Genomic DNA, 115,343 nt, shown 5'->3' with positions numbered 1-115,343 from the left:
TCCAGTTGATGGTGTGGTCGGCTTCGGCGGCGAGCGGGTCGGGTTTGAGGGTGGCGATTGACAGGATCGCGTAGGCGGGTCCTGTCTTGAGGTTGAGGCTGTCGACGGCTGCTTTGACCATGTCGAGGGTCAGAGTGCGGTGGCCGTCGCGGACCTGCTGGGCGACCCAGTTGGCGCCTTCGTCGACTGCGTGGCTGTCGTTGCGTAGGCCGCAGACGGCCATCAGGAGCTGAAGCTGCTCGTATACGTGGGCCAGTTCTCGGGACAGGTCGAAGCGCAGACGGGAGAGGAGATCGTGGAGTTCGGTCTCGCTCAGGCCGGCGTTCTGAGCCCAGCGGGTTCGTGCCTGGCCGGTCTTCGAGCGTGCGGTGCCGTCGGCGGCCTTGGGCAGGAGCAACTGGGTGCGGGCGTCCCGTACCGCGATGAGGGGGTCGTGGGGATCCGGGGCTCGGTTGGTGACGATCGCGAGGTCGGCGTCGATGCCGTCGGCGGTGAAGGTGCGCCAGGTTTTGGCAATCTTCTTCAGGATCGACGGGCCGCCCGTGGGGCTGGGTTTGGTGAGGTACTCCTCGTTGACGGGTGTGGCGCTGCTGACGGTGTATTTGACCTGGGTGTAGGTGTGGGGCGGGTTGCGGCGCAGCAGGACGACGTCGTCGAGGTTGCCTGCGTCGTCGGCTTCGACGCCGACGGAGATGGCGGGGTTGGCGGTGTGGATGGCGTTCTCGCGTAGGAGGGTGAGGCAGCCGGTCCAGGCGATGAGCCACTGGTAGTGGTCGCCGGTGATCCTGACGCTGGTGGGGCTTGGTGCGGGCAGAGGTTCCATGGGCGCTCTCCGGGGTGAGGGGCGTGTGGCGCTGCTGTGTGTGAATCGCGCCGGCATCCGGTCGTTACCGGTGCTGCGGCGGGCCGTGTACGGCGACCTGGGCGATCGTGTTGTTGTGGCAGGTCCAGGCGGTCATGTCCCAGTGCGGTGCTCGCGGGCCGAGGATGACGGCGATGAAGCTGTGGAAGGCGAGTTCGGGGTCGTTGAGGAGTTGGCGGTAGGTGGTTGCGTCGCGTGTGCTGGGGATGGGTCGGCTGGTGGGGTGGGTGTGCCATTCGCCGATCCAGACGCTGTGGTCCTGGGCGTAGGCCTGGGCGGCCAGGGTCTGGGCGTGGGCCAGGTCGCGGAGAAAGTAGGTGGGGGTTTGAACCGCGTCGGGTCCGGGAGTTCCGGCGTGCCGGACGATCATCGCGTCGTGAACGTGGTGTCCCAGCAGGATGCCTCCGGTCTCTCTGCTGTTGTCGGCGGTCCGGAGCTCGTCGGTGATGACACGTGCGGCCTCTTCGGTGAGGTGTACAGCGGTGACGGGGCGCGGGGTCATGGGGGTTCGCAGGTGGGGCATCCGGGGCGCGGTGGTGTGGCGGGGAGCCATCGGGTCTCGCCGGTTCGGCTCAGGTCGAAGGGCGGTGCGCAGTCGGGCTGTCGGCGCAGGCTGATCAGGCCGTGTTCGCCGGGTAGGCGCTGGTCGGGGTGGCCGTGGCGCTCGAGGAGAGTGGCGACGGCGGTCTTGGCTGCGAGATGGGCGATGAGGTGGAGGTCGGGGCCGACCGCGGTCATCGGCCGGTGTCGGGTGCCGGTGCCGTATCCGGCATCGAGTGCGGGTTCGGGATCGATGCTGCCGCGCTCGGCGAGCGTTTGGCGCCGGCAGGTGAGGCATCCGTGCTGGGGCCAGGGCCTCAGCCGCAGGATCTCGCCCAGGGCGCCGTCCTGCAGGACGCAGGCCATGACGGTGGGGATGCTGGCACGGCGGGCGAGGTGCCCGGTGACACGGCGGGCGGCGACACCGTCGGCAGTGCAAACGACAAGGTTGCTTTCCTGGAGCAGCGGTCTGATCCGGTCGGCGTCGTCGATGACGTCGAGGACCAGAGGGACGACTGTGGTGTCGGGGCGCAGGAAGGTGAGTTCTTCGGCAAGGGCGGTGGCTTTGGGGCGGCCGACGTGACGGCGGCCGGTGGTGTGGCGTACGAGGTTGTGCCAGGAAAGCCGGTCAGGGTCGACCAGGGTGAGGTGTCCGATGCCGTAGCCGGCAAGAGCGTGCGCGGCGGCGGATCCGATGCTGCCGGTGCCGATGAGCATGACGCGTGCTGTTTGAAGGTCCCTGACGGGCCAGTGGTCCTGGATCTGGCCGATGCCGGTGGTCGACGGCTCGACGAGGGAGCCGAGGGGGTACGCGCCGTCGCGTCCGATGCGCCAGGCGACGATGTCGGACACGTCGTGCTCGGGAAAGGATTCCTTCGCATCCGGTGCGTAGGTCAGGGCGATGTACGGATTGAGGCCAGGGTTCTTGTATCCGCTGGTGAGGTGGTCTTGGAACACGGACAGGGGTATGCCTGTGCCGAGTCTGCCGCTCAGTTGGCGCCAGTAGAGATGGAGCATGGGGGCTGCGCGGTACCAGCAGCCGGACAGGCTGATGTCGCCGCTGGCCGCAAGCAGGTTCTGGCCCGGTGAGGCGTCGACGGGGAGGATCACGCCGTCGCGGGTGGAGATCCCTCGGATGACGGCCAAGTCCTCGTGGTTACCGCGCAGGGTCATCAGGCCCCAGGGGCCGGCTTGGCGGATGGTGGCTGCGGCGTGATGGGGAACGAGGATCAGCACGAACGTCCGCTCCCGGCGTCTTGCTGATCTCGTGCTGTGTCGGGCGGAGTCGTCAGACTGCTGCGGGTGGGCTCCTTGGCGGGCGGGCGGGCGGGTGAGGAAGTGGTCGAAACGGTCGTCCTCGACGATGCCGCGGTCGGACATCTGCGTGATGGCCTCGTGCTTCATCAGCGCGTACTCCACTTTCCATGCCGCGGCTTTCAGGAGCAGGTCGACCACGGACTCCCGGCCGGTCCACAGCGAGTCGGCACGCAGGAGACACAGGGTGCGGTCGCCGTTGACATGCCAGCGCGACTGCGTCCACGCGGCCGGCTCGGGAACCGGGTCGAGAGGGAAGATGTGGGGCGGCGCCATGGGATAGGCCTGCCGGTAGACCATGAGGACGTGGAGCCCCGTGGTTCCTGTCCAGTCAGTGAGATGTGCGGGTTGTGGCCGTTCGAATGGCCACAGCGGCAGGATGCCGTTCCAGCTCCCGGCGCCTTCGGCGTCGTAGACGAGGTCGGGGAAGGCGGCGGTGATCTCGCGCTGGTCCCGTTCGAAGCGGCGTGGCTCGGCGGCCGACCACGTGAGGGGGGCCGGCTGCGCGGGCTTGTGAGGACCGGTGGTGGCCGTCATCCCTGAGGCGCATCCTTGATCGGCCGAGGGGTGATGAGGGCGGGTGCACCGGTGATCAGGGTCGGGGCTCCGGTGACGGGGCTTGCGGGCTTGGGTGGGGCGGGGAAGGAGTCGCCCAGGATTTCCTGCCACAGTCGCAGGGCCTGGTCGGTGTGACCGGCCGCGGCCGCGGCGCAGGCCCGGTCGGCGAGCTCGGCGGCTTCGGCAAGCGCGGTCTGCAGACCATCGTAGTCAAGGTCAGGCTGGATCTCACCGCACAGGCCGGCCGGGTCCCTCACGCCCTCGTTGACTCGTGCTGCCGCGGCGGTGAAAAAGGTGCACAGTCCGCTGGGGCGGTTACCGGATGTGGGCATGCAGTCGAGAGCGAGGACCTCGATGACAAGTGACTTGATCCGTCCTGTTACCACAACGTCGTGACGCCACTGCTTCAGGACGCGGGCCAATGGGCGGAAGTGCTCCCAGTCTCGCTGGCGGTCGGCCACGAGGTTGATCAGGTGCTCGGGGTCGGCGGACACCCAGGTCTGGGCGAGCTTCTCCGGTATGAGGAGGGTGTCGTCGGCCTGCCGAAGGGCCGGCATCACGTCGACGGTGAACGCGTTCTCGTCGTCGGGGTCGTCGAGGAAGCACTTGACCGCGTGGTTCCTTGGCAGTGCCAGCCGGACTTCGTTGCCGTGGCTACCGTTGGTCTTGCCCAGCAGCCGGTTGACCTGGCTGCGGGTGTGGTCCAGAGCGTGTTCGGCGCTGAGGCCGGGACTGCCCCAGTCGGGGTGCTGGGAAGCGTCGTAGACGGCGATGATGTCGACGTCGTTGATGGGCTTGAGCTGGGTGCTGCGGCGGAGTGAGCCCGAGCCGAACGCCTCGGTGACATCGGGCTCGCTGATGAGCGCCCTTTTGAACAGATCACGCCGGTCCCGTGCGAGTCGGGTCTGGCCCACGTCCTCGTTGACGCTTCTCTGGAAGTCATCGAACGCCTCGTCGATCCGCATCGTGCCTCCTCGATCTTGCGTGTCCAACCCTGGTTCCACACCGAGTTCGGCCGCCTGGTGGGGCAGGCTTCGTCCGTGTTCGGGAGGCATCGGGCAACTGTCAGCCAGGGTAGACGTCGCCACTGACAACGCCGCCGAGAAGGGATAACCCGACCCCGCTTCAACAAGCAGCGAGGAACGGCAGGCGAGCAGGGGCGGCACCGAGCGCTACGACCGAGCATCCCCTGCGAAAGTGCCCGCCTGGAGCGGCAAACACGGCACTGTGGTGGAGTGCTCCCTCATCCCGGCTTCGTGCGTACCGCTCCCCTGCAGGGAGAAACGACCTCGTCACTGATCTGCCGCATCGCGAGCCGCTACGGGCTGGAAGCGAAGGCCCTGCGGTCGTACTGGCATTGGCGCAACCACCAGCCCAAACACGAAAGCGGCGCCACTCGGGCCGACGCCGAAGTGCTGCTGAACGCAGCCGGGCGGCAGATCCTGGCAGGCCTGTGCGGTATCGAGGAAGACGTGCTGGCCCGGGCGTTGCCGTCCTGGGCGCGGGAGGAGGCCACACTGCCGGCCGAGGGGGACGGAGTGCCGACGGCGGTGTGGCGGGTCGGCGGCGTGGTCGCCGGTCCGGTGGCATTCGGCTGCCGGCTGTGCGCGGCCCAGCGTACGGGAACCGCCGTGCAGGTCGTTCGGTATGCGCCGCGGTGGGGCCGGGTGTGTGCGCGGCACGGGCAGTGGCTGCTGGACGCGGACGCCGACCAGCCCCACGAACACCTGGACGTGCGGCACCTGCCAGAGGTGATCGCGGCACAGTGGCGGTGGACGGGGGTGGTGCGGCGGGCGGTGCGGGCCGGGGCTGAGCCGGAGCGTGTGTTCGCTCTGGCACATGCGATCGTGGCGCGGTGGTGGGATCAGGCCTTTGACTGGGAGCGGAGACGATCTGGCCGCGGCGCCTGCACCAGGTCGCGGGCGGTGACTCCGGCGGTGATCTGGAGGGGTGGCGGATCGTGGGGCGGGACGCGGTCATCTTCCCCGAGGTAGTAGCGGTCGCCGACGCGCTGCTGGACCCGGCCATGGCGGAGCTGGTGTGGGTGGACAGTGGTGCGGGGCGGCCGCGGGCACTGCCCGCCGACGGGATGTTCTGCCGTCGGCTCGGGGAGCGCGTCGGGCGCGCGTGGCTGGGGCCGCTGACGGCGGCGGATCACGGCGGTCCGCTGATCGCCTGGATGGGCGCCGTCATCCGCCAGCGCCGTGGAGCCGGGGGTCCGGCCGGTTGCGCGAACGATCCGTGGTGGGTGCGGCGGGAGCATCAGCCGGTGACGATGGCCGGACAGTTACGGGTGCTCGGCAAGGAGAAGCGGGCGCCGGGCTCGGGGACGATGTGGCGGGCCGTGGTACCGCCCGAGCAGCGCGCGCTGATCACCCGAACGATCAAGAGCGCCGAGGGACAGCTGCTCCAGCTGCGCGGGGTGCAGAGCGGGCCGACCGCCGACGTCGCCCGGCAGCTGCTGCGCAACCTCCGCCACAGCGCCGTTCTGATCGAAAATGCCTGGAAGCGGACCGCCCTGTCGGCCGCAAACGCCGGGGTGCCCCTGGAAGAGGTGGCCCAGTGGGCGGGGATGTCCGTCGACGTCTTGAGGAACGTTCTGACGGCCGAGGCAGACCCCGGCTGAAACCGCCGGGCGCCCCCGCCGGAAGGCGTCAAGCGTTAGCGCATGCCTTACCCCTTCGGGGTCCAAATCCCCAAAACCACTGTAGCTGCCAGCGGATACGGCTTGGCTGAAGCAGATGATCAACACGGGTGCAGCCGGGCCCGGGAGCCGGGCGAAGAAGGCGAAGGCCGATCACAGCGCACGGTTCGAGGCGGTCTTCCTCGATCCCGTCGGACAGACGGTGCAGCAGCGCTGGGAGGACGCGGCCCTGGCGGTGGCCTTCGAGGACCTGCCGCCCGTGTCCGCGTTCCCGGCGGTGCCGGGGCGGCGGTGGGGGCCGGGCCTGTGGTGGTCAGCTACAACCGGACGGCATGTGGCCGCCGGATCGAACGCGATGCGCATCCAGCTGATGATGCTGGACCGTGACCCGGCCGTGACCGCCCTGGCGGGACGGCCGGTGCGTCTGCTGTGGCGCAATCCCCGCGGGCAGGTGCGTTCCTGGGTACCGCAGCTCTTCGCCCGCCATGCCGACGGCACCGCCCTGCTCGCCGACTGCCCCAGCCACCCCGACGCCGGCGGCGAACGCTCGATGAAGGCCGCCGATGCGGTGGTGCAGGCATGCGCGGACATCGGCTGGACCTACCGCCGCCTCCCACCGCTCGACGACGTCCTGGCCGCCAACCTGAAATGGCTGGCCGGCTACCGCCACCCTCGCAACGCCGGCCGTTCCGGCCTGATGCCCGCAGTGCTCGAGGCGTTCGCGCGGCCGCGGCCTCTGCTGGAAGGCGCCCAAGCAACGGGCGACCCGATCGAGGTCCTCCCCGCCGTCTTCCACGCCCTGTGGCACGGACAGTTGACAGCCAACCTGGATACGCCTCTGCACGAACGCGCCATGGTCGGTCTCGGCTCCCTCCGCAATGCCGGTGCAGGCGTGCCGGCCAGCCGCCTTCAGGAGGACGTCGGCGAGGGTGAGGACGGCTATGACGAGGAGACCCGGGACATCAGCGAAACCGCGGAGGACGCGGAGACGGATGCAGGCGGCGATGAGGCTGGTGCCCGGCGTGGGGAGGCGGGGTGAGTAGCGGGCGGCCGGTGGTGGCGGTCGGGGCGCATGTCCGCTTCCGCGGATTGCGGTGGCAGGTCGTCGCCCTGGCCGGACAGCGTGTGCATCTGGTCGGCGAGGACGGCGGCGATGAGACGGTGTTGGCGGGGCATCTCTTCGCCGATAAGAGCTTCGCCGTGCTGGGAGCGCAGGCGGAAGTGGAGCAGCCTCAGGCAGTACCACGGTGGGGGCTGTTCGAGACTGCCCCGGCTGCGGCGCGGGAGAAGGCACTGGCCTGGCAGCGGCACGTATGGGAAGTCGAGTGCGGTCTGCCCGGCGGGCCGGGCAGCGGCGGGGCGGTACGGCCGCAGTACGACCCCGAACGGCACACGCTGGCCGAGCGGGAGCGGGCCAAGGCCGAGGAGCTGACCGCGCTCGGCTTCGCCCGGGTGTCGCGTACGACGGTGCAGCGCATGCGCCTGGCCTACCGCAAACAAGGGCTGTGGGGGCTCGTCGACCACCGCACCACCCGCGGCCCCAGCCCCACCGGACGAGCCGACGAGCGGGTCGTCGCCGCGGTCAAAGACGTGCTGCGCAAGCAGCGGGGTCGCTCCAAGGGCACCGTCAGTGCGCTGATGCCGAGGGTCGCGCAGGTCCTTCATGACCGGTCACGGTGGCAGCGTGCCCATGCCGGCGCAGGCCACCTTCTACCGGCTCGTCCGCCAGCTCGCCGGCCCCGCCGACCATCCCGCACGCCCCAGCCGTACCCCACCCATCACTGAGGACGGTCGCGGCCACACCCCCACCGTTGCTCTGCGCCCCGGGGAGCAGGTGCAGATCGACACCACCCGCCTGGACGTCCTGGCCCTGTTCGACGACGGGAGCCTGGGTCGGCCCGAGATGACTATCGCGGTAGATGTCGCGACGCGCGCGATCCTGGCCGCTGTGCTGTGTCCGGGCGGCACGCAGGCCGTGGACGCGGCCCTGCTCCTGGCCGAGATGGCCGTGCCTCACCCGGCCCGCCCCACCTGGCCCGGAGCCCTGCGCTTCACCCACACCCAACTGCTCGCCCACAAGCGGCTGCTGACCCTGGACGAACGTCTCGAGCAAGCGGCCGCCCGCCCCGTCGTGATCCCTGAGACGATCATCGTCGACCGGGGCAGAGTCTTCCTGTCCAGGACGTTCACCGCCGCCTGTGAGAGCCTCGGCATCAGCGTGCAGCCCGCCCCGCCCTACTCCCCCACCGCCAAAGGCATCATCGAGCGCACCTTCGGCTCGATCAATTCGCTGTTCTGCCAGCACCTGCCCGGCTACACCGGCTCCGACCTCACCCGCCGGGGCCGTGACGCCGAACGCGAAGCGTGCTTCACCGTCGCGCAACTGCAGGACCTGCTCGACGAATGGCTCGTCCACTGGCACCACCGCCCTCACGAAGGGCTGCGCCATCCCGTCCTGCCCAGGGCCGCGCTGACACCGAACCAGATGTGGGCCGCACTCATCTCGGTCGCCGGCTACGTACCCGTGCCTCTGACCAGGGACGACTACCTCGAATTGCTGCCGGTGCGCTGGCAGGCCATCACCGAACGCGGCATCCGTCTGAACCACCGCACCTACGACTGCGACCTCCTCGGCCCCTACCGGGGGCAACCGTCCCCCGTCACCGCGCGCGGCGGGAAGTGGGAGTCCACACCAACCCCCACGACGCCCGCCAGATCTGGCTGCGCCTGCCCGACGGACAACTGGCCGAGATCCCATGGATCCACCGCGCCCACGTGCACCGACCATTCAACGAACAGACCTGGCAGCACATCCGCACCACCATCACCGGCCACACCGACCCCGACAGCCTTGAGGCCGACGTCGCCGACGCCCTCGACCAGCTCATGCGCCGCGCCCGCACCGGCCATGCCACCAAGGCCGAACACCGCCTGATCACCCGCACCACACCTGCCCGAACACCCCTGCCGCCACCGCGCACAGAACACGACCCGCAAGAACAACCACCGCCAACTCCCACCGTGCCCGCAGCGGACACCGACAGCCTCGATCATCTCGACGACACGCCCGACAAGCCCCAAGATCCCGACCAAGACGCCGAGGAAACCGACGCCGGCATGCCGGTCGTCCCCTACACCGGACTCGGGCTCTACGACGCTCAGGCAGAGGCACTGAAGTGGTGAACATCCAAGGCGCCACCGGAGCGAGCAGCCATGACCGCTCACACACTGCCACCCTGGCAGACACGACGATGCCGTCCTGGCCGGTGACCACCTGGCAGGGCTGGCAGCACTTCGCCACCACCCCACCACCAGCCCCGCCCCAGCCCGGCCAAGCGCCCCGCAGCCGTGAGGAACGCCTCGCCTACCACTCCGCGTTCGTCACCGTCCGCACCCCCGCCATCGACGCCCTCGCCCGCCACGTGCGCACCCTGATGATCCTCGGCCGCCACCAGACCACCACCGCCAGACCCTCTCTGATCGTCACCGGCCCCGCGGCTGCGGGGAAAACGACCGCGCTCCTGCACGTCGGACGCACCTGCCACCTCGCCCACACCCACCGCAACCCCGCCCCGCCCGGCCGACGACAGGCGCAGGTCCCGGTCGCCTACGTCCTCGTCCCGCCCGGCGCCACCGCCAAGACCCTCACCACCGAGTTCGCCCGCTACCTCGGCATTCCCGTGACCACCCGCATGACCCAGGCCCAGATCACCGACGCCGTCTGCCACACCTACAACACCGCCGGCGTCCAACTCGTCCTCATCGACGAGATCCACCGCCTCAACCCCCGCACCACCACCGGCGCCGAAGCAGCCGACCTTTTGAAAGACCTCACCGAACGCATCAACGCCACCTTCGTCTACGCCGGCATCGACGTCACCACCACACCCCTGTTCAGCGGGGTGCGCGGCGCCCAGCTCGCCGGACGCGCCACCCTCATCACCTGCAGCCCCCTCCCCGCACGCCACGGCCAGACCCACCCCTTCACCGACGTCATCACCGACCTCGAAAACGCCCTCGACCTCCAGCACCACCGCCCCGGCACCCTCCCCCGCCACCACGCCTACCTCCACCAGCGCACCGCTGGCCGTATCGGGTCCCTCACCAGGCTCATGCGCCAAGCAGCCATCACCGCCATCACCGACGGCACCGAAAGAATCACCAAAACCGCCCTCGACGCGGTACAACTCGACCACCTCGCCGAACAACAAACCCGCCCCACACGAAGGCGCTGACAGGCCCGAGCACGAGATGCCCGGGCCGTGATGAGGCTTCGCGAAAATCCCCACAGCCGATCTTCGCCTCAGTTCGTCCGCTAGTAAATCGAGTGGGGAGGGTGGGGAGCGAAGAGCGCGTCCTGCCGGTGCTGGTGCGGAAAAGCGGTGCCCTGGGACCCGTTGGGGCTGATAGACAGGGGTATGGATGACAAGGTGATGCCCCCGGTCGAGCGGATGCTCGCGGAACGCGCCTGCGAGCGCGTCATTGTGGACTTCATCCACCGCCTTGACCTCGGCGAGCCAAGTTCGGTGGCCGAGCTGTTCACGCCCGATGGTGTCTGGGACTGGCCTTTCGGGGACCGGCGCATCGAGGGACGCGAGGCCCTGCGCGCCTACTTCGCCTCTCGCCCGGCGGACAGGCTGTCACGCCGTCTGATGACGAACATCCTGGTCACGGTGGAGTCCGAGGCGACAGCACGGGCGGTCTCGTATCTGACGACATACCGGGTCGATGGCTACTCAGGTGGAATGATCGAGCCCAGGCTCCCGGCGAACGTCGGCCACTACGAGGACATCTTCCGGAAGATTGACGGCGTCTGGCTGCTCGCCAGCCGCACGGTCTTCCTTCCCTTCGGCGGCGGAACGGAACGGCTCCCTGCCGCGGGTGCATCACCCGCCTGACGACACCGCTTTGCGGTCCGGCGACCGTCAGGTCGCCGGACCGCGGTGATGGGTGAGGGTCAGCCGAAGCAGGCGCGAAGGACGTGGTCGATCTCGGGGACCAGGTCGCTGATGGTGATGTTGTCGATCCAGCGATGCGGGATGTCGCTGGCTCAGCAGACGTTGTCGGGCTGGTCCACGATGGTTGAGAAGACGAAGGTGCGGGTGCCGTCGCTGTGGCTGGTGGTGACCAACTCGTCGGCGTGCGCGAGCGTGAAGGGGCCGGTCATGGGGTCCGCCGCAGCGGGACGATGTCGGTGCGGTGGTGCGGCATCGTCGGACGGGCTGCCTCGGGGGTGGCCAGCAGGGCGACGATGGTGACGGGCTGCTGGCAATGAGGGCAGTTCCGGGTCGCGGTCGGCTCCAGCGGGTCACGGACTGCCGCGGGCTGCCGGGAGGCGGTGCGAGCCGGTGGCGGCGGAGGGAGCTCGATCCGGGCCGGGAGCGCGGGTGGTGCCTGGCCGAGGCGGCGGGCCCGTTCCTCGTCCAGGGCCCGGTCGCGGCGGTGCTCGGCTTCGCGGCGGCAGACGGCCGAGCAGTAGCGGGTACGGACCGTCGTCCTGGCCTGGAAGGGGTTCTCGCAGACCGGGCAGGTTCGGGTCTCCGTCTGGGCCTCGCGGGCGGCAGTGCGGCATTCGGGCGAGCAGAACATGCGTTTCGGGCTGAGGGTGGTGGTGAACTCCCGCTCGCACTGGGGGCAGGTCCGCTGCGTGGGCAGGTGCGAGCGGGCCTTCTCCCGGCAGGTCGGCGAGCAGTACTTGCGCCGGCTGGTCACGGAATCGACCCTGAACCCGGTCTGGCACTCGGGGCAGCTGCGATCCAACTCGCCCCCAGCGGTGTCGAGTTCATGAGACACGGGCGTTCACTCCCTGGCGAAGGCTGTCGGCGTGGTTCTGGTGGTGGCGGAGCCGGTAGGAAGGGCCGTCGATGCCGACCACTGCGGCCCGGTGCAAGAGCCGGTCCAGCATCGCCGCGGCGACGGTGGCGTCCCCGAACGCCGAGGCCCAGTCCGCGATGCCGACGTTGGTGCTCAGGATCGTGCTCGACTTTAGATACCTCTGATTGATCACCTGGAACAGCGCCGACGCGCCATCCTCAGGCAGCGGGAGGTAGCCAAGTTCATCAATGATCAAAAGCCGGGGACCTGCGAAGAAGCGCATGCAGGTCTTCCAGCGGCCCTCGAGGGCGGCCTTGTGGCATTTGGCCGCCAGCTCGGCCGCGGTGGTGAAATAGACCCGGTGGCCGGCGTCGACCGCGGCCCGGCCGAGCGCGACGGACAGCATGGTCTTGCCCACCCCAGGCGGCCCGACGAACAACACGTTCGACGCGTCGTCCAGGAACCGCAAGGTGGCCAGGTCCCGGATCAGCTTCTCGTCGACCCCGGGCTGGGCCGAGAAGTCGAAGTCCGACAAGGTCCAGGGCTCGGGCAGGCAGGCGAACCGCTCCCGGGCCGCCAGGCGCCGGGACTCGGTGGCCTCGACCTCGATCTCCAGCAGCCGCTCCAGCGCGGCGGTCAGCGACAGGTTCTCGCCCCGGGCCTGGTCCAGCACCCGCGGAAGGGCCTCAAAGGCGTCGTTCAGCTTCAGGTAGGACAGGTGGGCCCGCAGCTGCGAATAGCGACGTGCCTCACTCATGTGGGCCGGTGATGTGCTCACTCGCCGGGTTCCTCCTTGGGTGTTGTCGGAGCGGTCCGCAGCCGGTCGGCCACGGCGGCATAGGTGTCGAGGTTGATCACGACCCGCTCGGCCGAGCCGGCTCTGGGGGCCTGTCCCCGCAGCCGCTCGGCCTCCGCGAGGGCCGCGGGCGAGAGCGGCCGGCGGGTCTTGGTCTTGCATGGGGCCCGGTCGCTGACCTGCGCGAGGACCGCCCGCTCCAGCGCGATCACATGCCCGCTGTCGCGGACCTTCCGCCCGGCCCCGCGCGGGGCGAGCTCGTGGCGGGCGACGACCGCCCGGCCTGCGGTGACGATGTGCAGGTAGTCCTCGCCGAGCCGGTGCCGGACGGTCACCTGGGCTCCCGGCATCCCGGGCGGGACCGAGTAGAGGTTGCCCTCGAAGGAGACCAGGGCCTGCGGACTGACCCTGCGGACGACCTCCAACTCGGCCGGGAACGGCAGCGCGGGCAGGACGAGCATCGGCTCGGCATCGGCGAGCTCGGCGACGGTCACCTTGACGCCGTCGACGCTGCGGCGGCGCTCATCCATCCGGACGGCGAGCTTGTCGACGCCGGACTGGGCCTGCTCGACCGTCAGCGCGTCTGGGACCGTGCGCCACCACCGCTGTGCCGCCGAGTGGTTGGCCTTCTCCACGACCCCCTTGCGGTTGCCCCGCCGCGGCGGGCAGATCGCCGCCTGGACGCCGTAGAACTTCGCGACCCCGGCGAACGCCGGGTGACCTGGCCGCTGGAGGGGTAGCAGACGGTCGCCATCCGGTCGAACCGCCACTTTCTCGCGGTACCGCCGAGCTTGCGCAGCACGGCGTCGAGGGCCTGCACCAGGTGCGGGAAGTCCTCCGACTCCGCCAGGACCGCCCGCCAGCGGCCCGAATGCGCGAGTGCCCCGACCAGCAGGTGCGCGTTCGCCCCGACGCCCCAGGCAGCGGGTGGGTCAGGAAGCTCGATCCAGTCGAACTGGATCTCCTCGCCCGGTGGGTGCTCGATCACCGCCCGGTCCCGGCCCTGCGAGGCGTGGCATGGCTCGCAGTGGGGCCGGACCTCGTAGCGGCGAAGCGCTCGGGTGAAGGTCGAGTAGGCGCCTGCGTAGCCGAGCTGGACGACCTCGTCGAACAGGGTCGAGGCCCACAAGTGCGGGTCGTCGGCGAGGCGTTGACGGCAGTAGTCCAGGAACGGCACGAACGCGTCCGGGGCCTGCCGCCGCTGCTGGGGGACGCGCTCGCCGTTCAGGTAGGCGCGGATCGTCTTGCGGTCACGGCCCAGATGCCGGGCGATCGCTGAGATTGTCCAACCCTGGCGACGCAGCGCGTGCGCATCCACGTCTTCCTCCCACGTGAGCACTCAGCCCTCCGAAGAGGCCGCTCGTTGCCCACGCAGGCTTGCCATCGCTCCACCCGGCCATCCCGACACGCCGACCAAGATCACACGAAGGGTGGGGAGATCAACCGAGCAGGTTTGCCCTACCGCTGAGCACGGTGTGGGGATTTTCAAATATCGCCATCAGCCCCCCCCGTTATGTTTTTGGCGGTCCTGCAACGGGGCCGCTGGCCTCCGGGTCCGGCATGACTGTTCCCCCCTGTCGAAGGGATGACCTGGGGGGTGGTGTCACCGGGCCTGGGAGGTGCCGTTGGAGACGCTGATGAGAGGTCCGACTACCGCCCGGCCTGGCGCAATGCCCGGCATCTTGCGGGCGGCAGGTCTGCATAACGTGGATGCGCGCGTACGGCACTACCGCCCTGGCCAGCACCGCACAAGCCCTGTTCTGGAGGACAGGTTGGACGACATCGACGATGTGGGCGTCTTCCTGGGCCTGGACGTCGGCAAGAGCGCCCATCACGGGCACGGGCTGACTCCGGCCGGCAAGAAGGTCTTCGACAAGCAGCTGCCCAACAGCGAACCGAGACTGCGGGCCGTGTTCAACAAGCTGGCTGCGAAGTTCGGCACTGTGCTGGTGATTGTGGACCAGCCCGCCTCGATCGGAGCCCTGCCCCTGACTGTCGCCCGGGACGTCGGCTGCAAGGTCGCCTACCTGCCGGGCCTTGCCATGCGCCGGATCGCCGACCTCTACCCGGGCGAGGCGAAGACCGACGCGAAGGACGCCGCGGTGATCGCGGACGCAGCCCGCACCATGCCCCACACCCTGCGCTCGCTGGAACTCACCGACGAGATCACCGCCGAGCTGACCGTGCTCGTCGGCTTCGACCAAGACCTGGCGGCCGAGGCCACCCGCACCTCCAACCGGATACGCGGCCTGCTCACCCAGTTCCACCCCAGCCTGGAACGCGTCCTCGGGCCCCGCCTGGACCACCAGGCCATCACCTGGCTGCTGGAACGCTACGGATCCCCGGCCGCCCTGCGAAAGACCGGCCGACGCAGACTGGTCGAGGCGATTCGACCCAAGGCCCCGCGCATGGCCGCCCGGCTGATCGACGAGGTCTTCGACGCACTCGACGAGCAGACCGTCGTCGTTCCCGGCACTGGCACCCTCGACGTCGTCATCCCCTCGCTGGCCCGCTCGCTCGCCGCTGTCCACGAACAGCGCCGATCCCTGGAAACACAGATTGCGGCCCTCCTGGAGGCACACCCTCTTTCCCCGGTCCTGACCTCGATGCCAGGGGTCGCGGTCAGGACCGCCGCAACCTTGCTGGTCACCGTTGGCGACGGCACCAGCTTCCCCACCGCCGCCCACCTGGCCTCCTACGCCGGCCTCGCCCCGACGACGAAGTCGTCGGGGACCTCGATCCACGGCGAACACGCGCCCAGAGGCGGCAACCGGCAACTGAAACGGGCGATGTTCCTGTCCGCGTTCGCAGCCCTGCACGATCCAGCCTCCCGCACCTACTACGACCGCTGCCGGGCCCGCGGAAAGACTCACACCCAGGCTCTTCTCCGCCTGGCCCGCCACCGCATCAGCGTGCTGTTCGCCATGCTCCGCGACGGCACCTTCTACGAACCCAGAACCCCCTGCCTCGCTTGACGAAACACATAGAGGCACCCCCCGCAGCGTGCGGAATCAGCCGTACTCAGCCGTTCAGGAACCGGCACGGACCGATCGCTGCGAGACTCTGCCCGACAAAGCAGTCGCACCGAACGGGGACGTGTAGCTGTGGCAAAGGCGAAAAACCGCAAAGGGCATTACCGGGCCGGCCACTACGTGAAGCCGTCCACGGCCTCGAGCCGATGGAAAAAGCCGTCCACGGGCCTTGTCCTGGCGGTCGCCGTTGTGGCCATCGCCGGGTGGAACACCCTGTTCGGCAACGAGTCCGACGACTCGGACACGACACCCCGCCAGCCGTCAACCTCCTCGGCCCCTGCCGTATCCGGTCAATAACCCCGCTCACGGCGGAACACCGAGAAACGGCCCGGCCATGCCCTCTTCTTCTCCGGCTCGCCACCCTCGGAAGCTGCCGGGCCCGACGCCTGGGCTGACGCGGCTCGCGCGCGCAGCTGCTGCCATACGGCCTGCCACTGCGTGATCTGATCGCGGGGAACGCCGCAGGCCAAGAGGTAGGCGGCCGTTGTACTCCAGGTGGCGGGAAGCGTGCTGCGGTTAAGCAGACGGCTGACGGCGCCGGCCGATATGCGTCCGGCCGAGCGCTCACTGACCGCCTGCTGAGTCAGACCGCTCACCACGCGTACATCCGCCAGAGCCGTGAAAAACCCCGTGACTGTACGGATCCCACGCGGATCCGGCCACGGCCGCCCACCAGCATCCACACCGGGCGCAGCAGGGGCCGGCACGGCGGGAAGATCCGCGTGATTACGCCCGAGCGCGACCTGGGCGCCACTGTTGCGGTCCCGGGCCTGCGGAACGGGATGCCCCCGGGCTTCCAACATCAGACGCACGTGCCGGTAGACAGCCGCGAGATCGAGCAGCGCGGGACCGCCGGGTATCCCACGGCGCAACGTCTCGAGCAGCGCTCCGGTGAAGGCCGTATACGTCTGCCCAACCGGCGCCAGGGCGGTGCGGGTCTCAGCCGCGGCCGCCAGCAGGAAGCTACCCTCCACCGCAGCCTGGTCGACAAGCGGCGACCCGGCGCCCATCCTCCCAAGCGCCAGGCCGCTGTAGCAGCAGTCCAGGATCACGACATGACGCTCCGCCTGGGAGTCCAGAAGGAGAACCTGACGCAGCCAGTCATACGGCAGACCGGTCTCCACACGGCCGAACTCGGTGTGCGGCAGGGCCAAACTGAGTTGATCCTGAGCATCCACCAGACCGTGCCCGGCGAAGTAGACCACCAGCGTATCGGTGGCCTCGGCCGCCGCCTGCCTCACCGCACCCACCACGGTGTGCGCGGCCACCGGATCCTCGACGACGGTCACATGCCGGGCGGGAAGCTGAAGGGACAGCGGACCGCACAGCAGGTCAGCGAAAGCTCGCAGATTGTTCGAGACGGCCGGCAACTGCTCGAGATGCTCATAGCGGCTCGTGCCCACCAGGACCGCCCGCGAGGCCCCCGGATCAGGCAGCACGCTCACCGACCGCCACCCTCATCAGGGTCGGCGGCGTCAAGCGCCCGGACCGCCCGCTCGATCTCCTCCTGCGAACAGTCCATGAGGACAACGACCGTGTCCCCGCGGCGGATCTCCACCCGCGGCCGCTGCGGCCGGGACTGCCGCCACGCCACCACCGCCAGCACGAACGACGCCGCACTCCACCCATTCCCCGTCACCAACTGCAGCACATCAAGCCCCGTGCCCATCTCCCCCGGCCCAGGCACACCCCCCTGAACCTCAACCGTGGCCGACCGGCGCACCTCAGGATCCGCACGCAACCAGCCCTGCAACGACCGCAGCTCCACCGCAGCCGACCCGACCCGTACCTCTAACCGCACCGTCGCCCTCCCCTGACCCCGTGCACCCAACCCCACGACAATGCACAACCGGTCAAGAAAACCGCTACAGGGCAACACCCCCACTGACCAGGCAAAACAACCCTGACCAGGCAAAACAACAACCGGGCTATTAGACGCAGAAGCCACCCACAACACCCCGGCCATTCCCACTGAAGCCCACACAGCCCCAGGCCACAGCAGCCACAGCCCACCAGCCCCAGTTATCAACCCATCACCAACACGCCAGCTCACACACCACCCCACACACCAACTACCCCCCACATCAGCGACACCGGCGACAGGACCCCAGGGCGCACGGGCGGTCCGGGGTCCTTCGCTGTCCGGGGCCAGAGGCACCGGACCCAGGCCGGGATCTTCAGGGTGCTCCCCCGGCGAACTACGTTGCAGCGGGGGCGGGATCGGTGAACGAAATCGGCTTGCCGATGGCGTGGGCATAGTCGATTTCCCTGCTCGTGGACTCGCCGATGTACCCGCCAGGGTTGACGACCAGAACCCGGTCTGCCAGGTCAATCTTGCGCAGGTGGAGGGCGTCCAGCGCCGCCTTCTGCTTGTCGGTAATCAACTCGTCTGCTTCGCCTGGCGCGACAACAATGACTCCGGCGAAGGTCAGATCACGATTCACCGCACGCATCTCGTCCACGAACCGGGTAGAGCCGCAGATGCAGACGATTTCAGGTCGGTCGGCCACAGCTCATCCCTTCGCTCGAACGGGACACCGCCAGCGTGCAGGTTGGTACTGCATCAGCAGGAGGTTAGTGGGTGGCACTACATCAGTGTTGACCGGCCGGTCAGCCGTCGGCTCGTTCCTTCTCGATCGCATTCATCCTGCGGACCATGTCGATCTGCGCGCGGATCATCGTGTCGAACAGGACCTCCGGATCGCCATCGGGGCCAGCGCTCGCAGCCAGCAGCGAGGCGACTTGGCTGGCGAGGACAGTGACCACGTCGGCCGTCCCCACCGGGCCGCGGACCTCGATCAGTTTGCGCACGGCGTCGTCGATGCGGTCCATGGCCTCCTCGCCCTGGAGGAACAACCCGAGCCGGTCGGCGAGGAACATGCGGACGATCGCCACACCGTCGGCCAGGGCGGTGTCCACGTTGAAGTCGGCGCGGGCCTTCTCCGTCTCCTTGAGCACGGCCGGAATCGTGTACGTCCGCTGCTCCGGGATGAGGCCCTCCTTTCGCCACTTCGCGTACGGGATGGGGCCGACGGCGTCACGGCGTGCACGGTGTTCGTTGGTCGGGCGGCCGCCCGCAGTGCGGCAGGCCCGCCCTGCGGCTGTCTTGCAGGTCGGGCATTCGACACGGCGCATCCACGAGCGCACGAGATCCATCTCGGCGTCGGAGCGGAGGTGGCGTCGCCACTCGCCGCCCCACGGGATGCTCTGCGATCCGTTCTCCACGCCCATTGGCCCCCTGGGTCCGGTGGTGTGTGCCTGCGTGCCGTGAAGCTAACCGTACCTGCGGTGGCGCGCCTTATGGGACGTCAGCGGTCGATCGGGAGAATGCCGTCCAGGCCGCTCTCGGAGAGGATCTGTTGGACCGTGTCGTCCAGGGTGCTGGCCGCGTTGATGACGGTCTCCAGGCCGTTGGGGAGCAGGTCCTTCTCTCGGTACCAGTCGCGTAGGTGGTCCTCGTTGACGTGCGCGAGGTATTCGGCGTCTGGTTTCGTCGCGTGCCGGAGCACCGTCTCCTCGAAGGGCACGTGGAGGTAGTAGCACCGTGTGACGCCCTGGTGGGCGCGTGCCAGGTCCTGGAGCATCGTGCCGTAGCGGTTGGCGTACAGGATGCCTTCGACGACGACGTGGAAGCCGTTGTCCAGTGCGTAGCGGGCGGTGAGGTCGATCAGGCCTATGTTGGCGCCGCCGGGCCGGTCGCGTTCGCGCAGCACGATCCGGCGCAGGTTGTCCTGGGCGACGATCGCGAGGTTGCGGCCGAACTTCTCGCGCAGGCCGGCCGCGATGGAGGACTTGCCCGAGGCGCTGTTGCCGCGGAGCACGATCAGGCGTGTGTCTGGCGTTCCCGCCGTGCCCGGCGCGCTGCAGGTCACGCGTCGTCGCCCTTGATGCTCAGCTGCATCCGGTTCTCGTGGAGGTGCTCCCAGTTCATGATCAGGCGGAAGCGCTGGTGTGCCTCCAGGCGTTCGGCGTCGGCCGGCTCCTGGCCGCGCTGCACCTGGGCGTCCTCGGCCTCTACGAGTTCTGCGAGGGCGAGGCGGACGTCGTCGGTGTCCTGGCTGGTGGCGGCTGCCAGCCGGTCCAGGGAGGTGAGGACCTCGTTCGGTTCGTCCAGATCGTCGACCAGGTGGTTGATGAGGGCGTTGACGAGCGGGCCGGTGCGCATGGTCCAGCGGATCCAGTCGAGCCGCTTGGTGAGGTCGGCGTCCAGGGGCAGCAGGTCGCCGGGCAGCGGCAGCGCGGCGGGCATCGACCACCGGGTGCCGTCCGGTGTCTCCTCGCGGCTGGCCAGGCCCCATGTCAGGTAGAGCTCGGACAGGTCCCGCACGGTCCGGGGCACCGGGTAGCCGGCGGTGATGAGGATCTCTGGATTCGGCCAGGGCTACTCGTCGCCCCACTTGCTCTGTTCCTCAACCGAGTGGGGAGTGAAAGCGAGCGCCTCGCAGGTGACGAGCCGGGGCCGCCCGCTCGTGGAGTGTGCGGGTCGCGCCGAGCCGTCAAGGACGCCCTTCGGCGGCGCTTCGCGCTGGGCTTCGCCCATCCTGGACTGCTCGTCACGACCCTGGACCTGGCTGGCTATCGGGCGGCCCCTCCCGTGTGGCGTCCGGCCGCAGGTCAGGCGGCCCGTGGGTGGGGAGATCCATCGAGCATGTGTGGGGTCACCCCCGAGCAGGGGGTGGTCGGTTTCAACGAGCGCCATCACCGTCACCTGACCCGGGCCGCGTCCAGGGGAAGAACATCTCGCCTGGTCCGCGCGCGAGCATGACGTGCGGACGAGGACGTGGCCCGGCCCTCCCCGCTCCGCCACGCGAACCTCAACTGCCTGGGCCGCACAGCTTTCGCTCCACCCCGGCAAGTCGATCCGACCGGACCAACCGAGGCCAGCGGAGTGCGCTTCCCCTCACTGGAGCGGATGCGCCAGGAAATCGAGCGGCTGCGCGAGGAACGGGCGAAGATGCGTGCTGAGCGCCGCAGGGAGCGGGCCCAGGAGAAGGGGACCACACAGTGAGCGGTCTGCATTTCGCCGCAGTGAACGCGGAAGGCGTCGTCGCCGACTTGGACCTGCTGCCCGCGGCCTACCGCGTGCTGCTGAAGCTGCGCGCCCACAGCGAGCCGGGTGGCCGGATCGAGATCGACCAGATCACCCTCGCGCAGATGCTCGGACTGAGCCGGGCCGCCGTGAACGCGGCCCTGCGCGACCTGGACCTGGCGCAGCTGGAGAGGAAGAAGCGCCCCGGCGTCTACCAGCTCAACGCCATGCTCGCCGCCTACCTCTCCCCCGAGGACGCCCCATCGTGGCCGTCAAGGCCATGACGAAGAGCGAGCGTCTGAACTCCCCCGGCTTCGTCGAGCACTACCGCAAGGCCGTCACGGCTTACCAGGATCAGCTCGCAGAGAAGCGTCGGCGCCGAGAGGACGCCAAACGCCGCCAGAACCTCAAAGCTGTGTCCTGACCGGCCGCTTCCGTGCAACGGCGCTGCCCTTCTGTGGTAGCGCCTTTCGCGTTCGGCCATCTCTCGTCCGGTGAGCAGCTCCAGCACGACTCACGGGATGTCGCACACCCGCAGCGGCCTACTGATCTTTTGCCACGGCCCAAGCTTCACGGACGGCTACATTGCGGCCGGTGCCCGAGATAGGACTACCGGGCCTCTTCCGGGCGAAGTGCTTTGTGTACGGCGAGGTGGAGCAGTCGTTGCAGCACGGCGGTGCCGTTGGAGGGGGCACCCGCTGAGGTGTCGGAGTGGTAGTCGGCCTGGAACACGACGTTTCGGCAGAGCAGAAAGACGTGTACGAAGACGTCGGGCTCTCCGGGGTCGCTCAACGAGGAGATGTACTCGTGGTCCCAGTCGCAGGGGGTTGCCGTGGGATCGGCCTGGACCGGGGCGTCCCGACTCTTCATTCCGACGAAAGTGCGCCGCGCGATCTCGGCGCCACTCTTGTCGGGTGTGCTTGTCTCGGTGGCCCATGACAGTTCGGAGCGGTTGGCCTCGGTATGCCAGCTGCACCACGCGTCAACATGCCTCGGCCAGGGGCCGTACAGCCCGCCCATCCATCGCGCCTCACGGTCGCGCACCGGATCCCCGTGAAGGGCCGAGGCGACCGTGTGTCTGTCGAGGAGGGAGCAGGCCGGCGAAGGATCGGCATAGGGACCGGCCGGTCGGCTGATCCGGCTGATGGACTGCGCGACGTAGGTGCTGCCGACGGACAGCACGATTCCCGTCAGGAGGAGGCCCGGCCAGCGACCCAGCAGCCAGGTGGCCCGTGGCCGCAGGCGGAGACGGACCCCGCCGTCCCGCACTGGCGGCGCTTCGCTGATCAAGTGCTCCTGCAACCGTGCGTGGCGGAACTGGAACACCCCGCCGGTCTGGCGCAGTACACCGCGCGCATGGGCGTCCTCAAGGAAGGCCATCGTTCGCCAGGGCAGCCGACCGGTGGCCGCCAGAACGACGCGCGCTGCGGCGTGGCGGCCCCATGCCGTGTTGGTGATTCCGTGCAGGGCGGTGATGACAAGTGCGCCCGACACCACGGTGGCCCACTCCGCCGGGCCCGTCACCTCCGCTCCCGCGTGGTCGCTCCAGGTGTTGAAGAACACGATGGGCAGCAGCACCACCGCTTCCAGGCACCAGCGGCGCGGCCCGGTGACGGAGTAGTTGACCGCGAAGGCCAGGGCGGACGCCCGGTCAGCTTTCAGCAGAGAGCGTGGAGTGGCCGAGGCCACGTCTGTTGTCATGCTCGGTGCGGCCCGAGCGACGAAGAGGACGCCCAACGCGATCGCCACGGGGACAGGGAAGCCGGCCGGGTAGGGATTCTTCGTGGTGGGCATGTTGCTCAGCCAGGCGAAGCAGACCCCGGCGGCGCTTCCGGCGGCGCGCCAGGCAATCGTGGGCATGCGGCGGCGCAGTTGCAGACGCGCGGGGACCGGCTCCGTGGCATAGACATCCACGAGGGCGACGAGCAGGGGAAGAACACCGAGCAGCGCCAGCGCGCCCCAGGGCGGAAGTGTCATGCCCCACCACTGGATCGTGCCGTGTGGCGGCAGGGCGGCGGTCAGGGTCACAGCGGCGCCGTAGACCAAGGTGATGGCCACCGCCGTCGCGGCCTTCGCCTCCTCGGGATACCAGCGCCACCAGGCGAGTTCGCCGCCGGGAGCGCGGTGCCGGGCCGCGTCCTGGGCCAGCCGACTCAAGTGACGTTTGGCGTCCTCTGCTCGCCAGCGGGGGGGTCTACCCACGTCAGGCGGGGCCGTGTAGACGGCGGGGACGAACTGCGCGATGAGGTGCTTCTCGATCTCGGCGCTGGTCGGGAACGCGGCCGTGTCCAGCAGTTCGACCGGGTCGGAGTCGGTCTCACCGTAGACGGCGAGAGCCAGCCCGAGCATGAGCGGCGAGGACAGTGCGACGCGCAGTCGCCGGGCGTGCGGATCGTCGCCGTCTCGGATGCGGCCCAGAACGGGCTCCCACTGCGCGGTGCCGTCCGCTCGTCTCCGCCGGGTGCTGGTCTTCAGGTACTCGCTCAGCTCCCGCGCGGTCAGCGGCTGGAGCGTCACGGCGGCCGCGGTGCTGAGTACGTCGGTCCGGCGTACCGCGTTCCGGTACTCCTCGGTACGGCTGGTGAGGATGAGATGAGTGTGCTCATCCAGGCTTTCGTTGAGCGTCCGCAGGGCCACGGCCCGTCGCTCGGCGGGCATTTCGTCGAGGCCTTCGAGGATCAGCAGGAGCCGCTCGGGGCTCGCCACCTCCTCGGCCAGTACGGTGCCGAAGCCGGTCGGTGCCGACAGTTCGGGGTGCTCGGTGGCGAGCCGCTGCGCGGCCCATCGCCAGAGGCCCGTCTCGCTCGGATTCCAGGAAGCGAGGGGGAGGATCACGGGGACCCGGTCGGTCGGCCCTCGTCGCTTCAGAAGCCGCAGTCCGAGCCGGAGCGCCGCGACGCTCTTACCCGCGCCCGGCTCGCCCAGGATCACCAGCCGTCCGGAGGGCACCAGGCCGTAGAGCCGGTCGATCTCGGCGACATCGCCGTCGAGGGGCAGGGGCAGGTCACTCCGTTCGCCGGTACGGATGTTAGACCAGTGGTCGAACAGGTCGCGCTCGGCGATCTGGCACAGCACGGGCACCAGGCGCGGCCCTTGTACGCGGCGCGCGATCGTCTCGTTCCGCCACTGCTTGGCCTGCTCCCGGGCGAGTCCGGCGAGTACGCCGTTCACCGTGGCGCGCAGGGTGTTCTCGTGGCGGCCGTGGGATAGCTGACGGCACTGCCAGGTCACCCATCCCACGGAGTGTGCCGTCATGAGCAGCACGAGCCCGGTGACGACCAGCCAGGGCGCCTTCCGTCCGGTCGTGGCGGTGAGCCCCGTACTCAGCAGGAAGCCGCCGAGGGCCACGAGGACTGCCATGACCGCACAGCGCCGGACGACCGACCAGCCGGACAAGGGTGTTAGCTGGAAGGGGATCCCGTAGAGGTGCACGCGGCCGATGGAACCGGCCTGAATGACCGTCTGGGCGTCACCATGGAAGGTGTTGTGTACGTCGTGGGACCTGCTCCCCTCGGCTCGCCCCACGTCTCGCGCACCTCCGCCGTCTCCTGGTCGAGCACGATAGTCCGCGTCCCCGAAGTGCGCCAAGTATGCTGGTAGCGCCAGAAGTTCGTGGCTGATCAGCAGGAAGCAGAGGTGGCGCGGTGGACGCCGAACTGACTGCGCTAGCCGTGTCCGGGGCGACGACCCTGGTGCAGCTGATGGCGGGCGACGCGTGGGCGATGGCCAGGGATCGGGTGCGGGCGCTGTTCGGGCGTGATCGGCCCGGTCAGACGCAGACGGCGGACGCAGAGCTGGAAGAGGCCCGCGCGGCGGTTGTCGTCGCCGCGAACAGCGATGACCGGGCGGCCCTCGCCGAGATCGAGTCCCGGTGGCGGGCGCGGCTGCTGCTTCTGCTTCGCGAGGACCCCGCAGCGGAGGCCGAACTGCGTGCCCTGCTGGCGACGGTAGGACACTCCTCGGAACAGGGCACCACCGTGCACAACACCGTCAGTGGAGGCGACATCCGCGGTCCCGTGATCCAGGCCGGCACCATCGAGGGCGACCTCCACTTCGGCTGACGCGCCCCGCCCTGTCTTCGCCGACGAAACGTCCGGCAGATTGCCGTGCAAATGCTGCGCTCGGCGTCGGGGCACCGTGACGGCGTACGGCCCGGAGTCAATTGGAGTGACTCCGGGCCGTACGTCTGTGGGTCAGGTCAGGCGGACCAGCCGATCGAGGAGACGTAGGTGTAGGCGTCCCAGTCGGTTCCCAGGGTGCTTTGGATGATGTCGTCCCAGTCGGCTTCGAGTTCTCCCATGTCTTCGGCGATCCAGGCGTCGACGGCGCGGTCCCACACGGCGCCGCGTCTCGGTCGCGGCCTGCCCGTCGCCGAACGCCTCCTCCGGTTCGCGCATCCCGCGGCTCGAGTTCTGCCGCTCGATGGGCGCTGCGATCCTCGGGTCCAGGACCCGTTCCGGCCGACTGGCCTGGTCCCGAGGCACCGGTCCGTACACGTGAAGCCGCTTCGCCGGGCTACCAGCGGGCGCTGCTGCCCCGAGTTTCGTAGAGGCCGCGGCCTCTACGAAACTCGGGGCAGCTCAGTCGACGGCTTAGACGTCATCTCATTTGGTAAGTCTGCGGTAGCAGATGAGAGTACAGGCGATGCTGGTGAAGGCCAGGAAGTGGGCAGCTTTCCGTTCGTAACGACGGTGGAGTCGTCGGCATCCCGCGAGCCAGGACATCGTGCGTTCGATGGTCCAGCGGTGGCGTCCCAGCCGCTTGGAGGACTCGATGCCTTTGCGGGCGATGCGGTGTCGGATGCCGCGCTGCCGTAGCCATCGGCGCAGATGGTCGTAGTCGTAACCCTTGTCGCCGTGGAGCTTGGTCGGCCTTCGGCGGCGAGGTCCGCGCCGGGAACGGATGGGCGGGATGCCGCGTACGAGCGGTTCGAGCGCCTGGCTGTCGTGAAGGTTGGCGCCCGAGATCCCGATGGAGACGGGCAATCCGGTCCGCTCGGTGATCAAGTGGATCTTCGAACCCTTCTTGCCCCGATCTACGGGATTCGGACCCGTCAGGTCCCCCCTTTGAGGGCTCTCATGTTCACCGAGTCGATCGCGCACCGCGACCAGTCCAGCTCACCGCGGGATTCGAGCTCATCCAGGACCAAGCGGTGCAGCTTCGCCCACACCCGCGCCTGAGACCATTCCATGAAACGGCGGTGAGCAGTGGCACCGGACGGGCCGAACACGGGCGGGACCTGCGCCCACGTGCAGCCAGTGGTCGCCACGAAGATGATCGCGGCCAGCACCTCACGATCTCCGTACCGACGTCGGCCACCGCCCTGCGGACGGGTCGGCACCTCCGGAACCACCCGCTGAAACAACTCCCACAACCCCTCCGGCACCAGACGTTCGACCATCAACACACAACCAGGCTACCGACCCAAATGAGATGACCTCTTAATGGTTGCTTGGCGGGCCGTGGCGCTGCTCAGCGAGATGCGCCCGAAGCCGGGCGTGCCGAAACTGGTACAGGCTGCCGACCTGGCGCAGCACGCCCAGTCGGTGCGCGTCGTCGAGGAACCGGGCCAGCCGCCATGGCATGCGCCCCCGCAGGGCAAGCAGGATGTGGGTGATGGTGTAGGCCCCCCACTGGGTACGTAGCCCGGCCACCACGGCGACGCCTGAGCCTGTGGTGGCGGCCAGCAAGGGCCAGGTCCACCAGGGATGGAGACCTGGCCCCGCCCCCATGAAAACAAACACGGTCGTGCCTGTGGCCAGCAGTAGGGCAAGGGCCGAGGCAAGCGTAATGGCCCGCTTGCGACCCAGGCCGAGCGCCCGTTTCGGCGTGATCGCCTCTTCCTTTTCAAACGGCAGAGCCAGGCTTCCCATCAACCACATCGAGACACCGATCGCCAACCACTCCGGGAGCCATAGTGCCGACACGTCGAGAATGCTAAGAAGGTGAGACCAGGAAGCGGCGGACGTGACCAGGGTGAGCACGGCGAGTAGTCCGCCGACGAAACTCCAACCCAATATCGAGGCGCCCAGGCAATGCATCAGCAGTCGCCCACGAGACATCCCTCCGCGTACGCGTGCGGTCATCATTGCCGCCAGGTCGGCAAATGCGCCGGAAGGCAGGTTGGGCCAGGGTACCGCTGAGTTGGCGGCTAGGCCGCATACACTGGCTGCCAGGAAGGCCATCAAGCATGCGACGCCCCATCTCCCCTGCAGTCCGTCGAGCCAGGCTGCGGCCACTGACCAGCTGATGACCCCTCCCGACATGCTTGCTGCCATGATGCGCTGCCATGGCGGCACCCGACGGGGGAACTGCCACCACGCGTAATCCTCAGTCCCGGTAGAGACGAGGTGCGCGCCTAAGTCCGCCAGCCAGCGACCGGCGCGGTCCGCCTTCCAGCGGCCAGCTGGCGATGGTATGCCCGGCGGGGGGCGGGTACGCCGTTGAACACTGCCGGGACGAGGCCGTCCAAGAGGTGGCGCTCGATGGCGTCGGCGTTGGGAAAGCGGCGCCGGTCGAGCAGACGTATGGGCGCTGCCTCCGTAGCCGAGTAGACCGAGCGCAGCAGACTGATCATCAACGGTGTCGACAGTGCCGTGGCGAGCGGTCCGTCCGCGTCGTCTGCCAAGGACGCGAATACTGGCTGCCGGGCTCCTGCCTTTGCGGCGGGACGGCGGTGATCAGATAATCGAGGGCCGTCAGCGCAGTAACGGGCAAGGCGCGGATTACGGTCGCCGATCTGAGGACGTCAGCTTCTTCCAGCAGTGCCGCATATGCGGAGGTCCGACAGGTGAGCACGATGGGGCAGTCCCCGGCCAGCGCCCTGTTCAGCCCACGCAAGGCCAGCCGTCGTCGCGGCGGCGAGATTTCGTCAAGGCCGTCCAGTACGGGCAGCACGGCCTGCGCCTCAACCAACCGGGCCGCTGCGTTGGCACCACCGCCCCGGGGGTGATGCAACCTCGGATAGTCCTCCGCGAGACGGCGGGTCAGCCAAACCTCAAAGTCCTGGGTCGCTGGATCCCACGACGTCAGCGTCGTCAGCACGGGGACGGGATCCTCGGGGCGGCGTCGGGCCAGTAGCGACAGAACCAGCAGGACGCAGAACGCAGACTTGCCCGCGCCCGGTCCGCCGAGGACCATAAGCCGCTGGCGCGGCAGGGCCAGGAAGTCCTCTGTGAACGAGGTCAGATCGGCGCTCGCCTCACGTGATCCGCCCGGGGCCAGGTGCGGATGGTCGCCGTAGGGATCGCCCCAGGCAGTACTCCACCGAACGCCCAGTGGCACTGGATCCAGCAGTCCACGCAGACCGGCCTCTCTGCGCCACTGGGCCCCCACCATGCGGGCGAGTTCACGGCGCGCCGACTGCAGGGGATCGTCTGCGAGAACGTACGTGGGGGCGTACGTCACCGGGCCCGAGATATCTCGGCCCATGACCACGAAATCAGCAACCCCGTGGAACTCGTTGTATACCATCACGATCCCCCGTCCGGCTCATAGGCTCAGGCTGGCACCCACCCAACAGGCGGCCTACCTGAACACAACGCCGCCCGTGTAGATACCTACCGGCGGCACCCGAGTGTACGCGTCAGCCGCCGAACGTGATGGGGCCGGAGAAGTCCTGCCCCTGGACGACCCCACCGCTGATATGCGCCTCACCGGACACCGTGTTGTGGACGCCGCCGTCGTTGATCCGGACGATCGGACCGTACTGCCGGGCCCATGCGGCCGGTCCCATGAAGGTGTTCTCATGCACCACGCTCCCGTTGCTACCGCTCTCGGCAGCAGCGGAGACGGCCTGCAATTCGGAGACGGCCTGCCTCAATGCATCGGCAAACGCAGTGTCACGCTCGACCGCGTCCTCCAACGACAACTTCAGCCACCGCCGGGTGCGATCAGTCGGCTCCCCGAGCCCGGAGGCCGCCTCCTCCACCATGCGCTCAAGCGCCGGATCGAACCCCAACCGGGCAGCCACCACGCCGTGCAGCCGGTCCATCCCCGCATCCAGCGACTGGCCCACCTTCACATCGGCCCTACCCACCACCCGGCGCGCCTTGCGCACAGCCCATGCGAACAGATAACCGACCGCCAGCTCCACACCCCCCACGGTCACACCCCCTAGTTTTGTGTCACCTCTCTCACCGACCATGATGCGGCTGATCAGTTCGAAGGCGAAGGCGGCCGCGTTCCGGGAGGCCACGGGCTGCCAGTGTTCGTCGTGTGCCTCGTTCTTGTCGCCGAGCAGGTCCGAGATGCCGCGGATCACCAAGGCGTCCAGGTGCTGATTGACGTACGCGCCGGCGAGGAAGCCGAAGCCCTCCATGTCCACCGCGAGCGCGTCCCCCGCGCCGGCCGCGAGCCTGAGCCCGACGTCCGAGCGGTGGTGCGCCACCACCCGGCCGCCCGCCGCGACGGGCTTCACATGCGGACGGGGGCGCGGCGCGTCGTCACCCGGGCGGATCCGCCGCTGCCACTCGTCACCCGCCGCCACCAGCCGGGCCAGCTGCACCAGCCCGTACGCGGACTGATAGGTCTTCTGCCGGGGCAGAAACCCCGACTCGGTGTCCTTGCCGGTCTCATAGTCGTACACCATGTCGGCGGCCACCACATCCCCCAGCGCCACATCCTTGACGCCACCCGCCACCCCCACGAACAACACCGCCCGGGGCGCGAAGAGCGCCGCCGCCCGCTCGACCGAGACCCCGGCACCCGGATTCCCCGGACCCGTCATATGAATGGCGACGGTCCGCTCGGCGGGCCCCGCGCGGAACACACCCAACTCGAACAGCGCGCCCCGCTCCGCCTCGACCAATCGTGGCTCCTCCAGATGGGCGCGCACCGCCCGGTACTCGACCTCCAGCGCGGTCAGGACCACCACATCGGCCCGCACCGCACCCCCGTTGACACTCACGGAACCCCCTAGGACTGCCCTTGCCCACACCTTACGGACACCGACGAACCCTATGTGGCTCTGTTCACGAGAACGGGACAGGGGTTGTTCAGCAGCCCAGGAGGCCCTGTAGTTGACGACCGAGCGAGGGCCCATCAGGAGTCGGAGGACTTCGGCGACCACTTTCCGCCGGGGCCCGTCTTCATCTCACCGTACGGTGACCACCTGCGGCACTGCCGTACGGCCCTGTGTGCGGCCGGCGCGCTCTTGGCAGGAGCTTCACCCGTAGTCGTCGCCTCCCTGTCGTCCTGCTCGCCTCCGACCGGACTGCCTTGGTCACCGGGGCCGGGTTCGACCAGGCCGTGCCGGAGACCTTGGCGTGTGGCTCAGCGCACTGAGCCGTGTAGCCAGCGGTTAGACCTGGGCCGGAACCAGGACTGTGAATAAAGCTACAGCGGCTTGAACTGGTCCGGGAGAACCTTCTGGGAGGAAACGAACGAAGCGACGGCCGACCAGGGCCTGGCACGAAGACTGAGCGCGGTGCCAAGCCGCAGGGCAGGGAGAGAGAGCCGTGGAGAAGGTCTTCGACAGCAACGACTTCCCGGCGCGAGACGCTCTCTCAGCGTGGGAGAAAGTCACTGCGGAGGCGGTGATGCCGACATCGTTCAAGTTGATCGATACAGATGTCTTCCGTGGACGGTTCAGCACGATGCCACTGGGAGCGGTCCAGGTATCAGCGATGGCGTACTCGTCCTACCTCACACGGAGGACCCCGAAGCTGATCCGCGCCTCGGACCCGGAAATCCTCGCCCTCTGCGTCATGAGCTCCGGCCCACATGTGATCGAGCAGAATCGTAATCGGGCTGTGCTCCAACCGGGTGAACTCCTGCTCATCGAAAGCTCGCGCCCCTTCGAGACTTGCGCCGACGGCGGGAACATTCTCATCCAGTTCCCCCGTACGCTGCTTCCCTTGCCGGCCCACCACATCAATCAGCTCATCTGCCGAGCCCTTCCCGGCGATCAGGGCATGGGACGCCTGCTGACAGCCTTCCTCACCCACCTGACAGAAGACAGCACGAGCTACACGCCACATGACGCCGCGCGACTCGGCACCATCGGCCTGGATTTGGTCACCGCTACACTGGCGCAGTTCCTGGAGCGCGAGAGTGGCATTCCCTTCGACTCCCGTCAACGCCTCCTGTACCTGCGCATCACTTCGTTCATCGAGCGTCACCTCGGCGACACCGCCCTCACTGCGGGTGAGATAGCAGCAGCTCACCACATTTCGGTTCGCTCACTGCACAGGCTTTTCCAGCAGCACGGCGTGACGGTCCGTTCCTGGATCCGCGGCCAGCGCCTCGAACGCTGCCGCCGAGACCTGGCTGACCCTTTGAAGCGTCACGTGCCCATCCACGCCATCGCAGCACGCTGGGGATTCCCCCACTCCGCATACTTCACCCGCGCCTTCCGCGCTCTTCACGGCAACACCCCCAGCGACTACCGGAACCAAGCACACCACCACAGCACCCAGGCTGGCACACCAAGCTAAGTACCTGGCGCACCTGGTTAAGGCACTCCGGAGAGCTTCCTGTGATGATCGGATGGCCGCAATCGACCGGTCATCACGACCGTATTCACTTCTATCGCCGGTGAACACAAGCGAACACCAGCGGGGAGCCATTCATCGCGCGAGCACGCCATGGAACGCGCGCTAACCCACGGCACCCGCCCAGACGCGGAGGCCGGATCAGCAGCACACCGATTACGCAGCCCCGCCGGGGCCAACCGCCTGGCAAGGCTTGATTCCTGCAGACCACAGCGAGCCGCCTGGCTCGATCCAGCAGAAGGAGAAGCAGTGAGGAACGACAAGTCCTCAGCGCGCGGCTGCGCGCTCGCTATGGCGGCGATCACGCTCGCCGGCATCGCTGGCACCGCAGCCGCCGCTACGCCCACGTCCGCCACCAACGTCGCATCAGCGCGGTCGGCCAGCACAGGGGCAGCCGACGACAGCGCATCGGCCGCGGCCTCGACGCTAGTGCCGGTGTCCGACAGGTCAGCCACCCGCGTCAGGAAGATCCGCATCAAGGGCACGCAGGTGGCCCTGCGGGAGTGCCCGCGCAAGAGTTGCGGGGTCGCCATAAGGGTGTCCAACGCGACCCTCCGGGCGTACTGCCAGACCAATCGGCACACCAGCAAGGTCTCGGGAAACAAGTGGTGGACGAAGGTCACCCTGCTGTCCGGCAGCGACCCGGCCTGGGTGAGTAACCACTACGTGCGCGGAGCGGCGCCCAAGGTGCCCCATCTTCCGAGCTGCTGAAAGCCGACCGCCAAGGTCGACCAGCCTTGCTTCCTGCCAGGAGACAGAGATGCCCATTCCGTCCGCCCGTACCCGAGCCGTCAGCGCCCTGATCCTGACCGCTGGATTGTTCGTCACCGTACCCGTAACGGCCGCATTAGCGGCTGCGGCCGCCGACACCCCGGTGACCAAACCGACCGCCCAGGCCGCCGCCGTGCACTCCTGCACCTACCGCTCCACCGTCGGCTACACGTGCGATTACTACTACGGCACCGCGACCATCAGCGAAGGAAGCTCCAACGCCAGCGCTGTCAGGGAGATACAGGACATCATCAACCAGCACACGGACTACCCCATCTGGCTGTCTGTCGACGGCAGCTTCGGCCCCAGCACCCTCAAGGCTGTCGAGTGGCTCCAGAGCCACCACCATATTGCCGACGGCGCGGACGGCATCGTCGGTAGCCACACCTGGGACTACCTGCGCCGCTGACTGGCCCCCGGCACAGCAGAGATCCACGGCGGCCGGTCGGCAACGGCAGCTCGCCCTGGAGGCTCGGTCGGCACGATCGCGAGCAACAGACGGCGTCGCGCCGTGCGACCGTAGGCCACCCCGCCCCGTGCCGTCCGCCCCTCATACGCACCTACGGCCGGTGGGACCCGCCTAGCCGACAAGCAACTCGCAGGCGCTGACTCCGCGTCCGTGGCGGGCCTCGCCACGAGGATCACGCCCCGCCATGCGCATCACGACACACAGACCAAAAGCGGGAGGCAACGTGATGATCATAAGGAAGATGTCGGCCAGGGCATGGGGGAGATTCCGCCTCACGCCCATGTTGAATACCGGCCTGATCACTGCGGTGGGAGCCGCCGCCACCGTGCTGATCGGCACTCCGGCCGTCACAGCCGCGACACCTCAGACGGCGCCCGGCAGCCAGACGGTGGCCAGCACCTGCGGCCCCAGCGTCAATCCCAACACCTATATCCCCAGCAACAGGCGGCACATCGGCCCCGTGACGAAGATCGGCAACGCTCGGATACAGCTGCGCTACGGCAACCGACGCGGGGGACCGCGCTACTACTGGGCCACGATCACCGGCGCCAGCCGGGGCGACACGGTCACTCTCTATTGGGACATCGACTACGGCTCCTGGCGGGACAGCGGTGCCTGCTCGGCGACCGTGCACTCGCACGGCAAGCAGAACACCCGAGCCGTCAAGTTCGTCCACGGCAGCGGCTTCCATCTGGAGGCGCAGGCATGCGGCCACCGCCCCGGCCACCGAAGCAGGTGCACCGCCTCGCGCCCCTGACACACACGTTCAACAAGTCGAGATCCAGCTGATCGGTGCCCGGCACAGCAGCCGCACCTCCAGCGCCCTGACCGACGGCGGAGACGAGTTCGCCGCCTGGGCCCAGGACACCCTCGGCATCGCCGGCCGTGGGGACCAACGGAACAGCCAGTATCGATGAGATTGATCATGGTCGGCTCGCTGTGATCCATTAGCATGAGCGATCTGTTGTGTGCGGGTGTTCGCTGAAAGATCTCCGGCTGCTTGATGTGGGTGGTTACGTCCGTCGTATGCCGGTGGAGTTTTTATCTGATGAGCAGGCTGAGGCGTACGGCAAGTTCGCTGAGGAGCCCACGCGCCCGGAGCTGGAGCGCTTCTTCTTCCTGGACGACGTCGACCGCGATCTGATCGCGCTGCGACGTACGAAGCATCACCAGCTTGGCTTCGTCCTCCAGATGTGCACAGTGCGGTACGTGGGGACGTTCCTGGGCGAGGACCCGTTGAATGTGCCGTGGCTGGTGGTCGAGCACCTGGCCGAGCAGCTGGGGATCGAGGACGCGTCGTGTGTCAAGCGGTACACGGAGCGGCGGCAGACGGTGTACGACCACGCGTGGGAGATCCGCGACGCGTACGGCTACCACCCGTACGAGGACTATGCGATGGGCCGGAGGTTCCGGGCGTTCCTGCATGGGCGGGCGTGGACGGCGCATGCGGAGGGGCCGAAGGCACTGTTCGACCACGCAGTGGGATGGCTGCGCCGGAACCGGGTGCTACTGCCGGGTGTGTCGGTGCTGGCGCGAGAGGTGGCGGAGGTCCGCCGCATCGCAGAGAACCGGCTGCACACCACGGTCGCGAAGGCCACCCGGCGGGTGGACCCGTCCCTGGCGGGGGACCTGGTGGCGCTGCTGAAGACGCCGGAGGGCAGGCGGTACTCGTACCTGGAGCAGCTGCGCCGGCCGCCGACGCGGACCACGGGCACCGCGATGAAGAGTGCGTTGCAGCGGGTGGATGAGATCGCCGCGTACCGGCTGGGGCGGGTGAAGCTGAACAAGGTCCCGCCGAACCGGCTGGCCGCTGCGCTCAAAGTCGCCAACTACGGCGCTCAGTCACAGCTACCGACACTCCGTGTGCGTTCACCGCCTCAAGAATCGAACAGGCGCATCATTCTGGCCATGGCCGGAGCCTTCGACTTCCCCTCGGACCTGCTCGACGCGCGGGAAGAACTCCACCAGGTCGCCGGCGACCTCACGGTGCTTCTCAAGGGCCTCCCGTGGTCCGTTGAGCCGCACCCGGGGTTCAGTGATACCGACATCTGGCGCCCGCGGCAGCGCCCCGCGACCGACGACTGGTCCGAGGAGGACCAAGCGGAGGTTCAGCGGCTGCGGGACCGGCAGCGGGAGCTGACCCTCAACGTCGTCACCCATCCCTTCTGGGCAACCCTGGAGGGCCCGGACTGCGTGACTGCTCGGATGGTACTCAAACACGCCCATGACGTCGCGTCCGCCGCGTAGCTGTGGACGCCTCCAGCCCTGACGCTCCGGACCCGGACGCCCCCGGGCCTCCGGCGTGGGTCGAGCCGGCTGACGGCCAGAGCGTCACAGCTCAGGTCATCGGCCGCCTCGACCGCCGCAGCGCCGGGGGCGGCTGGTGGTACGAGGGACGTCTGCCCGTATGGGCCGAGGTGGAGCTGCCGAACCGCATCACGGTCGAGCCCGACTCGATCGTGATGAGTGTCCCCGCCCGCCTGATCAACGCCATCGAGGGCACCGACTACTCCACCGTGCCGACCCGCCGGAACCTCGGCCAGCCCGACCGCCCCACTCCTCCCCCGCCGCCCCGGCAGGCCGGTGGAGCGTGCAGCACCTGCCCGCACCCGCCGGCGGCCCCGGGCGCCGGGTCATCCACCACGAGTCATGCTGGACACCGACCGGCGACGCGGACCTCACGCTCGACCAGGCGCTGCGCGAGCTCACCCGGCCGGGCAGCGAACCGTGCACCGCCTGCGATGCCCGCCATCTCCCGACGCCCTGAAGCCGACGGGGGCGGTATCGCCCGCCGGTCGCCCCAGCGCAACCCAGCAGGGCCCGGCTCCAGTACCTGCATCAGGCAGATAAGTGGTCTGAGCTGGGCACTCTGCCGTTGGCGTGTCTACGCTTGTAGGATCTCTCGGCTCATGGCATGAGGCAGCTCGCTGACCTGGTGCTCTGCGACCAGTCTCACGGTGTGGCATAGGAGCTCCGTCTCACGAGGGTGGCCATTTCCTCAGCACAGACGGCAGACTCCGGCGGTGACCTCGAGCTCCCCGCGCCCCGCTCGACACGAACCGACTACCGCCGATCCTGATCTCTATCCGGATCTTGAGGCTGCTGGCAGTCTGGCCGCGGCCCTGGCATTGGCTGCGGCCGGGCAGGGCCTCGATCTGGGTGCGGTGCTGAGCAACGATTCGGACCCGCTGCGGACAGCCGGCGTCACAAGCACGATCCCCGGTCGGGAACCCTGCTGGATCTTCATCGGATCAGAGAGCCGTTGGTTCAACATCAACGGCCCGTACCAAGGGGTTCAGCTGCTCTCGGGCTCGACTTCCGATTTGGGCGAACTGGCCCGAGCTGCGGCAGGTTGGCGTAACGGGGCCAGGCTCCGCGAGATCCAGGAGGATGCTTCCTTCATCGAGGTGAGCGAGCTGGCCGAAGCACATGAGCACGGCGCAGCCGAAGCAGTCACCGTGCAGTGGCGGATCCTCTTGGAGGACTTGCGCCAGGAGGCCGATCGACTCGACCTCGCCCGCCAGACACTGGCGCTCGCCGAGCCACGTCCGCCGAACCTAAGCTGCGGCACTTGTATCCGTTCACCAGCCACTGGTCACTTCACTTCACGACCTGCACCGGGTTCCCGTACTCATGGGACGTGCCGTTCATCGATCCGCTGAGCGACGGCCGGTATCGCGTCTGCGGTCCTTCTCGTGGAACGGTCATCGGTGAAGCTGACACCGCAGCTGCGGCTATCGCCATGGTGATGAGCTCGCTTCCCGCGAACTGCGGGCCTGCTGTCGCAGGCACCGCAAACGATCAGCGTCAGGGCTGACTCGTGCTGCACCCCAGCCCGGGCGATTGCCCGCAACGCCGGTGCCAGCACACTGTTCTCGGGGAGTCCGCACTGCGGCCGTACCACCCAAACGAGTGAGGGCCCTGACCAGCTGTCCTGTCGAAGCACATCTGTCAGATAGCGGCTGCCGTTGACGTGCTGTGAGAAGCCGTCTCTCAACCGAACGTGATCGTTTGATTCTTGCTGGTCAGGCATGGTTTCGATCGGGGTGAGGGAGGGATGCGGCGTCTTGTGTCCGCTTGATGGCCGAGGGGTGCGCGGTGGCGTCGGTGCTGGGAATGCTGGAGGAGCGGGAGGCGGCTGCCCGTGTGCGGGTGGAGGGTCTGCGGGAGGAAGCCGCGCGGCTGGCTGAGGTGTTGGAGGCGGCGGAGATCGAGCTGGACCGGCGGGTGATCGCGCGGGAGGAACTGGTCGAGGCCCTGGCCGCCTCCGCGGCCGAGTCCACTGCCGTGACCGGGGCCGAGGGCGAGCGGGAAACGGCGCCGTCGGCCGTGCCGATGCCGGGCTCGACGGTGCCGCCTTGGCGGGATGGGCTGCCGGTGACCGTGCTGGCGCCGGACTACCAGCGGATTCTGGGCGTGCTGGATGAACAACGATCAGCGGGCAAGGGACCGGTGAAGGCCAAGGAGATCGCGGTGGCGCTGGGCCTTGGGGCGACGCCGGCGAAGGTCGAAGGGGTGCGGTCGAAGGCCAGACGTCTGGCGGATCGCGGGTGGCTCCTCCTGGAGGTGTCGGGGGCATTCAGTGCCGGGCGGCGGCCCGTGGCCGTGCCAGACGCCTGCTCATCCGTGTAACCATCGACCACCGGATCATCGCCTCGCTGTTCTCCGGCCGCCTCTCGTAGTCCCGGGCCAGGCGGCGGGAGTTCATCAGCCACGCGAACGTGCGCTCTGCCACCCACCGCCTCGGCAGCACCACGAAACCCCGCGTGTCGTCGGTGCGTTTGACGATCTCCAGGATCAGCGCCAGTTCCTCTCGTGCCCAGTCGACGAGGCCGCCTGTGTAGCCGCCGTCGGCCCAGACGAGGGTGATGTCGCGGTGCAGACGGCGCAGCCGGGCCAGCAGCCCCACGGCGGCGTCCCGGTCACCGATGTTTGCGGCGGTGACCGCGACGGCCCAGGAGCAGACCGAGCGTGTCGGTCACGATGTGCCGTTTGCGGCCCGGCACCTTCTTCCCGCCGTCGTAGCCGCGTGAGGCGGCCGGCACCGAAGCTGCGGCCCGCACCGACTGCGCGTCGATGACCCCCGCTGTGGGTTCGGTCTCACGGCCCTCACGCTCACGGACCCTTCCGCGCAGCCGGTTGTGGAACTCGGCGATCAGGCCGTGCTCGCGCCACCGGCGGAAGAAGGCGTAGACCCGGCCCCAATCGGGGAAGTCCGCCGGCATTGCCCGCCAGGAGATCCCTCCCGCGACCAGGTAACGGATCGCGTCCAGCATCTGGCGGTGGCAGTAGCCCTCGGGCTGCCCGCCCCGCCCCTGGAGCCAGGCCGGCACCGGCACCAAAGGCCGGACGGCCGCCCACTCAGCGTCCGTCATGTCCGACGGATACCGGCGCACCCGGTCGGGATGACCGGCCGCGTTGCCGTACACGTGCGCGAGACAGTCACACGATGGAGCAGCCGAGTTGAACTGGACGGGCTCGGACGCATACAACAACGACACCAGGGCCTCCCGGCTTGCTCGGTTCGATTCGCATCCCCGAGCTACCGAGAGGCCCTGCCTTCATGCGCGTACCACCGGAAGATCACCCCGGCGGGAAACCTGTTCGACCCACACGTTCCACGATCGGTTGAGATACGGCTTCTGATGCCAGGTCGTTTGAGAAGGCGGAGGCCCGGGGTTCTCAAACGACCTGGCTTTCGCGGAAGTCGCGATCTCGATAGAGGCAGAACCTCCGGTAGAGGGGGTCCTGGGGTCCGAGAGTGGTGTAGATCCGTGCAATCCCTGGCTCAGCTCGGCGGTCGTCGCCAGATGGAGCTCCTCGGGATCGAGGGCGGCTGCGGGCGGGTCGAGGATCAGGTGCGTCAGCACCACGATCTCGGGGAACGCCGCGAGGTGACTGCGGTCCTCAGCCGAGACCTTCTTGCCCGGCGAAGTCAGTCTCCGTCTCATCCAGCCGGGATAGAGGTCTGAGGGGCATCCGCGCCCGGCCGTCACGCGGGTCGCTACCCGACCGCCCAGTCACCGGTGCGGGCGAACAGCTCGATGTCGGCTTCGTACGGCGCGGGGTCGAGTCCCCGCGCACGCACCCACTCCGTATTGAGGTGGGTGTTCCGGTACGGATCAGCGACGTCGCCGATGATGGTGACGACGCTGCCCCGCATCCCCGTTTGGTGCATCCGTGCCACGAGGTGGCACGTTCCCCAGAAGTTGGTGCCGGTCGCCGGTCCGGCTTCGATCCCGGCAGCAGTGCGAAGCCACCGCATGGCCGCAATGGACGCCGCGTCCGGTACCGGGATCATCAAGTCGATCACCGTCGGCAGGAAGCCGGGCTCGGTGCGTGGGCGACCGATGCCAGGTATCCGCGAGGGCATCCCCGTGGTGTAGTCGCCACACCCGCTCGCCCACGCGGGGAAGTAGGCGGAGTTCTCCGGGTCCACCACGGCCAGCCGCGTCGGATGACCGTGTCGCCGCAGGTGGCGTCCGATCGCTGCCGAAGTCGCCCCGGTTCCGGCACCAGTGACGATCCACTCCGGGATCGGGTGCGGTTCCCCGCTCATCCGATCGAAGATCTCGTCGGCGATCGTCGGCTCACCACACCCGGCCACCGCCCGCTCCGCGTCGCTGAAGTGGTCCAGGAAGTGGCCGCCGAGCTGCTCGGCCAACGCCCTCGCCTCCTCCTGCACCGCAGCGGGCGGCTGCTCGCCCACCTGCCACCGTCCGCCCTCCCCTTCGATCCTGGCCAGGACGTCCGCAGAGGTCTTCGCTGGTACGACAGCGGTGAACACCAGGCCCAACAGCCTCGCGAAGTGGGCTCCGGCGACAGCAACCGCTCCGCTCGTAGCCGCGATCACCGGTGTGTCCGACCTGATAGCGCCGCTGGCGATCGCCTCACAGAACATGGCCCGCACCAGGCGATACTTCATGCTGCCTGTGGGATGTGCGGACTCGTCCTTGACGTAGATCTCGACGTCCCGGATCGCGAGTAGTGGAAGCGGACGCAGGGGCGTCGGTGTCAGATGCAGGCCGTCTGTCCGTACCCGCCGGATCGCGTCGGCAGCCCACGAGTTCGGGTGTCCCGTAGTCATGATCGGACCCTACTGGAGCCGCGGCACCGGGCAGGTCGCCATCTCAGCGGCCATGGTCGACAACGAACCTGCCGCTGTGCCTGCTACCGCGCTTCGGTTCTCAATGCGACAGGACACCAGCCAGTCTCAGATTCATGTCCGATCGGCTACCGACAGGACATCGGCCATGAGATTAGGACATGGAATTTGAGACCCTACAACGCTGGGACATTCCAGGGGGGCGTAGGAGGTGTCCCATGCGTCCCGTTTGGAGCTGAGCTGTCAGTTTCGGGCTCGTGACTTCTCTGCACTACGAGATGAGGCCGACAACCGAGGGTCGGCCGTCGGCCCTTTCAAGGCTCGGAGCTCCTTCACATCGCTTGTGCGGGCGACTATCTGGTTCGGGGAGCCGAAGAAGGAATAGTCCCTCGCGGCCATCGGCGCAACGCAGATAACCTGCGCGAATGAAGTGGATCCCCAGCGGGCCGCTGGCGCGATCGTCGGCTCAGCGGTGGGCGACGCCCTGGGCGGCCCCTTCGAGTTCGGCCCCCAGGGAGCGTTCTCCGCACGGTTTCCCACGCCTGGTGCCGGTGACGAGATGTGCGGAGGCGGTGGCTGGGACCCCGGCGAGGCCACTGACGACACGCAGATGGCCGTCCTGGTCGCGGAGTCGCTGCTGGAGCGGCGCGGGCTGGATCTGCCGGACATCTTCGCCCGCTTCCAGCGGTGGGCAGCGTCAGACCCCAAGGACATCGACTTGCATACCGAAGACGTCCTGACCAACGGCATGCCCTGGGACCTTGCCGCCGCGATCCATTTCCAGGTCAACCAACGAGCAGCGGGAAACGGCTCCTTGATGCGGGCATCGACCTCCGCAGTCCACTTCGCGGCCGCTGGCCAACAGGCCACCATGGACGCGGCCCGCCGTATCGCTGCCCTTACCCATGGGGACCGCGCGGCTTGGGAAGGCACCGCGATCTTCCACGAACTCATCCGCGTCACGTTCGAAGACATCAACCCCCTCACTGCGCTCCCGGACATCCTGGCCCTTATCCACCCCGACCACCGCAGCCGCTACGACACCGTCCTCTCGCCCGACTGGCACCCCGATCAGGCGACCGAGTTCAACGGTGCCGTCTGGCCCTGCCTGGGCTCCTCCGTCTGGGCCCTACGCACCACCGGTAGCTTCGAAGACGCGATACGCGGACGAGTGCTCTACCTGCCAGACCTGCTCCAGCTCGCACACCGTCTCGGAGAAGGGCCATCGATGAGAGGGGGGTGATATCCCGCATAAATGGCGGCGGGGCCCTCGTCTCGCAGCAGACGATGGCTGATCGTCGTCCCCTGGAGCCTGATCACCCCTGCGGGGTGGGTCGGGGCGTCGGCAGCCCCAGTAGAACCGGGCTGCCGGAAGGTGCCGCGTCGAGTTGGCCGAGCTTGGCTTCGGCCCGGCGAGGCTGACGCGGAGTCCTTAGATCGTTGGCCCTCTTCGCACTGGGCACGAACATGGGCATCCGCGCCATCGTGGCGACCGGCGAGCACCGCGAGAGCGAGGCTGCGCTGCGGCACGTGCGCCGGCACTTCATCACGGTGGACAATCTGCGGGCCGCTGTAACGAAGCTGTTGAACGCCACCTTCGCCGCCCGGGATACCGACTGGTGGGGCAGGGCACCGCGTGCGCGTCGGACTCGAAGAAGTTCGAGTCCTGGTCCTCGAACTTCATGACGGAGTACCACGCCCGCTACGGCGGTAACGGCGTGATGATCTGCTGGCACGTCGAGCGGAAGAACGTCTGCATCTACTCCCAGCTCAAGAGCTGTTCGTCGTCCGAGGTCGCGGCGATGATCGAGGGCCTGCTGCGGCACTGCACGGACGCCGAGATCGAGTCCAACTACGTCGATGCCCACGGTGCGAGCGTGGTTGGGTTCGCCTTCACCGAGCTGCTCAGCTTCCGCCTGCTGCCGCGGCTGAAAAACATCGGCAGTATCCGCCTGTACCGTCCGGACGACACCCCGCCCGGCTGGCCCGCACTCGGACCCTCCCTAACGCGGCCGATCCGCTGGGACCTGATCGAGCAGCAGTACGACCAGATGGTGAAGTACGCCACCGCGCTCCGGCTCGGGACGGCGGAGGCCGAGCAGGTTCTGCGGCGCTTCACCCGCGGCGGCCCCAAGCACCCGACCTACCAGGCTCTCGAAGAACTCGGCCGCGCAGTTCGTACGGTGTTCGCCTGCGATTACCTGGCCAGTCCTGGCCTGCGCCGGGAGATCCACGGCGGGCTTCAGGTCGTGGAGAACTGGAACAGCGCGAACACCATGCTCCACTACGGCAAGGACAGCGCCCTGACCGGCCCGGACAAGGAGCACGCCGAGACCTCGATGCTCGCCCTGCACCTGCTCCAGTCCGCGCTCGTCCACATCAACACCCTGCTGGTGCAGCAGGTCCTGGCCGAACCGACCTGGGCATCGAGGCTGAGCGAGGAGGATCGGCGCGGCCTGACCGCGCTGTTCTGGTCCAACGTCAACCCCTACGGCACCTTCCGCCTGGACATGGACCAGCGACTCGACCTGGGGCTCACGGTGCCCCGTGCCCGTGGCGCGACAGACACCGCCGGTCGATCACGTGCGGAGACGCGATGACGAACTCCCGGCAACCCGCCGTCCGGCAGGCAGGGTGGTGTGTCCGAGCAACGGCTGATCGGCCCCGTCACGTCAGACGGCGGTAAAGCCGCCGTCTGCGGGTACCACGGCTCCGGTGATGAAGCTGGAGCGTGGTGAGGCGAGGAAGCAGAGAACCTCGGCGATCTCTTCGGGCTGTGCGACTCGGCCCAGGGGCTGGGCGTCGGCGAACGATGCCAGGTAGGCGCGGCTGTCGGGGCGGATCGTGTCGAGGAAGTCGGTCTCGATGACGCCTGCGGCGACAAGGTTGGCGCGGATGCCCCATGGTCCGCCTTCGACGGCGAGCACCTTGGTCAGTTGGGCCAGGGCGCCCTTGGACGCGCTGTAGGCGGCGCCTTCGGGCAGGGCGACCGTGCCGGCGTAGGACCCGGTGCTGACGATGGTCCCGCCGCCCCGGCTCTGCATCGTTCGGAAGGCTTCTCGGGCGCAGAGGAAGGATCCGCGGGCGTTGACGGCCATCACGGTGTCCCAGTCTTCGGCGGTGGTTTCGGTGACGGGTTTGTTCAGGGTGCGTCCGGCGTTGTTCACCAGGATGTCCAGTCCTCCGAAGGTGTCCAGCGCCGAGCGGACCGCGTGGACGGCGGTCTCCTCCCGCGTGATGTCGCCCCGCATGGCGAGTACGCCGGGGAATTCGTCCCCCAGGGTCGTGACGTCGGGACGCAGGTCGACGGCGACGACGCGGGCGCCGCGGGCATGGAGCAGTGCCACGGTCTCCTTGCCCACGCCGCGCGCGGCCCCGGTGACCAGGGCGGTCTTCCCGGCGAACTCGGATGCTTCGGCAGACGCGGCGGTGGGCGTCATGATGAGGTCCTCTCGTAAAGATCGGGGTCGCGCGCAGTTTCCCGCGCCGGCTGTCTGGGCTGCTGTACGGTCACGCACTCACCAGGCAGACGGCACAGGAGATGAGCGCGCTTGCCGGGCGTGCGCACGGGTGGCGCCGTGGACGCCCGGCGGGCGGGTTGTTCAGTGTGCGGTGAGGCCGCCGTCGACGACGAGTTCCGAGCCGGCCTCGATACCCGGCCAGTCCAGGATTCCGGCGAGGTTCACCAGCACGTCCAGCACGCCGAAACGATCGCGTACGAGGGCCGTCTCCTCCTCCCGCTCCCGGGCGGAGGAGACATCGAGGAGGGCGGTCGCCACCTCCGCGCCACCCGCCTCGATGCGCCGCGGCAGCTGCTGGAGGGGTTCCTGGGCTACATCGGTGATCACCAGCCGGGCGCCCTCCTGGGCGAAGAGTTCGGCGGTCGCCGCACCGATCCCCCGGTCGCGCCCGTGATCAGGGCCACCTTGCCCTCAAGACGTCGTCCGGTCATGAATACGGTCCTTCCCTTGCGTTTGATACGTCTGTCAGCGACTGCTGCCTGCCTCGGCAGTCGGTCCGCTCCCACGAGGAGTCGGTCTCCCCGACCGGAGCAGCTGCTGCCCGAACCCCGTTGTCCCGCTACGCTCGCCGCCCCGCTAGGACGACCTCTGCTCCCGGTGGAGCACGAGGTGTTCGTGGTAGAGCACTCCGTCGCGGATGTCCCCTGTGGCGGTGAACCCGGTGTCGTCGACGTAGTCCAGGTGACTACCGGTGACCGTGTAACGGCCGGTGTACGCACTGGCCCGCTCGCCGCGAGCCTCGTCGTAACGGCCGTCCGGCAGCAGCTCCTGCCGAATGTGCCCGTCCTCGGTCACCCACATACCGACCACATCCACGTGGCCGTCCTCGATCGCGGCCATGGCGGCCCCCTCTCCTCGAACAGTGCGGTCCCTCCCGCTCCACCGAGTCTGCGCAGGTCAGCGGCGACCAACCAGGACGCATGCTCCCTGGGTGCACCACACCCAGGCAGCACGGCGGCGCGCCGCCTAGCCTGAAGACATGGACGACAACCGCATGGGGGACTTCCTGCGCGCACGCCGCGCCGCCCTGCGCCCGCACGACGTCGGGATGCCGAGCCACGGGACCCGCAGAGTCGCCGGGCTGCGCCGCGAGGAGGTCGCCGTCCTGGCCGGAGTGAACGCCGACTACTACACCCGCCTGGAACAGGGCCGCGAACGCAACCCCTCGCCCCAGGTGATCGACGCCCTCAGTCACGCGCTGCACCTCGACGAGGACGCCAGGGCGCACCTGTACCGGCTGGCCGGGGCCACGCCCGGCGACCGACTCTCGCCTCACTCCACCGGGCGCGTCAGCCCCGCCCTGCGACAGCTGATGGACGGCTACCCCAACACCCCGGCGTTCGTCATGAACCGAACCCTCGGCCTCCTCGCGGTCAACGCGCTGGCCCAGGCCCTCTACTCGGCGTTCACCCCGGCGGACAACCTCGCCCGCATGACCTTCCTCGACCCCGCCGGCCCCACCTTCTACACGGACTGGAACCGGGCGGCACAAGCCACCGTCGCCAACCTCCGCGAGGCGACCGGCTTCGAACCGGACAACCCGCGGCTGCGCGAACTCGTCGGCACCCTCACCGAGCACAGCACGGACTTCGCGCGCCTGTGGCAGTCCCACACCGTGCGAGGCAAGACGCAGGACGCCAAACACTTCCTCCAACCGGACGTCGGTCCGCTCACGCTTACCTACCAGGCGTTCGACGTACGCGAGGCACCCGGCCAGCAGCTCGTCATCTACCACGCCGAACCGGGCAGCCCCAGCGCCCACTCCCTCCACCTGCTCGGCTCCCTCCACGCCACCCGGCGCCAAGACCGCTCCCAGCACACAGCTGATCAGCCAACACAACCCGGAGATGCGCACCGATAGTGCGACTTCGCCTCAGCGCGTTTCATAGGTGGTCGCACTCGGCCCGGCAGGGGCCGGAACCGCAGCCACCGTCCGCCCCTCCCAACTGCAACACGGGACACCGAAGCGCTGCATGACAATGGCGTCACGGGCGTGTCGGTCACCCTGGAAACGCCCCGGGGAGTGCGAACAGCCCGCAGCAGGGTCGGTGACCTCAGCACCGGACGGCCGGTGCCTCGGAACGCGTATGTGCGGATCGGCAGCACCACGAAGACGTTCATGGCGACCGTGCTGCTCCAACTCGTCGGCGAGGGACGGCTGTCGCTGGACGACACGGTGGACAGACGGCTGCCGGGCGTCGTCCGTGGCCAAGGCGCCGGCTGGAAGTACTCCAACACCAATTACCTCCTCGTGAACATGGTGATCAAAGCGGTCACAGGCCGTTCCTGGGCACAGGAGGTGCAGGCCAGGATCGTGCGTCCATTGCGGCTCACGCGCACGCTCACCCCCGGCAACTGGCCCTTCCTGCCCGGCCCGCACGCCCGCGGTTACCAGTAGTTCGAGCCCGGCGGTGCCATGGCCGACACCACAATCGCCTATCTGCCCTTCGACGGTGACGCCGACGGGTCGATGATCAGCACGGCGCATGACACCAACCGATTCTTCACCGCGCTGGTAGGAGGTGAGCTTCCGGCCCCTGCCCAGATGGCTGAGATGCACCGCACCGTCGAAGTGCCCGCCGACCACGGCACCCCGCCGGGCACGCGCGATGGCCTCGGCCTCAACTGGACCCCGCTGTCCTGTGGCGGCGGGTACTGGGGACACGGTGGCAATGGATTCGGCTATATGGCGTGGCCCGCCTCCGACGGACGAAGCGCCAAACACCGTTTCCCTGCACAGCCGACCGGGCGATGAGGACACCGCCGTGCGACAGATCCGGGCGGTCGCCGACCTCGTCGACCACGTTCCGTGTTCTTCGCGTGAGGAGGGGACCCCGTAGCATCCGGATGGTCTGGTGCCGGCTGAAGCGACGACCAGCGATCCGCCCACCCGACATCGTCTCGGACAGCAGGGAAATGCTTCGCGCCGCGTCCGGCGGGGCCGGCGAGTGCAATGTGCGGCGGCGCGCTGGGGGGCGGAGCCACGCCACTACAAGAAGCACACCATCCGGTAGGTGGACCACCGCGTCGCGGCCTCGTCCGCGGGCAGCGGCCGTACCCTGTCCAGAAGGCGCCCCTCGCCGTCCAGTCCGTGGGCGGCCAGGCGGGGCTCCTCGGCGTATACCCGCACCCCGGCGTCCAGCAGCCGCCGCACGTCGTCGAGGCGCTTGACGCCGCCCCGCTGTCGTTCCTGAAGGTGACAACCACCCACCTGCGACCGCGACCGGGGCGGTGTCCTCGATCACGAAGCGGATCCGCTCGGCCGGCAGCCCGGGGTCTCGGTCATCTCCGACATGCTCGGCGCGCCGCGAGCCGACTGGGACTTCATGCCCAAGCTCACCATGATCGCCTTCGGGGCGGACGAGAACGCCGGCACCGACCCCCAGCGGATCGCCGAGGCCCACACCGAACTCCTCGTCTACTACGACAACCTGCTGGCCCGGCGGCGGCGCGACCCGCAGGAGGACATCGTCAGCGCCCTCGCCCACGGCACCGTCGACGGTGCGCCCCTGACGGACGAGGAGATCCTGCTCAACTGCAACGGGCTCATCTCCGGTGGCACCGAGACCACCCGCCACGCCACCATCGGCGGGCTGCTGGCATTCCTCCGGGCGCCCGACCAGTGGGCCCGGCTCCGCGCCGAGCCCGGGCTCCTGCCGTCCGCCGTCCAGGAGATCCTGCGCTTCACCAGCCCCGCACTGCACGTGCTGCGCACCGCGCGGCGCGAGGTGGACCTCGGCGGCCACCGGATCCGGACCGGCGACCAGATGGCGGTGTGGCTGCCCGCGGCCAACCGTGACGAGGCGGTGTTCGCCGATCCCGACCGCTTCGACATCGCCCGTACCCCCAACCGCCACCTCACCTTCGCCACCGGCACGCACTTTTCTGCCTCGGCTCCGCGCTCGCCACCAGCGAACTGGCCATCTTCTTCGAGGAGTTCCTGGCCCGGGTGGGTCGGGTCACGCCGCGCGGCGCGCCGCGGCGCATGCAGTCCAACCTCATCTGGGGCTTCACCCTCGCTGCCCGTGACCCTCACCCGCCGCGCGACCCCGTCGCGCCGGCCTGTGCCGGCGTCACAGGTCGGCCCCGAGGACCTCTAGGAGAGACATGACCACTGTGAACCTGTCCGCCGCGGAGCGCCGGGAGACGGGCGCGCTGGCGCCCGAACTGGCCGCCACCGCTCCCGGCCTCATCGACGATCCGCACTGGGTGGCCGAGGCCCGGAGAATGTCCTGCCGTCTTCCATTGCGGCTGCGGGAGGCCACCCGCCGCTATCGCCACGACCCCGGCCGGGACGGCGTTCTGACCGTGCGCAACCTGCCGGTGGACGAAGCGGAGCTGCCCCTGACTCCCACCGTGCCCGAGTCGGTAGAGCGCACCGCCACCCTGCCCGCCGCCGTCGCCGTGCTGGTCACCCTGCAAATCGGCGAGATAGCGGCGTACCAGGACGAGAAGTCCGGTGCGCTCGTCCAGAACGTGGTGCCCGTGCCCGGCCGCGAGGAGTCACAGAGCAACGCCGGCTCCACCCCGCTGGAGCTGCACGTGGAGAACGCGTTCCATCCGCACTGCCCCGACTACGTCGGCCTGCTCTGTCTGCGCAACGACCAGCCCCTGAACGCGGGCACGCTGGTGTCGTCGATCCGCACCGCCCTGGGGCTGCTGAGCCCCGGGACGCTGTGCGTCCTGCGGGAGGAGCGCTTCACCACCGCCGCGCCGCCGTCCTTCCGCGGCGGCGGCCCCGGCCCCGCGCACGCGGTGCTCAGGGGGGACCCCGACGATCCCGACGTGAAGGTGGACTTCCACGCGACGACCGCCAACGACGACGAGGCAAAGGTGGCGGTGGAGGCGCTGCGGGGCGCGTTCCTCCAAGCCGTGCGGACGCTGGTCCTGCGGCCGGGGGAGATGGCCGTCGTGGACAACCGCATCGCCATTCACGGGCGCACCGCGTACCAACCCAAGTACGACGGCTACGACCGGTGGCTGCACCGCACCTTCATCCATCTGGACCACCGCCGCACCCGGGCCCACCGGGCTGGCAACGGAAACGTCCTGTTCTGATCCGCACGGCCCCCGGGGCGGGGCGGAGTGTCATCCGCGAGGCTCATCCGCCCTCCCCCGCGCGGCGGAGGCGGTGCGGCCCCCGGGATGGATGCGCCCGCCGCCCCCACGGGACAGCCTTGAATGTCGGCACCGCGAAACCGGAGGTCACGGTGACGGTCCCCGCGCGAACCCCGGCCCGCCCAGACCCCGGGCTGCCGTCCCCCGAGCCCGGGTGGCGGGTGTGGCCGCGACAGTGGCCCCGGTGGGCGCCCTATGCCACCGCGGTGTGGGGCGTGGTGTACGCCGCCGTCCAGACGGTCTGGGCCGCGACGGGCACCACCGTGCCCTGGTCACCGCATGTGGCCTACGCACCCGGCGTCGAGCTCGCGCTGGCCGTCCTCGCATTGCTGGCCGCCGGGGTCTGCCTGGCCACCCCCTGGCCGTTGGCCCGGCGCGGCCGGGTGACGGTGGCGGCGGTGCTGGCCGTGGCGATCCCCGTCTTCGCGATGGGCATGGCGAGCCTGCCCGCGTACGTCGTCACCTTGGCGGCGCTGTCGGGTGTGGAGAGCGCCACCGGCTTCGCCCATGTCCTGCTGAACACCGTGGGCCTGGCCCTGCTGCTACTGGTCGGCGTCTCCCACCGGCGGCGGCTGCGGAACCGGTGCCCGCGGTGCGGGGCCGGACACCCCGGCGACGGCAGCGGACCGCTGGTCCACCCGCCCGCCTCCGTGGCGACCCGGCCGACCCGGATCCAGGTGTACCTGCTGATGTGCGGGCTTCTGCCGTGGGCGGTCGTCAAGACCATCTGGACACTCGGCGGCGACGCGCTGAGCGTCACGGCGGAGAAGTGGCGCGAGGAGAACGCGGGCGGCTCGGGCGCGGCCAAGGCGCTCGCCTCAGTGGGCATCGACGTCACCGTCCTGGCCGCGCTGGCCGGGATCTTCCTGCTGCTGGGGCTGATGTACCCCTGGGGCCAGGTCTTCCCACGCTGGACACCCCTCCTCACCGGGCGGCGGGTGCCCCGGCTCCTGCCACTCCTCCCGGCGTGGCTGTCAGCCATCGGCCTGTCGGTGTACGGCGTCGTCCTCGTGATCTACGCCCCGCTCAGCGCCGCCGGTGCGCTGCCGCGGATCGAACCGGACGGGACGTTCACCTCCAGCGCGGGAATCACCTGGATGGTGCTCTTCGGCGGACTGGCCTTCGGCGGACTTGGCTTCGCACTGATCACCGCGGCCCGCTCCTACGCCACCCGCACCCGCCCGGCCTGCGCGAACGCCGCCACGGACGCGATGCCTGGGAAGTGATGGCGTACGCCCGGACCACCATCCGTCGGACACCCGAATCCGCCCTGTCGCCGCGGCGAGCTGGCGCCCCGTCATTTGACACCGCGGGCCCACGGACTAGCGGTGTGCGAGGCCGTCGATCATGAAGGCGAGGGTGAAGTCGAACCGGTCGTGGCCCTCGCCGGCGGTGAGCTCGGCGGCGTGGCGGGTTGTGTGGGGATAGGTCTCGGCAGGCAAGGCCATGAGGACCTGGAACAGGTCCAGAGCCTCGTCGATCGCCTTCACCTCCAGGTGCCGCATCACCGCGGTGAGCATCGCCGTGCGCTTCGGCTCCGCCGCCCGCTCCAACAACGCCGCCTTCGACCCCAACGCGTACCGGGCGAGCGCCGCCATCCGGTTCGGCGGGATCTGCGACAGCTTCAACCGCCCGAGCTGGAACGCGCTGATCTCGTCCACCCGCTCCAGCGCGCGGGCGAACGCCGTCCCTGTCGTCCGCGTCGGCGGCCGGCGCAGCCGCTCCAGCTCCGAGAACTCGCGAGCCCTCCGGCGTCGTCAGCGTCTCCACCAGATCGCCGGGCAGCGCCGTATCCACGCGGCGGGCGGCTCCCGCGACGGTGGCGTGCAAGCGCTTGTCCGCGACCGTCCGCGCGACGTCGGCGGGGACCTCGACCATGACCGCGTCGAAACCGGACTGCTTGATCAGTGACAGCAGCCGTTTCCGCTCGGGCGCCTTGGACGGGTCGATCCAGCCCGTCGTCGGCAGCGAGCCACTGGATGGGGTTGAGCGCGATACGCGGGGTTCCGGTGGTGCCGGTCAAGGCATGGGACATAAAGTTCCTTTCATAGGTGGTCTCGGCTCAGCCGACGACGAGCGGGCTGAGGACGGCCGACGGTGCTGAGCGGGCTCGGGGCCGCCGGCACCGGGCATCGCCGGAGTCACACGGAGAACGGGGCTCGGGGCGTTCGCAGGTACTGTCGAGCTGCACCACACGAGCCTGCTGGAAGGCTTCTTCCACGGCGCACAGCGCCCCCAGAATATGGAAGGCGAATCGACGTCGACAACGGCGGCAGCCTCCCCCGCAGCGTTGCGAACGCTCGGCGCGCAGAACGTGGAACGGGTGCGAGCGGTGGGGCCGCCGCTTCGGGTCCACTGGTGCGTTTTTGACGAGATGCGCGAGGCCATGGACACGGCTCGGCGGCATTCGCAGCCCGCCCAACGGGAGTCAGCCGACGGTGGTGGCGACGGCGCGTTCGAAGGCGGCCCGGTCGCCGGCGAAGACACCGTCGGCACGCGGGTACGCGACGACCGCGTCGGTGAACCCGAGGTCCTCGCACCGGGCGAGCAGCTCGCGGAGCCGGCCGACGGTCGTGTACGGGTCGGGCACGATCCGGCTCAGGTTGACGAGGGTACGCAGGCTCGCACGGTCCCGGCCGACCTCGGCGCAGGCCGCGTCGAGCCGGGCGAGCTGGTCGGCCAGCGCGCGGAACGCCTCGTCGGCGGTGGCCACACCGGGTGCGCCGATCGTCACCCAGAACTGTCCGTGCTCGGCGGCGAGCCGCATGCCCCGCCGGCCGGTGGCGGCGATGGCGAACGGTACGCGCGGTGCTCGCACACAACCAGGAACCAGGCGCACGCCGTCGGCTGCGTAGTATCGCCCGGTGGTGGTGACGGGCCGGCCGCGCAGCGTGGCGTCGGCGAGCGCGACGAACTCGGCGAACCGGTCGGCCCGCTGCCGCGGGGCGAGCCGCGGGCCGCCGAGCAGCGTGGCGTCCGGGCCGTCGGCGCCACTGCCGATACCGAGGACGAACCGGCCGCCGCTGAGCTGGTCGAGCGTCATCGCCTGCGCCGCCGTGCTCACCGGGTGCCGGATGTTGGGCGAGGCGACGAGCGTGCCCAGCTCGATCCGGTCGGTGACGGCGGCGGCCGCGGCGAGCGTGGTCATGGCGTCGAACCACGGATGGTCCGGCAGGGAGCCCCAGCGCAGGTGGTCGTACGTCCAGGCGTGGCGTACGCCGAGGTCCTCCACGTGGCGCCAGACCGACAGGCCGTCCGGTCCGGGATGCTCCGGCAGCACCAGCACGCCGAGCCGCACGGTCACGACCGGACACCCAACCCGTACGCGCGCAGCCACCGGTCCACCTCGACCAGCGGTACGAGAAAGTGCCCGCCGCTGACGTGCGTCATCATGTCGTCGGTGCCCTCGGCGACGGCGCGTACCCGGTCGGCGTCGAGCAGTCCGGCGAGCGGCGACGTGTCGTCGTCGGCGATGGCGCAGGCGGCGCGGCGTACCCAGGCGTCGTGGGCCGGGTGGTGCATCGCCGGGTAGCCGGACTTGGCCCGCCATCGGATCTCCGGCGGCACCAGGTCCTCGGTCGCCATCCGCAGCAGACTCTTCTCCCGGCCGTCCGCCACCTTCATCGACCACGGCACGTTCCACAAGTACTCGACGAGCCGGTGGTCGCAGAACGGCACGCGCATCTCCAGGCCCACCGACATGCCGATCCGGTCCACGGCGTCCAGCAGATACGCCAGCGGCCCGGTGAGGCTGAAGTACAGCACCTCGCGCATCCGGGCGTCGAGGCCGGTCTCACCGGGCAGCCGTGGTACCCGGGCGCGCAGGGTCTGGTATCGGTCGCGTTAGGTCTCGTGGGGCCGGATCCGGCGGCGCACGTCGAAGGCGAGGCAGTCGGTGAGTCGCGGCGCGTTGCCCAGCCACGGGAACGTGTCGCCCCACACCGTCTCCCTGCGGTGGAACCACGGGTATCCGCCGAACACCTCGTCGGCGGCCTGCCCGGACAGCACCACCGTGGCGTCCTCCCGCATCGCCTTCGCGAGCAGGTAGTGGGAGCCGTCGAACTGGCCGAGGGTCGGCAGGTCCCGGGCGCGCAGCACCGGTCCCACCCCGCCGGGCACGTCGCGCGGGTCCAGTGTCACGTCGCGGTGTGCGGTGCCGAGGTGCTTGGCGGCGAGCAGCGCGTAGGGGCCGTCGCGGTCGGGGCGCAGGGCGGTTGGCCGGAAGTCCCGCTCGTCGCCCGCGAAGCCGACGGTGAAGCTGCGCATCGGGCCGTCACCGCCGCGCTGGTCGCTGCGTACCGCCAGGGCGGTGAGCACCGTCGAGTCGAGCCCGCCGGACAGCATCGTGCCGAGCGGCACGTCGGCGACGAGCTGCCGGTCGACCGCCTCGGTGAGCAGCCGGCGTACGGTGCCGACGGTCCGCGCCAGGTCGTCGGTGTGCTCCCAGCTCACCAGGCGCCAGTACGGGTACTCGTGGCGGCCGGCGCGGTCGACCCGGACCACGTGGCCGGGTTTCACCTCGTACAGGTCGCGCAGTGGCGTCTCGCCGGGCAACGCCAGCCGCGCGTTGAACAGGATCGGCAGCGCGTGCTCGGACACCTCCGGGCGGAACAGCGGGTTTGCCAGCAGCCCCTTCGGCTCCGAGGCGAACAGCACGCCCGCCGGCAGGGGATGGTAGTAGAGCGGCTTGACGCCGAACCGGTCGCGCGCCAGCACCAGTTCCTCGCGTACGCCGTCCCAGACGGCGAAGGCGAACATGCCGTCCAGGCGTTCGACGCACCCCACGCCCCACTCCAGGTATGCCCGGAGTACCACCTCGGTGTCGCAGGCGGTGTCGAACCGGTGGCCGCGCCCGACCAGTTCCCGGCGCAGCTCGCGGAAGTTGTAGACCTCGCCGGTGTGCACCAGGGCCACCGGAAGCTCGTGCGGCCCGACGGCCGCGACCATCGGCTGGGCACCGCCCTCGATGTCGATGACCGCCAGGCGGCGCTGCCCGATCGCCACGTGCGGCCCGAACCAGGTGCCTGTGCCGTCCGGCCCGCGGTCGCGCATCGTGTCCACCATCGCGTCGACCACGTCACGCTCCCGGCGCACGTCCCGGGTGAAGTCGAGCCAGCCGATCACACCGCACATGCCACAGCCCCTTCGTTCGCGCCCTCGTCCCACCGTTCACCGGCCCCGGCCCTCGCGGCGTGCGTCCTCCGGCCACGCCGCGGACCGGTCCCGGCAGCCGGGCGCGCTCGTGCTCCGATCACAGCTCGGCCAGCAGGCAGGTCTCGACCGCGCCGTTGGCGCACAGCACGACGCCGGGCCGCTCGGCCCAGTCGAACCGCGCGGTGCAGCCGGCACCGACCCCGCCGAGCACGAACGGGCTGACCACCGCGTTCGCCGCGACCCGGGTGATCTCGCCGGTTTCGGCGAGCAGGTCCACCGGGTACGGCGCGGATCGCACGATCTCCTGCGCGACCGGATAGCCGGTGCGTACCCCCTCGTCGACCAGGCGGGCCCAGTCGGTCGGCTCGGTCCATGAGCCGAACGACACCTCCTGTGCCGAGCACCCGGTCGCTCCCTTGAGGACGAACGACTCGCGGTGCTCGATCAGCAGTTGGGGCAGCTCGTACCGCCGGCCCCGCCAGGTGACGGGGCGGTCGCCGACGACACGGCTCCACGGGACGTACCGCGCGACGAGATCGCGGTCGGCGGCGCCCATCCACGGCACGCCCTCGGACAGGCGGGCGAGCACCTTCTTCGTGTGCAGCAGCCAGGACGTCTGCGACGGGATCATGCGGAACCCGGCGTCCAGCGCCCGCCGCGCCGGCCCGATGTCATGCCCGACCGTACGCATGTCGTCCAGGTCGAAACCGCACAGTCCGACCGGGTGCCGGAGCGTACCGGGGTGGCCGAGCGTGTCGAGCAGGTCGGCGACCTGGACGTGCGTCGCCTCGATCCCGTGGGTCCGCAGTCCGTCCAGCCACATCTGCACGCTGCGGCCGGTGGCGAGCACGGTGCCGTCCCCGACGTCATTCACGACCACGATGCCCGGCGGTACGCCGAACTCGGCGCAGGTGCGTTCGACCAGCGCCGCGAGGTGCACCCACGGGTCCACCCCGAGGTACGCGGGGCGGCCGGCCAGCGCGGCGATCCGGCGCCACGCCTGCTGATGCGCGTGGCAGTCCGGCATGCCGCCGAACGCGCCGGAGACGTTGAACTCCACGAACCTCGGTCCGTCCGGCCCGATGACCACGTCCGCCCGGCCCATGTCGGCGCAGTGCCGCAGCTCGAAGTCCTCGTCCGCGGTGAACAGCGGCACGTCCGCCCGGTCGATGCCGAGCGCGGCGATCCGCCCGGCCCGGTCCGGCCCCGCGTGCAGCACCGCCCGCCGGATCAGCGCGAGCAGGTCGGTCGCCGCGCGCAGCAGCTCGCGGAACTCCGCCACCGGCAGCAGCAGCGGCTGCAACGCCACCGGATACGCCGGGAGCGGACGCAGCCCGCGCATCTCCTCGACGACGATCTCGGCTATCCGCCCCGGCGCGACGCCGGTCTCCGGTGGTTCCCGGTACCGGTCGAACCATCGTGCCGTGCATGTCGCGGTCATCGGCCAACCTCCGGGGTGTGCGGTGGGATCTGGTGTCGTGGCGGCGGTCAGCGCGCAAAGAACTCGTCCAGGGCGAGCGACCGGACCTCGTCGATGCCCTCGTGCGTACGGGCCAGGTCGAGCCGGGGCGGACGCGTCTCGTCGTGGAAGTACACGGCGCGCAGACGGTCCCGACCAACGATCTCCACGACCGGGTTCGCGACGAGGAAGTCCCGCACCGCGGGGGTGTCGTGGCGCGCGTGCCACCACAGCCGGTGCGCGCCCAGGTGGGTCGGCCCGAGTACGGCGCGCGACGCGAGCTTTCGTTTCCGCTGGAAGATGCCCTGGCTGAGGAACGGCTCGATACCGCCGAAGTCGACGGTCCGCGCGCCGAAGCCGTGCGCCCACTCCAGCAGCAGGAAGTCCAGCACCCGCGACGACCCGTCCCGGTAGTGTTCGTCGCTGCCGTCCAGCACGCCGAACAGACGCAGCGTCAGTCGGCCGCGCCGGGCGTCCCACCGGCCCAGCGAGCCGGCGACACGTTCGCCCTCGCGGGTCAGGAACGCCAGGACGCCGTGCCCGAAAAGCGCCTCCCGGGCCAGATCCACCGGCTCGCAACGGGCCCGGTCACCGTGGCGCCCGCGCATCGTCGGCAGGTACATCCGGTGGTAGAAGTGCTCGAACGACGCGCTGTCGGCGGCGATCTCGAGCCCCCAGCGCGCCCGGCGCCGCGCCGACCGCACCCAGCGGCGTTCCGATTCGGAGACGGTACCCAGCCACTGGTCCAGGCCGCCGCCCAGGTACGCGAGCAGGTGCAGACGAAACGGCAACACCAGCGCGGACCGGGTGGGCAGCGCCGCCGCCTGCGCCGCGGAGCAGCCGACCGCGACGAGGTCAGCGGGTCGGGGCAGCAGGCCGCGCAGCACGGCGGCCCGGTCGACACGTTCGGCGGTCCGGTCGGTGGTACCGCAGCCGAGCGCCTCCCGCCGCTGCTCCAGCAGTTGATGGATCTTCACGACACCGTCCGGCACGCCCGCGTACGCGATGGTCGGGGTATCGGGCCGCGCTGTCGACGTGACGGCCACCCAGGGACGTACGCGGGCGGCGAGCCACGCGTGCGCGGCGACGACCCGGCGGTCCGTGCCGGACACCCACTGGTACCGCAGCCGCAGCCGCGCCGCGTTCAGCACACCCTCACCGTCCTCACGAGACCGTCACGGGCGGCTCGGCCCGCCCCGGCGTACGCAGTGCCCACCGGCCGACCGTCGGTGTCGGCAATCCGGCGGCCAGGAACACGAACCCCAGCGCGAACCACCCGGCCACGCCCCAGTCGACCAGCAGGAACCCGAGCAGCGCGGGCGCGAGCATCACCGCCGCCGCGGACGCCGCCGTGAACACCGACTGGTACTCGGCGTGCGCGTCTTGCGGCGTCAGGCCGGTTGAGATGCCCCAGCCGCTCGCGGTGAACAGCAGTTCGCCGACCACCTGCACGACGCACGCGACGAGCAGCAGGACCACCACGGGTACGCCGGAGCCGCCTCGGGTCGCCGCGAACAGCACGCAGGACGCCGCGAGCGCCGCGGCGCTCACCGCGGTGAGCCGGGTGGACCGGGCGACGCTGGTGGCGGCCCGTGCCACCCGCCTCTGGAACAGCAGGATCGCCGCCGCGTTGACGGCGATGAGCGCGCCGAGCACGGTGGGTGGGGCGGCGGTGTGCGTCGTGACCCACAGCGGTACGCCGACGTCGGCGACCCCCCACACCAGCGCCAGCACCCCGCACAACGCGGCGATGGCGAGGAACCGCCGGTCCCGCAGCACCAAGCTGCGCCGCCGCACGCCGAGGTCGGTGAGCGACGTGAGGTGCGGGACCCGCAGCGTGGCCAGCCCGGAGGCGACGCAGCCCGCGGCGTACAGGCCGAGGACCGCGAGGTAGGCGGCACGGCTGTGCGCGGCAAGCGCGATCGCCCCCAGCCCGGATCCGGCGAGGAACCCGGCATGCGCGACGACCTGACCGGACGAGATCGCGTCGAGCGGCTTTCCCTGGTCCGCCAACGCGGTCAGCACCGCGATCCGTATACCCGGGGCGGACCGCTGCGCCAGCGCCACCACGCAGGTGACGAGCAGGAAGCTCCACCCGTTGCGCACCAGCGCGTACCCGAGCACGGCGACGCCCCGCGCCAGGTCGAGACAGACCAGCGTCTCCCGGACGCCGAGCCGGCCGGCCCAGTGCCCCATCGGAATGCCGAGCAGCACGCTGCCCAGTCCGCCGGCCGTCACCCCGAACGCGAACACCGTCGGCGACAGCCCGACCGACCGGGTGAAGTACACCGCCCAACAGGTCATCCAGCCGCCGGATCCGACCGCGAGCACGAACGTGCCGACGTTCATCCATCCCAGTGGTCCACGTACGGCGGGCAGGTCGGCCCTCACCGCACCGCCTCGCGTTCCAGTGCCGCGTACACGATCGTGGCCAGGTCGTCAACGTCGGCGGCCGTGTGCACGTGCTCGGGCGGGATCGGGGTGAAGTCGGCGACGCCGTAGCTGCCGGAGCCGTGCACCAGGACGTCCGGTTCGTGAACCAGGTCGCGGTCGATCGCGTTGAGGATCCCGGTCAGCGCCATCACCAGCGACCACTCCCGCAGGTCGGCCGGCTCGGCGGGCAGCATGTACCCGGTCGGCGCCAGCATCTCCCGCAGCGCCGGGTAGCGATGGAGGCACTCGTACCGCGAGACGACGATGCCGTCGCCGCCCTGTTTGCCGATCAGCGCGTTCATCTCCGGCGAGGTGGTCGGGTTCCGCGTGTAGAACGTCGGGTCCAACCTCTCCGTGACCGAGGCGGTCACGGCCGGGAAGCGCGGGTCGTCGTCCTGATGGTAGTGCCCGGTCCGCGCGTCGAACCGGTACGTCGGCATCGCCTCCCGCGCGGTCGACCCGAATCGCAGGCTCAGCACCATGTCCGCGGTGTCCAGATGCTGCACCAGCAGGTACCGCGGAGGTGTCGGGGTGTGGCCGGCGGCGGCCAGTCGGCGTACCCCGAGGTCGTGGCCGAGCAGGCCGAACGCGCTGGACACCGCGTGCACGTGCAACCGCGCCTCGGCCGCCGGCAGGTGGTCGTGCTCAACCAGCGCGCGCACTGTGTCCGCGACCCGGTAGTTCGCCAGGTCCAGCGTGTACCAGAGCCGTACGCCGTGCTTCTCGCGCAGGTCCGCGGCGCACCGGTCGACCATGGAACGGGCCAGCGCCTTGACCCGGTCGGTGTCGGCGCCCGGGTACACCGCGACCGGGTTGGCGTGCCGGGCCGCGTCGTCCTCGTCCAGCGGCGACGCCCACATCTTGCCCCAGGACGCCGCGGGCACCACCACCATGATCGACACCTCGTCGGGCGTGGCCAGGCCGGTGCGGTGCGCGGTCAGCACCGCGTCACGCAGCGCCGTCGCCTTGTTGCCGGACGACGGCGTCACGATCATGACACGCTCCCCGGTGCGCCGAACGTGCTCGGCGGCGCGGGCGACGATCAGCAGCGACGGGAACGTCTTCGTGGTTCGGGTGCGCGGGTTGCGCATCAGGTCCAGCAGGCGCAGCCGTCGGCCGTGGTACTCGCCGAGGTCGGCGACGGCGATGTCGGACGCCGCGAGGTACGCGCTGAGCGCGGGGCCGGGCGCGGGCAGATGCCGGCCGACGTCGTTTCCGCCGACCGCGCTGGAATTGCGCTGCATTTCGGCGAAAGCGCCGCGCACCTGCTCGTCGTAACGGGCGAGTGCATTTTCCACGATGACCGGGTCTGTGTTCGCGGAGCGCACGTCTCCCCCTTCCCGCGGCACGCGGCCGCGGCGCCCGAACCACACTGGCGATTTCGCCCCATCGTCCGCAAGGTCGGTTCGGGACGCTAGGCCGATCCGTAAAACCGTGTCAAGTCTTTGCAAGAGTGTGGCCGGTTCTTTGTGCTGCACGTCGAGAGCGTGCTCATACTGGAATCCGGCGTCGCCGTAAGCGTTCTGGTTGCCTCGTGGACAGGCGCGTCGGCAAATGTGACTGCGAAGCGTGATCCGCGGGTGATCCGCGCTTTCGGCGGGGATCGGCACCACTGCCTCGACGACATGTATGACTCGTGGATGACCTGGGAGAACGCACCTTTGGTCGGTTACGCCGACGTGTTTTTTCGATCGCGTTAGTAACGGTGAGTGCGGCACGGTGGGTCGACGGGATCTCGATATCGGGAGATGGTCATGATGGTGCCGGAGTCAGCTCGGATCGGGCGTTTCTGTTGGAACCCCACGTACGCGTGCCCGCTGCGGTGTATCCACTGCTACACCGAGTCCGGGCGGCGTGCCGCTCAAATGCTGCGCGAACCGGAAATGCGTCGCGTGGTGCAGGCGATCATCGATGCCCGGCCGAAGCGCGTATCGGTCGGCGGTGGGGAGCCGCTGCTGGTGCCGTGGTGGGAGGAAATGTTCGGGCTGTTCAAATCGGCCGGCATTCCGCTGACCGTGTTCACCAGCGGCTGGGTGTTCGACGACGAGGCGGCCGAGAAGCTGGCGTCACTTGTCGCCACCACGACGGTCAGCGTCGACGGGCCGAACGCCGTGGTGCACGACCTGGTGCGCGGCCGGGCGGGCTCGTTCGACCGGGCGATGGCCGCGCTGGAGCGGCTGACCCGGATCCGGCGGGAGCGCACCGCGCGCGGCGAGGACTCCTGCGCCGTCGCCCTCGACTACACGGTGACCCGCAGCGGCCTGCCCGGCATCGACGACTTCGTGGCCGAGGCGTCGGCCCGGCTGCCCGGACTCGACTCCATCACGTTCGGCGCGGCGATGCCGATCGGTGTCGCCCAGGAGTCGGGGTTCGTCGAACACGAACTGCTGTCCGACGACGAACTCGTCGGCCTGGTCGAGGCCGAGTCCCGGCTCGCCGCCCGCGCCGTCAACGGCGTCCGCGTCACCGTCACCGACGCCCGCTTCTTCCTGCCCAACTCCCCGCTGTACGACCGGGGCGCCGAGATCGCCACGATCGAGCCGGACGGCTCGCTGCGCGCGCACGGCGCGTACGAGGCGAAGGTCGGCAGCCTGCTCGACGAGCCGGTCGACGTGCTGTGGAGCCGGGCGCTGGAGTGGCGCAACGACCCGTACGTGCGGGAGCAGACACACTCGATCCACAGCCTCGCCGACTGGGCACGCGCGTCGAGTGCACTCGACCGGCGGTATGGGTCGGACGCCGACAAGAAGCGGATAGCCCGCCGCGACGGCGCGAAGCGGGTCATGCTGCCCGACCCGACGGTACGACGGACCGGCTGAGTCGCGTGCCTCGACCGGGGGCGCCCGCAGCGGCGGGGCAGGCCCGCCCCCTCGGTACGGCGTAGTGCCGCGCCACGGCATACGATCGAGACGTTCCTGTCCGGCCGGGCGCTGCTCGCGGTGCTGGTCACCATGCGGAAGATCCTGGACGACCGCATCGGCGGCGACCCCGAGCCGGCGACCTGGGCGCTGGCCAGGTCGCCGTCTACCGACGCACGCGGATGGCGATCGTGAGGCCACGCACATCCGGCCTGACGGCGCCGAGGTCACCACCATCGTCCTGGACTCCCGGAACCTTCCGCTCCCGGGCGTCGAATCCGGCCTCGCCCAGGCCGGGGCCAGCGCTGTTGCCGTACGCACGCTCATCGGTGCTGTCCCGGCGCTGGACACCCGGTTCCGTTCGGGCCGGGCGGCCCGAGGTGCCGCCTCGGACTCGGGCTGCCAGTGTTCCTCTCCCTCAAGGCCGAGCACTCCCCCATCACCTCCCGCGTGGTCGAAGAGGCCCTCAAGGCGATCGACCAGCGAGATGCTTCAGCTGAGCTTCAACCTCTGACTGTATTGGTCAACTGAACCATGACCGCCTGCTCTACGTGTCACTGACGGGTGGGCTCTGGGCATGCCTGGGGCCACGCCGCACAGGCAGTTCGCCGACGTCGCATCTTCTGCGGCCAGGCGAGAAAACCGTCGGCAAGAAGGACATCGACATGAACAAGCGCATGCGGGCCGGAATGGTCGCGGCTGTCGCCGCGACAGCAACGCTGGCTACATCTTGCGCCAGATAACCGTCCCTGCCGGGCAGGGCACCGGCTGGCACTTCCATGACGGCACTCTGTACGGCTACGTCGAGAAGGGAACGCTCAGCCACTTCGACTCCACTTGCAAGTCCGACGGTCTCTACGAGTCGGGCAGTCTGTTGACTGAGCCTTCCGGTTCCCAACACACTCACATCGGGCGGAACCTCGGTACCACACCCGTCGTCCTGAACGTGCTGTATGTCCTCCCTCATGGTGCGCCACTGCCGGAGGATTCCCCCAACCCTGGCTGCGACTTCCAGTAGCCAAAAGGTTTCGTCGGCGCAGGTGGGGCTGCCCCTGCCCCGAAGGTTTCGGGGCAGGCGACGGGGGCGCCGCGCCACCGTCCGGTTTCCTGCTCGGGGACTGGCGGCTGGGCGCGAGCGCCACCTCCACCGCGGTGGCGGCCGGGCGGGCGGTGATCCGGTGCTTGAGGTCGGCCCTGGCCTCCTTGCGGGCACCCGACTCCCATACGGCGAGCAGCTCGGCGAAATCCTCCAACGGCAGGCCCGGATGCTTGGCGGCGCCGATGAAACGTCAGCCGCGCGACCGTGTCCTCGCCGTACGGGCGGTAGCCGGCCGGACTCCGTCCGGCGGACAGCAGCCCGGCGTCACGCGGCGTCGCACGAGCTGTCGTCGGACCCGGTGATGCCGTCGGCGCGGTGCGGCCCCGGCGCGTTGAGCCGGTAGTGGTCGCCGATCATCCGCAGCGTGAAGCACGCGACGGCGGCCCCCAGCGCGGCGGGCACACCGTAGACCCCGATGCGTTCGCACGCGACGGTGATCCCGGCTCCCAGCAGCGCGGGGATGGCGTACAGGTCTGCGTACAGCACCGTCGGCAGGCGCAGCACCAGCACGTCTCGCAGTGTGCCGCCGCCGACGCCGGTCACCACGCCGAGCAGCACCGCCTGCGGCGCGCCGATGTGATATTCCAGCGCGGTGGTCGCGCCGGTGACCGCGAACAGGCTGAGGCCGGCCGCGTCGAACACCGTGATCAGCGTCCTGTAGCGCTCCAGGTGCCGCCACAGCAGGAACGTGACCATGCCGCCGGCTACCGCGACCGCCAGGTACCGCCAGTCGCTGAACGTCGCCGGGGGCAGTGCGCCGGCGAGCACGTCCCGGAGCACACCACCGCCCAGGGCGGTCATCATGGCGAGCGTGAGCACGCCGACGATGTCCAGACGTGCCACTCGCGTCGCCGTGAGCGCGCCGTTGAGCGCGCCGTTGAGCGCGAACGCGAACGTTCCCAGCAGGTCGAGCACGAGGTGCAACACTCCATAGCCATGCATCGTCGGCCCCTCACACGTCCCCTCGGCACTCTCTCACCAGGTCACAGTGCGCGCACCGCGTTGACCCGAACGGCCGACACGCGATGCGCGACCCGTCGCCCCGCTGCCACCCTGGACCCCGGCGGGATCAATGTCGGGCGAGTGACATCTGGTGGGAACGCAAGCGGAGGGCAGCGCCGTGACAGCACGTGGCCGTGGCACGGAACAGGACGCGGTGGTGCTGATCGCCGGACGGAGCTGGGACGGACTCTCGGACCGGCCCTCCGGGCACACCGAGGTGGTGGTACGCAACGGTCGGATCACCCAGGTCGGGCCGGCTGTCGACCGCGCCGGCGCCGAGGTGGTCGAACTCGGCGATCGCATGCTGCTGCCGGGACTGATCGACTGCCACATCCACACCACCGTCGATCCCGGCCGACTCCTGCGGGCCTTCGTGTCCGACGGATCGGCGGCGATCGCGCTGCGCGCCCTGCCCGTATTGGGTGACCTGCTCCACCGTGGCTTCACCACGATCCGCGACCTGGCCACCTTCGCCGCCGAGCCGGTCACGCTGTACCTGCGCGACGCCATCGCCCGTGGTCACATCGTGGGGCCACGGATGATCGTCGCGCCGTATCTCATCTCCGCGCGGGGCGCGCACGGCGACGCCTCGACGTTGCTCGCGTCCCACTTCAACCGTGAGATCGGCGCGCTGGCAGACGGCGCGGACGAGATCACGCGCAGAGTGCGCGAGAACATCCGTGCCGGCTCCGACTGGATCAAGTTCGGCGCCACCGGCGGCTTCGCCACTCCCGCCGACGATCCCACACAGACCACCTACACGCAGGAGGAGATGAACGCGCTGGTCGCCACAGCCCACGACCTGGGCATCCCCTGCACGCCGCATGCCTACGGCGACGAAGGCGTCTCACGTGCCGTCACCGCCGGTGTTCGCTCGATCGAGCACGGCAACCTCGCTTCGGCATCCACACTGGCCCGAATGGCGGAACGGGGCGTGTTCCTCGTGCCGACGCAGTTCATGGTCCTCGACGCGCTCGACCACCTCGACGACGACAGCTACTGGGAGGGTAAGGATCCAGCGGAACGGGTGAAGTTCACCCGCCACGCCGACCCGCTCCGTCGGTCGGCGGACAACGTGGCCGCGAGCGACGTGCGCATCGCGTTCGGCACCGACGCCGGCATGTTTCCGCACGCCGACAACTGGCGCGAGTTTCCGGCGCTGGTCAAGACCGGTATCTCCACCGTGCGGGCCCTGCGCGCTGCCACCAGCGTCGCCGCCGACCTGCTCGACCGGCCCGACCTCGGACGCCTCCGGCCCGGCGCGACCGCCGACCTGATCGCACTGCCTGCCGACCCCTTTGACGACATCACGGCCGTTGCGGGCATCGACTTCGTCATGCAGAACGGCGCTGTGCACCGCACTCCCCCACCTGATGTCACCGGGTAGGCCCCCAGGCGGAGAAGGCGTTCACGCCGGAACTCAGCGATAGACCGGTGCCGGGGCAGGGGCAGTGGGTGCCGGTGCGGGCGTGGGAGGCCAGAAGGGATCGTGCACGGGGTCATGGGGGGCGGTCGGACTTGCTGCGCCCGGGGCGGGGAAATCGATCTTTCCCGCAGCCCAGATGGCACCCAGCGCGATCACTGCTGCCATCGCGATGGCCGCTAAGTGGCAAAAAACTCTCTTCAGCACTTCGTCCCCCTCCTCAGCTTCATCAGGCCGCGCTCGACGTTATCCAGGCCACCGCCGGCGGAGACGAGGCGGTTCGAAGGACAGGACGACCGGGGTCCGCTCCGGCTCGGCAAGCCGGAGCAGGCCGTAGCCGATCCCGGCAACGCCGGTCATCAGGCCGGGCGTGCTGAGCCCTTCCGGCACGCCGCAGATCGGACCGTGTTCGTCGAGCGTGACGCATATGGCATGGATGAGCCGCTCGGCGAGGGCCCGTCCGCGCCCGTTGTCCAGGGAGCGCGACGCGGTGAGAAGGAACTCGAGGTTGCCGAGCTCCCCGTGGCACAGGGAGAGATTGCGCACGGTGATGGCGCTACGGTCCGCGTAGTGTGCCGCGGTGGCGTCCAGCGCGATACCCAGGTCGGCGAGCGCGGCCGCGGCAGTGGGGTGCTCACCGCCTGCCGCCGGCACCGAACGAGCGATTCCGATACCAGGCGCTCCGTGGCACCACGCCGTCATGGTCGTGCCCTCGGCGGCGCCCGGCCGCAGGTCGGGCCAGCCGGGGACGCCGGGGGCGAGAAGGCTGCCCTCGTACCGGAAGGCGTCCTGGACGGTTTCGTCGTAACGCGAGGTGCCCATGACGGCGGACCACCGGCTGAGCGCCAGGGCGACTCCCGATGCCCCGTGTGCCATACCGCACAGCGGACGGTCCCCGGCGACCTGCGAGTTCCACCCCACGCCCGCGTCCTGGGGGCGCCCGGCCCGCACGAGGGCGTCGGCGCAGCGGGTCGCCAGGTCGGCGACGGAGTCGCTGGGCAGGACCGCTTGCGCGGCGCTGAGACCCAGCAGAACACCGGCGAGGCCGTCCACGAGATCAGGCTCCGCCGCGTCGACGACGGCTCGGTCCAGCCTCGGTACGACGTCGGCGGTCAGCTCGGCCAGGAGGTCGAAGTCGCCCGTGGCGGCGGCCCAGTGGGCGGCGAAGTACATCCCACAGTCGACCTCTCCCGTCAGTCCGAGCGCGGGAACACCGGCCGGTGGGGCGGGCAGGTGCCTCAGGCGGCGGGCCCTGCGGGCGAGCGAGCGCGCCACGTCGGCGGCCGTCTCCGTGTAGGAAGCGGCGCCGGTGACCAACCCGAGGTGGAGCAGGAAGAACGCGATCCCGGCCGCTCCCGAGTACATACCGGAGGAGGTGGGCGCCAGCCGCCAGGCCAAGGGCCCGGACGGCGAAATCCCCAGCCAGCCGATGTCGTCGGCGGTACGGACCGCCGTGGTCACGAGCGTGTCGCCGATCCTCCGCGCCCGGGCGACCAGGGATTCCCGGCTCACCGCGTGCGCGGCACCGGTCACGGTGTGGACGGGCCACGACGCGTCCAGGCTCTCGACCGCGGTGCAGGCGAACGCCGACCTGATCACCCACTGCTGGTGCCGCATGTCAGTCGGCGAGAATCCAAGAACGCGTTCGCGGACGGCTCGGAGTCCCGTTGTCTCCAACGCGTCGTCGATCACCGTCCCGTCGCCGCCGAGCAGTCCGCGTCCGTCGACGCTGCTGGTGAACAGGGGAACGTCACCGTCGGCCAGCTGCCGCCGTTCGCTGGCCGCCACCGCGGCACCGGCGTGGTGGCTGCCAAAGCGGGCGAAGGTCCGATCGAGGTACTGATCCCGGTCGACGGCGTTGCGCAGCAGGTTGGGGTGGTAGCTGTCCCACAGGAACGAGCTGTAGGTCTCGGTCGCCTCCAATACACGCCGGACGGAGTCGTCCCGGAACCGTTCCAGCAGGCCGCCGGGTCCGGCGAGTGCGGACTTCCGCCCTTCCACAATGCGGTACATCGACGTGAAACCGGCGACGATGTCCTCAACGTGGTCAGCCGGGCGTACAGTTTCCCCCGCCAGGTTCGGGGCGTTGCGGGACTCGCCGGTCCGCATCCGCCGGTGGACGATGCGCATGGTGTCCGTGGCGGGATCTGCCCAGGTCGGCACCTGCCCGGGCGTCAGCTGGCCGGGCCGGTAGCTGATGCCGGACAGGTCCGTTGGTACCTGGTCGGCATCGCCGAGGCGCACCACGGGGTTCGGCAGCAGACCGGTGGCCAGCACGGTCGACATCACCAGCCTGCTGGTGACCTCGTCCGCGGCACCCTCGGAGCGGCGCAGCTCGGCGCCGAACAACGCTTCGAGATCGACCAGGTAGGGGTACTCGCCGGCGGCGATCACGTTCTCGAAGTGCAGGTCGGTCGCCCGTAGGGCGTGTGCCAGTGCGAGATAGCCGCCGTGGCGGCGGTAGAAGCGCTCGACCTGGCCGGTGTCGGAGCACGCGGACGGCGTCACGAACTCGGACCAGCCGTGATCGTCCCGGCATACTAGCTCCAGGGTGGGAAAGCCCGGCTCGAACCCCTCGTCGTTGGCCCACGCCAGCAAGGTCTGGAAGTGCTCGTCCACACGGAGGGAGCGCGGCTTGTAGACGATCTTTTCTCCGCCTTGGAACGTGACGATGCCGACCGAGCGGCCTCCGCGGTGACTGTCCCCGACGTCGAAGGAGATGTCGGCCAGGTCGCCCCGGCCGATCGCGTCCCAGTCGGCGCACAGATGCTCGCAGAATTCCAGTCGTGCAGTGACCCAGGCGTCAACCAGCGCGCCACACTCCCTCAGCAGTGTGGGGTATGTCCGCCATATGGTGAGCGCACGACCGGGGTCGGAGAGCCAGGAGGCGAACGCGGCGAAGCGCTCCGCGCCGTCGGCACCGGGCAGTCTCCCCCGCAGCCGCGCGATGTTGAGCTCCAGGATCAGAACGCGCAGCACCAGGCGTGTCATGGCCCGGCGTGGCCATGTGCGGGCCAGCAGCGCACACAGCCGATCGGCGTCCACCGGGGCGCCGAAGGCTCGTACGACCGCCCGGACACCCGTCGCCATAGTCTCGACCCCGCGGTCGACGAGGGGGCGGACGAAGCCGAGCAACTGGCTGATGCGCTGCCGCTCGGGGTCGGCCTCTGGGCTCCAGACCCCGAGGGTCCGCGACGCGGCCGACGCACCTGGATCGCTCCCCCACGGAAAGCCGTCCAGCCGCGAGAGCCACATCGGGGGCCGCATGAAACGGCCGCAGACCTCATCGGCCGTCTCCCGGAAAAGTCGCGCGAATCCTTCCGGGGTCAGCCCGTGCCCCCGCAGAACAGCGGCGAACGTCTCGTCCTCCGAGTACGGGAAGGTGCCGCGGAGAGCGACCAGCTCGTCGGAGACGCCGTCGTCGCCGGGCTCCGTGGGCGGCTCGCCATGAGCGGTGAGCCGCTCCCCCAGGCGGGTCGCCAAGTACCACTCACTGGTACGTGTGTCGAGATGGTCACCGGTGACGTCCAGGTCTGACGGCATGGAAAATTCCAGGAGGGGTTCGGAGAACGGCGGCAGATGACGGTCCGGGGCGCGCCGCTCTGCGGCGTGCCCCGGACCCGAAGACGGGCGGTACGCGTCCCAGGAGCCGCGGTACCGCGCTCTTCAGTGAGTGACGGGACGACCCTCAGCCTGCGCAACAGTTATCGGAACTGTCACCAAAGGTCATGACACACGACGTAATACAGACGACGGAAACGGTGCTGGCCTCCACAGCCTGTTTCCCATTGAAGGACACGATGTCCTGGAACTCCCCCGCGGGATTGGCGGGAATGGCACGGAGTTTCTCCTCGGACAGCGAGTCACGGAAACGCTGATCGGTCCAGGCGCGCACGACAGTATCGACAGACATAGCTGCATCCCTTCCTCTCGGTGCTGCTGATCAGGCTCTCGGAGAGAAGAACGCGGTGTCATTGACCCTGAACGCAGGACTGTTGACATTGCGCGCACGCCGGTACCGAATCTCGCCTTTTCGCCGGCCACGGTGGCGACAGAGGAAGCGGTCACCATCTGGCGCGGCCCGACCGGCCCCGGGCAGGCATCCGAACAGCACCTCGCCACAGCGCTCCGGCAAAAGGGGCGTTGTACAGGCCAGTACCTCGCGAGCAGGGCCCCGGACACCCCGTCCGAGGCGACCCGGCGCGGCTGTCAGGAGGCGGCCGGCTCATGCCCGGGCAGAGCCTGTTCCGACGGCGTTCACCCCAACCAGGCGGGTCACGAAAAGATGGCCCGCGTATGGCACGGCACTCTCCGTTCCGTACCCGCCGCGCTCACGCCCACGGTGTCGAGCCTGGCCACCCCGCATGCGTGACACACCTTCGCTGTCGGGTCTGAGTGGTCAGTCTCCCTGGGACCCAGCGGCACTCGGCAGTGAAGATAGACGCCGAAGTCGGCGAGCCCGGTTGCGGCACGGATACTCGCGTAGAGCGCGTCCTCAGCCACGCCGTCAAGGTGCAGGACATCGTCAACATCGTGTGCAGCCCCGTGATGTCCGCCTTCGATGCCGAGAGCAGGGACAGGTCTCCATTCCCGACGTGCCCCCAGGGCCGCTCCCCGGCATCGAGCCCGACGCCCTCCACACCTCGATGGAGATACCGCTGCCGCCCGGCAGTGCCCTGCTTCTCTCCACCGACGGGCTGGTCGAGACCCCGGGATCGACATCGACGTCTCACTCGCGGAGCCGGCCGACCACCCGCGACGGACAGCGGCGTCACCACCGAACGTCATAGCCGACACGCTGCTCCACCAGGCACCGGCCTCCGCCGGCACCGACAACGTGGCGCTGCTGCTCATCCGCCGCCAGGACTGCCGCGCATAGCTCGACAGGTGCGGCTTCGGACAACGTGATGACACAGAAGTGCCGATGGGACGAGGTGACGTTCGCCGCTGACCGGGTCGCGAATTCCCCACTCCCTCGCCGGCGCCGCCGCCCGGTGTGCGCGACACGCTCGCCGCCGGGCATACGCCCGTGCTGCTCGGTGGCGCGACAGCCTGCTCTACCGACGGCTCGCGGCCTCGCTGAGTCGACCGCGGGGCAGGTCCTCGATCGCCGCCGCGATGGCGCCCTCGTCGGTGTTGTCGGCGCCCCCGCGCGGCAGGCAGCACCCTCGACGACTGACTGGGGGCGCCGCCCGGCTGGGGCAGCGTCGCTTCGGGGCCGGGCCCGGTTACGGGCCCGGCCCCTCGCTGCGGTTGCCCCGCGGGTCTGTGCCCGTCAGCGCGCCTTGTACGCGGCGGTGACCTCGACCTCCACCATCCAGCCCTTGACGGCCAGCGACGCGACCTCCATCGTGGCACGCGCGGGCCGGGCCTTGTTGGCGACCAGCGGTGCCTTGGGGGCGGAGGTGCCCATCGGGACCGGGACGACCTCCTTCGAGGTGAGGTCGATGTTGGCGAAGTACTGGCGGTACGCGCGGTTCCATCCCGCGTAGTCGGCGGTCTCGACGCCGGGCGGTTTCATCAGGTAGCACTTCATGGTGATGACGTCGGCCAGGGTCAGGCCCGCCGCTTCGAGGTTGGTCTTGATGTTGCGCAGGACGACCAGTGCCTGGGCCTCGGTGACCGTGACTCCCATAGCGCCCTGAGTGAGGGCCGGATCGGTGTAGAGCTCGGGAGAGCCGGCCGGAGCGGACGGGTTGAGCGCGGTCGGGCCGAGGCCGCTGCTCTGGTAGAGCGCCACCCCACCGCCAGTCGCCACTCCGGTGGCGATGGCCGGGTTGGACTGGCCCTCGGGCAGCATGACACGGACCTCTTTGGGGCCGGGCCACCAGTCTCTGCCCTCGGCGAGCGCGGTGCCACCGGTGAGGAGCGAGGCAGTCAGGGCCGTACCGATCGCAACCTTCGTGCGTCGCTTCATGTGGCCATCACCCTTTCGTGGATGTCGGTCACGACCTTGCGGGCCGAGGAGAACGCGCCGTGCTGCCAGGCAATGACATGGCTGAGCCAGTCGCCGGCGAAGTAGACGTGCCCAGCGGGCCGGTTGAGCAGCTTGTACTCGGGACCGGTCTGCGAGGGCCAGTCCACCCAGCCGGCCTCGATATGAGGCGTGCGGTGCCAGGCCACGCTGAAGGAGTGATCGAGTTCGGTGCGGTACTTGTCGCCGTGGATCTTCACGCCCCGGCTCACCGCCCGCGCGAGGCGCTGGGCGTGCGGCAGATCGCTGTACGCGACGGCGTCGGCACCGAAGTTGTAGTAGCCGATGAGTGTGCCGCGGCGGCCCTGGTGGCCGTAGGAGGGGTACCAGATCGTGGCCAGGTCGGTGTCGGTCGGCGTGATGCCACCGTAGATGTGCTCGTCCGTCTCCCACCATCGGCTGCGGTACTCGAGCCCGATCTTGCCGACGGGGGTCGGGACGGCGTACTTCAGCGCCGCGGTGATGTCGGTCCCCAGGTTGTGCTTGAGGCGGGCCATGACCATCGGCGGCATGGCCGCGACAACGAAGTCGGCGCGCTGGGTGCGGGTACGGCCGCCGGCGTCCTTGTACGTGACCTCGGCACCCTCCGGCAGGTCCTTGACCTCCAGCGCCTTGGCGCCATAGGTGATGCGGTTCTGGCCGATCGCCTTGGCCAGGGCGTACGGAATCGCGTCCATGCCGCCCACCGGCTGGAACATCAGCATGGCCTGGTCGTAGCCGAATTCGAAGGCGAAGCGCTGCCCCACGCCGCTGGCGAGGACGTCCGACAGCGTCGGCACCGGGCCAAGGACCGTGCCGTCGTCGAAGGCCGCGCCCGGCTCGGCGGAGTAGCCTCGCCGGTCGGTGCCGGTGTAGGCGTAGCCGTCGGCTTTGCCCTTGATGGCGCCGAAGCTCTGTAGGAACGCGATCAGTCGTTCCTTGTCCTGCGCGGTGAGCTGTGCGTCCAGGGCACCCTGGTCGGTGGCCTTGGCGAGCAACTCGGAGAGGTAGCCGTAGACGTCGGCCTTCGCCGTGCGCCAGCGCATGGGCTTGCCCGCGAGGGCGGCGCTGCTCTCGTGGTAGATGTACGCGTTGGCGTTCTGGTTGGTGAACACTTGCAGTTCGACGCCGAGCTCCCGGCAGTACTCGAGAGTGACGTGGGACTGCGGCAGCCGGGCCGGGCCCGCGTTCATGTACTGACCCTTGGTGAACGCCGCCGTCTGCGTACGCCCGTCGAGGTCGGTCAGCATCGTGCCGCCGCGGACCGTCCAGTTGCGGCCCCCGGGGCGGTCCTTCGCCTCCAGTATCCGGCAGTCGTAACCGGCTTTGCCCAGCTCGTACGCCGTCGCCAGGCCGGCTATGCCGCCGCCGAGCACGAGCACCTTCTTGCCACCGCGCCCGGTGAGCGCGAAGTCGCTTCGCTGGGGCGCCCGGTACCCCTCCGCCCGCACGTCTGGCACCGGGGCAAGCCCGAGTGCGCCCATCGCCGAGTACAGCACTCCGGCGCCCCCCGCGACGCCGACGGATCTCAGGAAGGCACGGCGGGATCCTGGGGACTGCTCTGCAGCCATCAATTCCTCCTCATCCGCACCCCGGGGCGCGCGCCGGCCGGGGAGCGGTCGTTCGATCAACCCGGTCACGTGGGGGGTGTGAGTTACTGAGGAGACCGGAGGTGCGCCATGAGCCTCCGCCGAGACTGTTACAACGCCATACCGCTGACGTAACCGGTGTCGAGCCGTGCGCCGCGAAGGAGGAAGGAGCGGGCGCGATCCCGTCTTGAGTCGGGGGCCAGGGTCTTTGCGTGTAGTTGATTCGGCCGGTTGGTCAGGTGATCCCGAGGGCTGTCAGGGGCCTGGCCGCTGGATGGGACGCCGACGTTGTTGACCGCCAGGTCCAGCCGTCCGAACGCCGTCACGGTCCTGCGGATCGCCGAGCGGACGGAGTCCTCTTCGGCGATGTCGACCGGGACGGCGATCGCGCGGCCGCCTGCCGGTGATCGCCTCGGCGGTCTCGTGCGCTGCGGCCTCGTCCAGGTCGAGGACCGCCACCGCCGCGCCACGGCGGGCGAGACCGGACGCGATGGCGCGTCCGATCCCGCTGCCGGCCCCGGTGACCAGGCCGGCCCTGCCGGTGAAGTCGCTCACGCCAGCGTCTCGTGGTTCGCCCACGCCGCCTTGAACGGGTAGCGGGTACGCCACGTGTCGAACACCGCTTCGATCGGTCGCCTTTTCGACATCGGCCAGGTACTGGTCCAGGTCGGCGTCGGGAATCGGTTCGGCCAACTGAACGAACATTGTGTGGTTGATCATTCCCCCCACCGACCACTCGACCGGCGGTCACGTCCAAGACCCATCTCGCCTTGAGGGAGCTGCGGTACTTCGTCGCCGTCGCCGAGGAACTGCACTTCGGCCGCGCTGCCGCCAGGCTCTCCATCGCGCAGCCCGCGCTGTCCAAGACCATCCAGCGCATCGAGTCACGGCTCCGGGTGCAGTTGTTCGACCGCACGAGCCGCAGCGTCGCACTGACACCCGCCTGCGCCGCTCTGCTCGAACACGGCCGGCATGCGCTGAACGCGATGACGATCGCCATCCAGAACACACAGCGCGCCGCCAGCGACGAACCACTCAGGTTCGTCATCAAACCCGGCGGGGACGCGAACCTGCTCTCCGGAATCCTCGCCGCCTACGCCCAACACCCCCGTGCCCGGCAGGTCGACATCCTCTTCAGCGGCGCCACCGACCGGACCGACCAACTCCACGACGGACGCGCCGACGCGGCCCTGCTTTACGCCCCCTTCGACGACCTCACCGGACTCACCGCCCAGACCCTCCACGTCGAGGACCGCGTGGCCGTCCTCCCGGAAGGACACCGGCTCGCCGCCCGCGACAGCATCATCCTGGACGATCTCGACGACGAGGTCTTCCCTCGGTGGCCAGGTGTTCCGACGACGGGAACGGCCCCGAGATCGCCGATGCCGCCGCGCTCATCGCGCTGGTCAGGATCGGCCGCGTCATCGCCGTCGTCCCCCGCTCGCTCATCACACCCGCACCCCCGGGCATCGTGTGCGTTCCCGTTACCGACGCAGGCCCGAGCCAGATCGTCATCGCCCGCCGGGAACATGACCATCGCGACCACGTCACCGCGCTCATCACCGCCGCCGCATCACTGCGACAGAAATGACCAGCTCCAGCACCCGTCTTGGGCAAGCCTCTCGTGAGCCTGGCGAGAGGGTGGGGCCCGGACTTTGTCCGGTTCGCGGTTGGGCTGGGGGCAGTCAAGCTGCGTAGCCTGACTCCCTTGCCCCGGGCACGCCCCCCACGTACCAGCTAGTGGCTTGGCTCGGATTGTCGACCGCGTATTTGGTTCGCCGTCCGGTGCCCGTCATTCTGCCTCCAGGTGCGATCTCGACGGTGGCCGTCAGGGCGTCCTGGAGTGTTCGCACGCCTGCGAGCATGGGCGAGGGCGCCTCCCACCCCGCGTGTCTCCCCGCTCTACCCGCCGTGGCCCGTCGCCTTGCCCGCCACGGCGGCGGCCGCGCGGACGAAGGCGGCCAGGGCTGGGGAGGTGGCGTGCTCGGGCCAGGCGAGGACGAGCGTGGTGGGCTCGGCATCATCGACTGGGACAGCGACCAGGTCGTCGCGGAGCTGGTCGCGGATGGAGGAGGGGAGGACGGCGACCATGCGGCGCAAGGCGATGAGGTGGAGAAGCTGCCCAAGGTCGTGGATCTCGGGTTTGTGTGAGCCCCCCTCAGTTGCGCCCGGCCAGCGCGGCAGGGGCTCCCCGGCGAGGTCGTTCAGGCAGACCCGGGTACGGCCCGCGAGGCGATGCGAACTCGGCATCACGAGAAGTTGAGTCTCGGTCAGGAGGTCCTGGGTGTCCAGGCCGGTGAGGTCGGGGTGGGGGCGGTGAAGCAGGGCGGCGTCGGCACGACCCTCCCGCAGGAGGATCTCACGCTCGCCGAAGCTGCACACCAGCTCGACCGGCAGCGCACCCGGCTCAGCCTGATAGGCGTCGAGGATCGCGGGCAGCAGGCCACCGTCGCCGCCCGGCTTGATGACCAGGACCAGACGCGGGTCGGCGCGGCCGGCCCGCCGGGTGCGGCGCGCCGCGGCCGACGCGGCGTCGAGCACCGTACGGCTCTCGCGGAGCAGGACGGCCCCCGCCTCGGTCCGGCGACCCGGCGGCTGCCACGTTCCAACAGGGCCACGCCCAGCCGTCGTTCGAGCTGCTGAATGGCGCGGGAGAGCGGCGGTTGGGTCATCCCTAGCCGGGCGGCCGCCCGACCGAAGTGCAGTTCTTCGGCGACAGCGGTGAAGTAGACGAGCTCGCGGACCTCCAGTCTTTCCATACCCGTACGGTATCGCTGCGTACCTGATCGGTGTTGGAACTCCCGGCCGCCCCCGTGGTGGGCTGAACGCATGACAGAAACCACGACTGCCCTGGTCACCGGTGCCAACAAGGGCATCGGGCGCGAGGTAGCAGCCCGGCTCGCCTCGCTCGGCACGAACGTCCTGCTGGCCTCGCGCGACCCGGACCGGGGTGCGGCAGCCGCAGCCGACCTGGGCCCGCGGGTGTACCCGGTCACCCTGGACGTCACCGACCGCGCCAGCGTCCTGGCCGCCGCCCGCTGGATCGAGGAGCGCTTTGGCCGGCTGGACATCCTGGTCAACAACGCCGGCATCTCTGGCGACCTCGCCGCCCAGAGCCCTGGCAGTGTCGAACTACGGGCTGTACGCGAGGTGTTCGAGACCAACGTGTTCGGCGTGATCAGCGTGACCACCACGATGCTGCCGCTGCTCGCCCGCTCCCCCGCCGCCCGGATCGTCAATGTCAGCAGTGGACTGGGCTCCATCGCCCGGATGACCGATCCCGAGGACTACTTCACAACCCGGCCCCCGTTGGCCGCGTACGTCCCGTCCAAGACCGCACTCAACTCGCTGACCGTGCAGTACGCCAAGGAACTGCGCAGCCGCAACATCCTGGTCAACGCCGCCGATCCGGGGCCGTGTGCGACCGACTTCACCACCGCGTTCCCCGGCCTCACCCGCACCGCGGCCGACGGCGCTGCCGTGGTCGTCCGGCTCGCCACGCTGCCCGATGACGGGCCGACCGGCGGCTTCTTCGACGAGCACGGCCCGGTTCCCTGGTGAGCTGCCTGTCAGGGAACCGAGGGACGGGGTGGTGGGGGTCAGCCCGGACGGGATGGGCGAGCCGGAGACCGCGCCGGCGCCCGACGGGCCGCAGCGCCCGGGTTACCCGCCGCACCGCCCCGGCAACAGCCGACGGAAGGGTAGCGGACCGTCAGGCAGCCTTGGCCGGGTACTCGGTCCAGGTGCGGGATGGGTGAGTCGGGGGCAAAGCTAGGGCGAAGTAGCGCAGGGCGGCGAACTCGGACTCGATCCAGTTCAGCCACGATCCGTAGGTCGGCGGGAAGACCAGCTCGATGTCGTTCGCCGCGGCCCACGCGCGGACGTTCGGGTGCTTGTGAGGGGAGAAGTTGTCCAGGACGACGTAGAGCTTCTCGCCGGGCCAGCGGATGCGCAGGGACTTGAGTAGGGACAGGAACTCGCACCACCGTTTGCGGGACCGGATGCGGTAGTACATCTTGCCGGTGGCCAGGTCGAGGACGGCAAGCATGTGCATCACGCCGTCGTAGCGGTTGTAGGTGGCCCGCAGACGACGTGGTGAGCGGTGCGGGCGCCATGCCTTGCCTTTGCGGGGCATAAGGTTGAGCGGCCCGAACTCGTCCACACAAACCACCCGGCCGTCGGTCGGCGGGGAGTCGTAGAGCGCCAGGATCCGGTGCATCTTGGCGATGAAGTCTGGGTCGTTCGAGGACTTCCAGGTCGTGCTGGTCTGCCAGGAGACCCTGCCCTCGCGCAGTATCCGTCGCAGTGTCCCGCGGCTGACGGCGGGGACCACGTTCTGCTTGACCAGGTGTTCGGCGAGCCTGGTCAGGCTCCAGGTGGAGAACGCGGAGATCTTCCAGTCGGCGGGGGACGTCCGGGCGATCAGGCAGATGTGCTCACGCACCTGGCTGCTGATCATCCTGGGGCGACCCCCGCTCCATTTTGGGTCCAGCGCCTCGAACCCCTGCTCGTTGAAGGCGTGGATGACGTCTCGCACATAGTCGGCGCTGACCTGCATCAACGAGGTGGTGTCCGGAACCGACTGCCCCTGCGCGGACATCATCACCACCATCGCCCGCCGCAGCCGCACCGCATCCTTCGCGGTCCGGCTGATCCGCTGCAGCCGACGCCCTTCCTCCATGCTTACCGGCCGGACGAACACCCCCGGACGACGTTCGGCACCATCTTCTCCTTCACCGGATGCGAAGACATCTTCGACACCCCTTCAGCACCGAACACGCCTGAACCAGTGGACGGCGCCTAACCGCAGTACGACGCACAGCCCCAGGACGGGCAGCAACAGCTCGGTCACCAGGGGGCTACCGAGGGCTCTTCACGGGCGTCGCTGGACGCGGTCTTCGAGGGCCACTCGAGGCACTTCTTGCCGGGGAAGACCGGGCCCCGCGTACCGCTGCGGCAATTCGTCGTGCTTGCGCCGGCCGCGTCCCTGCCCATCCCAGTCTTGAGCGAGACTCTGGACATCAGCATCACCGCAGCATTCCAATGGACCCGCCGGCTGCTCGCAGCTGGAACACCCACCTATGGCGAGAGCTGCGGCTGATGCGGGCCTGTCCAGTGAACGGCGTTTCCGGAGATGCCCGGGTTCAAGCGGTGAAAACGGAGGAACCATGGCCGAGATTCCGGGGCGCTCAGTAACGAGCAAGGTCGTCGCGCTTTTCGACGCCTTCGGCCCTGACTCCCCTGAGCTCACCCTCAACGAGCTCAGCGCCCGCACCGGGCTGCCCTTGTCGACGGCGCACCGGCTGGCCACCGAGCTCGTCGCGTGGGGCGGACTGGAGCGCTGTGACGGTGCCGGCTACCGGGTCGGGCTACGCATGTGGGAGCTCGGATCGCTCGCCCCTCGCGGCGAGTCGCTGCGCGACGTCGCCCTCTCGGTCATGCAGGACCTGTTCGAGGGGACCAAGGAGAACGTTCACCTCGCCGTCTGTCAGGACGGTCAGGCGCTTTACATAGAGAAGATCTCCGGGGCCGGTGCGCTGCTGGTGAAGTCGCGCCGCGGCGGGCGCCTGCCGCTGCACGCCACCGGGGTCGGCAAGGTGCTGCTGGCTCATGCGCCCAAGGAGGTGCAGGCCAAGGTTCTGGCGGCGCCACTGGCCCGCTTCACCCGACACACCATCGTCGAACCCGGCCGGCTCGTCCGGGTCCTGGACGACGTACGCGGCACGGGCGTCGCCTTCGCCTACGAGGAGCTCACACTGGGGTCACTGTCGGTCGCCGCGCCCATTCAAGACGCCTCGGGAGCGGTTGTCGCGGCACTGGATGTCGTCCTGCACACCACTGGTGGACGCCCGGAACGGCTGGCGCCCGCCGTACGCACCGCCGCCATCTCCATTTCCCGCGCGCTACGTGACCAGCAGATTCGCTCCCATCCCTGACTTTTCCGCTCTGCACTCCCGTTCAATGGGAACGCAGGCTTTCGCCACACCTGCCGCAGCCACGACCGTGACCTTTGCCACCGAAACGGGAAGGTCACCCATGACTGGCAGTACACGGGACGCCGAGGGCGCGGCCCCCACCACGGAGCAGCAGCGCGAGATCGACCATTACCTGCGGACGTACCGCGAGATGGCGGGCTTCGTGCCACCGCGTATCCAGGCCCGTTTCGACAGCCTGGCCCGGACGAACCCAGAGCTGCTGCTCGCGCAGGAGAAGGTCCGCAACCTCGTCACCTACACCGATGTGCTGGATCAGAAGACCGTCCAGCTGATCCTGTTCGCAGTGCTGGCGGTGCAGCTGCGGGACGCGGCGAAGATCCACGGACATGCGGCCCGGCGGGCCGGGGCGAGCTGGGAAGAGCTTCAGGCTGCGATCAACCTCGCCTACCTCTTCGGCGGGGTCTCGATCGCCAATCACGCGCCGTCCATCCTGGAGGGCGTCGCCGAGTTGGAAGCCAAGGCCATCGCCGAGGAAGGCACGGTGCGATGAGCAGCCGCCCGGAGCCGGTCTACGACATCGCCCAGCTCGGCCACGCCGAGCTGCTCACGCCCCGGCTCGAGGAGTCCGTCGCGTTCTTCACCGAGGTCTACGGGCTGACCCTCGTCGGCGAGGACCCCGGGCGGGCGCACCTGCGTGCCTGGAACGACGACGTCCTGACCTCACTCACTCTGACGGGCGCCCCCGAGGCCGGGCTGGGCCACGTGGCGTGGCGGGCGACCAGCCCGCAGGCCCTGGAGCGACGGGTCGCGGCGCTGGAGAAGCACGGCGTCGAGGGCGCCTGGCATGATGGCGACTTCGGCCACGGCAAGGCCTACCGCTACACCGGCGTCGGCGGGCACATCCAGGAGGTGTACTTCGACACCGAGAAGTACGTGCCGCCGCCCGGCGAGGCGCCGGCCCTTCCGAACCAGCCGCAGCGCTTCGCCCCCAAGGGCGCCGCTGCCGCGCGCATCGACCACATCAACCTGCTGGTGCCGGACGTCGCCGAGGCGAGCCGCTTCCAGCAGGAGGTCCTCGGGTTCAAGCTGCGTGAGCGGCTCGTCCCCGCCGGGGGCGACGAGGTCGGCGCTTGGCTGTCGGTGATGACGAAGGCCCACGACCTCGCGCTCACGAAGGAGCCCGCCCCCACCACCGGACGGCTGCACCACCTGGCCTACGCCGTGCCCGAGACCTCGGATGTGATCCGCGCCGCCGACGTCTTCCTCGAGAACGACGTGTTCATCGAGTTCGGTCCCGCCAAGCACTCGCGCACTCAAGGTTTCTTCCTCTACGTCTACGAGCCCGGCGGCAACCGCGTCGAGGTGTTCACCGGCGGGATCCACATCTTCGCGCCGGACTTCGAGACCGTCACGTGGGACACCGAGTCGAAAGGCCGCGGCACCGCGTGGGGCCTGGGCGTGCCGGAGTCGTTCCACACCCACGCGACCCCGCCGTTCGGAGGGGCGTCCGCGTGACCGGGCTGACCGCGAGCTACGTGACGCTGCACGGGGCCGGGTTCACCGATCCCGCGCGCACTCCTTTCGCCGCGCGGGCCGCCGCTGCCGCGAGGGCGGGATTCACCGGGATCGGTGTGCAGTTCGCCGACCTCGCGGCGCACGGTGGCGTCGGTGCCGTGCGCACCGTGGCCGCCGATGCCGGGCTCGCCGTCACCGAGGCCGAGTTCCTTGGTGGGTGGGCGCTCGCCGAGTCGGTTGCGGCGCCGTCGGATGCCGAGATCACGCTCGCTGAGGCTGCGCGCGCCTGGGGGCCGCTCCGGGTCACCTCCGGCGAGTTCGCCGCCGGACCGGCCGATCCCGGACGCGCGGCCGACCGCCTCGCCGAGCTGGCTGCCCGGTTGGCCCCGCTGGGCGTCACCCTGGCGGTGGAGGCATTCGCCTGGGGCGCCCTGTGCGACTATCCCGCGGCACTCGACGTGGTCCGGCGCAGCGGGGCGCCGAACGCGGGCGTGATGATCGACATCTGGCACTGGTTCGCCACCGGTGCCGACGCCGCCGTGCTCCACGACATCGACGCCCGGGAAGTCGCCGGTGTCCAGCTCAACGACGGTCCCCGGGTCCGCCCGGACGACCCGGACATGCTGTACAAGGCCCGTTCGACCCGGTTACTGCCGGGCAGGGGTGAGCTCCCCGTCCGCGCGCTGGTCGCGGAGCTCCGCAACCTCGGCTACACCGGTCCCTGGTCGGTCGAGGTCAACGATCCGTGGTTCCGCGCCCTGCCGGTCGACCAGGCCGCCCGGCATGCCTTCGCTTCGGCCACCGCCGTTCTCAACGGCTGATCCGCGGACCTCCGCCTCGCCCCGGCGTGAATCCGTCACAAAATCCAGCTCGAACCTGACACAAGGAAGTGTCTCGTGTCCCATACGAAGACAACGGGCCAAACGCCCCGGAAGGCCGCGCTCGCGTCCTTCCTGGGCAGCATGGTCGAGTATTACGACTTCTTCATTTACGGATCGGCGTCGGCGCTGGTCTTCAGCCATGTGTTCTTCCCCAACGCCGGCGCGGCCACCGGCACGCTGGCCGCGCTGGCGACCTTCGCGGTCGCCTACATCGCCCGGCCGATCGGCTCGTTCTTCCTCGGCCACTTCGGCGACCGGATCGGCCGCAAGCGCGTCCTGATCTTCACGCTGGCCACCATGGGCGGTTCGACCTTCCTGATCGGCTGCCTTCCCAGCTACTCCGTCATCGGCGTCTGGGCACCGATCCTGCTGGTGCTGTGCCGCGTGGCGCAGGGGTTCTCCGCCGCGGGCGAGCAGAGCGGCGCGAGCTCGATGACCCTCGAGCATTCTCCCGAGGGCAGGCGCGGCTACTTCACCAGCTTCACTCTCTCCGGAACCCAGGCCGGGCTGGTCGTGGCGACACTGGCTTTCATCCCGGTCGCAGGCCTGCCGACCGAGGCCCTCTACTCCTGGGGCTGGCGGGTGCCGTTCTGGGCCAGCGCGCTGGTGGTGATCGTCGCGATGATCGTGCGTCGCACGCTGGAGGAGCCGCCCGCCTTCGAGGAGATGAAGGAGAGCCAGGAGGTCGTCAAGTTCCCGCTGATGGTCTTCATCCGCCACTACTGGGGCTCGTTCCTTCGGATCGTCGTCTGCCACCTCTACGCCACGATCTCCACGACCGTGACGGTGTTCGGCCTGGGGTACGCGGTGGAGCAGTGGAACATCTCGCGCTCCTCGATGCTGTGGACGATCGTCATCTCCAACATCGGCCAAGTCGTCACGATCCCGTTGTGGGCCAAGCTGTCGGACAAGGTCGGCCGCCGCCCGGTGTTCGCCGTGGGCGCCCTGGGCTGCGCCGCGTCGGTGTTCGTCTACTTCTGGGCCATCACGACCTCGAACTGGTCACTCGTCGTGCTCGCCTCGGTCCTGCTGGGCTCGGTGTGCTACGCGGCGCCGAACGGCGTCTGGCCGTCGCTGTACGCGGAGATGTTCGATGCCCGGGTCCGCTACACCGGTTTGGCGGTCTCGACCCAGTTCGCGAACGTGCCGCAGGGCTTCCTGCCCACCATCGCCGCGCTCATGATCGGCACAGGGGCGTTCGGCTGGGTTCCGCTCGCGATCCTGCTCGCCGTGCTCTGCGTGCTTGCCGCGGCGGCGGCCTTCGCGGGCCGCGAGACCGCCCACGTGCCGTTGAAACAGCTGGGACGCACCCCGCGGACGACCGCAGCGGCCCCCGCAGCCCGCGTGACCACCACCTTGTGAGGAGCCTCCATGCGGCACGGCCGCCTGCTGATCCTGAACGGCCCGAACCTGAACATGCTCGGGACCCGTGAGCCCGCCCTCTACGGTGCCGACACCCTCGCCGACGTCGAACGGATCACCTCGCAACGCGCGGAGGCGCTCGGATACAAAGCCGACTTCCTGCAAAGCAATTGGGAGGGCGCGCTCGTCGACCGGCTCCACGAGGCGCGCGGGAGCGCGGACGGCGTCGTGATCAACCCGGGTGCGTTCACCCACACGTCCGTGGCGTTGCGTGACGCGCTGCTCGCCTCCGAACTGCTCATCGCCGAGGTGCACATCACCAATGTGCACAAGCGCGAGGAGTTCCGGCACCACTCCTACGTCTCCGACATCGCCGAGGCGGTCTTCGTCGGAGCCGGGATCCAGGGCTACGTCTACGGGGTCGAGGCGCTGGACCGTGCCCTCGTACGGAGGGACGCCCCATGAACGCGCCGCGGACCGGCATCACCGGAACCCCGGCCGACCCCGAGGGGGAATCGTGACGACTCTGCTGACGGGCCTGATCGGAAGCGGGATCGGGTTCTCGCTGTCCCCCGCGATGCACGAGCGGGAGGCTACAGTGCTCGGCCTTGAGCTGCGCTACGACCTGTGGGACCTCCACGCCCTGGGGGCCTCTCCGGGCGATGTCGGCGACCTGCTGCGGCGAGCCAGGGATGCCGGCTACCGGGGCGTCAACATCACCCATCCCTGCAAACAGCTGGTCCTCGCGCACCTGGACACCCTGTCCCCTGATGCGGCGGCGATCGGCGCGGTGAACACCGTGGTCATCGGTGAGGACGGCTTCGCGGGCCACAACACCGACTGGACCGGCTTCCGGCGCGGCCTCGTCGACGGGCTCGCGGGCGCCCCGCTGGACCGGGTCGTCCTCGTCGGCGCGGGCGGGGCGGGCGCCGCGGCAGCCTACGCGCTGCTCGACCTGGGTACTGAGCGACTCGACGTCGTCGACGCCGACCCGGACCGGGCGGCTCGCCTCGCCGCCGACCGCGACCCGCACCGGGTCCGCGGTGGCAGACTCACCGAGCTCCCGACGCTGCTCGGACACGCGCACGGGGTCGTGCACGCAACCCCGGTCGGGATGGCTGATCACCCCGGCCAGGCAGTGCCCGGCAGCTGCCTGCGGCCCGACCTCTGGGTCGCCGAGATCGTGTTCCGGCCGCTCCACACCGCTCTGCTCGCGGCCGCCGCCGAGGCGGGCGCGGTCTTCCTCGACGGCGGCCGGATGAACGCCCACCAGGCCGCCGATGCCTTCCGGCTGTTCACCGGCCTGGAGCCGGATCCCTCGCGGATGTACGGCCACCTGCGCGAACTCGTCGCCCCTGAGGTTTCCCGCGCTCCGCTGAGCGGGGCGCTCTCTCCCCACCCGATCGAGAGGAGGTGACGGTCCCGCCATGGGGCAGCAGAAGATCCCGGCGGCCATAGTCGGCCCCGGGAACACAGGCACCGAGCCCTTCACCGAAACCCAAGTCCGCGACACGGTCCGCGCGCCGGACGCCGCCGGGATGGAGGCCACCCACCGCACCGAGGCCGACGTCTCCCCGCAGCATTTCGCCGTGCCCCGGGAGCTGGGCACGGAGACTGCCGGGTTCCTGGTGACGGCTCACATGACCGACCGGGAGAACCTGGCGAAGCAGGCCCGGATCATGATCGACGCCGGCCGCCAGGCGCGGTACGTCACCGACTCCGCCGGCGCTCTGCTCATGGACGACGCGCGCGCTCGCTTCGAGGCCCTGGTCGCCGAGGTCGGTGACGAGGCCTGGGTCGGTTACCACGGTCACCAGAACGCCGAGCGGTACAAGGTCCCCGCGCACGCCATCTTGCGCCGCTGCGGCGAGCGCGGCTACGTCGGCGGCCAGGAGGACATGATCATCGACATCGCCATCGCGCCGGCCGAGGAGCAGACCACATGACCGATACGACGGCCAAGGCCCACGCTCTCTACGAGGCCCGGCGCACCCGTACCGCGATCCCGCCGTTCACCGACGCCGAACCCGGTCTCGGCATGGACGACGGCTACGCCATCCAGCAGGAGCTCGTGCGACTCCTGCTCGCCGACGGCGATCGGGTCGTGGGGCACAAAGTCGGGCTCACCGCTGCCCCGATGCAGAAGGCGCTCGGCATCGACACTCCCGATTACGGACCGGTTCTGGCCTCCACCCTCTACCGCGACGGGGACGCGGTCCCGCTCGACGCGTTCGTGGCACCCAAGGTCGAGGCCGAGATCGTCTTCATTCTGGGCGACCGGCTCGAGGGCCCGGGTGTCACCGTCACCCAGGCCCGGGCCGCCATCGCGGGTGCCGTGGCCGGGATGGAGATCATCGACTCCAGGATCGCGGACTGGCGGATCAAACTCGCCGACACCGTCGCCGACCTGGCGTCGAACGGCGCCATGGCCACCTCGAGCCGCATCGTGCCTCTCGGCGACGGTCCGAACAGCTGGGATCCCCGGCTGGCCGGGATGGTTCTGACCCGCAACGGCGAATTGGTCGACACGGGCGCGGGCGCCGCCGCGCTGGGAGACCCGGTCGCCGTCGTCGCGTGGCTGGCGAACACCCTGGGCGAGCACGGGGCTGCTCTGGAGCCTGGGCACCTGATTCTGACGGGCGCGCTGCACGCGGCCCTTCCCATGAACCCGGGCGATGTGTTCCGGGCCGAGTTCGACCGGCTGGGCCCGGTGACGGTGAGGGTCGCATGAGCGTGAACGTGAGCGAGTTGGCCGCCCGGCTGAGCAAGGCCGTCGCGGATCGTACCGCCATCACCAAGCTGACCGACGAGTTCCCCGAACTCGACATCCCCACCGGCTATCGGGTGCAGCGCGAGCTGCGCTCCGCCGCCGGTGAGATCGCCGGCTGGAAGCTCGGCGTCACCTCACGTGCCAAGCAGGCCCAGGTCGGGGTGGACAGCCCGATCTACGGCTTCCTGCCGGCCGCGGGGGCGGTGGACCTCGGCGAGCCACTGGACACCTCGGCGCTCATCCAGCCGCGCTGCGAGCCGGAGATCGTGTTCACTCTGGGGCGGAACCTCGAAGGCCCGCACATCACCGCGGCCGATGTCGTCGCCGCGTCGTCGGGGGTCGCCGTCGGTATCGAGGTCCTCGACTCCCGATTCGTGGACTACGGCTTCACCATGGCTGACGTTGTCGCGGACAACACCTCGGCGAGCCGGTTCGTCGTCGGGGTGCCGGTACCGCCGTCCGGGATCGACCTGCGCCTGGTGGGCGTCCTCCTGGAGAAGAACGGTGAGGTGGTCGCGACCGCCTCCGGAGCGGCGTCGCTGGGCCACCCGGCAGCCGCGGTCGCCTGGCTCGTCCGGCAGCTCGCCGCCGAGGACGAAGGCCTGGCCGCCGGGCAGATCGTGCTCTCCGGCGGACTCACCGCCGCCGTCCCGGTCAGGCCCGGGGATGTCGTCACCGCGACCATTGATCGCCTCGGCTCAGTAGAGCTGGGCTGCCGGTGACCCAACGCTGCGAGCAGGGCGAGCACGTCGCGAGGGTGATCAGATATGCCCCTTCTCCGTTCTCCACGGCGGGCGGCTTGCCGTTGCCGCGAGGCGCGCTGAGCACGCCCGGCTCATGCCCGAGCCATCGGCTCCTGCCCGAACGTGGCGTGCAGGCGCCGCGTGTGATCCACGTGGCGCTCGGCTCCCGTCAACGTGACCCTGGCCGTCAGGCGCTGATCCGCGCTGGATGCGGCCAACCGCACCTCCAGCTCGCCCGGTTCGACGACGCGCCGACCGTCGCGTCCGGTGAAGGAGGCGAGGTCGGCCGGGACCGTGACACGGACGCGGCGGGCCTCGCCCGGTTTCAGTTCGACGCGGGTGTAGCCGACGAGGCGCTGCACCGGCTGGACGACGGAGGCAACCGGGTCATGCAGATAGAGCTGGACGACCTCGGTTCCGGACCGTCCGCCCGAGTTTCGGACGGTGAAGGTGAGGGTGAACTCGCCGTCCGTCGGAGCCTCCTGGACGTCCACGGTCAGGTCTGCCCAGTCGAACCGCGTATAGGACAAGCCGTGGCCGAAGGCGAACGCGGGGGTCGGGTCGATGTTGGACACCTCGCTGGCGTGCGCGAGCCGCGCCCCGAGGTACGTGGCCGGCTGGGAGTCCGGGCCGCGCGGCACGCTGGCCGGGAGACGTCCGGAGGGATTGGTACGGCCGCTGAGCACACCGGCGATCGCGTGCGTGCCCTCCTCACCCGGGAAGAAGGACTGCACGATCGCGGCGGACTCCTCCACGGCGCGGCCGAGGGCATACGGCCGTCCCGCGAGCAGCACGGTGACCACGGGTGTCTCCAGGTCGAGCAGGGTGTCGAGCAGGTGCTGCTGCGCACCGGGCAGCACCAGCGCCTCGGCGTCGCACCCCTCGCCGCTGGTGCCCCGCCCGAAGAGCCCGGCGCGGTCGCCGAGCACCACCAGGGCGATGTCGGCCTCGCGTGCCACCTGGGCGGCCTCGCGGATGCCGGAGAGATCTCCGTCGTCGATTCCGGTGCCGCGGGCGACCGTGATCTCGGCGTCGGGGAACTCGGCGGAGAGGGTGTCGCGCAGCGTGGGCAGTTCGATGCCGAGTGGGGTCCCGGGGTGGCGGACGCCGATGTGCTGAGGGAAGGAGTAGCAGCCCAGTACGGCGGTGGGCTCGTCGGCGTTGGGACCGAGCAGGGCGATGCGGCGCGGCCTCGCGAGCGGCAGGGTGCCGTCATTGCTCAGCAGCACGACGGCTTCCTCGGCGACCGTGCGGGCCAGCGCGCGGTTCTCCGGACCGTCCAGGTCGATCCGGCCGCGCAGGGCGGCCGGGTCGTCCAGGTCGGCCCCGTCGAGCCCGGCTGGTACGGGGTTCCAGTCCGGGTCGAGCAGGCCGAGCATCGCCTTCTGCGTGAGCACCCGGCGCAGGGCGCGATCGACCAACGCCTCCGGTATGCGGCCGTCGGCGACGGCCTCGGCCAGGGGTGCGCCGTACGCCTTGACGTTGGGCAGTTCGACGTCGATGCCCGCGTGCAGCGCCGTGCCGGCGGCGCCGGCCCAGTCGGCTGCGATCCCGTGCAGGGTCTTCAGGAAGGCGATGGCGAAGTAGTCGGCGACGACCGTACCGTCGAAGCCCCATGTGTCGCGCAGTAGCCCGGTGAGCAGATCCTCGTCGGCCGCGGAGGGCATGCCATCAGTGTCGGTATAGGCGTTCATCACCGACCGGGCGCCGCCTTCACGGATCGCCATCTCGAAGGGAGGCAGCAGAACGTCGGCGCGTTCACGTGGGCCCACGGAGGAGGGGGCGAGGTTACGACCGGCGCGGGAGGCCGAGTAGCCGACGAAGTGCTTGAGGGTGGCGACGATCCCGGCGGACTCAAGGCCCTGCACGTATGCCGTCCCGATGGTGCCGACGAGGTACGGGTCCTCACCGATGGTCTCCTCGACCCGGCCCCAGCGGGCGTCGCGCACAACATCCAGGACGGGCGCGAGTCCCTGGTGGACGCCTACGGAACGCATGTCGCGGCCGATGGCGGCGCCCATGCGCCGCACGGTATCCGGGTCGAAGGTGGCGCCCCAGGACAGCGGAACGGGGTAGGCCGTCGCCCCCCAGGCGGCGAAACCGGCCAGACACTCGTCATGCGCGAGAGCGGGGATGCCGAACCGGTTCGTGGCGGCGAGCCGGCTCTGGGTGCGGGCCAGGGAGAGCGCACCCAGGGCGGGGTCGACGGGGACCGTGCCGAAGGGCCGGGTCAGCTGGCCCAGTCCGGTGGGCAGGAGGGCATCGAGATCGACGGCCTCCTCCATGTCGTGCTGATGGGGTGCCACTTCACCGCCCTGGTCGGAGGCGCCCACCCACACTCCGTACAGTTGGGCGGTCTTCTCCTGAAGGGTCATCGCGTCGACCAGGGCGTCGACTCTCGCGGTGACGGAAACGGTGGGGTCGTTCCAGAGGGGAATTTCGGGGGTGTTCTCGACGGCCACGTTGGCGTTCACTTTCCTCCCACGCCCATCAGACCCTTGACCAGGGCGCGGCGGGCGAACAGGTAGACGATCAGTACAGCCGGCCACCGGCCACAGCGTCGGCGTCGGCGTCGGCGTCGGCGTCGGCGTCGGCGTCGGCGTCGATCAACGACTGAATCCGGCGGTCAGCCCGCTCAGCAGCTGGCGGCGGCCGAACGCGTACAGGACCAGGACGGGCAGTGTGGTGAGGACGACGGCGGCGAGAACGGCAGGGACATTGACCCCGTACTGGCCCTGGAAGGTCCACAGTGCGAGCGGCAGGGTCCGGCGGTCAGGGCTCTGAGTGAGGACCAGCGGCAGCAGGAATCCGTTCCAGATGGTCAGTGCGTTGAAGATGGTCACGGTGAGGATGGCCGGTCGGGTGAGCGGTGCCGCCAGCCGCCACAGTGTCGTCCATTCGGTGGCGCCGTCGACCCGCATCGAGTCGAACAGTTCTTTGGGCACGTCGCGGATGAAGTTGGCGAGCACCAGCACCGACAGCGGGATGGCGAAGGCGATCGACGGAAGGATCAGCGCCAGCAGACTGTCGTACAGACGTAGTTTGATGATGATCAGGTACACCGGGATCACCGTCGCCTGCAACGGGATGGCCAGACCCGTGAGGAACAGTCCGTTCATCGCACGCAGGACCCGCATGCGCCAACCACGTACGATCGCGTAGGCGGCCATGAAGGAGAACACGACCGCCGGCACCGCGGCGCCGGCGGTAACAACGACGCTGTTCACGAAGTAGCGAAGGAAGTCGGACTCGATGACCAGCCGGTAGTTGTCCAGTGTGGGGTCGCCGGAAGGCACCAGCGGGTTGCTCGCGTAGTAGCGGCTCTGCGCCTTGAGACTGGTGATGAGGGTCCAGTACAGGGGTACGGCGACGACGACCAGCCAGAGCCACCCGGCCAGGCCGCCGGCCCAGTTGCGCCGGCGGGCCGCCCGACGGGAGTGGCGTCGCCGCTCACGGTGGGTGCCCTTCCGCGGTCGTCGCGGCTCGGTCGGCGTGGTGGACACCTCAGACCCCCTCGAGTTGGCTCGCACCGGCGTCCCGGCCCCCGAGCCGGCGCAGCAGCAGAGCGAGGGCCAGGCCCACCAGGACCAGGATGACCGCGATGGCGCTGGCCGGTCCCATCAGGCTGGCCTGGAATCCCCGCTTGTACATGGCCAGTGCGAGGACCCGGGTGGCGTCTCCGGGGCCGCCCTCGGTCAGGACGAAGATGAGGTCGAAGAAGGTCAGCGACCCGACCACCATCAGCGTGGACGAGGTGATGATGGTGTATTTCAGCTGAGGCAGCGTGATGCTGAAGAACTGCCGGATCCGTCCGGCTCCGTCCAACTGCGCGGCTTCGTAGAGGGACTTCGGGATCTGCTGGACGCCACCCTGGTAGATCAGTGAGTGGAACGGGACGAACTGCCAGGAGACGACGAAGATGACGACCCCGAACGCGAGCCCGGGCCGCCCCAGCCAGTCCTGGCTGAGCACCTGGAGCTTCAGCCCGGCACCGAGGCCGAAGTTGGGGTCCAGCAGGGCCTTGTACGCGATCGCGATCGCCGCGGAGCTGAGTGTCAGCGGGATGAAGTACACCACGCCCAGCACCGCACGGTAGCGCTGGCGGCTGGCCAGGAACGTGCCGAGCAGAATGCTCAGTGGCGTCTGAACGGCCCAGGACACGGCCATCACCAGGAACGTCACCCAGAGGGCGTGCGGCAGCCCGGGGTCGGTGAGCACCGCACGCCAGCTGGTCAGCCCCGACGGGCGGATGGCGCCGATCCCGTCCCACGTGGTGAAGCTCAGCGCGAAGACACCGACGAGCGGAATCACGGCGAAGCCGACGAAGACCACCAGCGCCGGCGTCGCCAGCCACGGCAGGATGCTGCGCGGTTCGCGACGCGGCGGATGGCCGGTGAGTGACCTCATTTGCCGGTGACCTCGTTGAGGTTGCGGGCGAACTGCTGTGGTGAGATGGACAGTTGGAACAACTTGACGATGTTGTCCAGCAGGGTCTCGGCGGCCGTCGGACTGAGCGCTTGGTCCCAGGACTGGCCGAACACCTTGGCCTTGCTGGCGATGTCGTAGGTGAACTTCAGGAAATCGGCGCTCTTGGAGGCGGCCAGCGCCTTCTCCGTGCCCAGCCGGATCGGAACCGACCCGTTGTCGACCCACTTCTTCACCTCGGCGTCCTGGAGGACGCCTGAGGCGAAGAAGTCCTTGGCGATCTTCTTCTGCTCGGCGCTGGCCTTCGCGGAGATGGACAGGTACTGGGCGGGGTTACCGACGGTGTCGCTCGGATCGCCCTTGCCGCCCTCAACGGGCGGGAAGGTCATGTAGCCCAGCGCGCCGCTGGAGACGAAGTCCCCACCATCGGCCTGTTGGATGCCGTACGACCAGGAGCCGTGCAGCATCATCGCGGCCTTGCCGGTGTACAGCAGCGCCTGGTCGGCGTTGGAGTCCGCGGTGATCGAGGAGAAGCCCTTGATGAACCCGTGGGCTTTGACCAGCTCCTGCACCTTGGTCAGCGCGGTGATGGCGTGCGGGTTGGACCAGGCGTTCTTCTCGCCCTCGATGACGGCCTGGAACACCTCCGGACCGCCGATGCGGTCGAACAGGAACTCCAGCCACATCATGTTCGTCCACCGGGACTGGCCACCGAGGGAGAACGGCGCTATGCCCTTCGCGTTGAACCTGGGCACCAGCGCCATGATGTCGTCCCAGGACTTCGGTGGCTCCACGCCTACCTGGTCGAAGACCTTCCTGTTGTAGTAGAGGATGATCGGCTGCACGGTCTCGCACGGCATCGCGTAGATCTTGCCGTCGACGGTGGCCGCGTCGAACGAGGACGGGAACAGCCGCCCTTTGACCTCTGGGTGCTCGTCGAACCACGAGGTGAGGTCCTCGACCTGGCCCGCTTTGACGTAGGTGCGCAGCGTCCCCCCTCCCCAACCCCAGATGATGGTGGGTGCCTGCCCCGCGCCGATGGCGGTCTTGATCTTCGTCTTGTACGCGTCGTTCTGGAAGCTGGTGTCTTTGACGTGCTCCTTGGGGTGGGCCTTGTTGAACGCGTCCACCGCGCCGGCTCTGACGCCTTCCTGCGGCTGGCCGCTCAGGTACCAGTACGTGGCTCCACCACCGCTTTTGCTGGGACCGGACGAGCCGCAGGCCGCCAGCGCAGCGGAGACCGGCACGCCGGCGGCCAGGCCGAGGAGGGTACGTCGAGAAAGGGGGATCGTCATGTCTTTTCTCCGCACTCGAGAGCCACCGGCTTCTCGCCAGCCACAGTGAAAACTTTTCGAAACGGCCTTCTTCGAGCTCTGTCCGTGCAAATTAGGTTTCGAACTGACGGCCTGTCAAGGCATGTGCAGGCACGTTGTCGGGCAGCAGCAGGCTGCGTAATATCGGGCACGAACGGTCCTCGAGAAACCTCAACAGCGACCGAAACTGTTTCGAAAAATGGTGATCGAGAGATGAGACGCGATGCGATGGCCGCAGCTGACACGCTGTCGGTGCGGGCCATATCGCGCCGCGCCGACAGGACCCGGTGCCGCCCATGTCGGACCCCGTGCTGCCGGCCTGGTCCGGGCGTTCATGCCCGGCCAGGAGGGCGCGGCGGCGGTCGCCCCGGCCGTCCCTGGTCCGGCCCACCGGATCCGCCGCCGTCCGGGCGGTCGGCCCGGACGGTCCGGCAGTTGGCCCGCTTCCGCCGGAGCCGCGGCTCGTCGGCACCTCCCCGGACGGGCTCGGTCCCGGGTTGCCGTACAGTTGACCGGTTCCACCCGCGTTGCCGACCCGACCGGCGGCTCACCACACCGGTGGACCTACAGCTGGGAGGAACCGATGCGACCGAACACCAGGCGCACCACTTTGGCGGACATCGCCCAAGCGGCCGGGGTCTCCGTCGCGACCGTGTCCAAAGTGGTCAACGGTCGAGGTGACGTGGCGCCGCACACCCGCGCCCGGGTGCAGGAACTGCTGCATCAGCACCACTACCTCGCGCCCGTGTTCCGCCACACCGAGGCCATCGAAAGCCCGACCATCGAGGTGCAGTTCAAGGGCGGCCTCAAGTCGTACGTGGCCGAGACCCTGGAAGGCATCATCGACTCCGCCGCCGAATTGGGGGCCTCGGTGGTGATCAGTAAGGCGTCCCGCGCCCCACACTGGGCCCGGGACCTGGTCTCAGCCGGGCGCCGCGCCGTCATCGCGGTCACCAGCGTGTACACCACAGCACACCTGAACGAACTGGCGCGGGCCGGGCTGCCGCTCATCGTGCTGGACCCACTGCACCTGCCGGACAGCCGGGTCAACAGCGTCGGGGCGACCAACTTCGCCGGCGGCCTGTCCGCGACGCAGCACCTGCTCTCCCTGGGCCACCGCCGCGTCGCCTATCTCGGCGGGCCGACCATGGCCGTATGCAACCAGGCGCGCATGCACGGCTACCGCGCCGCCATGGAGGCGGAAGGAGCGCAGGTACCCGACGCCTACGTCCGGCCCGGAGAGTTCACGTACGAGACCGGGTTGCTCGGCGCCACGGCGCTACTGGGCCTGCGAGAGCCACCGACGGCGATCTTCGCAGGCAACGACGAGATCGCCCTCGGTGTCATCGAGACCGCCCGCGCCCGAGGCCTGCGCATCCCCGAAGACCTGAGCGTGGTCGGCTTCGACGACACAAGCCTCGCCCAGATGGCCTCACCACCGCTGACCACCGTGCGCCAGCCACTACGGGAGATGGGCGGTGCCGCTCTGCGCACCGCCCTCCGACTGGCCAACGGCGAAAAGGTCGAGTCCCACCACATCGAGCTCGCCACCGAACTCGTGGTACGCGCCTCAACAGCGCCGCCCCGCGAAGAGACCTCCACGCGTAAGTAATCGCCGTTCGAGGAGAATCAGGGGCCGCCAGGCGTACGTCGGGGCCGCCGAGGCCGACTGCCTCCTTCCACGCGTGCCACGCGCCCGCGTCATGCGTGCGGGCGGCTCTGCCCTCCCGCGGCGATTGTTTCAAGCGGCCTTCGGCGCTGCCTCCGGCCCATGTCACAGGGTTTGGACGCGGCTCCTGCTGACTTCGCAGTGCTCTCGCACGCACCGCGCGTCGAACAGGTGTCAGCAGTAGGTGCGCAGCGCCCAGACGAGACTCCAGTTGATCTCGGTGGGACCGGAGTCGGCGGGCGCGACATGGTTCACGGAGCCGTAGTAGTCGAACATCTTGACTATGCCGCCTCCGGGAAGGCGGTTGTCCCAGTATCCGACGCCGCTCCAAGGCTCTAATGCGGACTCGCCGCAGTGCAGGACGAGCTGGTCGCCGCTGCCGCTGGTGGCGCAGAACGCGTCGGGCACGGTGCATGGAGCCGTGGCCGCACGGCTGGTTGAGAAGCTGTCGGTGGCGGCGGCGCCGGTGGTCGTGCCTGTCAGCGCAGCGGCCGAGAGGGCGAAGACGGTGAGGGCGGTGAGGGCGGTGCGTGTCTTGCGCATGTGTGCCTGCCTTCGTGTGGGTCCGGTTGCCGTGGTGGCAGGGTGCCGGAACGGGTGCGGGAGAACCTGGGCGCATCTTGATTGTGCCGGTGGTGTCATCGTGCGGATCATGGTTGGCGGGCGGGATGGGTGTTCTCCTCCGTCAGCAGGAACGCCGCAACCACCTTTGTGAACGCCTCCGGCGCTGCGCGGTGGATCAGGTGCCCGACCGGGATGGTGACCATGTGCCCGCCGGGGATGCGGCGTGCCAACTCGGCGACGCCGTCCTGGGACACGTGGCTGTGTGGACCGCCGGCCACCACGAGGGTCTCGGCGGTGATCTGGCTGAGTTGCTCCAGCCATCTGGGATCGGGCTGGTCGATCTGCCGCCTGACGGCCAGCACCACCTCCCAGTCGAAGGTCAGGTCGCCGTCCGGCCTGGCCGGGGTATTCGGCTCCCGGGGACGGGGGGCCGACACATCCTCCAGGACCAGTCGGCTCACCCGCTGTGGGTGATCTTGTGCGAGCAGGTAGGCCACGACCCCGCCCATGGAATGCCCGATCAGATCCACGGGGCCCAGTCCCAGCGCGTCCAAGAACCGCAGCACATCGGCCCGCATGAGTTCGAGCGAGTAGTTCCCCGGCCAGTCGCTCCGGCCGTGCCCACGCATGTCGAGGGCATACACCCGTCGGCTGTGGGCAAGGACGGGCACCACCTGCTCCCAGTCGGTGGCATTCTCGCCCAGCGCGTGAACCAGCACGAGCGGCGGAGCATCCGGCGGACCCGACACCTGATAGGCCAGCCGAATCCCACTCACGTCGACCAAGCGGTGATCAACCATGTCCGGAGGATATGCGGTAGGGCCCTGCCGGAGTATCGGCGTTCACAGGCGGCTGAACCGCCACCGCGGTCGGTGTCCCAGGTCCTCAGCCACACAGCACGGCCCCGATCTTCGCGGAATCTGTACTCGTAGGTGTCGGCGAGGCCCCTCCTGAAGGGCTTGTCCCAGACCGGTATCACCGCCCGGATCCTGGAGGTACGTGCTCCCAAAGGAGCCCGCTGGGGAGCGCGGTCCGACACACGACAGGTGCTCATGTTCTTCTTGCTACTCACTACCTGGACAGCTTCCTCCGGGACTCATCCGTCCCAGTAAGGCTGTCCAGATCAGCGGGAAACTTGAGGCCGAGGACCAGGACGTGATGTGGGCGTACTGTTTGTGGTGAAGCCTGGCTTTGACTGGGAGGACTCATGGGTTCCCTGGAGACACCTGTGGGTGTGGATGTACGGGATAGGCTGCTCGCCACCGCGGCTCAGGATGTCGTACACGCGCTGAGAGCTTCGGCGGCGACGGTGTATCTTGTGCGCCCGGAACCACCGAAATTGATGCTGATAGCCACGGCAGTGGTGGTTAGCTCCCTCGGAGTGGGACCTATTGAGCATATACCGGTAGATGATCCAGTATATGCGACGGCGGCCGCTTATCGGTCCGGTGATACGACGACGGCGTATTCGATCGATTTCCTGGGAGAGCATCCCGAGGAGGCGATTTCCATACCGTTTCCTTTTACCGCATTTTCGGCCCCCGTCGGCGGGGTAGGGGTGATGACCGCGTTTTGGATCAATGGCCCCAGAGAGCCGACAGCAGAAGAGAGGCGGCAGCTCGCGGAGGTGTCCGGCAGGCTGGGGCGCGAGCTGGAGCAGCTGGCTGCCCGGCGGGTGCCCATGACTCCTCCGGCCGTGCCGCGGGTACACGCCGCGGAGTCCGGGCTGGCCGAGGGCCAAGGAGCAGCGGCCATTGACAACGCGCCGCTCGTCTATCACCTGCATCGGCTCGCCGTGCAGCTCAACCACGTGTCGGACGGCCGGGAAGCTGCCGCGTTGGCCTGCGCGCGGGTGATGTCCGCGGTGGACGCGGACGCGATGGCGGTGACCCAGGTAAAGGGTGACCGGCTCGTCATTGCCGCTGCCGAGGGTTGCTCGCACTTGTTCCTGCGGGAGCTGGAAGGGCAATTGCTCATCAGTGCTTCAACGCCCGAGGCGAGGGCGGTGGCGCACAGGCGCCAACTGACCTATGCACCGGGAGCGGCACTGACACGCGGCCGGGTGGGGAGCGGGGACCGTGACGATTACGCCTGGGTGGTGCTGCCGCTCCTGGGGGGCAGCGGGGTCGTGGTGGGCACCTGCTCGATCGGCAGCGAGCAGCCAGGCATCTCGAAGACCGCTCCATTTGCGCTGGCCACGCTGCTGGGACAGGCACTGGAACGCACGGCGGCGGACGGCGCCCGACACGCCCTCGCACAGCAGCTTCAGAGGACCCTCTTGCCGCGGGTGCTGCCGCAGTGTGCAGGCATCCGCAGCACGTCCAGATACGTGCCGACCGGCGGGATCGACCTGGGCGGCGACTGGTATGACCTGGTGACACTGCCTGACCAGCACAGCGTCACCGCACTGGTCGGTGACGTTCAGGGGCACGACATTCAGGCCGCCGTGGTGATGGGCCAGCTCCGCGCGGCCGTGCGAGCCTACGCCACCGAGGGCCACCACCCCGGCACCATCCTGGGGCGGATAAACCGCTTTCTCTGGGAGAGCAGTCATTTGATGTGCACATGCGCATGCATGCAAATCGACTTGGATACCGGCGTCGCCCAGCTCGCAACCGCCGGACATCAACCGCCTATAATCCGTGATCCCGCGGGTTGCTATTGGAATTCCAATTCCGGCCTGGACATAGGTGTGCCACTGGGAGTCGATCCCGATAGCTCATATATGGTGACCGAGGCCATTTTGGAGCCGGGCACACTGCTGACCCTCCACACCGATGGAGTGATCAGTCAAGAGGAAACCCAGTCGGACATCATGGAGGCCGCTATTAAATTCTCCGGTGCCGATGAGTTGGAAACTCTGGCAGACGAGCTGATCCGCCGCCGCAGCAATCGCATGACCGATGATGCAGCGCTACTGCTGCTGCAATTTGAGGGTCCTCCTGCGCATGCGCGCATTCGTCAGCTTGAAATCACGCAGAATGATTTGCGAGGTGCTCATCGCGCTCGTTCTGCCGTCCATGGCTGGCTGCATGAGTGGGAGATGGGCCAGGTAGCCGAAAAGATGGAGCTACTGGTATCCGAGATGGTCACCAACGCGCTGATTCATGCCGCCACCGACGTGCATGTGTGTGTGCGCGGATACACGGACTGTGTGCGAGTCGAGGTGCGGGACAGTGACGTGCACCCGGCGCGGCAGGACACCTCGCCCCTACAGGACGACGATCCTGCGGAGAGCGGCCGCGGGTTGCTCATCGTGGATGCGCTGGCAGACCGTTGGGGCAATTCGCCCAGCGGCCGGGGAAAAACGGTGTGGTTCGAGGTGGCGGCAGAGCCATCGTGTCCGTAACGCTGGTCGGCGCATCCGGTTGATCTTGCCCAGCCGGGCGTGGGCCTGTTTTTCAGCTCCTTGCACCGGCCACTGTGAACGCGCGTCTCACCGACTGACAAACATGGCATTCGGTAAATGCGGGTCGGTTCTGGATCAGATAGTCACGCTCCGGCTCCTTTGCCATAGGTGACCTGCGCTTGGCGCAACCTGCCTGAGGTGCTGTGTTTGCGCAGCTCGATGCGCGGCTTCCCCGCGGAAGTGCGTGCGATCACGGTCGCGGAGCGGCGTGCCGGAGCGGGTCGCGGATCGACGCCCTCTACTCCTGCTGTGACTAGAATGGCACCGAGGACAACGAATTCGGTGATGCCCTCACCATGAGGACTTCGGAAAGCCCTCAGCGCGCGGAGCATCACCGTCGAGCAGATGCACCTCACGTCGGGGTGGCGTAAACGGACAGGCTCAGCGGCATCCGTACTGACACCCCTCCCCCGCGCTCAGGGTTCCGAATGGATCTGAACACCATCGAGACGGTCGTCGAGGCACCCACCCGTGCCGAGCAGTCGGCGTGGGAGGCAGGCGACGCCTGGCTTGCCGGCGGCACGTGGCTGTTCTCCGAGCCGCAACCGGAATTGCGCCGGCTCATCGACGTGAGAGGTTTCGGCTGGGCACCGTTCAAGACCGACGCCGATGGGCTGGAGATCGCCGCGACGTGCACGCTGGCGCGACTCGTCGACATCCCGACGCCCGCGGAGTGGACTGCGACCTCGCTCCTGGACCAGTGCCGTCAGGCGCTGCTGTCTTCGTTCAAGGTCTGGAACGAGGCGACCGTGGGCGGCAACCTCTGCCTGTCACTGCCCGCCGGCTCGATGATCTCGCTCATGGCGTCTCTCGACGGCGTCTGCACCATCTGGACCCGCGAAGGCGGCGACCGACAGGTCACGGCCACCGACTTCGTCACCGGTCCGCAGCGCAACGTCCTCAGACCCGGTGAGCTGCTGCGCTCGATCACCTTGCCGGCGTCCGCGCTGCGCTGCCACACGGCTTTCCGTCGGATCTCGCCGGCCCCGCAGGGCCGGTCCGCCGCACTGGTCATCGGCAGGCGGTCACCCGACGACGGTACGTTCGTGCTGACAGTGACCGCATCGACCGTGCGTCCGGTCCGGCTGGCCTTCCGCGGGACACCCGGGCCGGGCGAGCTTCACGCCGCCCTCGACCAGGCCATCCCGCCGGAGCTCTACCACCGCGACGTGCACGGAGCACCGGCGTGGCGGCGCCACATGACTCTCCGGTTCGCCGAGGAGATTCGGTCAGAACTGTCATCACTCGGTGGGCGAGGCCGATGAAGATCGAGGTGAACGGTGAGATCTTCAGCGAACCAGCGCGCCCCGGACAGTGTTTGCGGAGCTACCTGCGGGATCTCGGCTGGTTCGGGGTGAAAAATGGCTGTGACGCGGGCGACTGCGGCACGTGCACCGTGCACGTCGACGGGCAACCTGTGCACAGCTGCCTCTATCCCGCGTTTCGCGCGGCCGGCCATCGGGTGACCACGGTGGAAGGCCTCGCCCGCGCCGGGGATCTCCATCCGGTCCAGCGCGACTTCCTGTCCGCCCAGGGCTTCCAGTGCGGCTTCTGCACAGCGGGCATGATCACGACGGTGGCCGCACTCGACCCCGCCCAGCAGCAGGATCTCCCCAGGGCGCTGAAGGGGAACTTCTGCCGGTGCACTGGCTACCGCTCGATCGAGGACGCCGTCCACGGGATCGTACGAGTGGAGCAGGATCCGGGAGGGGAGCCGTTCGGGCGGAACCTGCCGGCGCCCGCCGGCCGGCAGGTAGTGACGGGAACGGTCCGTTACACCCTGGACGTCCCCGTCGATGGCCTGCTGCATATGAAGCTGTTGCGCTCCCCGCACGCGCACGCGCGGATCACGGCGATCGACACGAGCGCCGCGCGTGCCGTTCCCGGTGTGCACACTGTCCTCACCCACGAGGACTCACCGCCACACCTGTACTCGACGGGACGGCATGAGGACCCCAAGGACGATCCCGCCGACACACGGCTCTTCGACGACGTCGTCCGATTCGCCGGGCAGCGGGTCGCGGCCGTCGTGGCCGACACGGTGGCAGCCGCGGAGGAGGGCTGCCGCAGGCTGGCCGTCACCTACGACCTGCTACCGAGCGTATTCGACCCCGAGGAGGCGATGGCGCCGGGCGCCCCCGTGCTCCACGGCGACAAGGGGACCGAGCAGTACATCGCGCACGCGAAGCGCAACATCGCCGATCAGGTGCACGGTGACATCGGCGATGTGGAGGCGGCCTTCGCGGAGGCCGATGTGATGTGCGAGCGCACCTACGCCACCCAACGTATCCAACACGCGCACCTGGAGACCCACGCCTCGATCGCCTGGCTGGACGAGTCCGGCTGCCTCACCGTACGGACGAGCAGCCAGGTGCCGTTCCTCACCAGGAAGGCACTGTGCACCCTCCTCGACCTGCCCACGGAGAAGGTACGGGTGGTGTGCGGCCGTGTCGGCGGCGGCTTCGGAGCCAAGCAGGAGATGCTCACCGAGGACGTCGTCGCGCTGGCCGCGCTGCGCACCAGGCGCCCCGTGCAGCTGGAGTTCACGCGGGAGGAGGAGTTCACCGCGACCGTCACCCGCCATCCGGTCAGCGTCCGCGTCAAGTTGTCCGCACGGCGCGACGGCACGCTCACGGCCGTGCAGTTGCGGGTCGTCTCCGACACCGGGGCGTACGGCAACCACGCCTGCACCGTGTCCCGCTCGTGCAACGAGTCGATCGCCGTCTACCGCTGTGCGAACAAGAAGGTCGACGGGTACGCCGTGTACACCAACCACATGCCCTCCGGCGCTTTCCGCGGCTACGGGCTCAGCCAGACGATCTTCGCCGTCGAGTCGGCGATGGATGAACTCGCCCGCGCGCTCGGCATGGACCCGATCGCCTTCCGGGAACGTAACGTGATCCGGCCGGGCGACGCCGTGGTGAGCTTCAGCACCGAGCCGGATGACGTCGAGATCGGCAGCTACGGCCTCGACCAGTGCCTGACCCTCGTCGACACGGCACTGCGCCGCGGCAACGGCGTTCAGGCGCCGCCGGGCGAGGAATGGCTCGTCGGGCAGGGGACGGCGCTGGCGATGATGATTACGAGTCCGCCCCACGGGCATCGAGCCGAGGCGCGGATCGGACTGCTACCGGATGGCCGCTACCAACTGGCCGTTGGCAGCGTCGAATTCGGCACCGGCACGACGACCGTGCACCAGCAGCTCGCCGCGAGCGTGCTCCACACGAGTCCCGACCGGATTCTGATTGCGCAGAGTGATACGGACCAGGTCGGCTACGACACCGGAGGGTTCGGCTCGACCGGGACGGTGGTCGCGGGCCTGGCGTCCGCCCGTGCCGCGGAGTCACTGCGTGAGAGCATCATCGCTGGCGCTGCGGACCACGTGGGCGGCGAGCGGTCAGCCGGTGAGCTCGACGAGGACCAGGTGTGCTGCGGCGGTGTGCGCATCCCGCTCGCCGAGCTCGGGGCGGTGCCCCAGGCCGCCGGCAGGGAGCTGCGCGCGACCGGCACCTGCGAGGGCTCCCCGCGTTCGGTCGCCTTCAACGTCCAGGGCTTCCGGGTCGCGGTCCATACCGGTACCGGTGAGATCAGGATCCTGCAAAGCGTCCAAGCGGGCGACGCCGGCCGGGTCGTCAATCCGATGCAGTGCCGTGGACAGATCGAGGGCGGTGTTGCGCAGGCCCTGGGCGCGGCCATGCACGAGTCGTTGGTGCTGGACGGGGAGGGCCACGTCACCACGGCGACGTTCCGCGATTACCACGTCCCGGAGTTCGCCGATGTGCCGCGGACGGAGGTGTACTTCGCCGACACCGCCGACGCCCTCGGTCCCCTGGGCGCCAAGTCGATGAGCGAGAGCCCCTTCCTCCCGGTCGCTGCCGCCTTGGCCAACGCGGTGCGGGACGCCACCGGGATTCGGCTCGGCACGATGCCGATGACGCGTGATCGGGTCTGTCTGGCCATCGCTGCCTCCCGCGGCACACCCGTCGCGCCTGACGAGGTCCGGGCAGACGGTCCAGTCGGGCACGCCCCGGCCTGATCGCCTCGCGCGAGGAAGGCGGCCTCGGCGTCGTCGGCCGACTTCGGCCGCGGCGGCCCGGGAGAGCCGTCACTCTGCTGCGGATGACCGGGACAGTGGGCCGGGTGGATCACCGGACGTCCCGGCAGAGCCAGTTGGTGACGGGCGGAACAGGGACAGCACCACACGTTGCCCCGGGTTGGGCAGGTCCACAGACGCCGGATCCGGTGCACCGGGCAACCACTACGCTCAACACCGGCGAATCACCTGGGTGTGGACGAAGCGGTGCGCGCGGCTGACCTCCTCTTCCCGGGTGTGGATGTGGAGGTCGAGCAGCTGATACTCACGGACGTCGAGGTGTGTGTGGCCGCACGGTGCAGACACCTGGCCTGACGCGCCGCCACGCCCGCCGGACCCGCCGGACGCAGTCGCTCGCTGCCCTGCTCACCGACGTGGCACTGTTCCTGGGCGGCCGTCCGGGAACCCGCCTGTCCGCACGCATGTCCATCTCGACTTGCACGGACACTCTGCTCCGGATGATCCGCACACCACCCGCCCCGGCGCCGGGCCTCATCCTCGTCCTCGGTGTCGACGAGTTCGCCCTGCGCCGCCGCAGGACCTACGCGACGATTCTGATCGACATCACCACCCACCGTCCCGTCGACGTTCTGGCCGACCGGACCGCCGAAACCTTCGCGACCTGGCTACGCGATCACCCCGAGGTGCGGGTCATCTGCCGCGACCGGGCAAGGTCCTTCCGCGACGGAGCCGGCGATACACCGCCCGCCGCACCTTCTGCCCAACGTGAACTCGACAGCCATGGGCGGCCCCGTCCGCTGGTCTTACGGACCCGTGAGCGGTATCACCAGATTCACAAACGCATCGAACGGGGCGACAGCATGCGTGCCATCGCCCGCGAACTCGGTCTCAGCCGGGGCAGCGTGGCCCTATCGCACCGGGGCCATCCCGACGCAGGCCCCGCGCTGCCCCTGCTGACCGTCCGCCGCGTCACGGGCTGGATCATGCGTCGCCCCGAGCACCTCACGGACACCGAACGCAAGCTCCTGACCGACTTGTGCGAGCGATGCCCGACCCTGGCCTCGACCACCGAGTACGCCCGGCGCCTGGCCGCGCTCCTACGTGACCGCCGCAACGAGCACCTGGCCTTCGAAGTCTGGCTTGCCGACGTCCGACTCGACGCACCACGCGAACTGCGGACCCTCGGCCGTGGCATGCGCCGCGACCGGGCCGCCCTCCTCTCAGCTCTGTTAGTCGCTGTGAGCGAGCGCAAGCCCTACAAGACCGACGTCAGCGACAAGCGCGCTTGCCCCTCCCGAAACCGCGAAACGGACTTCAGTCCACGTACTGCCCTCTCGGTTCTGTGATGCCCTGACGGCCACAGCCGGTATCGGTGGAGCGCTACCAGGTGCTTGCTGTGCGGTGCAGATCGTCGAAGCTTGTGTGCAGGTGGTGTCCGAGGGTGGCGTGCTGCGGGTCGGCCAGCCACCGTGCTGATGCGAGTTGGTACGCGGCGACGGAGACGGTGGCGGTCAGCGTGGCTGCCGGGTCGTAGATGCCCCGGGTGCGCAGTGCGTCGGCGATCGCCTCACCGAGGGCTGCCATCTTCGCCCGTTCGCGTTCCCGCAGATCGGTATGTGCGTCAAGGATGTGCCTGCGGCGCTGTGACGCGTCCCGGCGCTGGTCGAACCAGTCACTGGTGGCCGTGAATGCCGCGAGGACCGCGTCGAGCGGGGACTGCTCCGCGGGTGCCGCGCCCACCGCTTCGCGGATCTCGGCGATGAACCGGTCCTGGTCAGGAAAAAGCACCTCCCGCTTGTCGGCGAAGTGGTTATAGAAGGTGCGCTCGGTCAGACCGGCTCGCTTCGCGATCTCGGCGACTGTCGTCCGTTCGTAGCCGCGCTCGGTGAACAACTCGATCGCGGCTTCCTGGAGCCGTTCCTGCGCGCCGGCCGGCCATCGTCCCATGGCACACAGAGTAGTGATTACAGAGACTGCAATCAAGGTGTACGGTGATTTCAGAACCTGTAATCACCGTGGTGCTGCGGGACAGCGGCTGCGGTGATGAAGGCGAGGTGAGCCGTATGGGCCGGATCAGGTGGAGGAGTTCGTGATGGAGGCTGCCGGAACGCGGGTCGGAGTATTCCTGGGAGGCACGTTCGCGCAGGAACCCGGCATGACCAACCTTGTGGACCGGGCGGTGGAGCTCGCGCACGAGGTGGCCGACGCCGGTGTGCGCACCGTGTGGTTCGGGCAGGCGGCGGATTACGACGCGCCCCAGCTCGCGGCGCTGGTGGGCCGGGCGGAGCCCAGGGTCCACGTAGGCACCTCGGTGGTGCCGATGTATCCCCGCCATCCTCTGCTGCTCGCATCGGCGGCGAAGACGGCACAGGCAGCTACCGCAGGGCGGTTCCGGCTCGGTGTCGGGCTCGGCGCACGCTCTGTGCTCCAGCCGCAGTTCGGCCTGGCGTATCCGTCGCAGATCCAGCACCTGCGCGAGTACCTCACCGCGCTGCGCCCGCTGCTGGACGGCGACGACACCGCCTTCGAAGGGGAGACGCTGGCGTCGCGCCCGGTCGGCTCGACGGCCGTGGCCGGGGCTTCCCCGACCGTCCCGGTTCTGGTGGCCGCGATGGGTCCGCGGGCCCTCGCGGCTGCGGGCGAGTTGGCCGAGGGAACGATTCCATTCCTCGCCGGGCCTCGCACACTCGCCGAACAGATCGTGCCGACCATCACCGAAGCCGCCGCCGCGGCCGGGCGGCCGGCCCCGCAGATCGTGGCCGGGGTGCCCGCGGTGGTCACCGACGATGCCGCAGCCGCCCGCGACCGCGTATCGGCCGCCCTCGGCTTCTACGACAGCATCCCGTCCTACCGGAAGGTCATCGCGGCCGAGGGACTGTCGAACGCGGCGGACCTGCTGATCGCCGGCGACGAGGACATCGTCGCCGCCGGTTTGCGCCGCTATCTCGACGCCGGGGCCACCGAGGTCATGATCACCCACACCGACCTCTTCGATACCGAAGACCGCACGCGGACTTGGGCCATCGCCCAGCCTCTGTGAACCGGGACCGAACCGGTCGCACCGCCCCCGACTCCTTCTGCCGTGATCGCGGTGTGGTTCCCGACCGCTCGGCCCACCGCGCCTGCGGAAAGGGAAGCCGGCCACGCTCCAGCGGGGCAGGACGGGCGGCGGTCTGCTCGAACACCGCCGGCACGACATCCGGCCTGATCAAAAGCGGCTCCGAGGATGCAGGCCCCCGCCCCCGCAGGAATCCACCTGCACGCGCAACGGCCGGGAAACAACCTGTTCCCGGCACGCTCCAGGAAGCCCAGCCAGGACGCTGGGCCTCCTCTTCCCGGGCATCCTCCACGGCCAGGAGGAACTGCTGCACGATGATTTGGCGGCCCACCTCACCGCTCCGCTCGACCGTCCGTAGCAAAACCGGGGCCCACAGCCGCACCGGTCAGGTATGCGGAATGCCTCCGCTTCAAGATCCCGCAGCCGCTCATCATGCGTCGCCGTCTCATTCGCCAGGCCCACCATCCTGACAGACTCCCGCCCCGGCCGGCTCCCCGCCCGCCCGGCTGGGCAGACCGCGGGGGCCGGACCACTATGGGGTCGTCGGAGGCCGGGCGTGAGCCCAGCGAGTGGCCTCTACACCGCGGCCTGGCCGTGGGCCTGGAGTTGATGTGATGGCCAAGTCCCGGCACTAGAGGCCCACGATCGTCCGCCGCTACTTCAAGCCGTCGCCGGAGGCGATGGCCGAGATGACCCGCCTGCTCGCGCCGGGCGACACCGGCGTCAGGGGGCGGGCGCTTTGAAGCGCCAGCTGGCGGATTCGCTGCGGACGCAGTAGGCGCTGGTGTAGACGTTGTGCAGAGTGCCGGTGTCGCCGTTGCCGTTGATCTCCAGCCACCCTCCCTGAGCGGTTTGGCAGTTGTTCAGGGGGTGCATGACGTCTCCGAGGCGGACCGCGCCGTCCAGAGTCGTGGACTCCTCCGCGAAGACGAACCACTGGCCGGTGGCGGCGCGGTCGCCGCCCCGGGTCGTCAGGAACATCAGGTGAGCAGTGAGCATGCGTGCCCGGCAGGGCTGTCTGCGACCACGCCTGCCCGAGATGAGCGAGCCCTGGTCACATGGGCAGTGATCACGTTGCTGACGCGACGGCTCACCCGCCGCAAGGAACGCGCAGTAGCCCCGCGCGAGGTCAGGCCGTACTACCTGGTACCGAAGGCAGTCTGATCTACCCAGGCCTTCCGCAGTAACCCCGCTGGAAGGCAGCCCAGAAGTCCTCATCGATCCCGGTGTCAGCGAAGGAGTTCCAGTTGGTGTGGGCGACGAGTTGGTCGCGCCCGTCGCGGCTGTTGAGGGCGAAGGTCAGGTACCCGAGTGCACTGCCGCCATGGCCGTACGCACGGCCGCAGCCGGTGGCGTAGACGTAGACACCAAGGCCGTAGGCGACAGCGGGCGGGGCGCTGCCGGTTGTGGGAACCGTGTCGGTGAGCATCCGGCGAAGCAGTTCTGGGGGCAGGAGACGTCCTTGCAGCAGAGCCCGGAAGAAGCGTGCGATGTCGGCCGCGGTCGTGACGAGAGCGCCCGATGCACCAGCCTCGGATGGACTGAACGCGGTGACGTCGAAACGGGTTGGGTCCGGCGCGTTCGGCAGCAGGAGCGAAACGTCCGCGTAGCCGTGTACATGGGCTCCGTCAATGACGGTCTTCGCCAGCGGGTACGAAGTGTCGCGCAGCCCGAGGGGGGCGAAGACGCGGCGTTCGAGGTTGGTGCGCAGGTCGCGGTCGGTGATCCGTTCGACGACCAGGTCGAGCAGCAGGTAGTTGGTGTTGGAGTACCGGAATCGGGTGCCGGGAGCCGGGAAATACCGGGGTTGGGCAAGACCGATGCTGATCAGCTGGTCGCGGGGCCAGTACTGGTCAAGCCTGCGGAAGTGGGGAAGCAGCCCGTCGATGTAGTCGTACAGCCCGCTCGTGTGGTTGAGCAGCTGGCGGATAGTGATGGGCGCACCGGACAGTGCGTTGTCGGTGCGGACCTGGTCAGGCAGCAGGCTCTGCACGGTGTCGTCGAGTCTTAACCGGTGCTCGGCGACGAGTTGCAGGACGACCGTTGCGGTGAAGGTCTTGGTGACGCTCCCGGCGCGGATCTTAAGGTCCGGTGCCATCGGAGTGCCGGCGGATCGGTCGGCGACGCCGGCCGCGCCGAAGCGGTCGTCCGAGCCACGGCGGGCTCGGAGGAAGGCGCCTGGGTTGGGGTTCGGGTCGGCCACCACCTGGTCGACCAGGGCCTGTAGGGCCGGGTCACGGCGGCCGCCAGCCGTCTGTCCGCCACTGGCCTGGCCCGCGGTGGCCATGCCGGATGGCAGCAGGAGAGCAAGAGCGATTCCCAGACCTAACAAGCGGGTTGAGCGTCGTCGGATCATCGCAAGGGCGCCTCTCTGGTGGCAATATAGACGTACGGTTATAGCACGCGATACCGTCCTCACGTGCCAAGAGTTGCCGACCATGACGCCCGCCAGGGGCAGATCACCGATGCCGTCCAACGCCTGATCGTTCGACATGGCCTCACCGCCGTGACCGTCGCCCGGACCGCCGCAGAAGCGGGCATGTCCGTCGGCCTGGTGCAGCACTACTTCACGGCAAAGGACGAGATGCTGCTGGCCACGTTCACCCGCGTCAACGGGCGTTTCACCGCGCGAGTGGACGAGCTGGTGAACCGAGGCGAGGCCGAGGGCCGCACCATCGCCGAGATGCTGCGGCAGGCGCTGACCGAGCTCATACCGCTCGACGACGCTCGCCGCGCGGAATTCCTGGTCCGTCTCGCCTTTGCGGACCAGGCCGCGCACAACGCCCGCCTTGCCAACGTTCAGAGAGAAACCCTTGTGGGCATCCGCTCACGCGTCGCCCAAGCCATCAAAAATGGCATGGTGTGCGGCGAGGCCGCTCAGGGGATCGACGCGGCTGACCAGGCCCTGCACATCGTCGCGTTCGCCGAAGGACTCGCCCTGCACACGCACATCGACCCCGACGGCACACCGAAACCGGCGATCCGCGCCGCGCTGGACGACCAACTCGGCCGCGTCTTCACCGGAACCTGCCGACGCGCCCAGCTCGGTTAGAGAACCGCAAAGCGGCAGCCTGGGAGACAAAGCCAGCACCAGAGCCCAGCGCTGTTCAGAGCCGAGGATCAGAAACACGCACTTAGCTTGTTCCTTAAGGGTGGGTTGGGTGTACGGGCCGGACTGCCGAGGGGGGCGGATGTTCCTGAACCCGCGCCGGACGCGGGTCGGGGTGAGCGCGGCGCCGGTGCTGATGGTCTTCTCCCAGGGCTTGCGCCGGTCGGCTGCCAGCGGCAGCCCGGGGCGGAGCTGGGTGTGCGCGGCGATCACCAGCCACGTCCACCGGTCCGCCGCCTGTGGGTCACGCAGCCGGGGGCGAATCCAGCCCAGGGACTGCTTGAATAGGCGGAACGTGTGCTCAAGGTCGAATCTGCGCAGGTAGCACGACCGGACGAAGTCGACGCCTACCGACGGCTGGCGGACCGCCACCCCTCAGCAATGCTGCCCGGCACCTGGCGCTCGACCGGGCCGGCGGCGATGTAGTCGACCGACAGTCCCGCGAGCTCTGCCGGCTACGAACCCCTACACTGGCGGTACGGCGGGTGACCTGACCGACGTGGTCGGCGTCCCCCACTCTGCACACAGTCACGAGTGGGGCTCCAATCCGCAAGAGAGCGCCGCCTGACCCGCGACGGCTCGGAGCGCACGGTGGTGCCTCACCCGGCCTGCTCGGACCGGTCGGTTTCACCGGCCGTGCCGAGCACATGCAGCCCGGTGTCGATGAGCCGAGCCGCACGCATGACGTCTGCGGTGACGGCCTGGTGAAGCCGCTCGGGAGCGACGTCGCGCCCGAGGTGGCGGCGCAGGGCTTGGAACTGCACGGACCACAGGCCAAGGAGGGCGACAGCGGCGATCTGCGGTTCGGGGTCGTCCTGGCTCAGGCCGGCGCGCGAGGCGAGAATCTCGGCGGCCTCGGCGACCAGCCGGTCAGTCATGTCCCGCTGATAGGCCCGCAAAGACGGGGTGGACCTGATCAGCCTCCCGAAGCGCATGAACGCGACCTTCGCCTCGACAGGGTCGGCCTGCGCGGCGAGCCAGGAGGTGATGTCCTTCAGCTCTTGGGCGAGGATCGCCAGCGCCGCCTCGACCGGCGCCAGGCCCGGGTCAGCGAGAGTCTGGCGCAGCGAGTTCATGGTGGCCTCGCCCAAATCCAGGACCAAGGACTCCTTGGTCGGGAAGTAGTTGAACACCGTCTTCTCCGAGACTCCGCACGCCTGCGCGATCTCCGCCACGCGCACAGCCTCGAAGCCGCGCTCCAGGAACATGGCGGTCGCTGTATCAGACAGCTGCTGACGCATCAGCCGCTTCTTGCGCTCCCGAAGGCCTTCGTCCGCGGATTCCTGGCTCCTTGGGCGGAGGGTCGACCAGTCCACAGTGCGCATGCTCATGCCTCAGATAGTAATCCAGCCACTGGAAAAGTTCTGCTACAGTAAATTTTCAGTGACTGTACGCGATGGGTTTCCTGTCGCCCGCCCGGAAGGGTCCCAATGAGTGAGATCCACATCGTCCGCGACTACCCCCACCGGCCGGAAACGGTGTGGCGCGCGGTCACCGACCCTCAGTTGGTCCCGCTGTGGACGGCGACCGGCGCCGGGGCCCGCCTCGAGGGCTTCGCGCCCGTCGTTGGCACCAAGTTCGCCTTCGTGGCCAAGCCTCGGCCCGGATGGAGCGGCGTCGTCTCCTGTGAGGTTCTGGAGGTGCGCAAGCCGGAACTATTGCGGTTTTCTTGGCAGGATGAGAGCGGAGGTGCGGTGACCGAGGTCGCCTACCGGATTCAGGCGTGGAGCGAAGGCACACGCTTCATCTACGACCACACGGGCTTCACCGGTGTCGGCGGCCTGTTCATGTCCAAGTTTCTCGGCAGCGTCCGCGCCAAGATGCTCAGGAAGGGCCTGCCCGCGGTGCTGGACGACCTCGATGATCAGGGTTCGCTGCGCCCGGACAGTTCTCTGCGCCCACATGAATAGGTCGTCAAGATCGGCGGCGCCGCTGGTGCCGGTGGTACGCCCCTGAGTGCCCGCCACGACGCCGAGCATGGCTCCGGGCTGGGAACCCAACGTCGAGTCATGGAGTACGCGTTCGCCCACGTGCACTGGTTTCGCCGCCTGCGGGTGGCTCATTGGCGCGTGGCACTGCGCATCAGTTCCTCGAGGTCGCGTTCGCCTGTCGGGGTCTGCGCCCCGTTGCGCAGTCCTCGGCCACGAGACCATCGTGATCAGCGACCACGGCGGTGCTCCTGCGGCGGCCCTGATCCCCGTCGGCGAACTCGCGGAGCTGCGGCGCTTGCAGGAGGAAGCCGACATCACTGAAGCCGGCCACCGCAAAGCCGAGGGCGCGGGCCGGTAGTGACGCATGACGCGTTCATGGCCGATTTGGAGGCCGATGACGCGCGGGCAGCCGCTTCGTGACCCGTGCGATGGTGCGGCAGCATCAGGCCACCGCGCGCTCGGGTGACTGCCCCAACTCGACCTCCAGAGCGCCAAGGAATGCGCTGCCGCAGTGCGCTCGACGATGTTCTCCGCCCACGTAGACCCTCCAGGCGTAGGCCACGACGGGACTTCCCCGCCGGGCCGGCCGGGGCCGACGACCGAGCTCACCGCCATCGCGACAGACTGCGTCCTCAACGCGAGATGCGAGGCGAGGTGATGTCAGAGGCACAGCCGCGTTCCGGCGGCGGTCACTGCGGTGGCGTTGATGGACGGGCCGAGCCCTGATCGCGTCCAGCACGGCCCTCCAGAACGTGCGCCCCGTCTCCCAGCGCGGCGACGTGAGCAGCGCTGGCCGGGGAACGAAGATCAGCACTTCGGCCCAGCCGTATGGAAGAACAGCGACTCCGGGCTGGTGGGGGCGTCGAGCCGCAGCAAGTTGCTCACATCGCCGGCGAACACGATCCGCCCGCCGGCGGTACGCGGCAATGGCATGGTGGCCAGCAGCTGGTGCAGGCAGTGCAGCTCCAGCCAGCCGTGATTGACCACGCCGTACACCGCCCCATCCCCCACGCCGATGCTCAACCTATGAGCGTCAACTCGACCAGCGACGTGACCGGGCCCTCCGAGCACAGCACCGCATCGGTGACCGCGAAGAGCGCATCCTCGCACCGGCGGCACATCCTCGAACCGGACCCTCCATCCAGCCCCCGGCGCCACCCAACGCACCGCGGGAAGTTCCCCACACCGCGAACTCCTGGACCGGACATTGATCTGGAACCAGCGACATCTCCCCCACCCTGCGCGAGTTCGAGCAGTTCTACAACACACACCGCCCACACCAGGGCATCGCAAACGCCAGACCGCTCCGCCCCGTGCCCCCGCCGATCGACGATCCCGACGCGTTAACCCACCTCGACATACGCCGACACGATCGCCTCGGCGGCATCCTCCACGAAATACCAACATGCAGCGTGACCTGCACGGACGAGGTTTCCGGCAAGGCCACCCTCGGCGCCCGTGCACAATGTAGTTGCACCGGTCGAGCCAGCCGGGGAACGCTGTCTGGCGTTCGGCCTCCGAGAGGGCGGCTCGTGCGTTGACGTCCGTTTCCGAGTGCTGCTTGCAGCAGGGGTGCTGATCGCGATGCCGCTCCTGTTTCCTGGCGAAGTTGCCGGTGTCGGCTTCGGTACGGACGCTGACTTGACCAGGCGCTTCAGCTTGGCCCGGGTGCCTTCGCCGTTCTCCGGCAGCAGTTCGTGACCGAGGGCCCGGCAGTCCTTCAAAAACGCCGTCATGAGCAGCCTCCAGGAGGCGAACAGACCGTGCCGCAGGTCACGCGAACCTCACTCAGCGGCCACGGTCGGCGGCAGTCCCATAAGTCAGCACCTTGTCACGCTCGCGCGCAACGCCCTGTTCGGGTGGCCTGCGGGGGCACCCCACATGTGCCGCGGACTCACCCCGCCTCGATCGCCCGCATCAGGAGTGGAAACGCCTTCTCGAGCTCACGCGCCCAGTAGGGCCACGTGTGCGAGCCAGTGCAGGTCTCGAAGGTCACGTCGAGACCAAGGTGAGTCGCCCGCTTGACAAACTCCTGGTTTTGCCGCAATTGGACAGCTTCGTATCGGACGGAGATATCAGAAGGATCGGTTCCGGGCGGATCCAACGGTCCGATCCGCCCGTTACCGCAGGACACGAACAACTTCGTGCCGCGCAGGTCCTTTACGAGATCCGCCGGGTTGTGCGCCGCCCAGATGGCGTGCTGTGCCGTTGGATCGCCGAAGAGGCTGAGCGGGTCGTACCCGTTAGGCGCGATATGTGTCTGCAAGAACCACATCGCGAACGGGTCGGAGGATACTGGCTCGGCGGTCGGGTGAAGCGTGTCCAGCGTGCCGCTGAAGGACGCTGCGGCACGGAAGAAACCGGGATGGCGAGCCGCGTACGACATCGCGCCGAAGCCCCCCATGGACAGACCTGCGATCGCGCGCCGGTTGGCGGCGTGGAGCCCCCGCGCGAGGATCTGTGAGAGCTCCACCAAGTGGAACGTCTCCCAGCCCGGCTTGCTACCCGCACCGCGGGCCCACCAGTCCGTGTAGAAACCGAGCGCTCCGCCATCCGGCATGACGACCAGTACATCGCGCTTGCGGACCAGGCGCGCGACGTCGCTGTGCCGCGCCCAGTCCGTGTAGTCGCCGTAACCGCCATGGAGAAGGTAGAGCACCGGCCATGAGGCGCCGGCTCGCGAGCCGAACCGATTCGGAAGGATGATGCGCACCGACGCGGTGTGGCCGAGCGCAACCGAATCGATCGTGATGTCCACCGTGCGCGGGTCAAGGAAGTTCTGCGCGATCACGCTCGCACCGCTGTCGGCCTGGACTCCGATGAGGTGCGGGTTTCGCTCATCTCCGCCGCTCGCCACAGCGACACCCTGCGACGTCGTCACGGCCACTCCGGCCGTCGAAGCAACCCCGAAGAATCGCCTTCGATTGAGTGTCGTCATTGACCTCTCCTCATGCGAAGCGGATCGCTGCTCCGTCGTGCGGCACCGCGCGGCGACAGGAAGCCGAAGTGAATTCAATTTGCTGCCCCGCTCCGTACATGTCAAGAGTGACCCAAGACGAGATCGACCAAGCCCTGGCCGCATCGAGGCCGGACAGGAAGGACACCGGCTGCCACGGTCCCCCGACGGCCCGGCCCCGGCGGGGCAATCGAATAGCCACGTCTGCACTGCCGCGTGATACCGGTCGGACAAGCGGCCGCCGACACTGACCGGCGCGGGCGCTGGGCGGCGCGGAGGCACCGGCAGGGGCTGGTGCGGCACGGATCGGGGCCGCGACCGCCCACAGCCCCGATTGCGAACCGGCATGTCTCGTCTCGATTCATGCAGCCTCGGAACTACGCCGTTCGCACCTGAGCCGGTCCGATCCGGCCGCAAGCGCAGCCAGGACAGCCGCACCGCACACGCGCGCAGCGGGTCTCGACGCCCTCCAACCCGGCGCCGGCCACGACGTAGTCCACCGCGTCGAAGCACGGATCAGCCACACATGCCTTTGGATCGATGGCCATCAGACTGCGCTCCGGGCCACCGTTGCTCTTGGGGATCGGTATCAGCGCCACCATCGCCCCGGCAATGAGCGCCGGAACCACCGGCGCCAAGGCCCAGGACGCGGGGATCGCCTCGGCGACCGTCAACGTCGCCCAGCAGATCGGGGGGTCGGTCGGCACGCCGCTGCTCAACTCGCTCGCCGCCTCCGCGCTGGCCAGCTTCCTGGTCGGCGAGGACGCAACCAGCCAGACCGTCCAGACCAACGCCGCGGTTCATAGCTACACCGTGGCCTTCGGGGGCACAAGCGCGATCTTCGCCGCAGGCGCCTCATCTGCGGCCTGATCCTACGAATCGGCAACCCCGAACCCGGGGGTGCCTCTGACGCTTTGTGATGGGTGATCTTGACGACGGCCCGGGAAGCCGGACCGAGTGCGCGAGCCCCTTTGCCGTGGCACGAATGGACCGATCAGCGTTCCTCCCGCCGCCTGAGCACCCACCAACAACCGCCAAAGAGCCACGGACAACTACGAGACATCTCGAGGCGCGAGGGGCGGCCGTGCCTGCTGTCCGGGGAATGGCGAACCCCGGCACGAGCCGAACCGCACCGGGGTTCAACGACAGGCTCAGTACCGCGTGGGGAACAGCTGGAGGCTGGCCCTATTGCCGGAGACCGACTTCACCCAGATCTTCAGGTTGTTGAACTTGACGGTGCCGCCCGGGCTGGTGCTGCCGCTGAGGCTCCCGCCGGCGGCCGACATCTTGACGGACCGGGAGCTTACGCTCGTGATCTTCAACTTCCCGAAACCGAACTTGCGGCTGTCGACCGTGATGGTCTTGGGCGCCGACACGGTGGTCTTGCACCGCCCGTCGTAGCAGGGCCCGTTGGCAGCAGACGCCGCCGGCGTCATCAGGCCGAACGCGAGTGTGCCCCCCATGGTCAGCGTCACGGCGGTCGTCGCGGCCCGTCGGCGCATACCGGTACTCATCTGTTGGACCTCCTGTGTTCAAGGGGGAATCTTGCTCGACTTTCCTATCCCGCCGGGCCCGGGACCCCTCCCGGGAAGGCATCCGAGCGCCGACGTCGTCAACGCCGCGCCACGCCTCACCCCGGCGCCGTATGCCCATTGCCGTCCAAGAAGTGCAGGTCAAGGTCGCTGAGGACGGGCTCGCCGGACGCACGTATCGGTTAGACCGCCGTCTCCCCAAGCCGCCGAAGAGCACCGGGCCCACTGGGAGCAGTGGCGCGTGGCCGCATGCGGGCGGCGGCGACCGAACACGCCAAGTCGGCCGGACTGAACAGGTTCGGGGTGGAACAGGCAGTGAGGAAGGCCGACCGGCGGCCAGACGAGGCTGCCGGGGCTCAGCAGCGCGGGGCCGTATCCGGCGAGCAGACGTCTTCCGTGTCAGGTCTGCGTGTGTTGCTGAAGCGGTGGCTACGTACGCGGACGCTTCACTGTTCCCGTAGCCCTGGCGACGGGAGCCGCCCGGCCGAGGACAAGGCAGCTCCCGCCGCGGAAAGTGAGGAGCTTTCGCGGCACATCGGCCTGCGATGGCCTTGGCCTTGGACTCCGCGGCGTCGAGTGCGTGCCGGCGGGGGGGCTTCGTAGAGGAGATTCAGCACGAGCGATCGCGAACCGCTCCAATGCGGCCTCCGCTTTGGTCGACCGCGCCTCGGGCCGCTTCTTGGCACTCCTGGCGAACACCGTCCACCCCGCCGCCCCGGAAAACAGTGCCCGTCGCGTGGCGGCGGCGACGGCGCTTGCCCGCGCGCTGAGGCGGCAATCCCGCATAGTTGTGGGACGGAGACGTTCTGGCGGTTGGTCCGAACGGGTCCCACGGTTAGCCTATGCCTCTCGCTGTACCAGCGGCCGCGCTGATCCACCGCTCCGAGGAAGACTTCGTGACGAATCTCCAGGACCCGCAGGATATTCCGGACCCTCAGGACGTGCCCGACGGCACGGGCTCGGTGGTACCGCCTCCCGGCTGCCCCGCCCACGGCGGCGCCTCACCGTTGTACGGGCGGCAGTTTCTGCGGAATCCGACCGAGAGCTACCAGCGGATGAGGCGCGACCACGGGCAGGTCGCCCCGGTCCTGCTCGAGGCCGACATCCCCGCGTGGCTCGTCCTCGGCTACCGCGAGATGCGCCAGGTCCTCGGCGACACCCAGACCTACGGCCGTGACCCCCGCCGCTGGAACCGCTGGGACGAGGTTCCGCCCGACTGGTCCCTCATGCCCTGGGTGGCCTACAGCCCCATGATCCATTTTACGGAGGGGGACGAGCACCGGCGGCGCTCGGCGGCCGTCAGCGACGCTCTCTCCACCGTCGATCCCTTCGAGTTGCGTACGCACTGCGAGCGCTTCGCCGACGGTCTGATCGATGAGTTCGCCGGCAGCGGCAAGGCGGACCTGGTGTTCGACTACGTCTACTCGGTGCCCGCCCTCGCCATGGGCATGATGTTCGGCCTGCCCGAGGACCAGCTCGAGGACATGGCGCAGGCCCTGACTGCGAGCCTTGACGCCAGCGGGGACGTCATCCCGGCCCAGCAGCGGGCCGCCGAGATAGTGGGGCGGCTGGTGACGGCCAAGCGTGATGCGCCGGGTCCGGACATCACCTCCCGGTTCATCCGGAGTTCCCCGAACCTCACCGACGAGCAGTTGGTCGGAGACATCATGGTGATGATGGTCGCGGGCTTTCCCGCCACGTCGTACTGGATCGGCTCCACCGTCCGGCTGATGCTCACCGACAGCCGGTTCGCCGTGACCCTCGCGGGCGGCCGAAGGAGTATCGGCGAGGCCATGGCCGAGGTGCTGTGGGCGGACTCCCCCGTCCCGAACGCCATCGGGCGCTTCGCCATTCGGGACACCATGCTCGGAGGCCAGCGCATCCGCACCGGTGACCTTCTCGTCCTCGGCCTCGCCGCCGCGAACATGGACCCGCTGCTGTGGCCCGACACCACGGCGGGCTTCGCCGGGAACAACGCGTATCTGTCCTTCACCGGCGGTGACTACGGATGCCCGGCGGGGGCGCCCGAGCTGGCCAGGATCATCGCGGAGACAGCGATCGAGGTGCTGCTCGACCGGGTTCCGGATCTGACCCTGGCCGTCGAGCCCGAGGAGCTCGAGTGGATTGACTCCCTGTGGTGCCGAGCCCCGTCCAGCCTCCCCGTCACCTTCACCCCTACGCACATCAACGCGGGCTAGGTGCAGTGCCGTTGTTCAGGTCGTGGGGGTGGTGGGTTCCCGGGTAGTGGTTCCTGGGGGTGGCTCGGGTGTCTGCGCGTGTGTCTGAGTTATCGGGCCTGGCGCTGTTGACCTGGGTGTATCCGCCGAGCGGCTTGTGCGTGCGGGGAGCAGCGCAGACGGCTGCTTCCCGCGCGACTGGTGGTGTACTTCGTGCTGGGGCTGGCGTTGTTCTCTCCGGCTCCGTATCTGGAAGTGATGCGGCACCTGGTGGAGGGTCTGCGGGGCCAGGGGCTGTTGGGCGGCTGGCATGTGCCGGCGAAGTCCTCGCTGTTCCGGGCCCGGCAGCGGCTGGGCTGTGAGCCCCTGCGGGTGCTGTTCGCCACGACCGCCAAGCCGATGGCCACCGAGGCGACCCCTGGTGCGTTCTGGCGGGGCTTGCGGCTGCTGGCGGTGGACGCAACCTGCTGGGACATCGCGGACAGCGAAGCCAACGAGGCCGCCTTCGGGCGTCCAGGCAACGGCCGCGGGCCGGGTAAGAGCGCGTTCCCGCAGGTGCGGATGGCTGCTTTGGTGGAGGTGGGCAGCCATGCGGTGCTGGACGCGGAACTCGCCGGCTGCCGCACCGGGGAAGTCACCCTGGTCGGCCGCCTGCCGCGGTCACTCGGCCCGGGCCGGCTCGTCCTGGCCGACCGTGAGTTCCTCGGTGTCCCGTTGTGGCAGGCCTTCACCGCCACCGGCGCCGATCTGCTGTGGCGAGTGCCCGCCAACCGCGTCCTGCCGGTCACAAGGCGGCGACGGGCGTCGTGCAGCGCGTGCCAGGCGGTGGGGTCCAGCAGGCCGAAGGAGATGAGGCCGGTGCCGCGGCGGCCGGCGACGGCGGCGGCCTTCGGGCCGAGCAGC

Annotated in this window: 98 protein-coding genes and 13 pseudogenes (1 of these 111 running past the window's edge); 54 read left to right on the top strand and 57 right to left on the bottom strand. The window is 69.2% G+C overall.

The annotated features are described in order from the left end of the window. The 4 genes from ABD329_RS23555 to ABD329_RS23540 form a co-directional block, all read right to left on the bottom strand. Window positions 1-823, bottom strand: partial view of an SAVED domain-containing protein gene (locus ABD329_RS23555; protein WP_344316848.1) — the 5' portion only. It extends 653 nt beyond the left edge of the window; only the first 823 of its 1,476 coding nucleotides appear in the window; the start codon lies at window positions 821-823; the stop codon falls past the left edge of the window. A 64-nt stretch (window positions 824-887) separates the two neighbouring features. Then, window positions 888-1,385, bottom strand: a complete 498-nt coding sequence (locus ABD329_RS23550) for a Mov34/MPN/PAD-1 family protein (protein WP_223864690.1) — start codon at window positions 1,383-1,385, stop codon at window positions 888-890. Then, on the bottom strand, window positions 1,361-3,253 hold the full coding sequence (locus ABD329_RS23545; RefSeq protein ID WP_344316847.1) for a ThiF family adenylyltransferase: 1,893 nt from the start codon (window positions 3,251-3,253) through the stop codon (window positions 1,361-1,363). Before ABD329_RS23545 ends, ABD329_RS23550 begins: the two co-directional genes overlap by 25 nt. Beyond that, window positions 3,250-4,239: a hypothetical protein gene (locus ABD329_RS23540; protein ID WP_191067783.1), complete on the bottom strand. Its 990-nt coding sequence runs from the start codon at window positions 4,237-4,239 to the stop codon at window positions 3,250-3,252. Before ABD329_RS23540 ends, ABD329_RS23545 begins: the two co-directional genes overlap by 4 nt. Before the next feature lie 291 nt (window positions 4,240-4,530). Here ABD329_RS23540 and ABD329_RS23535 point away from each other — a divergent pair, with 291 nt between their 5' ends. From ABD329_RS23535 to ABD329_RS23510, 6 genes and pseudogenes are all read left to right on the top strand, one after another. Next, window positions 4,531-5,268: a hypothetical protein gene (locus tag ABD329_RS23535; protein ID WP_344316846.1), complete on the top strand. Its 738-nt coding sequence runs from the start codon at window positions 4,531-4,533 to the stop codon at window positions 5,266-5,268. Next, window positions 5,235-5,900 (top strand): hypothetical protein, encoded by a 666-nt coding sequence (locus tag ABD329_RS23530; RefSeq protein WP_246619189.1) that lies wholly within the window; start codon window positions 5,235-5,237, stop codon window positions 5,898-5,900. The genes ABD329_RS23535 and ABD329_RS23530 overlap by 34 nt, the downstream gene beginning before the upstream one ends. Before the next feature lie 115 nt (window positions 5,901-6,015). Next, the gene (locus ABD329_RS23525; RefSeq protein WP_198282104.1) at window positions 6,016-6,957 is read left to right on the top strand and encodes a TnsA-like heteromeric transposase endonuclease subunit; all 942 of its coding nucleotides are present in this window, start codon (window positions 6,016-6,018) and stop codon (window positions 6,955-6,957) included. Continuing rightward, window positions 6,954-9,101: pseudogene (locus ABD329_RS23520) on the top strand (transposase). Before ABD329_RS23525 ends, ABD329_RS23520 begins: the two are co-directional and overlap by 4 nt. 68 nt (window positions 9,102-9,169) lie before the next feature. After that, complete coding sequence (locus tag ABD329_RS23515) at window positions 9,170-10,153, top strand: TniB family NTP-binding protein (protein WP_344316845.1); 984 nt, start codon at window positions 9,170-9,172, stop codon at window positions 10,151-10,153. A gap of 183 nt (window positions 10,154-10,336) precedes the next feature. Further along, entirely contained in the window at window positions 10,337-10,816 is a 480-nt protein-coding gene (locus tag ABD329_RS23510) for a nuclear transport factor 2 family protein (RefSeq protein ID WP_198277445.1), read from the top strand. Between the two features lie 265 nt (window positions 10,817-11,081). Here ABD329_RS23510 and ABD329_RS23505 read toward each other — a convergent pair whose 3' ends face one another. From ABD329_RS23505 to ABD329_RS23490, 4 genes are all read right to left on the bottom strand, one after another. Further along, the gene (locus tag ABD329_RS23505) at window positions 11,082-11,630 is read right to left on the bottom strand and encodes a hypothetical protein (RefSeq protein ID WP_198277443.1); all 549 of its coding nucleotides are present in this window, start codon (window positions 11,628-11,630) and stop codon (window positions 11,082-11,084) included. 70 nt (window positions 11,631-11,700) lie between these two features. Continuing rightward, window positions 11,701-12,489, bottom strand: a complete 789-nt coding sequence (istB, locus tag ABD329_RS23500) for an IS21-like element helper ATPase IstB (protein ID WP_198277442.1) — start codon at window positions 12,487-12,489, stop codon at window positions 11,701-11,703. 17 nt (window positions 12,490-12,506) lie between these two features. Continuing rightward, complete coding sequence (locus ABD329_RS23495) at window positions 12,507-13,163, bottom strand: Mu transposase domain-containing protein (RefSeq protein ID WP_246618491.1); 657 nt, start codon at window positions 13,161-13,163, stop codon at window positions 12,507-12,509. Continuing rightward, on the bottom strand, window positions 13,103-13,846 hold the full coding sequence (locus ABD329_RS23490; protein ID WP_246618490.1) for a terminase gpP N-terminus-related DNA-binding protein: 744 nt from the start codon (window positions 13,844-13,846) through the stop codon (window positions 13,103-13,105). Before ABD329_RS23490 ends, ABD329_RS23495 begins: the two co-directional genes overlap by 61 nt. 454 nt (window positions 13,847-14,300) lie before the next feature. Between ABD329_RS23490 and ABD329_RS23485 the strand changes: the two genes are divergently transcribed. Further along, window positions 14,301-15,503 (top strand): IS110 family RNA-guided transposase, encoded by a 1,203-nt coding sequence (locus ABD329_RS23485; RefSeq protein ID WP_198277441.1) that lies wholly within the window; start codon window positions 14,301-14,303, stop codon window positions 15,501-15,503. A 347-nt stretch (window positions 15,504-15,850) separates the two neighbouring features. Here ABD329_RS23485 and ABD329_RS23480 read toward each other — a convergent pair whose 3' ends face one another. From ABD329_RS23480 to ABD329_RS23455, 6 genes are all read right to left on the bottom strand, one after another. Then, a complete protein-coding gene (locus tag ABD329_RS23480; protein WP_198277440.1) occupies window positions 15,851-17,005 on the bottom strand; it encodes a caspase family protein in 1,155 nt (384 codons plus the stop codon). Continuing rightward, the gene (locus ABD329_RS23475) at window positions 17,002-17,526 is read right to left on the bottom strand and encodes an effector-associated constant component EACC1 (RefSeq protein ID WP_246618489.1); all 525 of its coding nucleotides are present in this window, start codon (window positions 17,524-17,526) and stop codon (window positions 17,002-17,004) included. Before ABD329_RS23475 ends, ABD329_RS23480 begins: the two co-directional genes overlap by 4 nt. 232 nt (window positions 17,527-17,758) lie before the next feature. Further along, a complete protein-coding gene (locus ABD329_RS23470; protein WP_198277438.1) occupies window positions 17,759-18,070 on the bottom strand; it encodes a hypothetical protein in 312 nt (103 codons plus the stop codon). 100 nt (window positions 18,071-18,170) lie between these two features. Beyond that, window positions 18,171-18,791 (bottom strand): zinc finger domain-containing protein, encoded by a 621-nt coding sequence (locus ABD329_RS23465; RefSeq protein WP_198277437.1) that lies wholly within the window; start codon window positions 18,789-18,791, stop codon window positions 18,171-18,173. 77 nt (window positions 18,792-18,868) lie between these two features. Continuing rightward, the gene (locus ABD329_RS23460; protein ID WP_198277436.1) at window positions 18,869-19,432 is read right to left on the bottom strand and encodes a kinase; all 564 of its coding nucleotides are present in this window, start codon (window positions 19,430-19,432) and stop codon (window positions 18,869-18,871) included. After that, entirely contained in the window at window positions 19,429-19,887 is a 459-nt protein-coding gene (locus tag ABD329_RS23455; RefSeq protein WP_309142731.1) for a DUF6042 family protein, read from the bottom strand. The genes ABD329_RS23460 and ABD329_RS23455 overlap by 4 nt, the downstream gene beginning before the upstream one ends. Window positions 19,888-20,564: 677 nt before the next feature. Between ABD329_RS23455 and ABD329_RS23450 the strand changes: the two genes are divergently transcribed. Both ABD329_RS23450 and ABD329_RS23445 read left to right on the top strand, forming a co-directional pair. Then, window positions 20,565-20,873 (top strand): helix-turn-helix domain-containing protein, encoded by a 309-nt coding sequence (locus ABD329_RS23450; protein ID WP_246618488.1) that lies wholly within the window; start codon window positions 20,565-20,567, stop codon window positions 20,871-20,873. Further along, window positions 20,855-21,013: a hypothetical protein gene (locus ABD329_RS23445; RefSeq protein WP_246618495.1), complete on the top strand. Its 159-nt coding sequence runs from the start codon at window positions 20,855-20,857 to the stop codon at window positions 21,011-21,013. Before ABD329_RS23450 ends, ABD329_RS23445 begins: the two co-directional genes overlap by 19 nt. Window positions 21,014-21,198: 185 nt before the next feature. Here the strand turns inward: ABD329_RS23445 and ABD329_RS23440 are convergent, their stop codons facing one another. After that, window positions 21,199-23,949, bottom strand: coding sequence for an NACHT domain-containing protein (locus ABD329_RS23440; RefSeq protein ID WP_198277435.1), 2,751 nt, complete (start codon window positions 23,947-23,949; stop codon window positions 21,199-21,201). A 284-nt stretch (window positions 23,950-24,233) separates the two neighbouring features. Here ABD329_RS23440 and ABD329_RS23435 point away from each other — a divergent pair, with 284 nt between their 5' ends. Continuing rightward, window positions 24,234-24,650 (top strand): hypothetical protein, encoded by a 417-nt coding sequence (locus tag ABD329_RS23435; protein ID WP_198277434.1) that lies wholly within the window; start codon window positions 24,234-24,236, stop codon window positions 24,648-24,650. Between the two features lie 543 nt (window positions 24,651-25,193). Here the strand turns inward: ABD329_RS23435 and ABD329_RS23430 are convergent. From ABD329_RS23430 to ABD329_RS23415, 4 genes are all read right to left on the bottom strand, one after another. Next, window positions 25,194-25,990, bottom strand: a protein-coding gene (locus ABD329_RS23430) for an IS5 family transposase (protein WP_246618492.1) whose coding sequence is annotated in 2 segments (ribosomal slippage) — window positions 25,194-25,652 and window positions 25,655-25,990 — 795 coding nt in all. Because the reading frame shifts where the segments join, the coding sequence is not laid out codon by codon here. 40 nt (window positions 25,991-26,030) lie between these two features. Further along, window positions 26,031-26,573: a hypothetical protein gene (locus ABD329_RS23425; protein ID WP_198277433.1), complete on the bottom strand. Its 543-nt coding sequence runs from the start codon at window positions 26,571-26,573 to the stop codon at window positions 26,031-26,033. 592 nt (window positions 26,574-27,165) lie between these two features. Then, complete coding sequence (locus ABD329_RS23420) at window positions 27,166-28,062, bottom strand: NACHT domain-containing protein (protein ID WP_198277432.1); 897 nt, start codon at window positions 28,060-28,062, stop codon at window positions 27,166-27,168. A gap of 112 nt (window positions 28,063-28,174) precedes the next feature. After that, window positions 28,175-29,497 (bottom strand): 5'-methylthioadenosine/S-adenosylhomocysteine nucleosidase family protein, encoded by a 1,323-nt coding sequence (locus ABD329_RS23415; protein ID WP_344316843.1) that lies wholly within the window; start codon window positions 29,495-29,497, stop codon window positions 28,175-28,177. A 550-nt stretch (window positions 29,498-30,047) separates the two neighbouring features. Between ABD329_RS23415 and ABD329_RS23410 the strand changes: the two genes are divergently transcribed. From ABD329_RS23410 to ABD329_RS23370, 9 genes and pseudogenes are all read left to right on the top strand, one after another. Further along, window positions 30,048-31,025 carry an AraC-like ligand-binding domain-containing protein gene (locus tag ABD329_RS23410; RefSeq protein ID WP_198275301.1) on the top strand — a complete coding sequence of 326 codons (978 nt, stop codon included), beginning with the start codon at window positions 30,048-30,050 and terminating at the stop codon, window positions 31,023-31,025. A 492-nt stretch (window positions 31,026-31,517) separates the two neighbouring features. Next, entirely contained in the window at window positions 31,518-31,793 is a 276-nt protein-coding gene (locus ABD329_RS23405) for a hypothetical protein (RefSeq protein WP_198275302.1), read from the top strand. A 49-nt stretch (window positions 31,794-31,842) separates the two neighbouring features. Further along, complete coding sequence (locus tag ABD329_RS23400; RefSeq protein ID WP_198275303.1) at window positions 31,843-32,262, top strand: peptidoglycan-binding domain-containing protein; 420 nt, start codon at window positions 31,843-31,845, stop codon at window positions 32,260-32,262. 340 nt (window positions 32,263-32,602) lie between these two features. Continuing rightward, window positions 32,603-33,079 (top strand): hypothetical protein, encoded by a 477-nt coding sequence (locus tag ABD329_RS23395; RefSeq protein ID WP_198275304.1) that lies wholly within the window; start codon window positions 32,603-32,605, stop codon window positions 33,077-33,079. 269 nt (window positions 33,080-33,348) lie between these two features. Then, window positions 33,349-34,132 (top strand): annotated as a pseudogene (locus ABD329_RS23390) (DUF4158 domain-containing protein); the annotation flags it as partial. A gap of 780 nt (window positions 34,133-34,912) precedes the next feature. Next, the gene (locus ABD329_RS23385; protein WP_309142605.1) at window positions 34,913-35,089 is read left to right on the top strand and encodes a DUF6233 domain-containing protein; all 177 of its coding nucleotides are present in this window, start codon (window positions 34,913-34,915) and stop codon (window positions 35,087-35,089) included. A gap of 256 nt (window positions 35,090-35,345) precedes the next feature. Continuing rightward, on the top strand, window positions 35,346-35,984 hold the full coding sequence (locus tag ABD329_RS23380) for a hypothetical protein (protein ID WP_246618175.1): 639 nt from the start codon (window positions 35,346-35,348) through the stop codon (window positions 35,982-35,984). Beyond that, window positions 35,894-36,139 (top strand): DUF6193 family natural product biosynthesis protein, encoded by a 246-nt coding sequence (locus ABD329_RS23375; RefSeq protein ID WP_246618165.1) that lies wholly within the window; start codon window positions 35,894-35,896, stop codon window positions 36,137-36,139. The genes ABD329_RS23380 and ABD329_RS23375 overlap by 91 nt, the downstream gene beginning before the upstream one ends. A 263-nt stretch (window positions 36,140-36,402) precedes the next feature. After that, complete coding sequence (locus ABD329_RS23370) at window positions 36,403-36,954, top strand: hypothetical protein (RefSeq protein WP_198275305.1); 552 nt, start codon at window positions 36,403-36,405, stop codon at window positions 36,952-36,954. Here the strand turns inward: ABD329_RS23370 and ABD329_RS48280 are convergent. From ABD329_RS48280 to ABD329_RS23360, 3 genes are all read right to left on the bottom strand, one after another. Beyond that, entirely contained in the window at window positions 36,902-37,231 is a 330-nt protein-coding gene (locus ABD329_RS48280) for a transposase (RefSeq protein WP_425574371.1), read from the bottom strand. The two genes, ABD329_RS23370 and ABD329_RS48280, sit on opposite strands and share 53 nt — an antisense overlap. A gap of 13 nt (window positions 37,232-37,244) precedes the next feature. Further along, window positions 37,245-37,697 (bottom strand): transposase, encoded by a 453-nt coding sequence (locus tag ABD329_RS48275; protein WP_281404598.1) that lies wholly within the window; start codon window positions 37,695-37,697, stop codon window positions 37,245-37,247. Between the two features lie 629 nt (window positions 37,698-38,326). Continuing rightward, window positions 38,327-39,409, bottom strand: coding sequence for a PLP-dependent cysteine synthase family protein (locus ABD329_RS23360; RefSeq protein WP_198275306.1), 1,083 nt, complete (start codon window positions 39,407-39,409; stop codon window positions 38,327-38,329). A 448-nt stretch (window positions 39,410-39,857) separates the two neighbouring features. Here ABD329_RS23360 and ABD329_RS23355 point away from each other — a divergent pair, with 448 nt between their 5' ends. Continuing rightward, window positions 39,858-40,670, top strand: a complete 813-nt coding sequence (locus ABD329_RS23355) for an ADP-ribosylglycohydrolase family protein (protein WP_198275307.1) — start codon at window positions 39,858-39,860, stop codon at window positions 40,668-40,670. A gap of 224 nt (window positions 40,671-40,894) precedes the next feature. Next, window positions 40,895-42,027 (top strand): annotated as a pseudogene (locus tag ABD329_RS23345) (transposase). A 72-nt stretch (window positions 42,028-42,099) separates the two neighbouring features. On the opposite strand, the gene ABD329_RS23340 reads toward ABD329_RS23345, so the two are convergent. The 3 genes from ABD329_RS23340 to ABD329_RS23330 all read right to left on the bottom strand — a co-directional run bounded on the left by ABD329_RS23340 (window position 42,100) and on the right by ABD329_RS23330 (window position 43,788). Then, window positions 42,100-42,867 carry an SDR family NAD(P)-dependent oxidoreductase gene (locus tag ABD329_RS23340; RefSeq protein WP_198275308.1) on the bottom strand — a complete coding sequence of 256 codons (768 nt, stop codon included), beginning with the start codon at window positions 42,865-42,867 and terminating at the stop codon, window positions 42,100-42,102. Between the two features lie 162 nt (window positions 42,868-43,029). Next, a complete protein-coding gene (locus ABD329_RS23335) occupies window positions 43,030-43,278 on the bottom strand; it encodes an SDR family NAD(P)-dependent oxidoreductase (RefSeq protein WP_246618174.1) in 249 nt (82 codons plus the stop codon). Between the two features lie 246 nt (window positions 43,279-43,524). Then, a complete protein-coding gene (locus ABD329_RS23330; protein ID WP_182467980.1) occupies window positions 43,525-43,788 on the bottom strand; it encodes an Atu4866 domain-containing protein in 264 nt (87 codons plus the stop codon). 139 nt (window positions 43,789-43,927) lie between these two features. On the opposite strand from ABD329_RS23330, the gene ABD329_RS23325 reads away from it, so the two are divergent. Both ABD329_RS23325 and ABD329_RS23320 read left to right on the top strand, forming a co-directional pair. Next, window positions 43,928-44,809: a helix-turn-helix transcriptional regulator gene (locus ABD329_RS23325; RefSeq protein WP_198275309.1), complete on the top strand. Its 882-nt coding sequence runs from the start codon at window positions 43,928-43,930 to the stop codon at window positions 44,807-44,809. 132 nt (window positions 44,810-44,941) lie between these two features. Then, window positions 44,942-45,703, top strand: a pseudogene (locus ABD329_RS23320) (serine hydrolase domain-containing protein). Between the two features lie 234 nt (window positions 45,704-45,937). Here the strand turns inward: ABD329_RS23320 and ABD329_RS23315 are convergent. Beyond that, window positions 45,938-46,159 carry a hypothetical protein gene (locus tag ABD329_RS23315; RefSeq protein ID WP_198275310.1) on the bottom strand — a complete coding sequence of 74 codons (222 nt, stop codon included), beginning with the start codon at window positions 46,157-46,159 and terminating at the stop codon, window positions 45,938-45,940. Window positions 46,160-46,241: 82 nt separating this feature from the next. Here ABD329_RS23315 and ABD329_RS23310 point away from each other — a divergent pair, with 82 nt between their 5' ends. The 3 genes from ABD329_RS23310 to ABD329_RS23300 all read left to right on the top strand — a co-directional run bounded on the left by ABD329_RS23310 (window position 46,242) and on the right by ABD329_RS23300 (window position 49,292). Then, window positions 46,242-47,048: a cytochrome P450 gene (locus ABD329_RS23310; protein WP_246618166.1), complete on the top strand. Its 807-nt coding sequence runs from the start codon at window positions 46,242-46,244 to the stop codon at window positions 47,046-47,048. A gap of 7 nt (window positions 47,049-47,055) precedes the next feature. Beyond that, window positions 47,056-48,006, top strand: coding sequence for a TauD/TfdA family dioxygenase (locus ABD329_RS23305; RefSeq protein WP_198275311.1), 951 nt, complete (start codon window positions 47,056-47,058; stop codon window positions 48,004-48,006). A gap of 152 nt (window positions 48,007-48,158) precedes the next feature. After that, on the top strand, window positions 48,159-49,292 hold the full coding sequence (locus tag ABD329_RS23300; protein ID WP_344316841.1) for a hypothetical protein: 1,134 nt from the start codon (window positions 48,159-48,161) through the stop codon (window positions 49,290-49,292). Between the two features lie 216 nt (window positions 49,293-49,508). Here ABD329_RS23300 and ABD329_RS23290 read toward each other — a convergent pair. The 7 genes and pseudogenes from ABD329_RS23290 to ABD329_RS23260 all read right to left on the bottom strand — a co-directional run. Continuing rightward, window positions 49,509-49,917, bottom strand: a pseudogene (locus ABD329_RS23290) (Tn3 family transposase); the annotation flags it as partial. A gap of 577 nt (window positions 49,918-50,494) precedes the next feature. Next, window positions 50,495-51,370: an LLM class flavin-dependent oxidoreductase gene (locus ABD329_RS23285; protein ID WP_198274743.1), complete on the bottom strand. Its 876-nt coding sequence runs from the start codon at window positions 51,368-51,370 to the stop codon at window positions 50,495-50,497. Further along, a pseudogene (asnB, locus tag ABD329_RS23280) lies at window positions 51,367-53,199 on the bottom strand (asparagine synthase (glutamine-hydrolyzing)). Before asnB ends, ABD329_RS23285 begins: the two are co-directional and overlap by 4 nt. A 118-nt stretch (window positions 53,200-53,317) precedes the next feature. Then, window positions 53,318-54,661: a hypothetical protein gene (locus ABD329_RS23275; RefSeq protein ID WP_198274744.1), complete on the bottom strand. Its 1,344-nt coding sequence runs from the start codon at window positions 54,659-54,661 to the stop codon at window positions 53,318-53,320. Window positions 54,662-54,708: 47 nt separating this feature from the next. Next, window positions 54,709-55,830, bottom strand: coding sequence for a hypothetical protein (locus ABD329_RS23270; RefSeq protein WP_198274745.1), 1,122 nt, complete (start codon window positions 55,828-55,830; stop codon window positions 54,709-54,711). Window positions 55,831-55,843: 13 nt separating this feature from the next. Beyond that, complete coding sequence (locus tag ABD329_RS23265; protein ID WP_198274746.1) at window positions 55,844-57,028, bottom strand: MFS transporter; 1,185 nt, start codon at window positions 57,026-57,028, stop codon at window positions 55,844-55,846. A 38-nt stretch (window positions 57,029-57,066) separates the two neighbouring features. After that, complete coding sequence (locus ABD329_RS23260) at window positions 57,067-58,410, bottom strand: DUF6002 family protein (RefSeq protein ID WP_198274747.1); 1,344 nt, start codon at window positions 58,408-58,410, stop codon at window positions 57,067-57,069. Between the two features lie 450 nt (window positions 58,411-58,860). Between ABD329_RS23260 and ABD329_RS23255 the strand changes: the two genes are divergently transcribed. Together ABD329_RS23255 and ABD329_RS48270 are read left to right on the top strand one after the other, a co-directional pair. Further along, entirely contained in the window at window positions 58,861-59,931 is a 1,071-nt protein-coding gene (locus ABD329_RS23255; RefSeq protein ID WP_344316839.1) for a radical SAM protein, read from the top strand. Window positions 59,932-60,697: 766 nt separating this feature from the next. Then, window positions 60,698-60,988, top strand: coding sequence for a cupin domain-containing protein (locus ABD329_RS48270; RefSeq protein WP_425574372.1), 291 nt, complete (start codon window positions 60,698-60,700; stop codon window positions 60,986-60,988). 345 nt (window positions 60,989-61,333) lie between these two features. On the opposite strand, the gene ABD329_RS23250 is transcribed toward ABD329_RS48270, so the two are convergent. Next, window positions 61,334-61,984 (bottom strand): trimeric intracellular cation channel family protein, encoded by a 651-nt coding sequence (locus ABD329_RS23250; protein WP_309142584.1) that lies wholly within the window; start codon window positions 61,982-61,984, stop codon window positions 61,334-61,336. Between the two features lie 241 nt (window positions 61,985-62,225). On the opposite strand from ABD329_RS23250, the gene ABD329_RS23245 reads away from it, so the two are divergent. Next, window positions 62,226-63,458, top strand: a complete 1,233-nt coding sequence (locus ABD329_RS23245) for a metal-dependent hydrolase family protein (protein ID WP_309142585.1) — start codon at window positions 62,226-62,228, stop codon at window positions 63,456-63,458. A 282-nt stretch (window positions 63,459-63,740) separates the two neighbouring features. On the opposite strand, the gene ABD329_RS23240 is transcribed toward ABD329_RS23245, so the two are convergent. Together ABD329_RS23240 and ABD329_RS23235 are read right to left on the bottom strand one after the other, a co-directional pair. Next, entirely contained in the window at window positions 63,741-67,037 is a 3,297-nt protein-coding gene (locus tag ABD329_RS23240) for a type 2 lanthipeptide synthetase LanM family protein (protein ID WP_198274751.1), read from the bottom strand. 145 nt (window positions 67,038-67,182) lie between these two features. Beyond that, window positions 67,183-67,407 (bottom strand): mersacidin/lichenicidin family type 2 lantibiotic, encoded by a 225-nt coding sequence (locus tag ABD329_RS23235; protein WP_164433615.1) that lies wholly within the window; start codon window positions 67,405-67,407, stop codon window positions 67,183-67,185. Window positions 67,408-67,858: 451 nt separating this feature from the next. Between ABD329_RS23235 and ABD329_RS23230 the strand changes: the two genes are divergently transcribed. After that, window positions 67,859-68,284, top strand: coding sequence for a SpoIIE family protein phosphatase (locus tag ABD329_RS23230; RefSeq protein ID WP_246618065.1), 426 nt, complete (start codon window positions 67,859-67,861; stop codon window positions 68,282-68,284). Between the two features lie 485 nt (window positions 68,285-68,769). Here the strand turns inward: ABD329_RS23230 and ABD329_RS23225 are convergent, their stop codons facing one another. The 3 genes and pseudogenes from ABD329_RS23225 to ABD329_RS23215 form a co-directional block, all read right to left on the bottom strand. Then, window positions 68,770-69,411 (bottom strand): Rid family hydrolase, encoded by a 642-nt coding sequence (locus ABD329_RS23225; RefSeq protein ID WP_198274752.1) that lies wholly within the window; start codon window positions 69,409-69,411, stop codon window positions 68,770-68,772. Further along, window positions 69,408-71,018: a flavin monoamine oxidase family protein gene (locus ABD329_RS23220; RefSeq protein ID WP_198274753.1), complete on the bottom strand. Its 1,611-nt coding sequence runs from the start codon at window positions 71,016-71,018 to the stop codon at window positions 69,408-69,410. Before ABD329_RS23220 ends, ABD329_RS23225 begins: the two co-directional genes overlap by 4 nt. A gap of 281 nt (window positions 71,019-71,299) precedes the next feature. Next, window positions 71,300-71,591, bottom strand: a pseudogene (locus tag ABD329_RS23215) (SDR family NAD(P)-dependent oxidoreductase); the annotation flags it as partial. 224 nt (window positions 71,592-71,815) lie between these two features. Between ABD329_RS23215 and ABD329_RS23210 the strand changes: the two are divergent. Continuing rightward, window positions 71,816-72,627 (top strand): annotated as a pseudogene (locus tag ABD329_RS23210) (LysR family transcriptional regulator). A 311-nt stretch (window positions 72,628-72,938) separates the two neighbouring features. Here ABD329_RS23210 and ABD329_RS23205 read toward each other — a convergent pair. Further along, window positions 72,939-73,795: pseudogene (locus ABD329_RS23205) on the bottom strand (LysR family transcriptional regulator). Window positions 73,796-73,865: 70 nt separating this feature from the next. Here ABD329_RS23205 and ABD329_RS23200 point away from each other — a divergent pair. Beyond that, a complete protein-coding gene (locus ABD329_RS23200) occupies window positions 73,866-74,597 on the top strand; it encodes an SDR family oxidoreductase (RefSeq protein WP_198274754.1) in 732 nt (243 codons plus the stop codon). 151 nt (window positions 74,598-74,748) lie between these two features. On the opposite strand, the gene ABD329_RS23195 is transcribed toward ABD329_RS23200, so the two are convergent. Further along, complete coding sequence (locus ABD329_RS23195; protein ID WP_198274755.1) at window positions 74,749-75,717, bottom strand: IS630 family transposase; 969 nt, start codon at window positions 75,715-75,717, stop codon at window positions 74,749-74,751. Between the two features lie 487 nt (window positions 75,718-76,204). Here ABD329_RS23195 and ABD329_RS23190 point away from each other — a divergent pair, with 487 nt between their 5' ends. The 10 genes from ABD329_RS23190 (at window position 76,205) to ABD329_RS23145 (ending at window position 84,222) form a co-directional block, all read left to right on the top strand. Next, window positions 76,205-76,972: an IclR family transcriptional regulator gene (locus ABD329_RS23190; RefSeq protein WP_138910100.1), complete on the top strand. Its 768-nt coding sequence runs from the start codon at window positions 76,205-76,207 to the stop codon at window positions 76,970-76,972. Between the two features lie 100 nt (window positions 76,973-77,072). Next, on the top strand, window positions 77,073-77,522 hold the full coding sequence (locus tag ABD329_RS23185; protein WP_198274756.1) for a carboxymuconolactone decarboxylase family protein: 450 nt from the start codon (window positions 77,073-77,075) through the stop codon (window positions 77,520-77,522). After that, window positions 77,519-78,487 (top strand): VOC family protein, encoded by a 969-nt coding sequence (locus ABD329_RS23180; RefSeq protein ID WP_198274757.1) that lies wholly within the window; start codon window positions 77,519-77,521, stop codon window positions 78,485-78,487. Before ABD329_RS23185 ends, ABD329_RS23180 begins: the two co-directional genes overlap by 4 nt. Then, window positions 78,484-79,308 (top strand): sugar phosphate isomerase/epimerase family protein, encoded by an 825-nt coding sequence (locus tag ABD329_RS23175; protein ID WP_198274758.1) that lies wholly within the window; start codon window positions 78,484-78,486, stop codon window positions 79,306-79,308. The genes ABD329_RS23180 and ABD329_RS23175 overlap by 4 nt, the downstream gene beginning before the upstream one ends. Window positions 79,309-79,383: 75 nt before the next feature. After that, window positions 79,384-80,730, top strand: coding sequence for an MFS transporter (locus tag ABD329_RS23170; protein WP_198274759.1), 1,347 nt, complete (start codon window positions 79,384-79,386; stop codon window positions 80,728-80,730). Between the two features lie 9 nt (window positions 80,731-80,739). After that, window positions 80,740-81,195: a type II 3-dehydroquinate dehydratase gene (aroQ, locus tag ABD329_RS23165; RefSeq protein ID WP_198274760.1), complete on the top strand. Its 456-nt coding sequence runs from the start codon at window positions 80,740-80,742 to the stop codon at window positions 81,193-81,195. A 52-nt stretch (window positions 81,196-81,247) separates the two neighbouring features. After that, window positions 81,248-82,147, top strand: coding sequence for a shikimate dehydrogenase (locus tag ABD329_RS23160; protein WP_198274761.1), 900 nt, complete (start codon window positions 81,248-81,250; stop codon window positions 82,145-82,147). A 10-nt stretch (window positions 82,148-82,157) separates the two neighbouring features. Next, complete coding sequence (locus tag ABD329_RS23155; protein WP_246618066.1) at window positions 82,158-82,676, top strand: hypothetical protein; 519 nt, start codon at window positions 82,158-82,160, stop codon at window positions 82,674-82,676. Beyond that, entirely contained in the window at window positions 82,673-83,461 is a 789-nt protein-coding gene (locus tag ABD329_RS23150) for a 2-keto-4-pentenoate hydratase (RefSeq protein WP_214664452.1), read from the top strand. Before ABD329_RS23155 ends, ABD329_RS23150 begins: the two co-directional genes overlap by 4 nt. Continuing rightward, complete coding sequence (locus tag ABD329_RS23145; RefSeq protein WP_214664453.1) at window positions 83,458-84,222, top strand: 2-keto-4-pentenoate hydratase; 765 nt, start codon at window positions 83,458-83,460, stop codon at window positions 84,220-84,222. The genes ABD329_RS23150 and ABD329_RS23145 overlap by 4 nt, the downstream gene beginning before the upstream one ends. A 113-nt stretch (window positions 84,223-84,335) precedes the next feature. Here ABD329_RS23145 and ABD329_RS23140 read toward each other — a convergent pair whose 3' ends face one another. From ABD329_RS23140 to ABD329_RS23125, 4 genes are all read right to left on the bottom strand, one after another. Continuing rightward, complete coding sequence (locus tag ABD329_RS23140) at window positions 84,336-86,717, bottom strand: beta-xylosidase/alpha-l-arabinosidase (protein ID WP_198274763.1); 2,382 nt, start codon at window positions 86,715-86,717, stop codon at window positions 84,336-84,338. A 132-nt stretch (window positions 86,718-86,849) separates the two neighbouring features. Next, window positions 86,850-87,746: a carbohydrate ABC transporter permease gene (locus ABD329_RS23135; RefSeq protein WP_198274764.1), complete on the bottom strand. Its 897-nt coding sequence runs from the start codon at window positions 87,744-87,746 to the stop codon at window positions 86,850-86,852. Between the two features lies 1 nt (window position 87,747). Further along, window positions 87,748-88,650 (bottom strand): carbohydrate ABC transporter permease, encoded by a 903-nt coding sequence (locus ABD329_RS23130; protein WP_198274765.1) that lies wholly within the window; start codon window positions 88,648-88,650, stop codon window positions 87,748-87,750. Then, window positions 88,647-89,957 carry an extracellular solute-binding protein gene (locus ABD329_RS23125; RefSeq protein WP_198274803.1) on the bottom strand — a complete coding sequence of 437 codons (1,311 nt, stop codon included), beginning with the start codon at window positions 89,955-89,957 and terminating at the stop codon, window positions 88,647-88,649. Before ABD329_RS23125 ends, ABD329_RS23130 begins: the two co-directional genes overlap by 4 nt. 607 nt (window positions 89,958-90,564) lie before the next feature. Between ABD329_RS23125 and ABD329_RS23120 the strand changes: the two genes are divergently transcribed. Beyond that, entirely contained in the window at window positions 90,565-91,593 is a 1,029-nt protein-coding gene (locus tag ABD329_RS23120) for a LacI family DNA-binding transcriptional regulator (protein WP_198274766.1), read from the top strand. A 231-nt stretch (window positions 91,594-91,824) separates the two neighbouring features. Here the strand turns inward: ABD329_RS23120 and ABD329_RS23115 are convergent, their stop codons facing one another. Together ABD329_RS23115 and ABD329_RS23110 are read right to left on the bottom strand one after the other, a co-directional pair. Further along, on the bottom strand, window positions 91,825-92,193 hold the full coding sequence (locus ABD329_RS23115) for a hypothetical protein (RefSeq protein ID WP_198274767.1): 369 nt from the start codon (window positions 92,191-92,193) through the stop codon (window positions 91,825-91,827). Window positions 92,194-92,300: 107 nt separating this feature from the next. After that, window positions 92,301-93,014, bottom strand: coding sequence for an alpha/beta fold hydrolase (locus ABD329_RS23110; protein WP_198274768.1), 714 nt, complete (start codon window positions 93,012-93,014; stop codon window positions 92,301-92,303). Window positions 93,015-93,421: 407 nt separating this feature from the next. Between ABD329_RS23110 and ABD329_RS23105 the strand changes: the two genes are divergently transcribed. The 4 genes from ABD329_RS23105 to ABD329_RS23090 all read left to right on the top strand — a co-directional run bounded on the left by ABD329_RS23105 (window position 93,422) and on the right by ABD329_RS23090 (window position 101,023). Beyond that, window positions 93,422-95,563, top strand: coding sequence for a SpoIIE family protein phosphatase (locus tag ABD329_RS23105; protein WP_198274769.1), 2,142 nt, complete (start codon window positions 93,422-93,424; stop codon window positions 95,561-95,563). Between the two features lie 488 nt (window positions 95,564-96,051). Beyond that, window positions 96,052-96,888 (top strand): FAD binding domain-containing protein, encoded by an 837-nt coding sequence (locus ABD329_RS23100; protein ID WP_198274770.1) that lies wholly within the window; start codon window positions 96,052-96,054, stop codon window positions 96,886-96,888. Then, window positions 96,885-99,659: a molybdopterin-dependent oxidoreductase gene (locus tag ABD329_RS23095; RefSeq protein ID WP_198274771.1), complete on the top strand. Its 2,775-nt coding sequence runs from the start codon at window positions 96,885-96,887 to the stop codon at window positions 99,657-99,659. Before ABD329_RS23100 ends, ABD329_RS23095 begins: the two co-directional genes overlap by 4 nt. Window positions 99,660-100,174: 515 nt before the next feature. Next, window positions 100,175-101,023 carry a transposase gene (locus tag ABD329_RS23090; RefSeq protein WP_198274772.1) on the top strand — a complete coding sequence of 283 codons (849 nt, stop codon included), beginning with the start codon at window positions 100,175-100,177 and terminating at the stop codon, window positions 101,021-101,023. A gap of 34 nt (window positions 101,024-101,057) precedes the next feature. Here ABD329_RS23090 and ABD329_RS23085 read toward each other — a convergent pair whose 3' ends face one another. Then, window positions 101,058-101,624, bottom strand: coding sequence for a TetR/AcrR family transcriptional regulator (locus ABD329_RS23085; protein WP_198274773.1), 567 nt, complete (start codon window positions 101,622-101,624; stop codon window positions 101,058-101,060). A 145-nt stretch (window positions 101,625-101,769) separates the two neighbouring features. On the opposite strand from ABD329_RS23085, the gene ABD329_RS23080 reads away from it, so the two are divergent. After that, window positions 101,770-102,717: a TIGR03564 family F420-dependent LLM class oxidoreductase gene (locus ABD329_RS23080; protein ID WP_198274774.1), complete on the top strand. Its 948-nt coding sequence runs from the start codon at window positions 101,770-101,772 to the stop codon at window positions 102,715-102,717. Between the two features lie 741 nt (window positions 102,718-103,458). Here ABD329_RS23080 and ABD329_RS23075 read toward each other — a convergent pair. Next, complete coding sequence (locus ABD329_RS23075; RefSeq protein WP_214664455.1) at window positions 103,459-103,716, bottom strand: hypothetical protein; 258 nt, start codon at window positions 103,714-103,716, stop codon at window positions 103,459-103,461. Between the two features lie 184 nt (window positions 103,717-103,900). Continuing rightward, the gene (locus ABD329_RS23070; RefSeq protein ID WP_198274776.1) at window positions 103,901-105,022 is read right to left on the bottom strand and encodes a serine hydrolase; all 1,122 of its coding nucleotides are present in this window, start codon (window positions 105,020-105,022) and stop codon (window positions 103,901-103,903) included. 132 nt (window positions 105,023-105,154) lie between these two features. On the opposite strand from ABD329_RS23070, the gene ABD329_RS23065 reads away from it, so the two are divergent. Then, complete coding sequence (locus tag ABD329_RS23065; RefSeq protein WP_198274777.1) at window positions 105,155-105,787, top strand: TetR/AcrR family transcriptional regulator; 633 nt, start codon at window positions 105,155-105,157, stop codon at window positions 105,785-105,787. Between the two features lie 101 nt (window positions 105,788-105,888). On the opposite strand, the pseudogene ABD329_RS23060 reads toward ABD329_RS23065, so the two are convergent. After that, window positions 105,889-106,186 (bottom strand): annotated as a pseudogene (locus ABD329_RS23060) (NF041680 family putative transposase); the annotation flags it as partial. Window positions 106,187-106,443: 257 nt separating this feature from the next. Next, entirely contained in the window at window positions 106,444-107,169 is a 726-nt protein-coding gene (locus ABD329_RS23055) for a TetR/AcrR family transcriptional regulator (RefSeq protein WP_198274778.1), read from the bottom strand. 105 nt (window positions 107,170-107,274) lie between these two features. Here ABD329_RS23055 and ABD329_RS23050 point away from each other — a divergent pair, with 105 nt between their 5' ends. Together ABD329_RS23050 and ABD329_RS23045 are read left to right on the top strand one after the other, a co-directional pair. Next, window positions 107,275-107,754, top strand: coding sequence for an SRPBCC family protein (locus ABD329_RS23050; RefSeq protein WP_198274779.1), 480 nt, complete (start codon window positions 107,275-107,277; stop codon window positions 107,752-107,754). Window positions 107,755-107,998: 244 nt separating this feature from the next. After that, entirely contained in the window at window positions 107,999-108,133 is a 135-nt protein-coding gene (locus tag ABD329_RS23045; RefSeq protein ID WP_281404577.1) for a hypothetical protein, read from the top strand. 449 nt (window positions 108,134-108,582) lie between these two features. Here the strand turns inward: ABD329_RS23045 and ABD329_RS23040 are convergent, their stop codons facing one another. From ABD329_RS23040 to ABD329_RS23030, 3 genes and pseudogenes are all read right to left on the bottom strand, one after another. Then, window positions 108,583-108,798: a hypothetical protein gene (locus ABD329_RS23040; RefSeq protein WP_198274780.1), complete on the bottom strand. Its 216-nt coding sequence runs from the start codon at window positions 108,796-108,798 to the stop codon at window positions 108,583-108,585. An 871-nt stretch (window positions 108,799-109,669) separates the two neighbouring features. Further along, complete coding sequence (locus ABD329_RS23035) at window positions 109,670-110,713, bottom strand: alpha/beta hydrolase (RefSeq protein WP_198274781.1); 1,044 nt, start codon at window positions 110,711-110,713, stop codon at window positions 109,670-109,672. A gap of 458 nt (window positions 110,714-111,171) precedes the next feature. Next, window positions 111,172-111,303, bottom strand: a pseudogene (locus ABD329_RS23030) (aminoglycoside phosphotransferase family protein); the annotation flags it as partial. A 40-nt stretch (window positions 111,304-111,343) separates the two neighbouring features. On the opposite strand from ABD329_RS23030, the gene ABD329_RS23025 reads away from it, so the two are divergent. Next, on the top strand, window positions 111,344-111,601 hold the full coding sequence (locus tag ABD329_RS23025; protein ID WP_198274782.1) for an MFS transporter: 258 nt from the start codon (window positions 111,344-111,346) through the stop codon (window positions 111,599-111,601). A gap of 281 nt (window positions 111,602-111,882) precedes the next feature. Here the strand turns inward: ABD329_RS23025 and ABD329_RS23020 are convergent, their stop codons facing one another. After that, on the bottom strand, window positions 111,883-112,233 hold the full coding sequence (locus ABD329_RS23020) for a hypothetical protein (RefSeq protein ID WP_246618069.1): 351 nt from the start codon (window positions 112,231-112,233) through the stop codon (window positions 111,883-111,885). A 926-nt stretch (window positions 112,234-113,159) separates the two neighbouring features. On the opposite strand from ABD329_RS23020, the gene ABD329_RS23015 reads away from it, so the two are divergent. After that, window positions 113,160-114,461, top strand: a complete 1,302-nt coding sequence (locus tag ABD329_RS23015) for a cytochrome P450 (protein WP_198274784.1) — start codon at window positions 113,160-113,162, stop codon at window positions 114,459-114,461. A gap of 120 nt (window positions 114,462-114,581) precedes the next feature. Then, a pseudogene (locus ABD329_RS23010) lies at window positions 114,582-115,184 on the top strand (IS4 family transposase); the annotation flags it as partial. Between the two features lie 47 nt (window positions 115,185-115,231). On the opposite strand, the pseudogene ABD329_RS23005 reads toward ABD329_RS23010, so the two are convergent. After that, window positions 115,232-115,343, bottom strand: a pseudogene (locus ABD329_RS23005) (LLM class flavin-dependent oxidoreductase); the annotation flags it as partial.

The sequence above is a fragment of the Streptomyces javensis genome, from assembly GCF_039525925.1.
Classification (GTDB): domain Bacteria; phylum Actinomycetota; class Actinomycetes; order Streptomycetales; family Streptomycetaceae; genus Streptomyces; species Streptomyces asiaticus.
This window is presented reverse-complemented; position numbering and strand designations above follow the sequence as displayed.

Bases quoted from the DNA above. Each gene is read 5' to 3' on its own strand.
- ABD329_RS23550 (WP_223864690.1), bottom strand. From the start codon at position 1,385: ATGCCCCACCTGCGAACCCCCATGACCCCGCGCCCCGTCACCGCTGTA.
- ABD329_RS23545 (WP_344316847.1), bottom strand. From the start codon at position 3,253: ATGACGGCCACCACCGGTCCTCACAAGCCCGCGCAGCCGGCCCCCCTC.
- ABD329_RS23540 (WP_191067783.1), bottom strand. From the start codon at position 4,239: ATGCGGATCGACGAGGCGTTCGATGACTTCCAGAGAAGCGTCAACGAG.
- ABD329_RS23525 (WP_198282104.1), top strand. From the start codon at position 6,016: ATGATCAACACGGGTGCAGCCGGGCCCGGGAGCCGGGCGAAGAAGGCG.
- ABD329_RS23515 (WP_344316845.1), top strand. From the start codon at position 9,170: ATGCCGTCCTGGCCGGTGACCACCTGGCAGGGCTGGCAGCACTTCGCC.
- ABD329_RS23510 (WP_198277445.1), top strand. From the start codon at position 10,337: ATGGATGACAAGGTGATGCCCCCGGTCGAGCGGATGCTCGCGGAACGC.
- istB (WP_198277442.1), bottom strand. From the start codon at position 12,489: ATGAGTGAGGCACGTCGCTATTCGCAGCTGCGGGCCCACCTGTCCTAC.
- ABD329_RS23475 (WP_246618489.1), bottom strand. From the start codon at position 17,526: ATGGCCGGGGTGTTGTGGGTGGCTTCTGCGTCTAATAGCCCGGTTGTT.
- ABD329_RS23465 (WP_198277437.1), bottom strand. From the start codon at position 18,791: ATGGGCGTGGAGAACGGATCGCAGAGCATCCCGTGGGGCGGCGAGTGG.
- ABD329_RS23440 (WP_198277435.1), bottom strand. From the start codon at position 23,949: ATGGCAGTCCTCGTGGCCCTCGGCGGCTTCCTGCTGAGTACGGGGCTC.
- ABD329_RS23420 (WP_198277432.1), bottom strand. From the start codon at position 28,062: ATGGTATACAACGAGTTCCACGGGGTTGCTGATTTCGTGGTCATGGGC.
- ABD329_RS23400 (WP_198275303.1), top strand. From the start codon at position 31,843: ATGCCCATTCCGTCCGCCCGTACCCGAGCCGTCAGCGCCCTGATCCTG.
- ABD329_RS23395 (WP_198275304.1), top strand. From the start codon at position 32,603: ATGTTGAATACCGGCCTGATCACTGCGGTGGGAGCCGCCGCCACCGTG.
- ABD329_RS23370 (WP_198275305.1), top strand. From the start codon at position 36,403: ATGGCCGAGGGGTGCGCGGTGGCGTCGGTGCTGGGAATGCTGGAGGAG.
- ABD329_RS48275 (WP_281404598.1), bottom strand. From the start codon at position 37,697: ATGACGGACGCTGAGTGGGCGGCCGTCCGGCCTTTGGTGCCGGTGCCG.
- ABD329_RS23360 (WP_198275306.1), bottom strand. From the start codon at position 39,409: ATGACTACGGGACACCCGAACTCGTGGGCTGCCGACGCGATCCGGCGG.
- ABD329_RS23340 (WP_198275308.1), bottom strand. From the start codon at position 42,867: ATGACGCCCACCGCCGCGTCTGCCGAAGCATCCGAGTTCGCCGGGAAG.
- ABD329_RS23330 (WP_182467980.1), bottom strand. From the start codon at position 43,788: ATGGCCGCGATCGAGGACGGCCACGTGGATGTGGTCGGTATGTGGGTG.
- ABD329_RS23325 (WP_198275309.1), top strand. From the start codon at position 43,928: ATGGACGACAACCGCATGGGGGACTTCCTGCGCGCACGCCGCGCCGCC.
- ABD329_RS23310 (WP_246618166.1), top strand. From the start codon at position 46,242: ATGCTCGGCGCGCCGCGAGCCGACTGGGACTTCATGCCCAAGCTCACC.
- ABD329_RS23305 (WP_198275311.1), top strand. From the start codon at position 47,056: ATGACCACTGTGAACCTGTCCGCCGCGGAGCGCCGGGAGACGGGCGCG.
- ABD329_RS23275 (WP_198274744.1), bottom strand. From the start codon at position 54,661: ATGACCGCGACATGCACGGCACGATGGTTCGACCGGTACCGGGAACCA.
- ABD329_RS23265 (WP_198274746.1), bottom strand. From the start codon at position 57,028: ATGAACGTCGGCACGTTCGTGCTCGCGGTCGGATCCGGCGGCTGGATG.
- ABD329_RS23255 (WP_344316839.1), top strand. From the start codon at position 58,861: ATGGTCATGATGGTGCCGGAGTCAGCTCGGATCGGGCGTTTCTGTTGG.
- ABD329_RS23240 (WP_198274751.1), bottom strand. From the start codon at position 67,037: ATGCCGTCAGACCTGGACGTCACCGGTGACCATCTCGACACACGTACC.
- ABD329_RS23235 (WP_164433615.1), bottom strand. From the start codon at position 67,407: ATGTCTGTCGATACTGTCGTGCGCGCCTGGACCGATCAGCGTTTCCGT.
- ABD329_RS23230 (WP_246618065.1), top strand. From the start codon at position 67,859: ATGCGTGACACACCTTCGCTGTCGGGTCTGAGTGGTCAGTCTCCCTGG.
- ABD329_RS23225 (WP_198274752.1), bottom strand. From the start codon at position 69,411: ATGAAGCGACGCACGAAGGTTGCGATCGGTACGGCCCTGACTGCCTCG.
- ABD329_RS23220 (WP_198274753.1), bottom strand. From the start codon at position 71,018: ATGGCTGCAGAGCAGTCCCCAGGATCCCGCCGTGCCTTCCTGAGATCC.
- ABD329_RS23200 (WP_198274754.1), top strand. From the start codon at position 73,866: ATGACAGAAACCACGACTGCCCTGGTCACCGGTGCCAACAAGGGCATC.
- ABD329_RS23195 (WP_198274755.1), bottom strand. From the start codon at position 75,717: ATGGAGGAAGGGCGTCGGCTGCAGCGGATCAGCCGGACCGCGAAGGAT.
- ABD329_RS23190 (WP_138910100.1), top strand. From the start codon at position 76,205: ATGGCCGAGATTCCGGGGCGCTCAGTAACGAGCAAGGTCGTCGCGCTT.
- ABD329_RS23185 (WP_198274756.1), top strand. From the start codon at position 77,073: ATGACTGGCAGTACACGGGACGCCGAGGGCGCGGCCCCCACCACGGAG.
- ABD329_RS23180 (WP_198274757.1), top strand. From the start codon at position 77,519: ATGAGCAGCCGCCCGGAGCCGGTCTACGACATCGCCCAGCTCGGCCAC.
- aroQ (WP_198274760.1), top strand. From the start codon at position 80,740: ATGCGGCACGGCCGCCTGCTGATCCTGAACGGCCCGAACCTGAACATG.
- ABD329_RS23155 (WP_246618066.1), top strand. From the start codon at position 82,158: ATGGGGCAGCAGAAGATCCCGGCGGCCATAGTCGGCCCCGGGAACACA.
- ABD329_RS23150 (WP_214664452.1), top strand. From the start codon at position 82,673: ATGACCGATACGACGGCCAAGGCCCACGCTCTCTACGAGGCCCGGCGC.
- ABD329_RS23145 (WP_214664453.1), top strand. From the start codon at position 83,458: ATGAGCGTGAACGTGAGCGAGTTGGCCGCCCGGCTGAGCAAGGCCGTC.
- ABD329_RS23130 (WP_198274765.1), bottom strand. From the start codon at position 88,650: ATGAGGTCACTCACCGGCCATCCGCCGCGTCGCGAACCGCGCAGCATC.
- ABD329_RS23120 (WP_198274766.1), top strand. From the start codon at position 90,565: ATGCGACCGAACACCAGGCGCACCACTTTGGCGGACATCGCCCAAGCG.
- ABD329_RS23115 (WP_198274767.1), bottom strand. From the start codon at position 92,193: ATGCGCAAGACACGCACCGCCCTCACCGCCCTCACCGTCTTCGCCCTC.
- ABD329_RS23110 (WP_198274768.1), bottom strand. From the start codon at position 93,014: ATGGTTGATCACCGCTTGGTCGACGTGAGTGGGATTCGGCTGGCCTAT.
- ABD329_RS23105 (WP_198274769.1), top strand. From the start codon at position 93,422: ATGGGTTCCCTGGAGACACCTGTGGGTGTGGATGTACGGGATAGGCTG.
- ABD329_RS23100 (WP_198274770.1), top strand. From the start codon at position 96,052: ATGGATCTGAACACCATCGAGACGGTCGTCGAGGCACCCACCCGTGCC.
- ABD329_RS23095 (WP_198274771.1), top strand. From the start codon at position 96,885: ATGAAGATCGAGGTGAACGGTGAGATCTTCAGCGAACCAGCGCGCCCC.
- ABD329_RS23090 (WP_198274772.1), top strand. From the start codon at position 100,175: ATGATCCGCACACCACCCGCCCCGGCGCCGGGCCTCATCCTCGTCCTC.
- ABD329_RS23085 (WP_198274773.1), bottom strand. From the start codon at position 101,624: ATGGGACGATGGCCGGCCGGCGCGCAGGAACGGCTCCAGGAAGCCGCG.
- ABD329_RS23080 (WP_198274774.1), top strand. From the start codon at position 101,770: ATGGAGGCTGCCGGAACGCGGGTCGGAGTATTCCTGGGAGGCACGTTC.
- ABD329_RS23075 (WP_214664455.1), bottom strand. From the start codon at position 103,716: ATGTTCCTGACGACCCGGGGCGGCGACCGCGCCGCCACCGGCCAGTGG.
- ABD329_RS23070 (WP_198274776.1), bottom strand. From the start codon at position 105,022: ATGGCCACCGCGGGCCAGGCCAGTGGCGGACAGACGGCTGGCGGCCGC.
- ABD329_RS23055 (WP_198274778.1), bottom strand. From the start codon at position 107,169: ATGCGCACTGTGGACTGGTCGACCCTCCGCCCAAGGAGCCAGGAATCC.
- ABD329_RS23050 (WP_198274779.1), top strand. From the start codon at position 107,275: ATGAGTGAGATCCACATCGTCCGCGACTACCCCCACCGGCCGGAAACG.
- ABD329_RS23035 (WP_198274781.1), bottom strand. From the start codon at position 110,713: ATGACGACACTCAATCGAAGGCGATTCTTCGGGGTTGCTTCGACGGCC.
- ABD329_RS23025 (WP_198274782.1), top strand. From the start codon at position 111,344: ATGAGCGCCGGAACCACCGGCGCCAAGGCCCAGGACGCGGGGATCGCC.
- ABD329_RS23020 (WP_246618069.1), bottom strand. From the start codon at position 112,233: ATGCGCCGACGGGCCGCGACGACCGCCGTGACGCTGACCATGGGGGGC.